This is a genomic window from Pedobacter rhodius (assembly GCF_027213645.1).
Taxonomy (GTDB): Bacteria; Bacteroidota; Bacteroidia; order Sphingobacteriales; family Sphingobacteriaceae; genus Pedobacter; species Pedobacter rhodius.
Genome location: NZ_JAPWGL010000002.1, coordinates 749,730 through 865,072, shown reverse-complemented (window position 1 = coordinate 865,072; position 115,343 = coordinate 749,730). Strand labels below are relative to the sequence as shown.

General features: G+C 37.5%; 87 protein-coding genes, 2 tRNA genes and 1 pseudogene (2 of these 90 cut by a window edge). 59 read left to right on the top strand and 31 right to left on the bottom strand.

Annotated features, from left to right (window positions below; genetic code table 11):
* Positions 1–3,086 carry the 3' portion of a PAS domain S-box protein gene (locus O0931_RS09000; protein WP_269415229.1) on the top strand. 364 nt of this gene lie to the left of the window's left edge, so the window shows 3,086 of its 3,450 coding nt (coding positions 365–3,450); the start codon falls outside the window, past its left edge; it ends in the stop codon at positions 3,084–3,086.
* A 52-nt stretch (positions 3,087–3,138) separates the two neighbouring features.
* On the opposite strand, the gene O0931_RS08995 is transcribed toward O0931_RS09000, so the two are convergent.
* From O0931_RS08995 to O0931_RS08960, 8 genes are all read right to left on the bottom strand, one after another.
* Complete coding sequence (locus O0931_RS08995; protein ID WP_269415228.1) at positions 3,139–3,333, bottom strand: DUF3606 domain-containing protein; 195 nt, start codon at positions 3,331–3,333, stop codon at positions 3,139–3,141.
* 327 nt (positions 3,334–3,660) lie between these two features.
* Positions 3,661–4,650, bottom strand: a complete 990-nt coding sequence (gene mgrA / locus O0931_RS08990; protein WP_269415227.1) for an L-glyceraldehyde 3-phosphate reductase — start codon at positions 4,648–4,650, stop codon at positions 3,661–3,663.
* A 147-nt stretch (positions 4,651–4,797) separates the two neighbouring features.
* The gene (locus tag O0931_RS08985) at positions 4,798–5,424 is read right to left on the bottom strand and encodes a M23 family metallopeptidase (RefSeq protein WP_269415226.1); all 627 of its coding nucleotides are present in this window, start codon (positions 5,422–5,424) and stop codon (positions 4,798–4,800) included.
* A 198-nt stretch (positions 5,425–5,622) separates the two neighbouring features.
* Positions 5,623–7,434 (bottom strand): IucA/IucC family protein, encoded by a 1,812-nt coding sequence (locus tag O0931_RS08980; RefSeq protein WP_269415225.1) that lies wholly within the window; start codon positions 7,432–7,434, stop codon positions 5,623–5,625.
* 33 nt (positions 7,435–7,467) lie between these two features.
* Positions 7,468–8,826 carry a lysine N(6)-hydroxylase/L-ornithine N(5)-oxygenase family protein gene (locus O0931_RS08975; RefSeq protein WP_269415224.1) on the bottom strand — a complete coding sequence of 453 codons (1,359 nt, stop codon included), beginning with the start codon at positions 8,824–8,826 and terminating at the stop codon, positions 7,468–7,470.
* Entirely contained in the window at positions 8,826–11,279 is a 2,454-nt protein-coding gene (locus tag O0931_RS08970; protein ID WP_269415223.1) for a GNAT family N-acetyltransferase, read from the bottom strand. Before O0931_RS08970 ends, O0931_RS08975 begins: the two co-directional genes overlap by 1 nt.
* Positions 11,230–12,771: a pyridoxal phosphate-dependent decarboxylase family protein gene (locus tag O0931_RS08965; RefSeq protein WP_269415222.1), complete on the bottom strand. Its 1,542-nt coding sequence runs from the start codon at positions 12,769–12,771 to the stop codon at positions 11,230–11,232. The genes O0931_RS08970 and O0931_RS08965 overlap by 50 nt, the downstream gene beginning before the upstream one ends.
* A gap of 783 nt (positions 12,772–13,554) precedes the next feature.
* On the bottom strand, positions 13,555–14,775 hold the full coding sequence (locus O0931_RS08960) for a metallophosphoesterase (RefSeq protein ID WP_269415221.1): 1,221 nt from the start codon (positions 14,773–14,775) through the stop codon (positions 13,555–13,557).
* Positions 14,776–14,960: 185 nt separating this feature from the next.
* Here O0931_RS08960 and O0931_RS08955 point away from each other — a divergent pair, with 185 nt between their 5' ends.
* The 12 genes from O0931_RS08955 (at position 14,961) to O0931_RS08900 (ending at position 30,406) form a co-directional block, all read left to right on the top strand.
* Positions 14,961–15,407 (top strand): RrF2 family transcriptional regulator, encoded by a 447-nt coding sequence (locus tag O0931_RS08955; protein ID WP_269415220.1) that lies wholly within the window; start codon positions 14,961–14,963, stop codon positions 15,405–15,407.
* A 349-nt stretch (positions 15,408–15,756) separates the two neighbouring features.
* Positions 15,757–17,847: a HEPN domain-containing protein gene (locus O0931_RS08950; protein WP_269415219.1), complete on the top strand. Its 2,091-nt coding sequence runs from the start codon at positions 15,757–15,759 to the stop codon at positions 17,845–17,847.
* Between the two features lie 73 nt (positions 17,848–17,920).
* Positions 17,921–18,691 carry a uroporphyrinogen-III C-methyltransferase gene (gene cobA / locus O0931_RS08945; protein WP_269415218.1) on the top strand — a complete coding sequence of 257 codons (771 nt, stop codon included), beginning with the start codon at positions 17,921–17,923 and terminating at the stop codon, positions 18,689–18,691.
* Entirely contained in the window at positions 18,675–20,189 is a 1,515-nt protein-coding gene (locus O0931_RS08940; protein WP_269415217.1) for a TSUP family transporter, read from the top strand. Before cobA (O0931_RS08945) ends, O0931_RS08940 begins: the two co-directional genes overlap by 17 nt.
* Positions 20,189–20,911 carry a phosphoadenylyl-sulfate reductase gene (locus O0931_RS08935; RefSeq protein WP_269415216.1) on the top strand — a complete coding sequence of 241 codons (723 nt, stop codon included), beginning with the start codon at positions 20,189–20,191 and terminating at the stop codon, positions 20,909–20,911. Before O0931_RS08940 ends, O0931_RS08935 begins: the two co-directional genes overlap by 1 nt.
* 94 nt (positions 20,912–21,005) lie before the next feature.
* The gene (gene cysD / locus O0931_RS08930) at positions 21,006–21,911 is read left to right on the top strand and encodes a sulfate adenylyltransferase subunit CysD (RefSeq protein ID WP_269415215.1); all 906 of its coding nucleotides are present in this window, start codon (positions 21,006–21,008) and stop codon (positions 21,909–21,911) included.
* Positions 21,912–22,118: 207 nt separating this feature from the next.
* Positions 22,119–23,369 carry a sulfate adenylyltransferase subunit 1 gene (locus O0931_RS08925; RefSeq protein ID WP_269415214.1) on the top strand — a complete coding sequence of 417 codons (1,251 nt, stop codon included), beginning with the start codon at positions 22,119–22,121 and terminating at the stop codon, positions 23,367–23,369.
* A gap of 277 nt (positions 23,370–23,646) precedes the next feature.
* Positions 23,647–24,111 (top strand): hypothetical protein, encoded by a 465-nt coding sequence (locus O0931_RS08920; RefSeq protein ID WP_269415213.1) that lies wholly within the window; start codon positions 23,647–23,649, stop codon positions 24,109–24,111.
* A 650-nt stretch (positions 24,112–24,761) separates the two neighbouring features.
* Positions 24,762–25,556 carry a uroporphyrinogen-III C-methyltransferase gene (cobA, locus tag O0931_RS08915; RefSeq protein WP_269415212.1) on the top strand — a complete coding sequence of 265 codons (795 nt, stop codon included), beginning with the start codon at positions 24,762–24,764 and terminating at the stop codon, positions 25,554–25,556.
* A gap of 210 nt (positions 25,557–25,766) precedes the next feature.
* Positions 25,767–27,179, top strand: coding sequence for a glycogen synthase (locus tag O0931_RS08910; RefSeq protein ID WP_269415211.1), 1,413 nt, complete (start codon positions 25,767–25,769; stop codon positions 27,177–27,179).
* 8 nt (positions 27,180–27,187) lie between these two features.
* Positions 27,188–28,456 carry a glucose-1-phosphate adenylyltransferase gene (locus O0931_RS08905; RefSeq protein ID WP_269415210.1) on the top strand — a complete coding sequence of 423 codons (1,269 nt, stop codon included), beginning with the start codon at positions 27,188–27,190 and terminating at the stop codon, positions 28,454–28,456.
* 165 nt (positions 28,457–28,621) lie between these two features.
* Positions 28,622–30,406, top strand: coding sequence for a glycoside hydrolase family 15 protein (locus tag O0931_RS08900; RefSeq protein WP_269415209.1), 1,785 nt, complete (start codon positions 28,622–28,624; stop codon positions 30,404–30,406).
* Between the two features lie 246 nt (positions 30,407–30,652).
* Here O0931_RS08900 and O0931_RS08895 read toward each other — a convergent pair whose 3' ends face one another.
* From O0931_RS08895 to O0931_RS08885, 3 genes are all read right to left on the bottom strand, one after another.
* Complete coding sequence (locus O0931_RS08895; RefSeq protein WP_269415208.1) at positions 30,653–32,842, bottom strand: bifunctional alpha,alpha-trehalose-phosphate synthase (UDP-forming)/trehalose-phosphatase; 2,190 nt, start codon at positions 32,840–32,842, stop codon at positions 30,653–30,655.
* 93 nt (positions 32,843–32,935) lie between these two features.
* Complete coding sequence (locus O0931_RS08890; RefSeq protein WP_269415207.1) at positions 32,936–34,198, bottom strand: sensor histidine kinase; 1,263 nt, start codon at positions 34,196–34,198, stop codon at positions 32,936–32,938.
* A gap of 185 nt (positions 34,199–34,383) precedes the next feature.
* The gene (locus O0931_RS08885; RefSeq protein WP_269415206.1) at positions 34,384–35,793 is read right to left on the bottom strand and encodes a sigma-54-dependent transcriptional regulator; all 1,410 of its coding nucleotides are present in this window, start codon (positions 35,791–35,793) and stop codon (positions 34,384–34,386) included.
* A gap of 241 nt (positions 35,794–36,034) precedes the next feature.
* Here O0931_RS08885 and O0931_RS08880 point away from each other — a divergent pair, with 241 nt between their 5' ends.
* The 18 genes and pseudogenes from O0931_RS08880 (at position 36,035) to O0931_RS08800 (ending at position 62,938) form a co-directional block, all read left to right on the top strand.
* Positions 36,035–37,279 carry an efflux RND transporter periplasmic adaptor subunit gene (locus O0931_RS08880; RefSeq protein ID WP_269415205.1) on the top strand — a complete coding sequence of 415 codons (1,245 nt, stop codon included), beginning with the start codon at positions 36,035–36,037 and terminating at the stop codon, positions 37,277–37,279.
* 115 nt (positions 37,280–37,394) lie between these two features.
* Positions 37,395–38,093 (top strand): ABC transporter ATP-binding protein, encoded by a 699-nt coding sequence (locus O0931_RS08875; protein ID WP_010602884.1) that lies wholly within the window; start codon positions 37,395–37,397, stop codon positions 38,091–38,093.
* Positions 38,094–38,385: 292 nt separating this feature from the next.
* The gene (locus O0931_RS08870; RefSeq protein WP_269415204.1) at positions 38,386–40,755 is read left to right on the top strand and encodes an ABC transporter permease; all 2,370 of its coding nucleotides are present in this window, start codon (positions 38,386–38,388) and stop codon (positions 40,753–40,755) included.
* A 78-nt stretch (positions 40,756–40,833) separates the two neighbouring features.
* Positions 40,834–43,209 carry an ABC transporter permease gene (locus tag O0931_RS08865; protein ID WP_269415203.1) on the top strand — a complete coding sequence of 792 codons (2,376 nt, stop codon included), beginning with the start codon at positions 40,834–40,836 and terminating at the stop codon, positions 43,207–43,209.
* A 76-nt stretch (positions 43,210–43,285) separates the two neighbouring features.
* Positions 43,286–45,664 (top strand): ABC transporter permease, encoded by a 2,379-nt coding sequence (locus O0931_RS08860; RefSeq protein WP_269415202.1) that lies wholly within the window; start codon positions 43,286–43,288, stop codon positions 45,662–45,664.
* Positions 45,665–45,781: 117 nt separating this feature from the next.
* Positions 45,782–48,163, top strand: a complete 2,382-nt coding sequence (locus O0931_RS08855; protein WP_269415201.1) for an ABC transporter permease — start codon at positions 45,782–45,784, stop codon at positions 48,161–48,163.
* Between the two features lie 128 nt (positions 48,164–48,291).
* Positions 48,292–50,682, top strand: a complete 2,391-nt coding sequence (locus tag O0931_RS08850; protein WP_269415200.1) for an ABC transporter permease — start codon at positions 48,292–48,294, stop codon at positions 50,680–50,682.
* 216 nt (positions 50,683–50,898) lie between these two features.
* Positions 50,899–53,325, top strand: coding sequence for an ABC transporter permease (locus O0931_RS08845; RefSeq protein WP_269415199.1), 2,427 nt, complete (start codon positions 50,899–50,901; stop codon positions 53,323–53,325).
* Positions 53,326–53,463: 138 nt separating this feature from the next.
* Positions 53,464–54,159, top strand: coding sequence for an ABC transporter ATP-binding protein (locus O0931_RS08840; protein ID WP_269415198.1), 696 nt, complete (start codon positions 53,464–53,466; stop codon positions 54,157–54,159).
* Positions 54,160–54,183: 24 nt separating this feature from the next.
* Entirely contained in the window at positions 54,184–56,655 is a 2,472-nt protein-coding gene (locus O0931_RS08835; protein WP_269415197.1) for an ABC transporter permease, read from the top strand.
* A gap of 41 nt (positions 56,656–56,696) precedes the next feature.
* Positions 56,697–57,497, top strand: coding sequence for a helical backbone metal receptor (locus O0931_RS08830; RefSeq protein WP_269415196.1), 801 nt, complete (start codon positions 56,697–56,699; stop codon positions 57,495–57,497).
* Positions 57,498–57,557: 60 nt separating this feature from the next.
* The gene (locus tag O0931_RS08825) at positions 57,558–57,860 is read left to right on the top strand and encodes a hypothetical protein (protein WP_269415195.1); all 303 of its coding nucleotides are present in this window, start codon (positions 57,558–57,560) and stop codon (positions 57,858–57,860) included.
* Positions 57,861–58,063: 203 nt separating this feature from the next.
* Positions 58,064–58,145: transfer RNA gene (locus O0931_RS08820), tRNA-Leu, on the top strand.
* Positions 58,146–58,216: 71 nt separating this feature from the next.
* Positions 58,217–59,569, top strand: coding sequence for a trigger factor (gene tig, locus O0931_RS08815; protein WP_269415194.1), 1,353 nt, complete (start codon positions 58,217–58,219; stop codon positions 59,567–59,569).
* 95 nt (positions 59,570–59,664) lie between these two features.
* Positions 59,665–59,931 (top strand): annotated as a pseudogene (locus O0931_RS20125) (four helix bundle protein); the annotation flags it as partial.
* A gap of 119 nt (positions 59,932–60,050) precedes the next feature.
* Complete coding sequence (gene clpP, locus O0931_RS08810; protein ID WP_269415193.1) at positions 60,051–60,758, top strand: ATP-dependent Clp endopeptidase proteolytic subunit ClpP; 708 nt, start codon at positions 60,051–60,053, stop codon at positions 60,756–60,758.
* A complete protein-coding gene (gene clpX, locus O0931_RS08805) occupies positions 60,742–61,980 on the top strand; it encodes an ATP-dependent Clp protease ATP-binding subunit ClpX (protein WP_269415192.1) in 1,239 nt (412 codons plus the stop codon). The genes clpP and clpX overlap by 17 nt, the downstream gene beginning before the upstream one ends.
* 94 nt (positions 61,981–62,074) lie before the next feature.
* Positions 62,075–62,938: an AMP nucleosidase gene (locus O0931_RS08800; protein WP_269415191.1), complete on the top strand. Its 864-nt coding sequence runs from the start codon at positions 62,075–62,077 to the stop codon at positions 62,936–62,938.
* Positions 62,939–63,120: 182 nt separating this feature from the next.
* On the opposite strand, the gene O0931_RS08795 is transcribed toward O0931_RS08800, so the two are convergent.
* Positions 63,121–63,981 (bottom strand): sigma-70 family RNA polymerase sigma factor, encoded by an 861-nt coding sequence (locus O0931_RS08795; protein WP_010601359.1) that lies wholly within the window; start codon positions 63,979–63,981, stop codon positions 63,121–63,123.
* Positions 63,982–64,770: 789 nt separating this feature from the next.
* On the opposite strand from O0931_RS08795, the gene O0931_RS08790 reads away from it, so the two are divergent.
* Positions 64,771–65,274, top strand: a complete 504-nt coding sequence (locus O0931_RS08790) for a hypothetical protein (protein WP_269415190.1) — start codon at positions 64,771–64,773, stop codon at positions 65,272–65,274.
* Positions 65,275–65,292: 18 nt separating this feature from the next.
* On the top strand, positions 65,293–65,499 hold the full coding sequence (locus tag O0931_RS08785) for a helix-turn-helix domain-containing protein (RefSeq protein ID WP_269415189.1): 207 nt from the start codon (positions 65,293–65,295) through the stop codon (positions 65,497–65,499).
* A 397-nt stretch (positions 65,500–65,896) separates the two neighbouring features.
* Here O0931_RS08785 and sucC read toward each other — a convergent pair whose 3' ends face one another.
* The 6 genes from sucC to O0931_RS08755 all read right to left on the bottom strand — a co-directional run bounded on the left by sucC (position 65,897) and on the right by O0931_RS08755 (position 71,075).
* The gene (sucC, locus tag O0931_RS08780; RefSeq protein WP_269415188.1) at positions 65,897–67,090 is read right to left on the bottom strand and encodes an ADP-forming succinate--CoA ligase subunit beta; all 1,194 of its coding nucleotides are present in this window, start codon (positions 67,088–67,090) and stop codon (positions 65,897–65,899) included.
* Positions 67,091–67,258: 168 nt separating this feature from the next.
* Positions 67,259–67,567 (bottom strand): hypothetical protein, encoded by a 309-nt coding sequence (locus O0931_RS08775; RefSeq protein WP_269415187.1) that lies wholly within the window; start codon positions 67,565–67,567, stop codon positions 67,259–67,261.
* Positions 67,568–67,648: 81 nt separating this feature from the next.
* Entirely contained in the window at positions 67,649–68,422 is a 774-nt protein-coding gene (locus O0931_RS08770; RefSeq protein WP_269415186.1) for a ferritin-like domain-containing protein, read from the bottom strand.
* Positions 68,423–68,546: 124 nt separating this feature from the next.
* Entirely contained in the window at positions 68,547–70,085 is a 1,539-nt protein-coding gene (locus tag O0931_RS08765; RefSeq protein WP_269415185.1) for a DUF4153 domain-containing protein, read from the bottom strand.
* Between the two features lie 56 nt (positions 70,086–70,141).
* Positions 70,142–70,438: a winged helix-turn-helix domain-containing protein gene (locus O0931_RS08760; protein ID WP_269415184.1), complete on the bottom strand. Its 297-nt coding sequence runs from the start codon at positions 70,436–70,438 to the stop codon at positions 70,142–70,144.
* A 1-nt stretch (position 70,439) separates the two neighbouring features.
* Positions 70,440–71,075: a hypothetical protein gene (locus tag O0931_RS08755; RefSeq protein WP_269415183.1), complete on the bottom strand. Its 636-nt coding sequence runs from the start codon at positions 71,073–71,075 to the stop codon at positions 70,440–70,442.
* A 428-nt stretch (positions 71,076–71,503) separates the two neighbouring features.
* On the opposite strand from O0931_RS08755, the gene O0931_RS08750 reads away from it, so the two are divergent.
* The 6 genes from O0931_RS08750 to dprA all read left to right on the top strand — a co-directional run bounded on the left by O0931_RS08750 (position 71,504) and on the right by dprA (position 76,480).
* Positions 71,504–72,154: an ABC transporter ATP-binding protein gene (locus O0931_RS08750; RefSeq protein ID WP_269415182.1), complete on the top strand. Its 651-nt coding sequence runs from the start codon at positions 71,504–71,506 to the stop codon at positions 72,152–72,154.
* 198 nt (positions 72,155–72,352) lie between these two features.
* Positions 72,353–72,829, top strand: a complete 477-nt coding sequence (locus tag O0931_RS08745; RefSeq protein WP_269415181.1) for an ATP-grasp domain-containing protein — start codon at positions 72,353–72,355, stop codon at positions 72,827–72,829.
* Between the two features lies 1 nt (position 72,830).
* The gene (locus tag O0931_RS08740) at positions 72,831–73,448 is read left to right on the top strand and encodes an HAD family hydrolase (RefSeq protein ID WP_269415180.1); all 618 of its coding nucleotides are present in this window, start codon (positions 72,831–72,833) and stop codon (positions 73,446–73,448) included.
* Positions 73,441–74,931, top strand: a complete 1,491-nt coding sequence (locus O0931_RS08735) for a S41 family peptidase (protein ID WP_269415179.1) — start codon at positions 73,441–73,443, stop codon at positions 74,929–74,931. The genes O0931_RS08740 and O0931_RS08735 overlap by 8 nt, the downstream gene beginning before the upstream one ends.
* 133 nt (positions 74,932–75,064) lie before the next feature.
* Positions 75,065–75,331 (top strand): hypothetical protein, encoded by a 267-nt coding sequence (locus O0931_RS08730; protein ID WP_131558100.1) that lies wholly within the window; start codon positions 75,065–75,067, stop codon positions 75,329–75,331.
* Positions 75,332–75,385: 54 nt separating this feature from the next.
* Complete coding sequence (gene dprA / locus O0931_RS08725) at positions 75,386–76,480, top strand: DNA-processing protein DprA (RefSeq protein ID WP_269415178.1); 1,095 nt, start codon at positions 75,386–75,388, stop codon at positions 76,478–76,480.
* A 90-nt stretch (positions 76,481–76,570) separates the two neighbouring features.
* Here the strand turns inward: dprA and O0931_RS08720 are convergent, their stop codons facing one another.
* The 5 genes from O0931_RS08720 to O0931_RS08700 form a co-directional block, all read right to left on the bottom strand.
* Complete coding sequence (locus O0931_RS08720) at positions 76,571–77,179, bottom strand: hypothetical protein (protein WP_269415177.1); 609 nt, start codon at positions 77,177–77,179, stop codon at positions 76,571–76,573.
* Positions 77,169–77,672: an RNA polymerase sigma factor gene (locus tag O0931_RS08715; RefSeq protein ID WP_269415176.1), complete on the bottom strand. Its 504-nt coding sequence runs from the start codon at positions 77,670–77,672 to the stop codon at positions 77,169–77,171. The genes O0931_RS08720 and O0931_RS08715 overlap by 11 nt, the downstream gene beginning before the upstream one ends.
* A gap of 169 nt (positions 77,673–77,841) precedes the next feature.
* Positions 77,842–78,303, bottom strand: a complete 462-nt coding sequence (coaD, locus tag O0931_RS08710) for a pantetheine-phosphate adenylyltransferase (protein WP_269415175.1) — start codon at positions 78,301–78,303, stop codon at positions 77,842–77,844.
* A gap of 259 nt (positions 78,304–78,562) precedes the next feature.
* Entirely contained in the window at positions 78,563–79,099 is a 537-nt protein-coding gene (rsmD, locus tag O0931_RS08705; protein ID WP_269415174.1) for a 16S rRNA (guanine(966)-N(2))-methyltransferase RsmD, read from the bottom strand.
* Positions 79,090–79,896, bottom strand: coding sequence for a DUF3822 family protein (locus O0931_RS08700; RefSeq protein ID WP_269415173.1), 807 nt, complete (start codon positions 79,894–79,896; stop codon positions 79,090–79,092). The genes rsmD and O0931_RS08700 overlap by 10 nt, the downstream gene beginning before the upstream one ends.
* Positions 79,897–80,140: 244 nt before the next feature.
* On the opposite strand from O0931_RS08700, the gene O0931_RS08695 reads away from it, so the two are divergent.
* From O0931_RS08695 to O0931_RS20120, 6 genes are all read left to right on the top strand, one after another.
* Complete coding sequence (locus O0931_RS08695; protein ID WP_269415172.1) at positions 80,141–81,280, top strand: putative sensor domain DACNV-containing protein; 1,140 nt, start codon at positions 80,141–80,143, stop codon at positions 81,278–81,280.
* Between the two features lie 333 nt (positions 81,281–81,613).
* A complete protein-coding gene (locus O0931_RS08690; RefSeq protein WP_269415171.1) occupies positions 81,614–83,047 on the top strand; it encodes an ATP-dependent DNA helicase in 1,434 nt (477 codons plus the stop codon).
* Positions 83,048–83,488: 441 nt separating this feature from the next.
* Complete coding sequence (locus O0931_RS08685; protein WP_269415170.1) at positions 83,489–83,761, top strand: hypothetical protein; 273 nt, start codon at positions 83,489–83,491, stop codon at positions 83,759–83,761.
* Between the two features lie 31 nt (positions 83,762–83,792).
* A complete protein-coding gene (locus tag O0931_RS08680; RefSeq protein WP_269415438.1) occupies positions 83,793–84,557 on the top strand; it encodes an MBL fold metallo-hydrolase in 765 nt (254 codons plus the stop codon).
* 121 nt (positions 84,558–84,678) lie between these two features.
* A tRNA-Leu gene (locus O0931_RS08675) sits at positions 84,679–84,762 on the top strand.
* Between the two features lie 36 nt (positions 84,763–84,798).
* Positions 84,799–84,936, top strand: a complete 138-nt coding sequence (locus O0931_RS20120; protein ID WP_428982653.1) for a GIY-YIG nuclease family protein — start codon at positions 84,799–84,801, stop codon at positions 84,934–84,936.
* 47 nt (positions 84,937–84,983) lie between these two features.
* On the opposite strand, the gene O0931_RS08670 is transcribed toward O0931_RS20120, so the two are convergent.
* A complete protein-coding gene (locus O0931_RS08670) occupies positions 84,984–85,733 on the bottom strand; it encodes a hypothetical protein (RefSeq protein ID WP_269415169.1) in 750 nt (249 codons plus the stop codon).
* 144 nt (positions 85,734–85,877) lie between these two features.
* On the bottom strand, positions 85,878–89,411 hold the full coding sequence (locus O0931_RS08665; RefSeq protein ID WP_269415168.1) for a chemotaxis protein CheB: 3,534 nt from the start codon (positions 89,409–89,411) through the stop codon (positions 85,878–85,880).
* A 533-nt stretch (positions 89,412–89,944) separates the two neighbouring features.
* Here O0931_RS08665 and O0931_RS08660 point away from each other — a divergent pair.
* Positions 89,945–92,509, top strand: a complete 2,565-nt coding sequence (locus O0931_RS08660) for a multicopper oxidase domain-containing protein (protein WP_269415167.1) — start codon at positions 89,945–89,947, stop codon at positions 92,507–92,509.
* A 118-nt stretch (positions 92,510–92,627) separates the two neighbouring features.
* Complete coding sequence (locus O0931_RS08655) at positions 92,628–93,032, top strand: putative quinol monooxygenase (protein WP_269415166.1); 405 nt, start codon at positions 92,628–92,630, stop codon at positions 93,030–93,032.
* A gap of 631 nt (positions 93,033–93,663) precedes the next feature.
* Here the strand turns inward: O0931_RS08655 and O0931_RS08650 are convergent.
* Complete coding sequence (locus tag O0931_RS08650) at positions 93,664–94,626, bottom strand: GlxA family transcriptional regulator (protein ID WP_269415165.1); 963 nt, start codon at positions 94,624–94,626, stop codon at positions 93,664–93,666.
* A 141-nt stretch (positions 94,627–94,767) separates the two neighbouring features.
* On the opposite strand from O0931_RS08650, the gene O0931_RS08645 reads away from it, so the two are divergent.
* The 5 genes from O0931_RS08645 to O0931_RS08625 all read left to right on the top strand — a co-directional run bounded on the left by O0931_RS08645 (position 94,768) and on the right by O0931_RS08625 (position 97,795).
* Positions 94,768–95,262, top strand: coding sequence for a DinB family protein (locus tag O0931_RS08645; protein WP_269415164.1), 495 nt, complete (start codon positions 94,768–94,770; stop codon positions 95,260–95,262).
* A gap of 74 nt (positions 95,263–95,336) precedes the next feature.
* The gene (locus tag O0931_RS08640) at positions 95,337–95,756 is read left to right on the top strand and encodes a VOC family protein (RefSeq protein WP_269415163.1); all 420 of its coding nucleotides are present in this window, start codon (positions 95,337–95,339) and stop codon (positions 95,754–95,756) included.
* Positions 95,757–95,860: 104 nt separating this feature from the next.
* Positions 95,861–96,238: a DoxX family membrane protein gene (locus O0931_RS08635; protein ID WP_269415162.1), complete on the top strand. Its 378-nt coding sequence runs from the start codon at positions 95,861–95,863 to the stop codon at positions 96,236–96,238.
* 97 nt (positions 96,239–96,335) lie between these two features.
* Positions 96,336–96,767, top strand: a complete 432-nt coding sequence (locus tag O0931_RS08630) for a DUF2147 domain-containing protein (RefSeq protein ID WP_269415161.1) — start codon at positions 96,336–96,338, stop codon at positions 96,765–96,767.
* An 8-nt stretch (positions 96,768–96,775) separates the two neighbouring features.
* Positions 96,776–97,795, top strand: a complete 1,020-nt coding sequence (locus O0931_RS08625; protein ID WP_269415160.1) for a WD40/YVTN/BNR-like repeat-containing protein — start codon at positions 96,776–96,778, stop codon at positions 97,793–97,795.
* A gap of 194 nt (positions 97,796–97,989) precedes the next feature.
* Here the strand turns inward: O0931_RS08625 and O0931_RS08620 are convergent, their stop codons facing one another.
* Both O0931_RS08620 and O0931_RS08615 read right to left on the bottom strand, forming a co-directional pair.
* Entirely contained in the window at positions 97,990–99,561 is a 1,572-nt protein-coding gene (locus O0931_RS08620) for a hypothetical protein (RefSeq protein ID WP_269415159.1), read from the bottom strand.
* 29 nt (positions 99,562–99,590) lie between these two features.
* Positions 99,591–100,493 carry a dienelactone hydrolase family protein gene (locus O0931_RS08615; RefSeq protein ID WP_428982667.1) on the bottom strand — a complete coding sequence of 301 codons (903 nt, stop codon included), beginning with the start codon at positions 100,491–100,493 and terminating at the stop codon, positions 99,591–99,593.
* Between the two features lie 274 nt (positions 100,494–100,767).
* Between O0931_RS08615 and O0931_RS08610 the strand changes: the two genes are divergently transcribed.
* From O0931_RS08610 to O0931_RS08590, 5 genes are all read left to right on the top strand, one after another.
* A complete protein-coding gene (locus O0931_RS08610) occupies positions 100,768–101,358 on the top strand; it encodes an RNA polymerase sigma-70 factor (protein ID WP_269415157.1) in 591 nt (196 codons plus the stop codon).
* A 63-nt stretch (positions 101,359–101,421) separates the two neighbouring features.
* Positions 101,422–102,480 (top strand): FecR family protein, encoded by a 1,059-nt coding sequence (locus O0931_RS08605; RefSeq protein WP_269415156.1) that lies wholly within the window; start codon positions 101,422–101,424, stop codon positions 102,478–102,480.
* Between the two features lie 131 nt (positions 102,481–102,611).
* Positions 102,612–105,962, top strand: coding sequence for a TonB-dependent receptor (locus tag O0931_RS08600; RefSeq protein WP_269415155.1), 3,351 nt, complete (start codon positions 102,612–102,614; stop codon positions 105,960–105,962).
* Between the two features lie 29 nt (positions 105,963–105,991).
* Positions 105,992–107,473, top strand: coding sequence for a RagB/SusD family nutrient uptake outer membrane protein (locus tag O0931_RS08595; protein WP_269415154.1), 1,482 nt, complete (start codon positions 105,992–105,994; stop codon positions 107,471–107,473).
* Positions 107,474–107,589: 116 nt separating this feature from the next.
* Positions 107,590–109,989 (top strand): alpha-L-rhamnosidase-related protein, encoded by a 2,400-nt coding sequence (locus O0931_RS08590; RefSeq protein WP_269415153.1) that lies wholly within the window; start codon positions 107,590–107,592, stop codon positions 109,987–109,989.
* An 85-nt stretch (positions 109,990–110,074) separates the two neighbouring features.
* Here the strand turns inward: O0931_RS08590 and O0931_RS08585 are convergent, their stop codons facing one another.
* Positions 110,075–110,500 carry an SRPBCC family protein gene (locus tag O0931_RS08585; RefSeq protein ID WP_269415152.1) on the bottom strand — a complete coding sequence of 142 codons (426 nt, stop codon included), beginning with the start codon at positions 110,498–110,500 and terminating at the stop codon, positions 110,075–110,077.
* Positions 110,501–111,026: 526 nt separating this feature from the next.
* Positions 111,027–113,618: a PAS domain S-box protein gene (locus O0931_RS08580; RefSeq protein WP_269415151.1), complete on the bottom strand. Its 2,592-nt coding sequence runs from the start codon at positions 113,616–113,618 to the stop codon at positions 111,027–111,029.
* A 308-nt stretch (positions 113,619–113,926) separates the two neighbouring features.
* On the opposite strand from O0931_RS08580, the gene O0931_RS08575 reads away from it, so the two are divergent.
* Entirely contained in the window at positions 113,927–114,484 is a 558-nt protein-coding gene (locus O0931_RS08575; RefSeq protein ID WP_269415150.1) for a YeeE/YedE family protein, read from the top strand.
* Between the two features lie 12 nt (positions 114,485–114,496).
* The gene (locus O0931_RS08570) at positions 114,497–114,907 is read left to right on the top strand and encodes a DUF6691 family protein (RefSeq protein WP_269415149.1); all 411 of its coding nucleotides are present in this window, start codon (positions 114,497–114,499) and stop codon (positions 114,905–114,907) included.
* 230 nt (positions 114,908–115,137) lie between these two features.
* Here the strand turns inward: O0931_RS08570 and O0931_RS08565 are convergent, their stop codons facing one another.
* Positions 115,138–115,343, bottom strand: partial view of an ABC transporter permease/M1 family aminopeptidase gene (locus tag O0931_RS08565; protein ID WP_269415148.1) — the final stretch only. The gene runs 2,992 nt beyond the window's last position; only the last 206 of its 3,198 coding nucleotides appear in the window; the start codon falls outside the window, past its right edge — the gene reads right to left on this strand; its stop codon occupies positions 115,138–115,140.

Below are 115,343 nucleotides of genomic sequence, written 5' to 3'. Positions count from 1 at the left end.
AACAGACCGATCAGCTTTTAATTTTATCTCAAATTGCTGAAGTTAATACCAATACGGTAATCATTACGGATAATTTAGATCGCATTACATGGGTTAATCAGAGTTTTACCACCATGACGGGTTATAGTTTCGATGAAGTACTTGGAAAAAAACCTGAACACCTGTTAAATGGTCCGAATACAAGTCGGGAAACTTTAGATTATTTAAATGATTGTGTTTCTAATGGCAGACCCTTTAACGCGGATATTTATAATTATTCAAAATCGGGAAACCCTTACTGGGCAAGAATTAAAGGACAGGCCATTCATAATCAAAGAGGTGAATTAACCGGCTTTTTTGCGCTCATAGAAGATATTACGAATGAAAAAGAAGCGCAGGAGCGCCTTAAAGAATCTGAAAATCGTTTCAGGACGGCACTGGAGAAAATAGGAAATGTTTGGGAACACGATTTTACAACAGGTAAAACTTTTTTCTCAAAAACAAATAACGAGTTTTGGGGATATAATGAGCACGAACTCGAACAAAGTGAATCTAATTGGTGGGACAGCGTGCATAAAGATGATTTTCATTTGCTTGTTACCAATTTTAAAAAATATAAGAGAGGAAGGATCGATACCCACAATGAAGAATACCGCATTATACATAAGAATAACGATATAAAATGGGTTTTAGACCGGGGCGTTGTAATTGAGAAAGATGAGAGAGGAAGACCGCTCCGTGTTATTGGTACACATACTGACATAACGCCAACGAAACGAACAGAGGAAGAATTAGAACAACGTGTTAAAGTTTTTAAATCTTTATCCGAAAATATACCCGGCGTTATTTATGAATATGAATACAGGGAAGACGGAACAGATGGATTAAGATACATTAGTCCCGCTATCGAGCGTGTTTTTGGAATGACGGCCGATGAATTCTGGAATCAGAAATATATTGCACCGAAAGATCAGGAAAGAATTAACCTGAAGCAAAAACATAGCAGAGATACGCTGGAGCCATTTTATGACGAGTCTGAAATTACCATTCCCGGATTAAGTACAAGATGGTATGCTGTACATTCTTCTTATTCTTATACGGATCAAAATAATTCAAAAGTTTTTTCCGGATTTATGGCAGACATCACAGAACGGAAAAGTATTGAAGAATCTTTAAGAATAAATGAAGAGAAATACAGAAGCATTTTAGCTAATATGAAGCTGGGCTTGCTTGAAGTGGATAATGATGATGTCATAACATATGCTAATAACAGTTTTTGTCATATGAGTGGTTACTCGATGCCTGAACTAATTGGTAAAAAATCTAAAGATTTATTTTATTTCGACAGAAAACCCGGTAATGATGCGGATAAGAAAAAACATCATGAAAGTGGTCTTGCAGATGCATATGAGGTAGAAACAAGGGATAAATCGGGAGATATAAAGTGGTGGCTGATTAGCGAAGGACCGCGCTACAACGACAAAGCAGAGTTAGTTGGTTCGATTGGTATTCATTTAGATATTACAGAACAGAAAAACCAGGAAACAGAACTGGTTGAAGCAAGAATTGAAGCTGAACAATCTGCGCATTCAAAAGAAATTTTCCTGGCGAATATGAGTCATGAGATAAGAACGCCAATGAATGCAATTATGAGTATGGCAAATCAGCTGGCTAAAACCAACCTCGAACCCCAGCAGGAATTTTACCTGGAAACCATTCATACCGCATCAAAAAGTTTATTAGTCATTATTAATGATGTGCTGGATTTATCGAAAATTGATGCCGGTAAGCTTAGTTTAGAAAATATTGGATTTAACCTTATCGATGTTTTGCAAAATGCAATGCAGGTTATTACACATAAGGGGGAAGAAAAAGGATTGGATTTGAACAATTTCTATTTTGATGGAAATATTGCACAGGTTTTAATCGGGGATCCTTATCGCTTAAATCAGGTATTACTTAATTTAATGACAAATGCTGTTAAATTTACAGAAAAGGGTTCAGTAGATTTAAATTGTCGTGTCATTGCTGATAAACCGAACTCGCAGGTTATTCATATTTCGGTAGTTGATACGGGAATAGGGATGGAGCGTGCTTTTGTAAAACATTTGTTCGATAAATTTAGTCAGGAACATGAATCGGTAAGCAGGAAATACGGAGGTACAGGCTTAGGCATGAGCATTTGCAAAGAACTTATTGAGCAAATGGGCGGAGAAATTTTCGTCGAAAGTAAAAAAGGTGTCGGCTCAACGATTTCTTTTGTTTTAGAATTACAGAAAGGTGCATCTGTAGATATGCCTGAAAAGGAGGAAACTGCATTTAGTGAAAATTTCCTGGTGGGTAAGAAAATTTTAGTTACGGATGATAACGATTTGAATCGTCTTGTAGCATCAATTTTACTTCTTGATTATGGGGCAACAGTAATGGTTGCAGAAAACGGTGAAACCGCTTTGGAAATGATTACAAAAGAAAATTTTGATGTGGTGCTCATGGATATTCAAATGCCGGTTATGAACGGCTTTGAAACAACCAAAAAACTAAGAAGTCTTGGGAATAACATTCCTATTATAGCTTTAACCGCATCTGCAATTAAAGGTGAGCGCGAAAAGTGTATAGATGCTGGTATGAATGATTACATTACCAAACCGATTAATGAAGAGGAATTTTTGAAAACAATCGATAAATGGATTGTGAATGACTCTAAAATACAATCTGATACTATTGAAATGGAACACCTGGTAGAAGAAAATGAAGCACTTTATGATTTGTCGGGTCTTCGGACAATTAGTAAAGGCAGAGAAGCATTTGTAAAGAAAATGGTCGATATATTTTGTGAGCAAACACCACTTACTGTTGAGGAAATGATTGATGCATATCATTCAGATGATTTGGTGCAAATGGGTGCGATTGCCCATAAATTAAAATCAAATATTGATAATTTGAGTATCGTTTCATTACAAAAAATTATCAGGGATATAGAAGCCAACGGAAAAGAGAAGATTAATGATTCTTCATTACCACATCAACTAAAGCAAGTTCAGACAACTATTTCAAATGTCGTTGAAAAACTCAGAAAAGAATTTCCTGAAGAAGATTTAAGCCTTTAAGAGTGCAAAATTTACATGAATAAGTTAATTCAGCCTATTCATGTAAATTTTTTTAAACTAAATTACTTTCTTTATTTATCAGGTAATTTTTAACGCTTTGTAGGGTTGTGCTTCTGCTCGCTCTGATAGCAGATTTTAAAGTCTCAATACTAACGCCTAATCTGGCTGCCCAGTAATTTCTTTCCTGTTCATCTGCTACTACAATAAACTCATCATTTGAATTTAATGTAACTTGTTGGTTCATCATAAAGTTTATAATTTATCTGTCATGATAAACATCAGTTCTGTTTATTTGGTTTGAATTTTTTTAAATAAATAATCTTTAAAATAATTTAATTTTTGAGGGCTGCTACACCTGGCTTCGATAATTAATCATAGAAAATCAGGTCTTATAAACAATTAAACCTAGCTTCATTAGCTGCTGATCCGATAGCGGTCGGATTATTTCGGCATTTCTCCCGGGCGTAAGCCCCTGAAATACCTTGCCTGCGGCAGGCAAAGTATTTCAGGGTGACGGCCTGTTTAATCTGAAAACCTAATTAAGCATCATAAAAAATAATCGAACTCCTCAGGTTTAAGCTAATATATCGTCAATTTTATTGAGCTCTTCGTTGGTAAAGCAGATGTTATCTAAAGCTTTAATTGAATCTGATATCTGTTCAGGTTTACTCGCACCGATCAGCACAGAAGTTACTCTTTCATCTTTTAGTAACCATGCAATTGCCATGTGTGCCAGTTTTTGATTTCTGGATTTTGCAACTTCATCTAACCTGGCTATTTTAGAAAGCTTTTCAGTAGTTAAACTCTTTTCGTTCAGGAAAACGCCACTTGTTGCTACTCTTGAATCTGCGGGAATGCCATGAAGGTATTTATCCGTAAGTAATCCTTGTGCCAGTGGTGAAAAGGGGATGCAGCCAACGCCGTTTTCTTTAAGTACATCCATTAATCCCTCTTCAACCCATCGTTCAAACATCGAATATTTAGGTTGATGGATTAAGCAGGGTGTTCCCATTTCTTTAAGTAATTTAAATGCTTTTTCTGCATCACTTGCCTGGTAATTTGATAGACCAACATATAAAGCCTTTCCTTGCTGAACAATTAGACTTAATGCAGCCATGGTTTCTTCCAAGGGTGTTTCCGGATCAGGTCGGTGGTGGTAAAAAATATCCACATAATCCAGCTTCATTCTTTTCAAACTCTGGTCCAAACTGGAAACCAGATACTTTTTCGAACCCCAATCCCCATATGGACCATCCCACATGGTATAACCGGCCTTTGAAGAAATAATCATTTCATCCCGATAACTTTTGAAATTTTCTCTTAAAATTTTACCAAGGGTTTCTTCAGCCGAACCCGGAGGCGGACCGTAATTGTTAGCTAAATCGAAATGTGTAATGCCACTGCCAAAGGCAGTTGCGATTAAGTTTTTACTGTTTTCATATACATTTACATGGCCGAAATTATGCCATAAACCTAGTGATAATGCAGGTAGTTTTAAACCGCTATTACCGCACCTGCGGTAAATCATCGATTCGTAGCGATTTGTTAAATCTATATTGCTCATTTGGATTTCCTAATTTTAAGACAGAGATAGTTTCTAATATAAATTCAAATTAAAGGAAATCTATCAATAATAAGCATGCTTATCTTACATATATAAAAGTATTGTTAACTTTAATGATTGATTCGCCAGAAAGTTGACAACGTTAATTTATTTTACATATTCTTTTATGAAAAGCTGAGGATTATAAAAACGTTCGTTAAGTTGATTTTTATTCATCGTCAACCAGCTGGCACAACCATAGTCATCAAATTTTTTGCGAATTTCCAGATGTAAGTGGTGGTAATCCCCGCCATATTTTTTGCTTTCTACTTTGGTAAATAAACGGGCAAGCTTAGTATTTTCATCCACTTGCTGACCATTTTTTACGTAAACTTCTTTCAGGTGTTTGTAGGTCGTAAACATAATTAACCCGCCCGGCAATTTATGTTTTACCACAACCGTACGCTGATTTTCGCTTAAATGAATGGAGCAAACAATTCCGTTCGCCATTGTATAAACATTGGTCAGCTTTGATTTAACTTGTACAGGATTAATATCGATTGCCGTGTGAATGTGGCCTTTAAGGTAGCTGTCTCTGTGATCGCCGAAAATACTGATGATTTTGATGTTGCTTATTTTTTTGCGATTAGGCACATCAAAGGGAAGAAACCACTTATCGGCTATTTCTGAAGGCATAACGTTGGTGTAATATGGTTTCCAACGATCGCGGTCATTTTCAATTGTTGGGGTTTCCAATAAAAGTGCAGATAAAAAAATAAATAATAGTGTTTTCATCTTTGATTTAAATTATAAAGCAAGATAACACAATTTACAAATATTAACTATTTTTTTAGTTTTATCCGGCGTTGTTAATTTTCATAGCCGGATTACCGGGAAGTTGACAACTATGCCTATGAAAGCGTTGTCAACTTTAATGGTTCGTTTACCAGAAAGTTGACAACGCTGTTAAAAAGTTAACTGCCCTACTAAATATTACACTAATACATTTTCATTTAGCGCAGCGGCCGCCGGATTAACTAAGGTACCAATAAGCTCTGGAACAGGTACATCCGTACTTTCACTATAACCATGCGTTAATAACCGAACCCTGTTGATGCATACCCTTGTAAACTCTGGCACGAACAAGTCGAATTTTTCGAATTTTGAACTAAGTTCCGGATTTTCTTGCTGAAAAGCTAAGATTACATCGGCTACCTGGCGCCAGAAAAGCTTCTCATCAAGTCCAACATAGCTGTGGAAAATATCGCTGAGGTATCTGAATACCGCATCAAATATGCCCGATAGAATGAATAATGGCGCTAACTCATCATTAATATCTCTTAAAACATGAACTAAATCATCAGGTAATTTTGTTTTTGATTCTTCTGTTAATACGATTTCCTCTACAAAATCTTTAATAATGATTCTTTCAGGTACACCATTTTTCATGACCAGAATGGTATTTTCCCCATGCGGACTGAAGAAAAAAGCGTGTTTATAAAAAATTCTTAATACAGGTTTCAGGTATGCGGCTAAGTAAGCGTTTAACCAGGTTTCTGCATCTAATCCCGATTTTTCAATTAATGCCTGCACCATGCTTTTGCCCTGGTCATCTACATACAGTAAACTGGCCATCGTCATGATGTTTTCATTTTCTGACAGATAATTTTCAGCACTTTCACGCCATATTGCACCTAAAAACTCCTGGTATTGATAGGGTGAACCAGGTATTTTATTGTATTGCGGATGTGTATAGGCAACTGTTGCCACTTCACCTAAAAGAACAACGCCGGTTCGTTTTAAATAGGCATCTCCCGCCAGCATGTCTTTTGCCCATTGGGTTACCCGTGGCGCAATGGCTAATTTTTTAGGCGACAGCCCTCTGAAAATTGATGTATTTAAAATAGAAATGGCCGTTTTTACATAATGCTTTTTAGGTTCGCTAATATTGAAAAAAGTACGGATGCTATTTTGGCACATGTATTCGTCCTGTCCAACTCCAACAGGAATTATTAAATTATGAGCAATGTCATGTGCAAGTTGTAATACAATTTTGTTGTTCCATTGCCATTCATGAACAGGGATGAACAGATAATCATCCGGCTTTAATTGTTGATTAATTAAAACCTGGTTAAAATCATGAACCTGTTTTAAACTTAACTCTTCATTATAAAATGAAAATGATGAAATGCCTTCGATACTTTTAAATGCTGCCCTGCTTCGGTGTACCGCTAACCAGGCCAGTTGTGTTTTTTGCGCCGCTTCCGGTGCATACTTACCCTGATCGGTATGGTTAAAACCGATTCTTCCTTTGTTTATCGTTGCCCATGGATGTCCGTCCATTTGATGCTCGATGGTTTGATAATCTGCATTGGCCAGTTCATCGGCAGTTAGCCGCCCTTTTTCATGGATATAAGCATCGGCATATAAAGTATTTAGTGTTTCTTCTACAAAGTGCGCAAGTGTAAATGGATTTATCCCAAAGCGTTTTTGCTGCTCGGTATAAAATGCGGGCGCATCATTTACCGGAACTGGTTCACCGTTCACAAATTTTTTGATGCTTTTTTTATCTAGATGGAGATAATCCAGCGCACGTTGCTGCCCGGAAAAAGTATAGTAAATGTTATCATCATCTGTAGCCAGCTGAAAATTAGCGATGCCTTCTTCATTCGTATCAATCAGCCTGGGTTCCGCCAATTTTTCGTGCATTAATTCAACAATGGATTTTGCGATATAATTTAGATTTACCTTATCCCAGATTTCTTTATTTAAAGGCTTTATTTGATTGAAATTATTATAATTCATCTTATTTGTTTTTAGGTTATAATTTTTTTGGATTTATAAATCCGGTTCAGTTATGTCTGCAGGTACCCGTAAATCTGTATTGGAATATGTTGGTGCCGGTTTTTCTTCTGTTACATTAAACTGCTGAAAAGCAATTCTTTTTTCTACCTGGTAAACCTCCCGACCTAAAACAGCATTTATTATAGATGCATTCCGGTAGGCACCCATCCCTAAATCGGGTGTTACAAAACCATGTGTATGTAATTCGGCATTTTGAACAAATATCTCATTGCCGTTCACGTCTATAGCGTAGTTGCGGTGTACCTGAAAAAGTTTGTCAGTATTACGCTGTATGCGTTCCTGAATGTTGGATATAAAGTCCGGTTCATTATATTTATAACCGGTAGCCAGTAGTACAAAATCCGTATCAACTGTAAAATCCTTTTCACTTTCGGTATGGAAAAAATCGAGCTGATATTGTCCGTTTGCTTTTACAATTAAATTTTTAAGCTGGCAATTGGGCATCAGCGCTGCATTAACTTCTTCATCATCAACACTTAATTCGTAGAGCTTGTCAAAAATCTGATTGATTAATTCGAAATTAATGCCTTTGAACAAGGCGTTTTGCTTGCTTAATAATTCCTTTCGCTTGCTATCACTTAATTTGTAAAAATGATCTACATACTCAGGAGATGTCAGTTCTAACGTTAATTTTGAATACTCCATCGGGAAAAAACGATCGGGCCGGGTAAACCAGTTCAGTTTCAAACCATTCTCTGTTTCAGGTAAGAGGTCATAAAAAATTTCGGCAGCGCTTTGGCCGGAACCAATTATGCTTATCGTTTTTTGTTTAAGTAAAGTAGGCTTAAACTTTAAATATTCAGAAGAATGTATCGCATTTTGATGAAGCGCAGGATTAATAAAGCCTGGTACTTTTGGTACGGTGCCTGTTCCGAGAACCAGCTTTTTAGTGAAAACAGTTTCGGTTGCTCCCGTAAGTTGTTCGACCAGTTTAACCTGGTAAGTACCCTTATCGTAACGGATTGCTGTTACCTTTTGTCCGAATTTGCAATTTTTTAATTGCTTGATTACCCATTTGCAATAGGCATTATATTCTTTGCGTAAGATGAAAAAATCTTCTCTGATGTAGAATTTATAAAGGCGATCGGTTTGTTTTAAGTAATTTAAAAAACTGTAAGGGCTGGTTGGGTCGGCCATAGTAACCAAATCGGCCATAAAGGGTACCTGAAGGGTCGCGTCACTTAGCATCATTCCTGGATGCCAGTTAAATTCACCTGCCTGATCCAGAAACAGTGTTGATAAACCTTCAATTGGCTGACATAAGGCTGCTAAACCCAAATTAAAAGGACCTATGCCTATGCCAATAATATCATATATTTTTTGATTTTCCATTAAGCTTCCTCCGCTTCAAATTGTGCTGATTTTTCCATGGCATAAGCTTTCGCTTCAGGGAATTTTTCCCAATACCAGTCCCTGTAGCAAAAAGTTAGCGTTGCCGTTTTGTGTGGCATTTCAATTACTTTTTGATAGCGGTAACCCAAACGTGTACCAAACATGTGCATGGCCCTGCTTTCTACCGCTGCCTCACCGATACATTTTCCGACAATTGAATTTTCAAAAACAAAATCCAGCATGGCCTGTCCGGTAGGAAAACTGAATTTTTTATCTTTGTCTGTAGGTGCAATTAACAGGTGTGAACCATAGTCGCTGGGCAGCGAATCATAGCATGCACCTACGCCATCCCGCATAGGCCAGTAAGGTTCGATGGTAAAAGTAGGTTCGCCATTGATTTCGCCAATAAAACTTTGTGAGGCATCACCCGGAATTAAAGTGCGGTAGAAGAGTTCCAGATTTTTAATCGGGCCATCCATTTTCCAGATGGGTTTGGCATGTTCCTGGTTAAACCAATCGTGTACCATTTCCAAATCACGATCGATATCAAATGAACGGATGTTAATGGTAATGTTTTCTTTAGGGAAAAACCTGGTGTACAAAACTTCAAGGCTTTGTGGTTGGATTAGCTTTTCGCAGAAGAAGAATTTTGTCAACGGATTCGGAAACTCGCGGTAAATGGCCGGGTTATCAATAGGGGCACTCGCTTCATCAATATTACAAAGGTTGGTAAGCAGGTTACCTTTTACTTCCCAGCTGCGGCGATTAATAATGTAATCAACCAAGCCTGTAGTATCGCTATTCTCGAATTGCTTAAACTCCCGGTAAACCAAATCAATTAAGGTTTTCTCATCTGCCAGGCCATTACTGGCCAAAGCATTAACAACACCTAATATGTTGTTAATCATTAAATAATAAGTAAGTTTTGGCAGCACATATGCATTTGGCACTAAAGACCCGCTTTCTGCAGCAATACCCGGGTAGAATTTTTTGAGTTCTTCTGCTTTATCATCACTAAAGAAATAGCCCTGATTATCCCTGAAATAGAGTTTAGCCGGGAAATAATCTTTATCAAGTTCCAGCAGCACATTTTGTTGATGAAACTCAAAAGCCATCCCAAAATTGTTGTAGAGCCCGATAATTGGGGTTACGCAAAGATGCAGGTATTGTTTAAACCAATTTACGGCGGTAAATGAAACCGTTTTATTTTTACTGATTGCCGCTTCTTCAATTACATTTACCAGCCTTGGCTTTTGTCCCGGTAAGCCATCCTGGCAAAGGGCGGCCAGTAAGGTTACATTTTTTGTGGCTTCTTCCTCTTTAAAAGGATTATGCCTTATGCTGATGTTAAAACCATCAATGGTTTCGCCATTGTAATTTACAGTGATAAAGGCCGGATCAGTAATAAACTCAATTTCAGGAAATTCGCTTTTAGCCGCCCTGCCGTATTCTGTTTTCAAAAGCTTGCTGATGTCATAACCGCGATGAAGTTCTCTTACCAGGTTAACCCTTTCCGAATTGGTTATTTTTACATGCAGTGAAAACTTAAGCATCCAGTCGCTAAGTGAATTGTAAACTGTTCTTACCGAAGATGTTGGCGTATAAAATTGTCCAAATTCACCTAAATAGAAAAGTAAGCCTTCGTCCTGCATGGCTTTCACGGTGCTTAAACCGAGCAGGTAATTGGCTTCCCATGGATGCATGGGTACGACTTTATGATTTGGAAATTTATCTAATACCGCAATAATTTCCGGATTTGCCACATCTGAAAGTTCAATTTTAAAAAGTTCTGTCATATCGAAACCTTCAGCATTTTTTTCAAAGACGTTGTCTTTTGAAATCAGAAAATAGCCAAGTTGGAAACGGCCTTGTGTTTCGGGCGAATATTTAAAAAGTTCTTCCTGATTATTGAAACCAGCTCGCCCTTTAGGTAGGGGATGTGCATTATGACCTAAAAATAAAGATTGTTCTGCTTCAATAAAATTCATTTTGGCAAGGTTTATGGGTTTGCCATTTTGTTGAAAGTAGGATAGGAAGTGCTCCAGGTTTTCGATACTATTGGTGAGGCGTTGCTTTACCAGGCTGATATCGGCATCAGGAAATTCGGAAAGGCTAAACTGAACAGCAAGTTCCATAAAACGGTAAATACTAACTGGATTTATGGCATCTGTATTCGTGTTTCGTTCTACAACAGGGAAGTTAAACACGTGCCTTCCGCTGTCTGCATAAAATTTAAGCGGTGCATATACTTCAAAACCGATGTCAGTAAAATCAAACCGGATGTGCATCCGATCGGTTGTGGTGGTAAAATAGCCGGCTAAAGGCGCATCATATTTTGGTATGCCTACGTAACGGCTCCAATTGCCGAATTCTCTGCAATAACTGTTAAGAAGGGCATTAAAATTAGTTTCTTCTGAAATCTGCTGAAGCCTGGTTGAGTGTAACGTATTCATTTCCATGTTTTTTGATGATTTTAATAATGTTTTCAATATCGTTTATGGTCGTAATTGGATTAAGCAGCGTAAACTTGAGGTAAAACTGCTGGTTAATTTTAGTGCCGGCAATTAAAGCCTTTCCTTCATTAAACATTGTTTTTTTGATGTATTGATTCATTGCGCAAACGTCTAACCTCGCATTTTTCGGGTGGTATCGAAAAACTAATGCACTGATATCTGATTCATTCATCAATTCAAAATCGCCGTCGAGCCGTAATAAATCTGCAATCTTTGCGGCAGTTTCGATAATGGTATCGAAATAGCTGCCTAATTTTTCGCGGCCCATCATTCTTAATGTGAACCAGAGTTTTAGGGCATCAAACCTGCGGGTGGTTTGTATCGATTTATTGACCTGATTTGGTAACCCGTCTTCATCATGGTCTTTAGGGTTTAAATAATCTGCGTGGTGTGTAATGAGGTTAAAAAAGTTTTTATCACGCACCAGAAAACCGCTGCTGCTCACCGGCTGAAAAAAAGATTTATGGTAATCTACGGTAACAGAATGAGCCAGTTCAATTCCCTGTAGTAAATTCCTGTATTTATCGGTAAGCAACAAACCGCAACCGTAGGCCGCATCGATATGAAACCAGGTTTTGTATTTTTTACTGATTGCAGCAATTTCTCTCAAAGGATCAACGTTTCCAAAATCCGTCGTACCGGCGGTACCTACAATCGCTATTGGAATATTGCCTTGACTTAGCGCTCTCTTAATGGCGTCTTCCAATAGAACGATATTCATCCTGAAGCTGCGATCGGTTTTAATTTTTATTACCGATTTTTCACCCAGACCTAATAAAGAAGCATTTTTCTGAATACTGAAATGTGCTTTCTCTGAAACAAAAATTCTGAAACGCGAAGCTTCCTGAGGCAGCCCGTTTACTTTAATGTTGTGGTTTAATACCGTAATTGCATAATGGTCTCTGGCCAATAACAGCCCCATTAAATTGCTTTGTGTGCCGCCGCTTGTAAAAATACCATCGGCCGTTTTGCTGTAACCGATTTGGTCGCAGGTCCATTCAACCAACTTTTTTTCAATCAATGTTCCGCCTGCACTCTGATCCCAGGTATCTATGGATGAGTTTATGGCTGAAATCATAACTTCGGCAGCAACTGCAGGAATAACAACCGGACAGTTTAAATGTGCGATGTATGCAGGATGATGAAATGCCACAGCATGGTTGGTATAAAGCTGTTCTACTTCGTTAAGAAGGGCATCATAATTATCATGTGTTTTTTCAAAGTCAATTGCATCAAATAAAGATTTCAGATTTGCGGGTGATATGCCGCTAAATGGTTGTTTATTGTTGTTTAAAAATTTTTTTACAGACTGGGTAACCTTCCCCACCGCATGTAAATATTCATTCTCATTTTCGTGATGAAAGATTTCTTTTGTCGGATTTCCCGTCAGGAAATCTATAAACGCCGGTTCTTCTAAGGTTGATGTTAACATTTGCTTTCAATTTTCAATGGGTTTATAATAGAGGTTATAAAATAATGGGCTCACATTATTTTAATGGCTAATCAGATAGCTCCGTATTCATAATTAGCATTTATCATCTAGACAAAATTATATTTTTATTTAGATTGAATAAAAATAATATTTAATTTATTTTGTAAATATTTGATAATTAGAAAATTATATTTAAATTTTATATGATTTTTTTTGCCTAAATCGAACTTTGCTTTATTTTTATTTAACTAAAGGCATGAATGGTCTATAAATTGAAGCACAGGAATAAATACGGATGCTCATGGTTATTGCAGGATGTAACACTTGCAAGTCTGTCAAAACTGGCTGGCCATATTGGTTAACAGAAAAGTATTCGGATTAGTCGACTCCCTGGTTCGTGGCTCAGCAACCAATTATTCTTTATTGTCTATGTGGACGCAGTCCAAGGGGGTAAGCATTGTCAACTTTAGTATAATGAATTTGCAGGGTAAAGCGACTCCCTGGTTGGTGGCTCAGCAACCAATAATTCTTCATGGTCTGTGCGGACGCAGACCATGGGGGTTAGCGTTGTTAACTTTGTTATAGCGAATTTGCAGTAAAGTTGACAACGCTATTTGATGATTCGATGCTTGGTTGGTGGTTTAGCAACCAATAATTCTTCATGGTAGACTCCTTGGTTGGTGGCTCACCAACCAATAATTCTGCATGTCTGTGCGGACGCAGACCATGGGGGTTAGCGTTGTCAACTTTTTTATAGCGAATTTGCCGGTAAAGTTGAAAATGTTATTTCCGCTTTAATTCAATCACGGTAATCTCCGGCCAGATACCAATCCGGCCTGAAAAGCCCAGAAAGCCAAAGCCGCGGTTTACATTTAGATAACGTCCATTTTCGGTTTTGATACCAGCCCAATGTTTATAACGATATTTTACCGGACTCCATTTCAGGCCAAAGGCTTCAATGCCAAATTGCATCCCATGCGTGTGGCCGGCTAATGATAATTGGATTTTTGATGGATAATTTTTTACCCGGGCATCCCAGTGTGAAGGATCGTGTGATAACAGGATTTTAAAATCACCGGCGGCAGTATTTTGCAGCGCTTTATCTAGATCGCCACGTTCGCCAAAACCGATGCCCCAGTTTTCTATCCCGGCAAGTATAATTTTTTCGCCTCCTTTTACCAACTCAACATGTTCATCCAGTAGTAATCTGAACCCTAATTTTTTATGGTAATCTTTTAATTGCTGAAGATTTTGGGCTTTTGCCGGTTCAGAAGGCCATTTCACATAGTCGCCATAATCATGGTTACCTAACACGGAAAATTGGCCAAAAGGTGCTTTAATCTGAGAAAAATGGCCGATATAAGGAATAATTTCTGAAGACGCGTTATTAACTAAATCGCCTGTAAAGACAAATAAATCGCTCTTTTGAGCGTTAATCATATCGATTCCTTTTTGCACGGCCTTCGGATTGGTAAAACTTCCGGCATGAACATCTGAAATTTGTGTAAGTGTAAAACCATCAAAATTTTCCGGTAAGTCTTCAAAATACAAAGTATGTTTTATAACCCGGTAAGCATATTTTCCCTGCGTAATTCCGTAGGCAAATAATGCTATAGTAACACAGAACATAACAAATGCAAAATCTACCCAATAATTACTTCTGGCAACCCAATGAAAACCTTCCGGCTGGAAAACGGAATTAAGTGCCAATACAAGGCGATAAAGATCTCCAAATAGTAAGAAAATTGCAAAAACGGTTTCTGCAGCAAATACGATTAGAAAAGTATGGCTAACAATTTGAAAAAAACGGTTCATACCCTGTATACGCATTTGCTGTATGGCATAAAAAAGTGCAAAAGTAAGTCCTACAATAAAAATCCAGAAAACCGGATTCAGGTAAGCTGAACCATTTAATGTTTGTAAACCTGATAATACGTAAGCGTTTAGTGCAAAAAATAATAAGGTAATTATAAGAATCGGTAATAAACTGAGTTTCCGTTTCATTTAATATGGGTTTAAAAATTAAGTAAAAGTAATTTTTAAACCCATATTAAAATATTTAGGGATTGTAGTTTGCATTTTTTTACGATTATTTGATGAATAACAATTGTTCGCGATTTGTTTGATAAGTTATTCGCCAAAACAAACCTATTTTATATCTTACATTCTTTTATTAGCTTTGTAGAAATATGCTATCCAAAAAAACCAAATACGCCATTAAGGCACTCGTTGCACTTGGTAAAAATATAGAAAAGCCACCTATGCAAATCTCAAAGATTGCGGAGGAGGAGCATATTCCCAAGAAATTCCTGGAGCAAATTCTTTTAGATTTACGCAATGCCGGCTTTTTATATAGTAAGAAAGGTGCAGGAGGTGGCTATAGTCTGAATAAAAAACCTGAGGAAATTTTACTTGTTCAGGTCATGCGTGTTACCGACGGACCGATTGCGATGGTGCCTTGCGCAAGTTTAAACTTTTACCACAAATGTGATGAATGTGTTGATGAGAAAACTTGTGGCATCAGAAGTGCATTTATTGATGTGAGAGACGCAACACTTAAAGTTTTAAGTGAAACCAGTATTGCTGATGTTATCGGCAGAGAAGATACTTTGAAACTGGGTATCGATAATCTTTAGGAAAAATCAATTTTTTTATTTTATGGCAGGTCGTTACCCTAATCCGGTAGTTATCGGATTTTCAGAGTCTCTGAGGAAGATGTAGTAATAAGCCTATCCTGACAACCATCCGGATTCCTGTCAAAGTCATTAAACAATCTTTTTTAAGAAAAATTACGACTATTCCTATATACTTTATATATTTGGCAGATGAACTTTAATTTTATACATAGCCAAACCGGTATCCTGATGACTTATTATTGTTGTAAAACAAAGTAGATGAGGGTATTTGAATAATTTATAGGTATAAAATATTGGATGCTTCTCGGTAAAAGAGAGGCATTTTTTGAATAAAAGCTAACAACACAACATGCAAAGTTTCAGAACAGAACTCGAAAACAATATTGTCGAGCAAGACATTATCGATTTAGAGCATAAAATTAAAGCTTTTCGCGATGGCACCATTCACGACGAGAAATTTAGAAGTTTACGCCTGGCCCGCGGTGTTTACGGACAAAGACAGCCCGGCGTACAGATGATACGCATTAAGTTGCCGTTTGGAAAGGTAACTTTTAAACAATTATTGCGTATAGCCGATATCGCCGATGAATATGGAAGCGGCAATTTGCACTTAACCACCCGCCAGGATATTCAGTTGCATTATGTGAGTTTAGATAGAACGCCGGAGCTTTGGGCAAAACTGGAGCAAGATGATATTACCCTTCGCGAGGCTTGTGGAAATACGGTTCGTAATGTAACCGCATCACCGAATTCGGGAATTGATAAGGATGAACCTTTTGATGTTTCCCCTTACGCGCATGCGGTTTTTAAATACTTTTTGCGTAACCCGATTTGCCAGGAAATGGGCAGAAAGATTAAAATTTCTTTCTCCTCAAGCGATAAGGATACAGCTTTTAGTTATATTCATGATTTAGGTTTCATTCCAAAAATTAACGAGAATGGCGAACTTGGTTTTAAGGTTCTATTTGCAGGTGGTTTAGGTGCACAGCCCTTTTTAGCAAGCCCTGTTCATGAATTTTTGCCTGAAGATCAACTCATTCCATTTACCGAATCTGTGTTGCGTGTTTTCGACCGCTATGGCGAACGTACCAACAGAAATAAGGCCCGTTTAAAATATTTGGTTCAAAAACTGGGCTTGGAAGAAGTTTTACGCTTGGTTGCCGAAGAACGCATCGCCAACAAGGTAAAAACTTTTGTAATTGATAGAGATGCCGTTCCTCAACCCGCTTTACCCGCGGAGCAAAATTATGCTGCAGTTGAAATTCTGAATGAAACGCATTATAAACATTGGTCGGCAACGAATGTTGTAGAACAAAAACAAGCTGGTTTTTATTCCGTTTATGTGAAAGTTCAGGTTGGTGACATCAAAACAGATAAGGCCCGGGCTTTTGTCGAAGCCATTAAACCTTATGTTGCAGACGAAATCAGGATTACACAAAATCAGGGTTTGCTTTTAAAGTTTGTTCGTCAGGAGGCATTGCCATCATTATATGCAGCATTGAACAAAATCGGTTTTACGACTGCCGGTTTCGATAGTTTAGCGGATATTACCACTTGCCCCGGAACAGATACCTGTAACCTGGGGATTTCCAATTCAATGACCTTAGCCGAAGTGCTGGAAGATGTGATTTACACCGATTTCCCTGAGTTTATTTATGAAAAAAACATCAAGATAAAAATCAGTGGCTGCATGAATTCTTGCGGTCAGCATGGTTTAGCGGAAATTGGCTTTCATGGCAGCTCGGTAAAAGCGGAGGGAAAAGTTGTTCCGGCAGTTCAGGTTATGCTTGGCGGCGGAACAGTTGGAAATGGTGTTGGTCGTGTGGCCGAACGTGTGATTAAAGTGCCATCGAAAAGAGCAACCAGCGTTTTGCATTTTATCTTAAACGATTTTAAAGCAAATAACGAAGCGAATGAAAATTTCCACCAGTACTACGATAGAAAAGGTAAAGACCACTTTTATCAACTGTTAAAACCATTGGCCGATTTAACCAATCTTCAGCAGGAAGAATTTGTGGATTGGGGTCACGTGGAGCAATTTGCCACGGCGATTGGTGTAGGTGAATGTGCAGGCGTCGTAATTGATTTGGTTGCTACCTTGCTATTAGAGGCCGATGAAAAATTCGGTTGGGCGAAACAAAATTTAGATAAAGGCGCCTACGCTGATGCGATTTACCATACCTACAGCACTTTTGTCAGCGCTGCAAAATCATTGCTTTTAGATAAGGGTGTAAATAGTAGTACACAGGTTGGCGTGATCCGGGAATTTGATAACCACTACGTGGAAACCGGCGAATTTAATTTATCGACTAACTTTTCAGATTTGGTTTTACAAATCAATAAAAATGAGCCAACAGCAGATTTTGCTGAAAGCTATTTTAACCAAGCTAAGGAGTTTTTAACCCAAATTAAAGAAAAGAGAGCTATAGCAGTTAAATGAGAATTGAGACCGTTCAAACGCTAAATGCTTTGCGTAAAACGGTTTAATCATTTAGGCATAAAATTTTAAAAACATGGTTAATCAAAATAAAGAATCGAAAATTACCCTTTTAGGTGCTGGTCCCGGCGACCCTGACCTATTAACCCTAAAAGGCGTTAAGGCTTTGCAGGCTGCAGATGTGGTTTTGTACGATGCGTTAACAAATGAGGCACTATTAGAACATGCACCAGCTGATGCCATAAAAGTTTATGTTGGGAAACGTTCGGGCGAACATTCTTATCCGCAGGAAACGATCAATAAGTTAATGATTGATTATGCTTTAAATTATGGTCATGTGGTTCGTTTAAAAGGTGGCGACCCTTTTGTTTTTGGCAGAGGTTATGAAGAGTTGGATTATGCTGCATCTTATAGCATCCCGGTTGATGTAATTCCTGGCATTTCGAGCTCGATTGGCGTTCCGGGCTTACAACAAATTCCGGTTACACACCGCGGATTAAGTGAAAGCTTCTGGGTAATTACGGGTACGACAACTTCAGGCGAAGTTTCAAACGATATTTATCAGGCTGCAACATCAAACGCTACGGTTTTGGTATTAATGGGCCTGAAAAAACTATCAAAAATTGTTGAAATCTTTAAGGCAGCAGGCAGGCAAAGTCTTCCGGCTGCAGTAGTTCAAAACGGTTCGTCCGAAGATGAGAAATTAGTGGTGGGCGTGGTCGAAACCATCGAAGGCCTGGTTAAGGAAGAAAATATTAAAGCACCTGCACTCTTAATTTTTGGTGAAGTCGTTTCCTTACATCCTTCATTTAAAAACTTAGTAAAACAGTATGCAAGTATTGCCTAACCAACGTGATGATGCAGCGGCTTTCTCTGAAGAGGAGCAAGGGAATCAGCTATTTCCGGTTTTTATAAAGCTGAATAAGTTGCGTACATTATTAATTGGTGCAGGAAATATTGGTCTGGAAAAATTAACAGCGATTGTAAATAACAGTCAACAGGCTAAAATTACCATTGTTGCTGAAGTTGTATCATCCGAGGTTTATGCGCTTATTGCAAATTATCCGCAAATAAAAGTAAAACAGAAAAGCTTTGATGTTTCGGATTTAGAAAATATCGACATCGTTTTCGCGGCAACAAACAATAAAATTTTAAACGAAGAGATCAGGGTAGTTACACATGAAAAAGGTTTGCTGATTAATGTCGCTGATAAACCGGATTTGTGCGATTTCTATTTAGGTTCTATCGTTCAGAAAGGCGATTTAAAAATTGCGATTTCTACCAATGGCAAATCGCCAACAATTGCAAAGCGTTTAAAGCAGATTTTGAATGAGGGGATTCCTGCAGAGCTGGATGAAACTTTACAAAATATGAATGCATTGCGCCAAACGCTAAATGGCGATTTTTCGGCAAAGGTCAAAAAGCTGAACAAGGTTACCCAAAGTTTAATCAATCCTAAAAAGAGATTTCCGGAGCGTTACATAAAATGGTTAATTTGGGTAGCGGCTATTTTATTAATTGGTTCAATTGGATTTACCCTTTGGAATACGGAACCTGAATTTCAATCTTTCTTAATCAACATCGACCCGCTATTTTACTGGTTTTTAGGTGCGGGATTTTTATTTGCATTGATAGATGGAGCCATCGGAATGTCGTACGGCGTAACAACCGCATCCTTTTCATTGGCCATGGGTTTGCCGCCAGCCTCAGCAAGTATGGCCATTCACATTTCTGAAGTGATGAGTAATGGAATTGCCGGTTGGATGCATTATCGAATGGGTAATGTGAATTGGAAATTGTTCAGGATTTTAATTATTCCGGCAATCGTAGGAGCCGTTATGGGTGCTTATATATTATCTTCACTGGAGCATTACAGTTCTTATGTTAAGCCTATTGTTGGCGTTTACACTTTAATTTTAGGGGCTATTATTTTGATGAAAGCTTTTAATATTAAAAGGAAAAAAGCCGATCAAAAAATTAAAAAAATTGGATTACTTGGTTTTTTCGGTGGTTTTATCGATGCTGCTTTTGGTGGTGGCTGGGGTTCGATCGTATTGTCGACTTTAATCGCTGGCGGCCGGCATCCGTTATTTTCTTTGGGAACGGTAAAAATCAGTAGATTTTTCATCGCTACCTTGAGTTCCCTGACATTTTTTACCATGTTAGGCGGCAAACACTGGGAAGCAGTTGTTGGCTTGATTATCGGTAGTGCCATTGCATCGCCAATTGCGGCAAGGGTTTCTAACAAAATTTCTGCAAAAACCATTATGGTAGCTGTGGGGATAATTGTAATGCTGGTAAGTTTGCGTAGTGTTATTCTTTTTATCTTAAAATTGATTTGGTGATGGAAGTAGAGCAATTAAAAACAGCACTTTCAGGGTTGAATACAATAGAAAGATTGAACCATCTGGCAGATAAATATGCCGGCAGAATTATCTTTTCAACCAGTTTTGGCTGGGAAGACCAGGCCATTACACATTTGATTTTTAGCAATAACATTCCGATTAAAGTTTTTACCCTTGAAACCGGACGATTATTTCCTGAAACCTATTATGTGTGGAACCGTACTTTAGAAGTGTATAACCAACCCATCCATGCTTATTATCCGCAGAATGAATTGTTGCAGGATATGGTTAATACTAAAGGGCCGAACAGTTTTTACGAATCAGTAGAAAATAGAAAAGAATGCTGTTATATCCGTAAAATCGAACCTTTAAAAAGAGCGTTAAAAGGCAATGAAGTTTGGGTAACAGGTATCAGGGCAGAGCAGAGCCCGAACCGGGAAGATATGCACGATTTGGAATGGGATGAAAGCAATCAACTGCTAAAATTTCACCCTATTTTCAATTGGACTTTAGAAGACGTGAAAACCTATATCAGGGAAAATAACATCGTATACAATACTTTACACGATAAAGGTTTTCCGAGTATCGGCTGCGCACCGTGTACGAGAGCAGTACAACCCGGCGAAGATTTCAGAGCCGGAAGATGGTGGTGGGAAGACCAAAGTAAAAAAGAATGTGGCTTGCATAATACAGCAGAAGAAGTTGTCGCAGATAATGAATAAGATAAAAAATACGTTTGTCGTTTTTCGTCTGTCGTTTTTAAGTTATGCTTCTAAGAACGAACAACGAGTAACGAACAACGAATAACGATAAAAAATGAGTACATATAATTTTGATTACTTAGATGAACTGGAGGCCGAAGCCATTCATATATTACGTGAGGTTGCGGGGCAATTTGAGAAACCTGCTTTATTGTTTTCTGGCGGAAAAGATTCCATTACGTTAGTTCGTTTAGCAGAAAAAGCTTTCCGTCCGGGGAAATTTCCTTTTCCTTTGGTGCACATTGATACCGGCCATAACTTTCAGGAAACAATAGATTACCGCGATAAAATGATCAAAAGAATTGGCGAAAAATTAATTGTTGGTTCAGTTCAGGAATCTATCGACCAGGGTAAAGTGGTGGAACAAAAAGGTAAAAATGCCAGCAGAAACGCATTACAAACGGTTACTTTATTAGATACGATTGCGAAATACGAATTCGATGCCTGCATTGGCGGTGCCCGCAGGGATGAGGAGAAAGCCAGGGCAAAGGAACGCATTTTCTCTGTTCGAGATGAATTCGGGCAGTGGGATCCAAAACGGCAGCGTCCTGAACTCTGGAACATTTATAACGGCAAAATTCACAAGGGTGAGAACGTGCGGATTTTCCCAATCAGCAACTGGACGGAACTTGATGTTTGGAATTATATCCGCAGGGAAAACATTGAATTGCCAAGTATTTATTTTGCACACGAACGCGAAGTAATTACCAGAAATGGACAGTTAATGGCTGCATCACCATTTTTAAATATGGATGATGAAGATGTGGTATTCCGCAAACAAGTTCGTTTCCGTACCGTCGGCGATATGTCTTGTACCGCTGCAGTAGAATCTGAGGCCACTTTAATCGATGACATTATTTCTGAAATCAGCGAATCAAAAATTTCGGAACGAGGTGCCCGTATGGATGATAAAGTATCGGAGGCTGCAATGGAAGACCGGAAAAAAGGGGGGTATTTTTAAGGGGTTGATTAGTATCAAGTAGCGAGTATCAAGTATCAAGTAGAGAGTATCAGGTATCAAGATTGGATGCAAACTAAAAAACCTAACCTTTAAATAAACTGAGTATGAGTATAGATTTGATAGACTGCAATATATCTTGATACCCGATACTAATATCTTGATACTTAATACTAATATCTCAATACTTTTATCTTAATACTATTAAACATGAACATATTAAAATTTTTCACAGCAGGCAGCGTAGATGATGGTAAAAGTACCTTAATCGGCCGTTTGTTATACGATACAGATTCCATTTTAGCAGACCAGTTGGAGGCCCTGCAAAACTCTAACCGTAAAAACGATGATGGAACTATAGATTTAGCCATTTTAACGGATGGTTTAAGAGCGGAACGGGAGCAAGGAATCACCATTGATGTCGCTTACAAATATTTCCAAACAGATAAACGTAAATTTATTATCGCCGATACGCCGGGACACATTCAGTATACCAGAAATATGGTTACAGGTGCATCTACAGCGAATTTAGCTATTATTTTAATCGATGCCAGAAACGGTGTTGTAGAACAAACCATTCGCCATTCTTACCTGGTTTCGTTATTGGGTATCAAACACCTGGTTGTTTGTATCAACAAAATGGATATGGTTGATTACAGCGGAGAAGTTTATAATTCCATAATTGATAAATACAAAGTTTTAGCGCAACAACTGAAACTTGCAGCTGTAACTTACATCCCGGTCAGCGCTTTGAAAGGCGATAACATCGTTCAAAATTCTGAACGTATGGATTGGTACGAAGGCGAGAGTTTACTGCACTTTTTGGAGCAGGTTGATACGGATAATCTGGATAAATCGCAATTGGCCCGTATGCCTGTGCAGTGGGTTATTCGCCCTCAAACAGACGAACTGCATGATTACCGTGGTTATGCCGGCCGTGTATTAAGCGGAACTTTTAAGCTCAACGATAGGGTAACGGTTTTACCGTCGGGTGCAAGTTCTACTATCGAAAAAATTGAGTTCTTCGACCAAACGCCTGATGCTGCGCATGCGGGGCAGTCGGTTACCATTCATTTAAAAGATGATGTCGATATCAGTCGCGGCGATACGATTGTAAACGCATCAGCGTTGCCGCAGGCGTCGAAGCTAATTGAAGCCGATTTATGCTGGATGGACGGACGTGCTTTAGATACCTCGATTATGTACCTGATTCAACACAACAGTAAGGTAACAAAGTGTAAAATCAGTGAGATTTTGCATAAGGTTGACATTAATACATTAGAAAAACATCCTGCAGATGAATTTAAATTGAATGATATCGGTCGTGTAATTGTAAAAACCGCAGATGCTTTAGCTTTCGATTTATATGATGATAACCGGGCAAATGGTTCAGCGATTTTAATAGACAGCAGAACGAATTTAACTGTAGGTGCTTTGATGTTCAGGGCAGCAGTGGAATAAAATATGTAAAATGGAAGATGTAGAATGGAAGATGTAGAATGGAAAATATGTAAGATGGAAAATGTAAAATGGGGAATGTTTTACAAAAATTTAAGGAAACCACAACCAAATATAATAATGAAGGCTCTTGGTTTTTAATTTAGAGGGAAAGCAATTTCAGCGGGGCATCGGTAACGATAGCCCCGTTTTTCGTTTCTGGAATATTTCTTTTATGGAAATAATCAAAATATTTCATCCAATTGTTATATTCGAATAAATCGTAATCAAAAATCAAATCATGAAAAAAATTTTTTTTTACCTCGCTCTAATTACGTTTCCATTTGTTTATGCCTGTAATTCATCAGACAAAAAGGCAGAAGCCGCAAAGGCAGATTCAGTAGTTAATCAAACCTGTTATGCATCATCCTTTGAAAAGGACAGTGCTGCGATGATTGTGAAAAAGATGTCATCAGGGAAAGTTACAGGTTCGCTGTTAATTAAATATGGAGAAAAGCCGCAAAACAATGGTAAAATTGACGGCACATTTCATGGCGATACCTTGCTGGTCGATTATCGATTTAATACCGGTGGTGATACAACCAGAGCATTTACCAATCCATTAGCGTTTTTAAAGAAAGATGGTAAACTGATAATGGGTGTTGCACAAATCGAAACGACATTGGGCAGATCGTATTTCGTCAAAGGCAAACCAATTAACTACGAAGCGGGGAAATTTACTTTTGAAGAAGTACCTTGTAAGTAAATTTATTATCCGTGTAAAATGAAATCTTTAAGCTTAAAAATTTTTATAAGTATCTTAGTTATTTTAATTCTTGTTAAAGTAATTTATTCCTTTAATGTCGAATATAAACGTGGACTAAGTTTTGACCACACTGCGGGCAATGTGGTCATTGGTCTTGTAACCTTACTCATTTTCTTCCTGTTATTTAAATGGATTAAAAATAAGAATGGCATAAAGTAAAAACTTAATACATCGCCAAAGCCCTGATTTCTGTCTCGCAAACAGGAACCGATCAATACAAATCAATGCTCCGGTCTGTGTCTCACAGACCGGAACCGAGAAAATATATACTTAATTTTTAAGAATTTCCAATCCTGGTCTTAGTGTTTCACTAAGACTTTTTTTGTTTTGAGTGCGCACCGCAATCGTCATTTCGAGCGTAGCCGAGAAATCTTTATATCATGCAAACCTGATGCCTTTCGCTTCAAGATTTCCACTTGCCAGGGAAAAAACAAAAAGACCCAAAAACTACATGAATAGGATAGTTGGTTATCCATTTACATCATCTATTTTTCTTTTTAAAATTATTTTAAAATAAATTACGACAATTCCTATAGACTTTATATATTTGTGTAATTAATAGGAATTGTAACGAGCTAATATTTTCTGTCATGATTTTAAGTAAAGTAGAAAAAGCGAACATTGAACCAAAAATTACATTAATAGGTGCTGGTCCTGGCGACCCGGATTTATTCAGTTTAAAAGGTGTTAAGGCATTAAAAACAGCTGATGTTGTTTTGTATGATGCAAATGTGAACGAAGCTTTACTGTGTTATGCGCCTGATGGCATCCCAAAAGTTTATATTGGGAAACGTACGGATGATGAAGATTTTTCGCAAGAAGCAGTAAACAAACTGATTGTTGATTACGCTTTAAATTACGGTCATGTAGTTCGTTTAAAAAGCGGTGACCCGTTTTTCTTTGCCAAAGGCTATGAAGAAATTGATGCTGCTGAATCCTATAGCATTCCAACAGAAATTATTCCGGGTATTTCGAGTGCAACAGGCGCACCGAGTTTACAGAAAATACCCATGATTTATAAAGATTTAAGCGAAAGCTTCTGGGCCGTAACCGGAACCAACTCAAAAGGAGAAATTTCTGAAGATTTATACATCGCCGCAAAAACAAAAGCTACGATTGTGGTTTTAAATGGTGTGGCAAAAGTAAAAGAAATTGCAGCTATTTTTCAAGCCGAAAGTAAAGGGCTGTTGCCTGTAGCTGTAATTGAAAATGGCTCTACACCGCATGAAAAAATTGCTGTTGGTATTGTTGACACGATTGCTGAAATTGTTGAAGATAAGAGAATCCAGGCACCTGCACTTTTAGTTTTTGGAGATGTAGTTTCATTGCATCCGCAGTTTCAGCCGATTAGGGATTTCTATGAAATTATTGCTGAGGAATATTAAGGACTAAAGAATCATATATTTGTTTTGTTGTTGAAGACCGCTAACGAAAGTTTAGCGGTTTTTTTGCGTCTGGTGGGCGCATACTCTTGATTAAACCTATGAGGTTTCAAAAAGCTAATAGGTTTGAGTATACACAAAAATTATTTTTCGATTATTTTTAAATCAGAAAACAATTACTAACTTAACGGAGTTATCTACACCAAATATTTGATGGAAATTATACATATAAGCGCCGAGTGTTACCCTGTTGCGAAAGTTGGTGGATTAGCTGACGTGGTAGGGGCCTTACCAAAATACCAAAATAAACTTGGCCACATTGCTAAAGTGGTTGTTCCTGCCTACGAAACCAAGTTTGTTCGGGAAAGTGAATTTGAGGTGGCGCACGATGCCTGGTCGAATTATGGAAACCACCATTTTCAATATCGGGTTTTAAGGGAAAAAACCAATAAACTAGGGTTCGATTTATATATTATTCATATACAGGGCTTAACAGACAGGCCAAATGTTTACGGTTACGGGGATGATACCGAACGTTTTGTTGCCTTTCAGATTGCTACTTTGGATTGGATAGCACAATGGGAGCATCGTCCGGATGTAATTCATTGTCATGATCACCATACTGGTTTAGTGCCTTTTATGGTCTCCAATTGCCTGAAATATCAGAATATCAGTAAGGTACCTACCATTTTAACCATTCATAATGCACAATATCAGGGGCAGTTTGGTTGGAATAAATTATATTATTTACCCGCTTTCGATTTATGGAAGGGTGGTTTGCTGGGCTGGGACGATGCCATTAACCCATTGGCTTCTGCCATTAAATGTGCCTGGAAGGTAACAACCGTTTCGCCAAGTTATCTTGAAGAGATGATGAACAATGCGCGTGGATTGGAAAGTTTGTTAAGACAGGAGCGTTGGAAGTCGGTTGGGATTTTAAATGGAATCGATAGTGAGGTTTGGAACCCGGCTACGGATCCGATGCTTGGAAAAAGTTACAATTTAAAAACGGTGGAGTCGGGGAAAGCGGCAAACAAAAAGGCCCTATGTGATGTTTTTCAATTAGACGCATCGAAACCACTTTTCACCTTTATCGGGAGGTTGGTTGATGAAAAGGGTGCAGATTTATTACCTGACATATTTTACACGGCGCTGCAGCAACACGGCGATAATATCAATGTGCTGGTTTTAGGTTCTGGAGAAAATTGGGTTGAGGGAAGATTAAATCAATTGAAAGATATTTTCGGAGGGAAGTACAACGCTTACATCGGCTATAACGAACAGGTTTCGCACGAGATGTATGCAGGTGCCGATTTTCTTTTAATGCCATCCAGGGTTGAACCTTGCGGGCTTAATCAGCTTTACGCGTTGCGATATGGAACGGTTCCAATCGTGCGTAGGGTAGGCGGTTTGAGAGATACCGTAATCGATATCGGCGATGGCGGTTTTGGTTTATGCCACGACCAAACCAGCATTTGGGATGTTACGCACGCCATAAATCGTGCTGTCGATTTATACAATGATAAAAAAGCTTTTAAAGCTGTACGTAAAACCATGATGAAAATTGATCATTCCTGGGATAGGGCGGCAACGAATTACATAGAATTATACCAAATATTAAAATAAGCTTAAACATGACTGACAAAGTTTTAGGCGTTATCCTTGGCGGTGGCCAGGGCTCTAGACTATCGCCATTAACACAAACACGTTCTAAACCTGCAGTTCCGATTGCAGGTAAGTATCGGCTGGTAGACATCCCGATTTCAAATTGCCTGAATTCTGGTATCCACCGTATGTTTGTGTTAACACAGTTTAATTCAGCATCCCTAAATAAACACATTAAAAATACCTATCATTTTAGCCATTTTAGTACGGCTTTTGTTGATATTCTTGCCGCTGAGCAAACGGTACAAAATGCCGGCTGGTTCCAGGGAACGGCCGATGCGGTACGCCAGTGTATGCACCACATTGTTTCGCATGAGTTCGATTACATCTTAATTTTATCCGGCGATCAATTGTATCAGATGGATTTTAAAGATATGATCGAGAAACACATCGAAGCAAATGCTGAAATTACCATCGCTACAATTCCGGTTACGGCAAAAGATGCAACCGATTTCGGTATTTTAAAAGCTGATGAAGAAAACATGATCACTTCTTTCATCGAAAAACCGAAAACCGGTCTGGAGGATTGGGTTTCTGATACCGGCGAAGAAATGCAGGGTGAAGGACGTAACTTTTTAGCCTCTATGGGGATTTATGTTTTCAACCGTGAATATTTAATTAATATCTTAAATGAAAACGAAGAGGAAAAAGATTTCGGTAAAGAGATTTTACCTAGAGCAATTACTCAAAGTCGTGTTTTAAGTTATCAGTACGAAGGTTACTGGACAGATATTGGTAACATTTCTTCTTTTTTCGAGGCTAACTTAGGCTTAACGGATGAAATTCCGAAGTTTAATATGTTCGATAGTAATCATACCATATTTACACGCGCGAGGATGTTGCCGCCGTCAAAAATTTCTGGTACAACTTTAGAAAAAGCCATTATTGCCGAGGGTTGTATTATTCAGGCGAGCAGAATTGAACATGCGGTTTTGGGTATCAGGGCCCGCATTGGTAAACATACAGTTGTAACAAATACTTATGTTATGGGTAGCGACCGTTACCAAACGCTGGAAGAAATTCAAACAGAGACGAACAAAGGAAATTCGCTAATCGGTATTGGCGACAGGTGTTACATCAATAACGCCATCATCGATAAAAACTGCCGCATCGGAAACGATGTAAAGATTAATGGCGGGCCACATTTAGAGGATGGCGATTTTGAGTTGTATGCTGTAAAAGATGGAATTGTAGTTGTTAAAAAAGGCGCTGTTTTGCCAAGCGGAACAGTAATTTAAGATAATCATTATCATTAACTAGGCCGGTTTGAATTCGTTCAGACCGGCTTTTTTGCTTATTTCAAACCTATAAGGTTTTGAAAACATGATAGGTTTACAAAAATCCAAATGCCCCTCCAACATTTTCGGCATAAGCTTGTTAGTAAATAAACACAAAATGAGCGTATGGCTGAACAACACCTCTATCAAACCGGAATAATAGGAAATTGTGCTTTTTTAGCACACATCAATAAAAATACTGATATATCATGGCTTTGCTGGCCACGTTTCGACAGCCCTTTCGTTTTCGGAAGTTTATTGGATAAGAAAAAAGGCGGTGAGTTCTCTATTTTACCTCAGGGAGCATATACTTCGACGCAATATTATATTGAAAATACCAATGTACTTCGCACAGAAATCACTGCCGAAGACGGTAAATATTGCATCACGGATTTCGCCCCCCGCTTTCGCCTTTACGACCGCTATTTCAAACCTTTAATGTTTATCCGTAAAATTGAACCGCTGGAAGGAAATCCACGGGTAGTTATAAAATGCGAACCTGTATGTGACTACGGAAAAGGCAAAATGAAATCGAGCCGGGGAAGTAACCATATTGATTATTTAGGCTGCGATGAAAATATCCGTTTGAGTACTAATGTATCTATAACTTATATCCTCGATGAAAAGGCATTTGTATTGAACGAAGCAAAATACCTCATCATGACTTATGGACAGAACCTTGAGGCACCTGTTGTAAGTACTGCGGAAAACTTCCTTCGGGATACGATTGCTTATTGGCGTCTTTGGATCAAACATTCGTCTATAGCAGGTTTTTACCAACCGTTTGTAATTCGTTCCGCTCTGGTTTTAAAAATCCATCAGTACGAAGATACCGGTGCAATCATCGCGGCGAGTACAACGAGTCTGCCTGAATCGCCCGGAAGCACAAGGAACTGGGATTACCGTTATTGTTGGCTGCGCGATTCTCATTATGTGCTTACTTCATTAAATCATATTGGTCATTTTGAGGAAATGGAAAAGTATTTCAATTACCTCTCTGATATTTCTCATGCAGAAGATACCCGTTATCAACCTTTATACGGGATAGCAGGAGAGCGGGAAATTACAGAGCATACTTTAGACCATCTGGAGGGGTATAGGGGGGAACAGCCAATCAGAATTGGTAATCAGGCTTACGAACATATTCAAAATGATATTTACGGTCAGGTTTTAATTTCGATGTTGCCGCTTTACACCGACCATCGTTTTGTATTTTCAGAAAGGAGCGATTCTGTCAAATGGATTGAAAGTGTGCTTTCTAAAATCGAAAGAACCATTGACGAAAAAGATGCCGGTATTTGGGAATTCAGAAATATAGCCAATGTGCATTGCTATAGTAATCTGTTTCAGTGGGCAGGTGCACAGGCGGCACTAAAAATGGCGAAAACCATTGGAAACCAGGATTTTGAGCAGCGGGCACAAATTTTAATTGATAAAGCTGCAGCACACATTGAAGCGTGTTATGATCCTGAAAGAAAGGTTTACACCAATGCAATTGACAGTCCGCATTTAGATGCAAGTACTTTGCAGTTGATTATGATGAACTACCTCGACCCTGCATCAGAACGAGCAAAAGATCATTTAATTGCTTTAGAAAAGGAACTTAAAACTGAAGATGGTTTGTTCTATCGCTATTTACATGCCGACGATTTCGGCAAACCGAAAACAACCTTTTTAATTTGTGCTTTCTGGTATGTGGAAGCGCTGGCTTGTGTAGGCAGAACAGATGAAGCAATTAAAGAATTCGAGAACATTATAAAATATTGTAATCACTTATTGCTGTTCAGTGAAGATGTTGATGCGAAAACAGGAAGCCAGTGGGGGAATTTCCCTCAGGCGTACAGCCATGTTGGTTTAATGAATGCCGCTTATCGCATTGCGATTAAACTGGACAGACCGATATTTTTGTAGCCGAAAATAAAATTTCTGAAGTTGTCACATTGAGCTTGTCGAAATGCTTTAAAAAGTTCTTCGACAAGCTCAGAATGACAAATCAAACAAAATTGGTGTTTTTTTAAAATCTTTAAACTATTGTTTATTGGTTCAAAGATTTCTCGGCTTCGCTCGAAATTACGGTTCTTTTTGATTATCCTTTCATGCATTCATCGAAATGCTTTAAAAAGTTCTTCGACAAGTTCAGAATGACAAAACGACAAACTAATTTCTCTCCACAAATTCCTCCTTAACCAAACTCCAGAGTAATTTTCTTACCTCTTTGTAATCATTAAGGTAATATTTCGCTTCAGACAGGTTATTGCCAACCTTAACCGTTATGGCATCCCCAGGTAAAGCCTTAAAAATATCTTCATCGGTATGATCATCACCAAGTGCCATTATAAAATCAGGATGTTTATCGTAAAGCCAGTTTAGCGCAGCTTTCCCCTTATTAACTTCAATATTCTTAAATTCGATAACCTTATTGCCTGGCATCAGTTGCAAACCTTTATCTGCTGCCAAAATTTTCATGTGACTTACAATTTCATTTGCCCTTAAATCACCTAAACCTTCTTCCGCCTTGCGGTAATGCCATACTAAAGAATAACTTTTTTCTTCAATAAAAGAACCGGGCGTTCTATCCGTATAAGTTTCTAAAAGCGCTTTGATTTCACTTTTCCATTGGTCGGTAAGGAGTGGCAGGCTGTTCCATTTTTCTCCTTGTGTTTTCTGCCATGCACCATGCTCAGCAATTAAATCAACTTTTAAATGGCCGAACCAGGTTTCTAACGTTTCATGCCGCCGCCCGCTGATAATAACAACAGTATTTGCACTGTCAAGGATAAGATTTTCAATCAAATCATATAATTCGTTATCCGGTGAGGCATCGTCGATGTTTCCGGTAAAATCTACCAACGTTCCGTCATAATCTAAAAACAAAACTCTGTTATTGGTTGCAGCATATTTTGTAGCAATAATTTCATTAATAGAATTTACGGCATGTTTTGTTAATAGTGATTTTTGAGACTCTTTCACTTCGTTTAATTTTAAAATAAAATTATTTACCCAATGATTTACATTGAATTTTTCTACGGTTGCCCGCATGGCTTTCATGCGATGCTGTTGTTCTTCTAAAGGCATTTTCAAGGCGATAACAATTGCCTCCATAATGTCGCCAAGGTTATTTGGGTTTACAATCAATGCATCCATTAATTCTTTTGATGCACCTGCCATTTCACTTAAAATCAATACACCATCGTTGTTATTTCTACTTGCCACGTATTCTTTACTAACCAGGTTCATGCCATCACGCATGGGTGTTACCAGGCAAATATCTGCTGAGGAATAAAGTGCCGACAGAACTTCAATTGGGAAAGAACGGTAAAAATAATTTACCGGAATCCAATCCATCGAACGGTAGCGGGCATTGATATTTCCAACAAGCTGATCTATCTGTTCCCTCAGTTCGCTGTATTGCGGAACTGTATCCCTTGATGGAACTACAATCATGAACAATTCGATTTTCCCAATATATTCCGGATGAATTTGTAGCAACAATTCCAGCGCTCTCAATCGTTCTAAAATACCTTTGCTATAGTCAAGCCTATCAATGGAAAGAATAATTTTTACACCCTCTTTTCCGGTTTTAAAATTGGATATTTCCCGCTGAACGGTTTCAGTAGTTGTAAAAGAAGAGAACTTATCGTAATCTATGCCCATTGGAAAAGCCTCGATAACGATTTGTCTTTCGTTACTGTTCAGCACATTGGATGAGGAGTTTACAAGCAGCAAACGTGTTGCCGTGCTTATGAAATGGCGAACATCGTCGTAAGTATGAAACCCGATTAAATCTGCACCTATCAATCCACTCAACAATTCTTCACGCCAGGGTATTAACCTGAATATTTCATAAGATGGAAAGGGTATATGCTGGAAAAATCCAATAGTAGAATTAGGTAATTTTTCTCTTAATATTCCCGGAAGCAAAAGTAGCTGGTAATCCTGAATCCATATTTTATCGCTCCGGCTAAGTACCTGCATGGCACTTTTTGCAAACTTTTCATTAACCGATTTATAACAATCCCAATAGGTTTGTTCGTAATGCGCATAGGTTACGAGGTAATGAAAAACAGGCCATAATATTTCGTTTGAAAAACCCTCGTAATATAAATTGATTTCTTCCTGGGTAAGGAAAACAGGATAAAGATTGAGTTCGCCTAATTTCTGTATCACTTCTTCCTGGCGTTCTTCAGGAATTTCGATCCCCGGCCACCCGATCCAGATGGAGTTACCGGTTTTATATACGTCGCCCAGTCCGGTAGCGAGACCGCCCTCACTCGGAATAAACGTATACTCGTTGTTTTTCTCGATGATTTTAACGGGTAGTCTGTTCGATATTATAACTGTCTTCATACTCGTATTTAATGTATCCACATAAATAAAAGTGCTTTAAACATTTTTTGTTTGAATTTTGTTTCAAAAGAACATTTAGATGATCTTAAAAAATTAAACGTAATTGAACAACAGCGAGAAAGTTGTTTGCTTATTCGGATTAGAAACCACTTCAATGCTGCCACGATGCATTTTCATAATGTTTCTGCTTATTGTTAAGCCAATGCCCGAACCATTTTTACGTGTGGTATAAAACGGCACAAAGATTTTTTCTAAATCCGCAGGTTCAATTCCTTTTCCATTATCGGTTACATCGATGTAAAGTTTGGTGTTTTCCAGTCGATAATTTACAGAAATATGCGGATTTTCATTTTCTTCAACCGAATAAATACTGTTTGTAATCAGGTTAATCAAAACTTGCTCAATTAATTTCAAATCGAGTTGAACGGTGATTTTTGAAGAAGTCTGTTCCACATCCAGCACCACATTTTTAACTTTTGCGAAAGGTTGCATCAACACTTTGATGTGCTTAAGGATTTCGCCAATCGTATGCGATTCCAGATTTGGTGTTGGTAATTCTGCGATTAAACGATAATCTTTTACAAAGTCTAATAAACCTGTAGAACGGCGTTTAATGGTTTGCAGGGCGGTTTTCAGGTCTTCCATTTCATCTAAATCCAGGTTCTCTTTATTTGTTACCATACTGTTTATCGTATCAGATAACGAACTTATTGGCGTAATGGAATTTAATATTTCATGAGAAATTACACCGATTAACCTATTCCAGGCCTCGGTTTCCTTTTGCTCGATTTCATCTTTGATGTTTTGAAAACTGATGATGGTATAATTCTTTCCGTAAAGATTTAAAGGAATAACTTCCGTGGATAATTGAATGAGTTTATCCTGAATCTTAAGCTCTAAGAAACGTTTCCCACCTGAAGAAATCTGTTCAATTTCATCAGCAAAAGCAGGCAGGTGTTGCTGCAGGCGATGCCAGTACTTATATGCAGGAACGCCCAATAAGTTTGATGCCGCTTGATTAAAAAAAGCAATTTCTTCATTATTTTGCACCGTTTTGGTGTTGTTAACTACAATAACACCAACAGGGACCTGCTCTAAAATAGTCTTAATTAATTGGAACATAGCTTCCTGTTCCATCCGAATTTGTTTATGCACCTGAAGAATTTCTCCAAATGATTCGTATAGTTCAGGAAAACTTCCTTTTGTGGCTTTGTTTTTAAAATTCAGGGTATGGTCGCGGGTTTTTACCGCTAAGATAAACCGTTTAATATCAGAGCGGATTTCATTAATATAGTAATAAAGCGAAATTATGGAACCCAATAAAATTAAACTTACCCCAATAATAGTGAACCACAATTGGGTGTTTTTAATCAGGTAAAATAACAGGTAACCCAACAAGTTAATGAGGACCAACCGGGATATTAAACGAAAAGTAAAGCGTTTGTAAAACATGTTTCTAAGCTAAAAGACTAAAGGTAAAAGGCCAAAGCCGAAAGATTAAAGCGAGCTGCAGCTTTAGTCTTTAAGCTTTTCCCTCCAGCTTAAATCCCGAATTTCTCTATTCTCCTGTATAAGGCTGCTCTGGTTAAACCCAGTTCTGCGGCTGCCTTTGATATATTTCCTTTGTGTTTATCGATGGCTTTTTGTACCATCATTTTTTCCATATCGCCAAGTGCCATTTCATCAGGCATGGCCGTAGTTTGCGTAAACCGTTGCGGACTTAATTGTAAATCCTCCTCCGAAATTTCATTTCCATCGCTCATAATTACTGCCCGTTCTAAAACATGCTGTAATTCCCGAACGTTTCCAGGCCACTTGTAATTTAAGAGAACTGCTTCGGCTTTATGGTTCAAACTTCGGATTTCTTTATGATATTTAGAACTGAAAACCTGCATAAAATGATTTGCCAGAAGCAAAATATCTGTCCCTCTTTTTCGCAAAGGCGGTAATAGGAGTTCTACCGTATTAATGCGAAACAATAAATCCTGCCTGAAAGTATTTTTAGCCACCATTTCATTTAAAGGCATGTTGGTCGCCGTAATTAATCGAACATTTACCTTACGCTCTTTACTTTCACCAAGACGAATAACCGTACGGTTTTGCAAAACGCTTAATAATTTTGCTTGTAAGGGGAGTGTGAGGTTTCCAATTTCATCCAAGAAAATTGTTCCACCATCGGCCAATTCAAAACGACCGGGTTTATCTTCTTTCGCATCGGTAAAAGCACCTTTTGCATAGCCAAAAAGTTCACTTTCAAAAAGATTTTCATTTAGTGAACCTAAATCAACATGCATAAAAACCTGGTTTTTACGCTGCGAATTGCCATGAATTTCATAGGCAAAAACCTGCTTTCCGGTACCGTTCTCTCCTAAAATTAATACATTGGCATCGGTTGGTGCCACTTTTAATAAGGTATTCTGAAGTTGTTTTATTCCATCAGCCTCGCCAACAATATGCTCGAAACCGCGGGTCATGTCTTTGTGTAGCGAGGTATGGATTTTTTCTAATTTCTTTACTTTTCTGGTCGATGCGCGAAGTTTTGAGGCCGCAGAAATAGTAGCAAAAAGCTTCTCATTCTCCCAGGGTTTCAGGATAAAATCAGTAGCACCTTTTTTTATCGCTTTAACCGCAAGTTCTACATTTCCAAAGGCGGTCATCAGGATAACAACGTAGTCTTTATCTATTGATAAAATGTGTTCAAGCCAATATAAACCTTCGCGACCATCACTTGCACCTTTTTGATAATTCATGTCGAGCAGAATGATATCAACCTCATTTTTGCTTAGCAGTACATTAATTTCTTTAGGCGATTTACAGGTAATTACCTGTTTAACCTGCTGTTTTAGAAACAGGCGGGCACTTAAAAGAATATCATCATCATCGTCGATGATTAAAACTGTGGCGTCTAACCCCTCCGCCTCTAAAGAGGAACCTGAATATCTACCGTTCATAATGTGAGTAATTTTTTACATATATAACAAACAATGCTTTATCGCCTCGGCTGTGAACTCCCCTTTAGGGGACTGGGAGGTAAATTTAATTAAACTGTCCGCTCTCGCACATAAACTGTTCGAAAATGAACACAATAAAATTATAAAAACTTTTAAGTATTTGATTATTAATGTTTTAAATGTGTTTTCTCTGTTTGGCACAAGCTTGGTTAATAAGGAAATCAAACAGTAGAACCGAACAATGGACAAAAAGATAGAGAAGAAAAGATTTAGCACCAAAACTTTAATTATGATGGGTGGCGCAGTTGCTTTCGTGGCAGTTGTAATTTATGGCTATACTTTATCATTAAAGAAAACATACAGTGCTGATGCCGATAAATTAACCATTAGCAAAGTAGAATATGGTGATTTTGAAGATGTGGTTTTATTAAATGCCAGCGTTGTTCCGCTAACTTCGGTAATTGTAAGTTCATCGGAAGGTGGAACGGTCGCTGAAATTTTCACGGAAAATGGTGCATCTGTTGTTAAGGGAACGCCACTTTTGAGAATCTCTAACTCAAACGCAATGCTGAGTTATACTTCAAGCCAGACTGCAGCGACCGAGCAAATTAACCAGTTACGCAAATCGAGATTGGATTTGGAGCAAAATCAAAGGGTTTTAAATCAAGACGTTTTGGATGTTGAAAATAGCTTGAGAACAGCAGCCCGACAATATCGTTTAGATAGTTCACTTTTTTCCAAAAAGGTAATTACACTTCAGGAGTTTAATAAATCAAGTCAGGATTACGAGTATTATCAAGGCAAACTTAAAATCGTTCGGCAGGCGGTAAAACAAGAAAATCAAAGCAGAAAGATGCAGCTTTCGCAAATCGACCAGTCGATGGGGCAAATGAATGAAAGTTTGGAAATGATTCGCAAAAACATTGAAAACATGACCATCAAAGCGCCGGTTTCCGGCAAGCTTTCTTCTTACGACCCGGTAATCGGTAAATCATATAATTCAAACGAAATGATCGGAAAGATTGATGTTTTGCAGGGTTATAAACTGCAAGCCGGCGTTGATGAATATTACATTAATCGGGTAAAAGAAGGGCAAACATCAACATGCGAATTTAATGGCAAGACCTATAATTTAACCGTTAGTAAGGTTATTCCCGAGGTTACAGCAGGCCAGTTTCAGGTTGAAATGGTTTTTAAAGGTGCTGCGCCTGAAGGGTTACGCCGTGGATTATCACTTCAAACGAAATTAACTTTATCAGATAACAGCAAGTCCTTACTACTCGCACAAGGTCAGTTTTTCCAAAGTACAGGCGGTTCTTGGGTATTTGTGGTAAACAATGGTAAAGCAATCAAGAAAAACGTCAAAATCGGAAGAAAAAATTACCTGTATTATGAAATATTGGATGGTTTGCAAAAAGGCGACGAAGTTATCACCTCATCTTACGACCAGTTTAACCAATACGATCAGGTAGAGATAAGTAAGTAAAATATAAGATGGACGATGTAAGATGGATGATGTGGGATGGACAAAGCAATACAACAATTTAACAATCACTTCAAGTCTTGATACTTGATACTAAATACTTGATACTAAAAAAGCTATGATTAAAATAGAAAACTTAGAAAAAGTTTACAAAACTGAAGAAGTAGAAACTACTGCACTAAACGGAATTAATCTTCACGTAAAAGAGGGCGAATTTGTTTCCATAATGGGTCCATCTGGCTGCGGAAAATCTACCTTGTTAAACGTAATGGGTTTATTGGATAAGCCTGAAAGTGGAAGTTACAAATTTATCGATACCGAACTCTTAACGCTGAACGACAGAGAACGTTCTAATTTCCGTAAAAGAAATATGGGATTCGTTTTCCAGAATTTCAACCTGATTGATGAGTTAACCGTTTTCGAAAACATTGAATTACCATTGATTTACAATAAAATTCCTGCAGGTGAACGTAAGAAATTGGTTAACGAAATCATTGAAAGGATGAACATCGTAAACCGTAGTGGTCACTTCCCGCAACAACTTTCCGGGGGTCAGCAACAGCGTGTTGCCGTTGCAAGGGCTTTAGTTACCAAGCCGAAATTGGTTTTAGCCGATGAGCCTACTGGCAACCTGGATAGTTCTCATGGTAACGAAGTAATGGAATTGCTTTGCGAGTTGAACGAAACAGGAACGACGATTGTAATGGTGACGCACTCGAGCCATGATGCAAGTTTTTCAAACAGAATCATCAACCTGAAAGATGGCCACGTGATTTCTGAAAAGATAAACAAAAGCAGAAACGAGGAATTAATATAGGCTGGAAGGGAGACGGTTAAAAGTTTGAAGGTAAAAATGCCTAAACCTTCCAGCCTTCAGCCGCAATCTTAAAATTAGTTTTAGTTAATGATAGTCTAACCGATATCTTCCCGGATGGGAAGATTCGGGAAAGGCGCTTAGAAAGCGAAAAGACTAAAGCGAAAAGCCAGGTCTTGATACTTGATACTAATTACTTGATACTAAAAAGCCAAAAGCTTAAAGACAAAAGGACAAAGCGAAAAGCTAGGTCTTGATACTTGATACCAATTACCTGATACTAAATATTGATACTATGTTTCAATTAAACTTAAAAATTGCATTACGTAACCTTTGGAAAAACAAAGGCTTTTCCCTGATAAATATCGGTGGATTAGCCATTGGATTAGCAAGTTGCATGATATTGCTGCTGTACGTAGCCTATGAATGGAGTTTTGATAAAGAATTTGCCAATAGCGATAAAACTTATGTAATTTATCAGAATGCTCCTGCAAATGGCAAAATTTTTAGCTGGGCGTGGACACCAAATGCAATGGCGGAAGAAGTTGCCGCTAAAATTCCGGGTGTTAAATATGCATCGCATACTACTTATCCATCCACAAAATTGATTTCCATTGGTGATAAAAGAATCAACTCGAGAGTAAATTTTGCTGACCCATCTTTCATTAAAATATTTGATTATAAATTTATAAAAGGCAATCCGGAAGAAGCTTTAAAAAATGTTAATTCTGTTATTCTGACAGAATCTTTTGCTAAGAAATTGTTTGGTAATGAAGACCCCATAAATAAAACACTTAAGCTTGATAATAAGGATGTTTTAAAAGTTGAAGCGGTAATTGAAGATATCCATGCAAACAACTCTATAATTTTTGAATGTTTAATGCCTTGGGCACTTTTTGAAAAAAGAGAACCTTGGGCAAAAGATAAAAACTGGGGCAATAATATGTGTTTAACTGTGGCTCAGTTGAAAGATAACCGGTTTTTTGATGCTGCAAATGCAAGTATAAAAAACATTTATAAAAGAAATCAGCAAGGAAATACAGCCGAAGCTTTGTTGCACCCTTATACGAAATGGCACTTGTACGATGATTTCCAAAATGGAAAATCAGTTGGCGGGAAAATTGAACAACTCAAAATATTTTTACTATTGGCTTTCTGTATTCTGTTGATTGCCTGTGTAAATTTCATGAACTTATCTACGGCTCGGTCTGAGCGCCGGGCTAAAGAAGTAGGCATTCGTAAAGCAATAGGCTCAACACGAAAATCTTTGGTAGGGCAATTCTTACTCGAGTCGGTTTTTATAACCATTATTTCGGGTGTTATGGCTTTTATTTTGGTTGAAGTAAGTTTGCCTTACTTCAATAATCTGCTAAACATCGAATTACAAATTGATTATAAAAGTTTAACCTTTTGGTCAACACTTTTAGGCTTAATGGTTTTTACCGGCTTTATGGCTGGAAGCTATCCGGCACTTTACTTATCATCATTTGAACCGATAAAAGTGTTAAAAGGTTTAAAAATCAAAACAGATTCTTCTGTTTCCATAAGAAAAGTTCTGGTGGTGGTTCAATTCGTTTTTGCAGCGTGTTTAATTGTTTGTACATCAGTTATTTATCAGCAACTTAATTATGTAAAAAACAAACCAATTGGATACGATAAATCTAATCTGGTTCAAATTGCAGTTAGCGGCAAGGTTGGCGAAAAAAGCAAACTCGAATTACTTAAAACGCAACTGTTAAAATCTGGGGCAGCAAGCAGCGTAACAACATTTAGTAAAGACATCACCGAAAGCGGAAACAACACAACTGATGTTCGTTGGGAAGGTAAAACCGAAGGAGAATCAATTCTATTTAACAATAGAGGAATTGGTGATGATTTTATTAAAACCATAGGTACAAACTTGGTGGCCGGAAGGGAAATTTCTTCAACAGCTAAAAGCGATAGCAACAACATTATGCTTAATGAAGCTGCTGTCAAAATGATGGGACTTAAAAATCCAATAGGAGCGAAAATCAGGTATTGGGGAACAGAAAAAACAAATGTTGCTGTGGTGAAAGATTTTGTTGTAGAAAGTGCTTATCAGAAAGTTGCACCAATGGTGTTTTATCCGAGTTATATGGATGATGTACAGGTTATTATTGTTCGGTTAAACTCAAATCAGAACATCAGTACTTCTATTTCAAAAATTGATGAACTGGTTAAACAAATAGAACCTGATTACCCGGTAAATAGAAAATTTGTGGATGAGGGATTTGAACTTAAATTTCAAAACGAAAAGCTTTTGGGAACACTTTCAAACTGGTTCGGTGGTTTTGCAATCTTTATTTCCTGCCTTGGCTTATTAGGTTTAGCACTTTTCATGGCGGAACAACGCAAAAAGGAAATCAGCATTCGTAAAGTTTTAGGTGCCAGCACTGGCAATATCCTCACACTTTTAAATAAAGATTTCATCAAACTGGTTGCTATTGCCAATCTAATCGCATTTCCTTTGGCTTACATTATCGTTAACAAATGGCTCTCCGCTTTCGAATACCGTGTTTCTATATCGGCATTGCCTTTTATTTCCGCACTAAGTATTTCGGTAATTATAGCAGTGTTAACAGTGAGCATTCAATCGGTAAAAGTAGCGAAAGCTAATCCTGTTGATGCACTCAAATATGAATAAAGCCGAAAGCTTAAAGACTAAAGACCAATGCGATTGCAAAGTCTTGATACTTGATACTAAATACTTGATACTAGAAAAATGTTCAAACTTAACCTAAAAATCGCTTTGCGAAACCTTTGGAAAAACAGGGGAATTACGTCTATTAATATCGGTGGTTTGGCTATTGCTTTGGCTGCTTTTATTTTGGTTGGGCTGTATTTTACGTATGAAACCAGTTTCGATAAAACCAATCCGAACTACAATAATATTTATGTTGTCGGACGGATTTATCCTGATTTCAAAACCAATTATACCTCCCCACCGTTTGCTAAAGTGATAAAACAGAATTTTCCGGAGGTAGAAAATGCCGGAATTACAAAGGAAGGTTTTATTGAACTCACTATCAAAAATGGTAAAAACACCGTTTTTGCCAAAAATTTTATGCAGGCTGATTACAATGCTGCTAAAATTCTTGATTTAAAGCCAACTAATGGTTTGGAAAAACCGACTGGCGAAACAGAAAGGCTTTCTTACCTAAACGATGAAAGTATGAAAGTGCTTTTCCCAAATAAAACCGATAACAAGGCGGAGATGGTGGGGTTTGGCGCGAGCAATTCCGGTATAACAGGTAAAATAAATGGTTCGATAACCAATAATTTGCATTCCAACATAACTTTCGATGGTATATCAATCGGCAATGAAATCGGACAAGGTGAAAGTTACGGTTATAATAATTATACAACTTACATTCAGGTAGAACCAGGAACCGATGTTAAAAATCTGGAGCAAAAAATTACGGAATTATACCGAAAAGAATTATTAAAAGGTGAAACCGATCAGAAAACAATCGCTGAAATAAAAGGTGTATCTACATTTTTAGATCCTTTAGCAAATCTGCATTTGAGGCCTAAAGCAGGCAATGATGCACCCTATAAAATTTTAATAGCGCTTTCTGTACTTGGGATTTTGATTCTTGTGATTGCTTGCATCAATTTTACCAATTTAAGTATTGCTCAAGCCGCAAAAAGAGCGAAAGAGGTCGGCGTTAAAAAGGTGATGGGTGCTTACCGCTCGCAACTTACCGTTCAATTCCTTACGGAAATATTTATTCAATGTTTTGCAGCTACAATAATGGCGCTGATTTTAGCAGAATTGGCATTACCATATTTCAATATACTCTTCCAGGTTAATTTATCTATCTGGTATATCGAAAACGATTTATTTTGGCAATTGCCTCTAGTTTTATGTCTGATTACGCTTATCGCCGGTACATATCCTGCTCTTGTTTTGTCGGGCTTTAAACCCGCAATGGTACTTAAAGGTAATTTTTCGACGAGCAAACAGAGTTCGTGGCTGCGTAATGGTCTGTTGGTTTTCCAGTTTGGTATTGCCGCTATTTTTATCATTGGTTTGCTTATTATCAATTCTCAGCTGAAATACATGCGTAGTCAGGATTTAGGCTTCACGGCAAATCAGGTGGTTTACATCAAAAACATTAGTCTCTTTAATAAACCTGAAAAATTCGTCCCGGTTAGAGATAAAATTTTGAAAATCCCCGGAATAAAATCGGCTACGGTTGCCACCGATGTTCCGGATGGTTCAGGTCCTGGCTCAAATGGTTATACTTTCGAGGGCGAACAAAAAAGCATAGACTTTGTAGATGTGGATTTCGATTATTTTGAAACGCTCGATATAAAGTTAAAAGATGGTCGTTTTTTCTCTTCAAATTTTAAAACGGATACTGCAAATTCAGCCATAATCAATGAAAGTACGGTAGCTAAGTATGGTATGAAAAATCCCGTTGGGAAAATCATCAGAGGTTGCAGTACTGATTACAAAATTGTTGGTGTGGTTAAAGATTTTAAGGCACAAGGATTTGAAAGTGCGGTTCAGCCTACCATTTATGCAATCAAAAACCCTTGCGGAAATTACAAAACGCAAATTATGCTCAAAATTGAAGATAACAAAATGGCCGATGCTTTGGCGGCTTTGAAAGCGCAATGGCCGCAAATCAACCCGCAGGATGGCGAAGATTTCAGGTACGAGTTTCTGGATCAGCTTTACGGAAAGCTGTTCAAAAAGCAAGAGCAATTGCAATCCGTATTTTTTGCAGCTGCACTGCTCACCATTTTCATTGCGATTTTAGGCTTGTTTGCTTTTGCAAAATATAGCACCAACGGCCGGATTAAAGAAATTGCAGTTCGTAAAATTCTGGGCGCAAGCGATGTGCAGATTTTCAAATTAATCAACAGTTCATTTTTTATGATGGTGCTTGTGGCTAATGTGATATCATGGCCGGTAGCCTATATTCTCACTAAAAAATGGCTCGAAACTTTTGCGTACCGAATCGATTTGCCTGTTTTGCCTTTTGTAAGCAGTGCTTTAATCACCATTTTACTAACCGTAATTACCGTAAGCATCCAGGCAAAAAAGGCTGTTAAGGCAAACCCTGTTGATGCTTTGAAATATGAATAGAGCTAAAAGCTCAAAGCAAAAAGCCTAAGGCTATTTGCGAGGTCTTGATACTTGATACTAAATACTTGATACTACAATGTTCAAATTAAACTTGAAAATCGCTTTGCGAAACCTTTGGAAGAACAAAACATCTTCTTTCATAAATGTAATTGGTTTGGCTATCGGCCTTGCAGCCTGTTTAATGCTATTGTTGTATGTTTCTTATGAATGGAATTTCGATAAGCAAGCCAAAAACTGGAAAAACGTTTATATGGCCATGACGAATGTTCCTGGCGAGGGTAATAAAATTGCAGGAACTTTTAATGGTTCTACAACAGCTTTAGGCCCGCTCTTAAAACAAAATTTACCAGAGGTTAAATATGTTGCCCGCATGGATTATGGCAAAAAAAGCTTAATCGCGAATGGGCAAAACAGCTATAAAAAAGATTCGAAGTTTGCGGAACCTGATATACTTAAGATGTATGATTATCAATTCATTTCAGGCGATGCAAAAACGGCGCTCCAAAATCCACTTTCGGTTATTTTGACAGAAAGTACGGCAAAAACGTTGTTCGGCACCACCGATGTTTTAAATAAATCTATCCGTTACCAGGATAAAGAAAATCTAACAATAACTGGCGTAATAAAAGATTTACCGGAAAATAGTTCTAACCGTTTTGATTTTTTAATGCCATGGTCGTTTTATGAAATTGTTGACCAAAGTGCTAAAGATTTAAACTGGAACAATTACAGTTTTGTAACCATGGTTTCGCTAAATCCTGATGCAAATATCGATTTGGTAAACCGTAAAGTAGAGGCTTTGGTAAAAGTGAACACACCACAAAATCCGCAGTCGCAACCACATTTTCTGTATCAGGCAAGTAAATTGCACTTGTTTGGCAAGTTTGAGAATGGCAAACCTGCGGGAGGAGATATTGAACAAATCTGGCTTTTTATGGGTTTGGCATTTGGGATATTGTTAATCGCCTGCATCAATTTCATGAACATGGCTACAGCTAAATCAGAGAAGCGAGCCAAAGAAGTTGGAATAAAGAAAACGATTGGTGCTAATCGTACATCGTTAATTTTTCAGTTTTTAACCGAATCAATGGTGCTTACATCAGTTGCTGTGGTATTGGCTATTGCCTTACTCGAGATTTGTCTTCCTACATTCAACGGACTTTTAAACATTAACTTGGGTATTTCGTATTTCAATGCAGTAAGCTGGGTTGGAATTTTGGGAATTGTAATTGCCACGGGTTTAATTGCGGGCAGTTATCCAGCGTTCTATTTATCATCTTTTAACCCAATACAAACACTAAAAAGGAAAATTAATTCAAGAGGCATTTTAACTGTCAGTTTAAGACAAGTTTTGGTTATTGGTCAGTTTTGCTTTGCTATAATCCTCATCATTTCAACTCTGGTTATCTATCGCCAAATTCAATACATCAAAAATAAACCTGTTGGCTTTGATGTAAATGCATTGGTCGAAATTCCGCAGGATGGCGAATTGAAAACTAAGTTCGACTTATTCAAAACTGAAATGCTGAAATCGGGTGCTGTTACCTCGATGTATCAATCATCTGTTAGTCTTTCTCATCATGGCCGCAATTTTATGGATATGAAGTGGGATGGAATGATGAAGCCCGAAAATACGGTGATGTTTAATCAGGTGGCCACATCTTACGATTTTATAAAAACCAATGGCATTAAATTATTGGAAGGAAGAGATTTCTCGAAAAATTTCGCTTCAGATACGAGTGCGGTTATGGTTAGTGCTTCGGCAGTAAAAGTATTCGGTTATAAAAATCCTATTGGAAAAAAAGTAATGGTTTTCGGCTCTAATGCTCATATCATTGGCGTTTTTGATGATTATGTGTGGGATTCGCCTTATAAATCGAATAATCCCCAAGTTGTTTATTTAACCACAGGACAGACAGGTGTAATTACCATGCGCCTTAATAATTCGAATAATTTACAAAGCAACATCGAAACCATTAACAGAATAACCAAGGCTTTTAATCCAGCTTATCCAACTGAAATTACATTCATCAACTCATTATATCAGGAGAAATATAAATCTGAAAAAACGCTTGGTATCCTTTCCAACCTATTCGGTGGATTGGCAATTTTCGTATCGTGCTTGGGTTTATTTGGTTTGGTAGCTTATAGTGCCGAACAAAGAACAAAGGAATTTGGCGTTCGGAAAGTACTTGGCGCATCGGTTTCGAATTTGATGCAGTTGCTTTCACTTTCGTTTATTAAAATGATTGTAGCCGCAATTATTATCGCGGTGCCCATAAGCTATTTTGCGATGAGAAAATGGCTCAATAATTTCGAATTTCATACGGAGATAAGTTGGTGGATAATTCCTGTTGCAGCTATAGGAACTTTATCAATGGCATTAATTACGGTAAGTTTCCAAGCCTATAAAACGGCAAAAGCAAACCCTGTTGATGCTTTGAAATATGAATAAAGCTTAAAGACCAAAGACTAAAGCGACTGCAAAGTCTTGATACTGATAAAGCTTAAAGACCAAAGACTAAAGCGATTGCAAAATCTTGATACTTGATACTAACTACTCAATACTAATATGTTCAAACTTAACTTAAAAATAGCCATCAGAAATCTTTGGAAAAACAAGGGTTTTACGCTAATAAACATCGGCGGACTAGCCATTGGTATGGCTTGCTGTTTAATGTTGCTGCTATATGTCAACTATGAATGGAGTTATGATAAACAATTTAAAAACATTGATAAAATTTACATCACAGGGTTAAACCTGAAGTTTAATGGTAAGCTGGCTACAACCATGGCTTTACCCAATAAACTTTCAAAAGCAGCGATGGAAGAGTTGCCTGGTTTCAAAAGGAGCGCCCGTGCCTCTAATGAGAATAATGTAAAACTTTATAGTCATGGTCAGGATAATTTTAAGCTAACGTCATTGTATGTTGATCCCGATTTTATTAAAATTTTCGATTACCATTTTATTTATGGCGATGCAAATACAGCTTTAAATGAACCAGGCTCATTAATTATTAATGAAACCACGGCCAAAAAACTATTTGGTACTCAAAATCCCATCGGACAAAGAATTACCTATGATGGAAAAAAGGAGCTTAAGGTAAGTGCTGTTATCGAAGATTTACCAAAAAATCAAAGTATGCAGTTTGATGTTTTGCATCCATGGTCATTCTTGGACCAGATAAATCCCGATGATAAAGATAACAGCTGGGGCGCTATAACCTGCTTCACCTATTTCGAACTGAAAGATAATGTATCGATGGAGGCAACCAATGCTTTACTTCAAAAGTTCATTGTAAATAAGGAACCTGAATTAAAAAAGATGACTTATGAGCCTTTTCTTTTTCCTTTTGCTAAAAGGCATTTATATGAGGATTTTCAAAACGGAAAATCAGTTGGCGGTAGGATAGACCAGGTTAGGTTATTTGTATTCCTGGCTTTTTGTGTGTTATTAATTGCTTGTATCAACTACATGAATCTTTCTACAGCCCGTTCCGAAAAACGTGCCCGTGAAGTTGGTGTTCGAAAAGCGTTAGGCTCTGCAAGGAATTCAATAATGGGACAGTTTATGATTGAATCACTAATTCTTTCATTTGTAGCCATGCTTATCGCATTTACCTTGTTAGAGGTTTTGCTGCCTTATTTTAATAATTTATTGGATATTAAAATTCTGATAAATTACAGCTCATTACCTTTTTGGGTTACACTTTGCAGCCTGGTTTTAATTACAGGTTTACTGGCAGGAAGTTATCCGGCGTTTTATCTGTCTTCATTTATTCCTGTAAAGGTTTTAAAAGGATTCAAAGGCTCAACCGGCTCATTATCAATCCGAAAAGTATTGGTGGTATTACAGTTTAGCTTGTCTATCTGCATGATTATTTCTGCCATTGTAATTTACAAACAGATTCAATACATGAGAGACAAATCGCTCGGCTTTGATGTTGCAGCACTTGCTCAAATAGATTTGGAAGGCGAGTTAGTGAAACCTGGAAAACTCGAAATTTTTAAAAATGAACTTAAGCGAGCCGGTGCGATAGAAGCAGCAACAGAGTACGCAGGCGCTTTTACAAGAGGTGGAAATATTACAGGCGATTTATCATGGCCGGGCAAACCTAAAAATGATGTTTCTATTGTGAGTTATAGAAGTACAGGCTTTGATTTTGCCAATACCGCAGGGGTAAAATTAGTTGCAGGACGCGATTTTTCACCGAAATTCCCTGCAGATACCACAACATCTTTACTGCTTAATCAAGAAGCGGTTAAACTGATGGGTTTAAAAAATCCAATCGGTACGGTAATTCACTGGGGCGATAATCCACCGCTTAAAGTTGTCGGTGTTGTGCACGATTTTTTCAACGAATCACTCGGTGCAAAAGTAACTCCAACGGTTTACTATTATAATCTTCGAGACAGCAAATCATTACTATTAAAGCTGAGTAATAAACAATCGCTAACTGCATCAATTGAAATGATTAAAGAGGTAAGTCAACGGTTAAATCCTGCTTATCCCGCAGAAATTAAATTGGTAAGCGAGGGTATGGCAGATAAAATACGAAGCGAGAAATTGTTGAGTGTACTTTCTAATATTTTCGGTGGTTTTGCAATTTTTATTTCTTGCCTTGGTTTATTAGGCCTTGCACTTTACATGGCCGAACAACGGAGCAAGGAAATCAGTATTCGCAAAGTTTTGGGTGCTAATTTATCCGATATTTTGGTACTGCTGAATAAAGATTTTATGAAATTGGTTATCATTTCAAATGTTATCGCAATCCCTGTCGCTTATATTTTAGTTACCAAATGGCTCGAAAAATACGATTATAAAATCACGATGAACCCGTGGCCATTTGTACTGGCGCTTTTAACATCAATAATTATTGCCCTTTTAACCGTTAGCCTGCAAACTTTTAAAGTAGCAAAAGCAAACGCGGTTGATGCACTTAAATATGAATAAAGCCAAAAGACTAAAGCAAAAGCTATTGTCTTGATACTTGATACTAAATACTTGATACTCATATAAGCTGAAAGACTAAAGCAAAAAGCCGGTGTCTTGATACTTGCTACTAAATACTTGATACTACAATGTTCAAACTTAACTTAAAAATCGCATGGCGTAACCTTTGGAAAAACAAGGGATATACGTTCATCAACATTCTTGGTCTTTCTATCGGGATGGCCAGTTGTATCCTCATTTTTATTTTTATCCGCTATCAAATGAGTTTTGATGAGGGTTTTAAAAATGAAGATAAGATTTATCGTGTGGTTTCTACCTGGGATTATGCTGATGGAAACCAATTCTCTTCGCAAGGTGTGCCTTTGCCACTTACACCCGCCATGCGAAATGATTTTTCACCGTACATAGAAAAAATTTCGGCAATTCAGCAAAGTGCGGGCCTTATTAAAATCAAAGATGCAGCGGGAAAAGAAAGGCTAAAAACAATTGAAAGTGTTTTTTATTTGGAACCTGATTTCTTTGAGATATTTAATTATAATTGGTTATCTGGCAATTATAACTCGCTTACCGACCCTGGTAATGTGGTTATTTCCAAAGAAATGGCTAATAAGTTTTTCGGCGATTGGAAAAATGCTTTAGGTAAAAGTATAAATTTCGATGGCAAAATAAATTACACTGTTAGTGGCGTAATCGACGATGTTGCCGAAAACAATTCGATACCGTTAAAAATCATGTTGCCATATAAATCTTTCAAGGATAGGAATATGACGAACTGGGGTTCAGTTGGTTCAAATTCAGAAACATACATTAAATTAAAATCGAATGTAAATATCGAAACGCTGGCAGGCCCGTTAAAATCCTTTCTTAAAAAGTACTACGTTGAAAATGCACCGGGGAAAGAAGGACATTTATTTCAGCCATTAACTGATATTCATTACAATGAAAAATTCGGCAATTTTTCAGGTCGCATTATGCCTAAAAAGCAGCTTTGGGGTTTGGCTGTAATCGGCTTTTTTCTCATGGTTACAGCATCAATAAACTTTATTAACCTGGCAACTGCGCAAGCGGTAAGTCGCTCAAAAGAAGTTGGTGTGCGTAAAGTAATGGGTAGTCAGAGAAGCCAGTTAGTTACGCAGTTCTTAACTGAAACCTTAACAATTGTGTTAATTTCACTACTGATAGGAAGCGTTTTAACTGAAATTGCACTTCCCGGAATGCAAAGTTTATTCGATTCTAAAATCTCATTCAGCATTTTTCAACACCCGATTATTTTAGTTTTTATGCTTTTGCTGGTAGTGTTTGTGAGTTTACTTGCAGGTTTTTATCCTGCTGTGGTTATGTCAGGCTTTAATCCTGCATTGGCTATTAAAAACAAAATTTCAGCAAATACAGGAGGTTTAGGTTTAAGGAAAATTTTAGTAGTTGTTCAGTTCGCCATTACGGTAACGCTGATTATCGGAACTTTGGTTATTCTTCAGCAAATGAAATACATTCGCGAGCAGCCTTTGGGCTTTAATCCAACGGCGATTGCGATGGTCGATTTGCCAAACGACAGCCTTACAACCCAACGTTTTGCTACATTTAAAACACAGCTTAAACAAGTTCCTGGTGTAGAAGAAGTTAGTTTCTGCAGGACGGCGCCATCATCACAAAATAATAATGGCAGTTCGTTTTCTTACAATGGTGGAAAAGACGCAGATTTTCAGGTGAATACCAAAAATGCCGATGAAGACTACTTGAAAACTTTCGATTTGAAATTGGTAGCAGGCAGAAATCTCGTTAAATCTGATACCATAAACGAATATTTGGTTAACGAAACGCTGCTTAAGAAACTTAATGTCAGAAATCCTAATGAGGCCATTGGTAAAATGATTTCGATGGGTGGCATGAAAGCGCCGATTGTTGGCGTAATACAAGACTTTAAAAATAAAAGTCTCCACGAAAATATCGACCCGATTTTGATTGGCGCATTAAAACCAAGATTCTTTTATGCCGCCATTAAACTGAACTCTAAACAGATGTTAGGAACCATGAAAACTGTAGAGAAAATCTGGCAGAATACCTTTCCTGAATCCGTTTACAATGAATCATTTCTGAATGAGGAGATTAATAATTACTATCAGGGAGAGAAAATCATGGGTACGCTTTTCAAAGTCTTCGCCGGCGTAATCATCTTTATCTCCTTTATCGGCTTATTCGGCTTGATTTCTTTCGTTGCTACACAAAGAACTAAAGAAGTTGCCATCAGAAAAGTTTTAGGCGCTTCAACTATTGAGTTGGTAAAAATGCTAAACGGATCTTTTCTGCTAATGGTTTTTATAGCAAACCTGGTCGCCTGGCCGCTGGCCTATCTATTTGTTTCGAGATGGCTCTCAGGCTTTGCCTATAGAATCGACATCAGCATTTGGCCATTTGCTTTAGCAATGCTAATTTCAATGGCCATCACTTTGATAACAGTTTCCATCCGCTCTTACAAAGCTGCAGTTGCCAATACAATTGATGCACTTAAATATGAATAAAGCGAAAAGCTTAAAGACCAAAGACTAAAGGGAAAAGCCGGTTTCTTGATACTCGATACTGACTACTTGATACTAATATAAGCTGAAAGACCAAAGACTAAAGCAAAAGGTCGGTATCTTGATACTTGATACTAAATACCTGATACTGACATAAGCTGAAAGACTAAAGCAAAAAGCCGGTGTCTTGATACTTGCTACTAAATACTTGATACTAATATGTTCAAACTAAACTTAAAAATCGCCTGGCGAAACCTTTGGAAAAATAAGGTTTATGCAGCCATTAATATTGGAGGATTAGCACTTGGATTAACGGCCTTTGTATTAATGCTTTTATACATCAACCACGAGGAAAGTTACGATACCTGGTCAACCGACTTAAAAAACGTGTATCAAATAAGAGAACGGCATGATTTTTTTACGCCCGATAATAAGGAACATTGGAACGAAATATCAAACAGCAGGATTGCTAATTTGATAAGAAGTAAGTTGCCCCAGGCTGTTGCAGTAACTAAAGTAGATAACGACTGGGGTTTTAGCAATGGCTTTTCACTAAAAGTTGATAATGCGGACCCTGTTATAATCAGCAAAATTAAAGATTCTGACAGCAGTTTCTTTAAAGTGTTTCCTTATCAGTTCTTGCAGGGCAGTGCAGATAAAGCACTCGAAAATAAGGAAACAATAGTTTTGAAGGAGAGTCTGGCAATGCAGCTTTTCGGAACAACAAAAGTGTTAGGGAAAACGATTAAAATTGTTAGGTGGAGAAGTGATAAAGGTACTGCGTTAACGATAACAGGAATTGTTGCTGACCCGAAATTTCCGCAAAGTGTAAGTTTTAATGCAATTACGAGGACCGGGAATAAAGATAAAGACCCGGAAAACCCTACTAATAATAATTACTGCCTTGTTTATACGAAGTTGAATAAATCGAGCGATACAGCGGTTTTGAACCAAACGTTGCAAAAATTATATGTGGATTTTAAAAAGAATCTTTTAAACGGGCAAAAAAAGAGTTATAACGATATTTACAAAGATGGTAAGTCGCCCGGTTTAAAGGTTATCCCCATTGAAACGGTTCATTCTAACCCGCCGTACACATCAGGCTGGTTTGATAAATTGAAACCGGTAATGGCTATTTCGGCATTTTTATTATTGGTGTCCGTTATAAACTTTATTAATCTAGCAACGGCTCAATCTGTTCAACGGGCAAAAGAAGTCGGCGTAAAAAAGGTGCTTGGTTCTTATAAAAGGCAACTAACCTGGCAGTTTTTAATCGAATCGGCTATGCAAAGTGTCATATCATTATTTCTTTGCATCATTTTAATTGAGGTTGTATTGCCTGCATTTAACAATCATTTCAAGGTCGATTTAAGTTTCTGGCATAATGCTCAATTGTTTGTTATGATCAGTCAGCTGTTTGGTTTATTTGTTTTTGTAACATTGCTTGCAGGTTTTTACCCGGCCTGGATTTTATCAAATTTCAATCCCGTATCCGTACTTAAAGGAAATTATGAAAATGGATTGAAGGGTATTGCATTGCGTAACGTGTTGGTGATTTTTCAATTTATAATCTCCGTTACATTTATTATCTCTATCGGTGTAATGGAAATGCAATCCCGATATATGAACAACAAAGACTTGGGCTTTGAACGGGGAAATCTGATTAACATAAAAACCAATTATGAAGATGATTTTGCAGAGCGTCTTAAAAAGATTCCGGGTGTTGAATATGTTGCCACAACTACTCAGATAATGGGCAATGCATTTAATGTACCCGAAGAAGTTAAGTATAAAGGGAATGCAATTAACCTTAATACAGTTACAGTTACAATGGACGCCTTACCTGCACTTGGTGTTAAAGTAATGCAAGGCCGCATTTTTTCGAAAGAGTACAAGCAAGATACCGTTAATACCGTTGTTTTAAATGAAGCGGCAGCAAATTTATTTGGCAAAAATTTGATCGGGCAAACATATGGTAAAGTAGATTGGGAAGGGAAAACTAATATTTTCCAAATAGTTGGCATTATAAAAAATTACCATAACGAAGGTTTCGATAAAGCTGTATTGCCTACAGTTTACAAAGTAACAAGCTTAGGCGGAACTTCAAATACAAATAATTTGCTGGTCCGGTTCAATACCTCAAAATATAAAGAGCTGATAAGCAAAATCGAAAATGAATGGAAAATACTTTATCCCGATTTTCCGATGGAATACACATCAATGGATGATGAATTTTCGAAGAGTCTGGAAGAAAATAATCGTTTTATGAATATGATAATTCTCTTCAGCATAGTTTCCGTATCATTATCCTTGCTGGGTTTATTTGCGCTTTCAACATTTGTAGCTAAGCGAAGAACAAAAGAAATTGCAGTTAGAAAAGTGCTTGGTGCTTCCAACATTCAAATAGTAAACCTGTTAAACAAATCTTTCCTGACATTAGTTATAGCAGCTAATTTGATAAGCTGGCCAATTGCTTATATCATTGTTAAAAAATGGCTCGACGGTTTTGCTTACCGGATAGACATGCCTGTTTTTCCATTTATTGCTGCTACGTTAATCTCGGTTATAATAGCCATTTTAACGGTAAGTATTCAGGCGAGAAAGGCAGCGGTAACCGACCCTGTAAATGCACTTAAATATGAATAAAGCTAAAAGCTGAAAGACCAAAGCGAAAAGCGGGTGCCTTGATACCCGATACTAATTACTTGATACTAATATAAGCGGAAAGGCTAAAGCGACTTGCTAATGTCTTGATACTTGCTACTAAATACTTGATACTAAAAAATGATACAACTAAAAAACATCGAAAAATATTATTCAAGCAAAGGCATTAAACATTATGTTTTGCGCCATGTAACCACAACCATTAAACAAGGCGAATTTGTATCCATAATGGGACCATCCGGAGCCGGGAAATCTACCTTACTCAATATTTTAGGTATGCTCGAAGAACCAACTTATGGTAATTATGAATTTATGGACGAAGATGTAACCAACCTTAACGAACGTAAACGCATTGAACTTTATCGAAACCATATCGGCTTTGTATTTCAGGCTTATCACCTGATTGATGAAATGACCGTTTATGAGAATATAGAAGCGCCATTGCTTTATAAAAAGATTGGCAGTTCCGAACGCAAAAGCAGAATAGCCGATTTGCTCGACAGGTTTAACATCGTCGCCAAAAAAGATTTGTTTCCTAATCAGCTTTCCGGCGGACAACAACAATTGGTTGGTATTGCAAGAGCTTTAGCTGCACAACCTTCAATTATCCTCGCCGATGAACCAACGGGTAATTTGCAATCTGCCCAGGCAGAAGAAATTATGCAACTTTTTCAAAAACTAAATAAGGAAGAAGGCATAACCATTATTCAGGTAACTCATTCTGAAAAAAATGCAGAGTACGGAAACAGGATTTTACATATTGCCGATGGTGTTGTAAAAGACGATGTCGCCGTTAGGGATAGCGTAAAGATTTAACCCGTTTACTATTAATATGCTCTTATGTTTAAACTGAATTTAAAAATCGCCTGGCGAAATCTTTGGAAAAATAAAACTTATGCTGCCATTAATATCTTTGGTTTAGCCATTGGTTTGGCGGGATTTATGATTATTCTGCTTTATATAAACAAAGAGACAGGATATGATAAATGGAACCCGGCTTTAAAACGAACCTTTATCGTTTCAGCAGATTTTACCAAAAACGGAGCAGAAAATAAGGGAACCAAAATTAAAGGTTTGCTTTCGCAGGTAATTGATGAGCAAATTCCTGAAGTGGAAGCAGTAGCCATTGGTGGCATCGATGGTCGAAAATTAGATTTAAGAACAAATAAGCAGGATAAAGAAAACAGTAATCTCTTTGAATATGCAGCTGTGGATAGCAACTTTTTTAAAGTTTATCCTTTGCAGGCCATTCGCGGCAGGATGGAAGATATTTATTCAGATAAAAATTCGGTAGCAATCAGTTATTCTGCTGCTGTGAAAATTTTCGGAACTGCTGAGGTGCTCGGTAAAGTTTTATTAAACAACAGAGGTGTTAATTTTCCCGAAGCATCTTTAGTAATAAAAGCTGTTTGGGATGACAGAACGCAACCTTCATCTTTTGGCTTTGATTTTATCAAAGGAGATGATTTATCTGCGTACGGAAATCAAATTTCTACTACGCCGTTTACAACTATTTTTAAACTAAAAAATGGTTTTAATACAGAAGAAGTTATTTATAAAATAAATGATGCCTATATTATTGCTTTAGCAAAATTTCAAAACGGCAATAGTAACGCAAATCTTAAGCTAACAAAAAGTCAGGCACTTAAAATTCTGAAAGAAAAAGAGGGCATTACTTCGATAAAACTAATTACAGAAACAATATCCAACCTCAATTTAAGTAATTTTTATACCACAAATCCTAAAGAAAACACAATTTATATTTTATGTGCCCTGGCTTCATTTTTAATCATCATCTCTTGTATAAACTATACTAATCTGGCCTTGGTTTTAGCACAAACCAGAGCTAAAGAAGTTGGCGTTAAAAAAGTTTTAGGCGCTTACAAATGGAGTCTGATTCAACAGTTTTTTACAGAAACGGGCATTCAGTGCTTTATAGCTTTCTTATTTGCTTTAATTTTTGCCGAATTGCTTTTGCCTCAGGTAAATTATATTTTAACAGATAATTTAGTGCTTTTTAATTCTTCTCATACCTGGTCAATTCTCGGTCAGGTTGGTTTAATTTTAATTGCTATTTTATTTTTATCAGGTGCCTATCCTGCAATTGTTTTGGCAAGATTTCTACCTGCGAGGGTTTTAAAAGGAAATTTCTCTACTTCAAACCAAATCGGCAGCTTAAGGAAAGGACTCGTTATATTTCAGTTTACGGTAGCAATTGCATTGGTTATTAGCTTTGGCGTTATGTTCGCTCAACTTAGCTTCATGAAACAAAAAGATATTGGTCTAGCTAAAGATCAGCTAATGTCTGTAAGCATTGCGGGTTTTGAAAAACGAAAATTAAATCCTGCGGGTTTCGAGGGAATCAAAAGCAGATTGTTGTCAATCGATGGTGTTGCCGCTGTTACGCGAGCAACTGAACAACCAATTAACGATTCGGGTTTTGAAGATAATATCACTTACAATAACAATACATTAAGTGTCGAATCCAGGTACATTGACCCAAATTATTTCCAAACAATTGGTGCAGAGATTATCAAGGGCAGGGGCTATGATTATAATTTATTAGCGAGCGATTCTACACAAAGTATTGTTTTAAACGAAACTGCATTTAAGCAACTTGGCTTATCAAAAAACAACACTCAAATAATTATAGACAGAAATGATGAGAAAGTAAAAGTTAATGTAGTTGGCGTATTAAAAGATATTCAGGCTTATGGTTTTGAAAGTGCTATTATGCCTACAGCTTATTTAGTAAGCGACTATCCGACACATTGGCGGAGAAGTATTATTTTTCGTCTGAAAACTCATAACCTTCAGAAAACAGTTGCAGATATTAAAATCGCATGGAAAAATATTGACCCGGGGGCAAATCCAAAATTTCTTTATGCAGACGAGGTATTTGCAAAAATGAATAGCAGTTACGAAATCAGCGAAAAAATTATTTTCTCTTTTGGAGTGGTTACTTTGGTAATATCAATCTTCGGCTTAGTAGGTTTTGCAGCTTTTAATGCTAAAATGCGTATAAAAGAAATTGCAGTCCGCCGAATCCTTGGCGCCACAACAACATCACTGCTCAAATTGCTTAACGCAGACTTTGTTAAATTGGTTTTGATTGCAATGTTTTTAGCAGATATTCTTGCCTTTATTTACATGCAAAAATGGTTTGGCACTTTTGCATATCGAATAAATATGCCCATAACCGTATTTTTAGTGGTTAATCTATCAATAATACTAATTACAATACTAACCGTGAGCTTGCAGAGTATAAGAGCAATTAAAGAAAACCCTGTTAAGGCTCTGAAATATGAATAAGCAATATTATTTATTACCTGCGATTAAATTACCTTTGCTCCATGCAAAAGTCTTTTACAGATGGAATGGGGCGGGAAGTAACAATTAACTTTCCGCCAAAGCGGATTATTTCTATCGTGCCTTCTCAAACAGAGTTGCTATTCGATTTGGGTTTAGATAGTGAAATCATCGGATTAACTAAATTCTGTATTCACCCGATAGATAAGTTTGCAGCGCGCACCAAAGTTGGCGGAACAAAAAAGCTTAACATCGATTTAATAAAAGATCTAAAACCCGATTTAATCATCGGTAATAAAGAAGAAAATACGCGAAGTGATATAGAGGAACTTGCTGAATTTTTCCCGGTTTGGATGAGCGATATATTTACTTTAGATGATGCCATGAAAACCATTACAGAAATTGGTGAATTGGTAGACAGAGCGCCGGAAGCATCTTATCTGAATCATTTAATTGCTTCAGGATTTAATGATTTAAAAACACTTGCTGGTAAAGCGCCCTTCACGGGGATAAGGGTAGCCTACCTTATCTGGCGTAAACCTTTCATGGCCGCAGGTAAAAATACTTTTATTGATGATGTGCTGTCAACCAATGGCATGATTAACGTCGTTAATCAGGAGCGTTATCCCGAAATGACCCTGGCAGAACTGGAAACGACAAGCTGTGAACTGATTCTCCTTTCCTCAGAGCCTTATCCTTTTAAAGAAAAACATATCGAAGAAATACAAAAGGCAATCCCCAACGCTAAAGTGATGCTGGTTGATGGTGAAATGTTTAGCTGGTATGGCAGTCGTTTGGTAAAGGCCGTTCAGTATTTTTTCGAATTTCAAAAAGAACTTTCCTAATCTTTTACTGTTATTTCTTTTAGATTTACGGCATCCAATCATAAATTTTAAATCTCTGCTATGAAAAAGCTTATCATTTTATCTCTATTCGTTGCTGTCGTTTCAGGATGTACTTCGTTTAAAGATTCGAGCATGGCAACTCGTGTTACTGCGACCGGGACAATTCAAAAATTAGGCATGACAACCTTTCAGTATGGCACACATATTTTAAAGGCTGAAAACAAAACCTATGCACTGAAGGCGAGCGGAATTAATCTCGATTTGTATTTAGATAAAAAGGTAACCATTAAAGGTAAAAAGGTTCCCGGCTATCCATTAGAAGGCGGGCCTGAACTTGTCGATGTATCATTGATAAAGTTATAATGATGCAAAATGGACTATACAAATGCAGATTTGAATTGTACGAAACAAATCCTGACTGTTTTTTGAATTTTATTTTTTAAATGATTCTGTCTTAGCCTTAATTACTTAGCATTTTATTTCTAAAATAATTCATAAAATATTGTAAATCCTTTTTGAAGTTTCATTCTAATTTCTATCTTTGCAGTCCTTAATAAATCCTAACTGCGGAAGTGGCGTAATTGGTAGCCGCACCAGACTTAGGATCTGGCGCTTCACGGCGTGGGGGTTCGAGTCCCTTCTTCCGCACAATAAGATAAAGGCCGTTTCGATTTAAACATCGGAACGGTTTTGTTTTTTAAAACGTTGATTCAAAAGAAATGAATATTACACAGGAAAAAACCGGCAACTTAAATGCTGTTGTAAAAATCAAAATTGCACCTGCAGATTATACCGGAAAAGTAGATAAAGCAATTAAAGACCAGGCAAAAAAAGCGCAACTACCAGGTTTCCGTAAAGGGATGGTGCCTGCATCTCATATCAAAAGAATGTATGGTAAAAGTATTTTGGTAGAAGAGGTTAACAATTTGTTAAACGACACCTTATCAAACTACATAGCCGAGCAAAAATTAGAAATCTTAGGTCAGCCACTTCCTAAAATGGACGATTCAAGAGACTTCAAATGGGATAATACAGATGATTTTGAATTTGATTACGAATTAGGTTTAGCACCTGCTTTTGATGTGAATATTTCATCTAAAGATAAATTCACTCAATATGTAATTAAGGCCGATAAAGAAACTTTAGAAACCCGTATTAAAAATATCCGCCGTAGCTATGGTAAAATGTCAAACCCTGAAGCTTCTGCCGAAGGCGATGTTTTATATGCAGATTTAGTGCAATTAGGTGCCGATGGTTCCGTTTTCGAAGGCGGAATTACAAATACAGCTACACTTCGCCTGGATCAGGTTACGGATAAAAATATACTGAAGTCTTTAACGGGCTTGAAAAAGGATGATGTTGTAACCATCGATATTCAGAAAGCTTTTGGTGATGCGGCTGTAATTGCAAAAGCATTAAATATTTCTGAAGGAGATGCCGCTGAATTAAAATCTAATTTTCAGTTAACCGTAAAAAATGTTAACCGTTTAGAAGAATCAGATTTAAACCAGGAATTTTTTGATAAATTATTTGGAGAAGGCACTGTAACGGACGAAGCCGGTTTCAGAGAAAAGATTACTGAAGAGGTCGAAGGCATGTTTAAACAGGATGCTGAGCGTAAATTATCAAACGATATTTATGAACAACTTTTAGCTAAACATAACTTCGACTTACCTGATGAGTTTTTACGTCGCTGGTTAAAAGCAACAAATGAGAAACTAACGGATGAAGAACTGGCAGAAGGATATGATGATTTCGCTAAAAACCTTAAATGGACTTTGATCGAGAATAAAATCATCAGAGACAACAACATCGAGATTAAATATGAAGATGTGGTTGCTGCCGCTAAAGCAAAATTAGATGCTCAATTCAGAATGTACAGTCCAAGCCCGCTTCCAGAAGATCAATTGGCGCAATATGCAGTTCAATTCTTGCAGGACAAAGAAAATGCTAACCGTACCTTCGAAGAAGTAAAAGCTTTAAAAACTTTCGAGCAAATTAAATCAATTGTTACTTTAGAAGATAAATCAATTGATTACGATAAATTTGTAGCGTTAGCAGAGAAGAAGTAAGAGGTATTGCGTTTACCGTGATGCGCTTAAAATGATTGTTCAAATTGCTATATTTAGCAGCGGCTCAATTTAAATTTTAATCACTCGAAGTTTGGCAGTTATCTATAGAATTGACTGATAGATTACTCGATATAGCTGACCGATTGTCAGTTGATAAAAAATACAGATTTGCAGAGCAGCTCAATGGAGCTGCTCTTAGCATATCTAATAATATCGCATAAGGCTCAAGTTCTGTTTTTAATAAGGAATTTGCTCATTATCTGAATATTGCACATCGTTCTGCATTTGAGAATGCAAATATTTTAGTAGTTTTAGCAAGAAGAAATTATATTTCTGACATTGAACTGAATGATTATCTGTAACAATTAGATAAATTGGCACGGAAATTAACCAACTTCAGGAAATATTTATTAAAATAACCTGCGTACTTGCTCGGGCGGTTAGAACGCTTATCGCAAAACGCCAAACTCATAACCATACTATGAACATAGATTCACAAGAATTCAGAAAATTTGCCGTTAAACATCAGGGGATTGGTGGTTTACACGTAGATAAATTTATTGCACAGGCTAATCTGAACCCACAGAACATGACGCCTTATATTATAGAAGAACGCCAGTTGAATGTCGCTCAAATGGATGTTTTTTCCAGGTTAATGATGGATCGTATTATCTTTTTAGGTGATGCAATTTATGATCAGAATGCAAATATTATCCAGGCGCAGTTGTTGTTTTTGCAATCAACCGATGCCGATAGAGACATTCAGATTTACATTAACTCACCGGGTGGGTCTGTATATGCAGGTTTAGGTATTTATGATACCATGCAGTATATTCAGCCGGATGTAGCTACGATTTGTACGGGTATTGCAGCATCAATGGGTGCCGTTTTATTGGTTGCCGGTGCTAAAGGTAAACGTGCCGCATTGCCGCACTCGAGAGTAATGATTCACCAGCCATCAGGAGGCGCACAAGGCGTTGCATCTGATATGGAGATCAACTTAAGAGAAATGTTAAAATTGAAAAAAGAATTGTACGATATTATTTCTGAGCATTCAGGACAAACTTACGACTGGGTGGAGAAAGCTTCAGATCGTGATTACTGGATGACTGCTGATGAAGCAAAAGGATTTGGTATGGTTGATGAAGTATTATCGAGAAACTCGAAAAAAGATGGCGAAACAAAATAAAGAATCCCGTTGCTCTTTCTGCCATTCAGGCAAGCATGAGACTTTAATGTTAATTGAAGGAATGGATGCATTTATCTGTGATAAATGTATTACCCAGGCCAATCAGTTGCTTGCCCAGGAACTAGGCACTAAAAATAGTAAAGGCATTCAATCAACGCTAACATTGTTAAAGCCGCTTGAGATAAAGCAGCATTTGGATCAGTATGTTATCGGTCAGGACGATGCCAAAAAGGTATTGTCGGTGGCAGTTTACAACCATTACAAACGTTTAAATCAAAAAATTGAAAAAGACGAGATAGAGATTGAAAAATCAAATATCATGCTGGTTGGTGAAACCGGGACGGGTAAAACACTTTTAGCTAAAACTATTGCTAAAATTCTGCACGTACCTTTTTGTATTTGTGATGCAACTGTTCTAACCGAAGCTGGCTATGTTGGTGAAGATGTAGAAAGTATTTTAACCCGTTTATTACAGGCAGCAGATTATGATGTTGCATCGGCAGAGCGTGGTATTGTATATATAGACGAGGTTGATAAGGTAGCGCGTAAAAGCGATAATCCGTCAATCACGCGTGATGTATCAGGCGAAGGTGTTCAGCAGGCATTATTAAAAATTTTGGAAGGTACCATTGTTAACGTTCCGCCGCAAGGTGGACGGAAGCATCCTGATCAAAAAATGATTCCGGTTAATACCAATAACATCTTGTTTATTTGTGGTGGTGCATTTGATGGCATTGAACGTAAAATAGCAAATCGCTTACGTACACAGGCAGTAGGTTATAAAGTTAAAAAGGATGATACCATTCTTGACCTTAAAAATCTTTATAAGTACATTACGCCACAGGATTTAAAGTCATTTGGTTTAATTCCCGAATTAATCGGACGTATACCGGTTCTTTCACACTTAAACCCGTTGGATAAAGATTCGCTCAGAAATATTTTAACTGCGCCTAAAAATTCTTTAATCAAGCAATATGTTAAGCTTTTTGCTTATGAAAATGTTAAGCTGGTTTTTGAAGACGACGTTTTAGACTTTATCGTGGATAAGGCAATGGAATATAAGCTTGGGGCACGTGGTTTACGTTCAATTTGCGAAGCCATTATGCTTGATGCAATGTTCGATACGCCGACGCAGAAGGATGTTAAAGAGTTGCACATCAATCTCGATTACGCGATAGAGAAATTTGAAAAGGCAGACTTTAAAAAGTTACAAGCCGCATAAAAAAATAAAATCCTCTCGCTAAAACGAGAGGATTTTTTGTAATATACTATTTGTTAACGCTTGGCGCCATGCGCTAAGCTCTATGCTAAAAAATATGAATGAAGAAAAAGATGTAAAAAAAGACGAGGCACTTGTAGAGAAATCTAAAAAGATAAAAGAGGTTGAAAGTCCGGTAAAAGCGGGATTAAAATCGAAAGATGAAATTGTGAAAAACTGGTTGCCAAGATACACCGGCAGGCCACTGGATCAATTTGGAGATTATATCCTGTTAACGAATTTCAGTAAGTATGTTAGCATGTTTGCTGAGTGGAATGATAATGCACCAATAATGGGGCTTGATAAACCAATGCAAAGTGTAACGGCAAACGGTATAACCATTATCAACTTCGGAATGGGGAGTCCATTGGCAGCAACAATGATGGATTTGTTAACTGCAATAAAACCAAAGGCAGTATTGTTTTTGGGTAAATGTGGTGGTTTGAAAAAGAAAAATCAACTGGGCGATTTAATTCTGCCAATAGCAGCAATCAGGGGAGAAGGAACATCTAATGATTACCTTCCGGCAGAAGTGCCTGCCTTACCGGCTTTCGCGTTGCAGAAAGCGATTTCAACAACAATCCGCGACCATGGCAGAGATTACTGGACCGGAACCTGCTACACAACAAACAGACGGGTTTGGGAGCACGATAAAGAATTTAAACGATACTTAAAAACTTTAAGAGCGATGGCCGTTGATATGGAAACGGCTACTATTTTTACCACTGCTTTTGCAAATAAAATACCGGCCGGAGCTTTGCTTTTGGTTTCAGATCAACCCATGATTCCGGAAGGTGTTAAAACGGCTGAGAGTGATAGTACAGTTACAGAAAAGTATGTGGAAACGCATTTAAGAATCGGAATTGATTCCTTAAAACAATTGATAAATAACGGACTAACTGTTAAGCATTTGTTGTTTTAACACTCGCTTTAATTGCCGGGAACGAAGCCTGTTTACCGCAGGCAGGCAATCTCTTAGTATAATAGAAAAGTATAACATTCACAGATCAGCAAAGCTGGTCTTTTTTTTTTGGAAACTCTTTAAACAAAAAAGACCGGCAAACTTGCCGGTCTTTTCCATTATTTCCGTTATTTAGGAATTTATTATCCTAAATATGATTTTAAAATTTTACTTCTTGAAGTATGACGTAAGCGTTGTAGCGCTTTATCTTTAATCTGACGTACACGTTCACGCGTTAAGTTAAATTTCTCGCCAATCTCTTCTAACGAAAGCGGATGATTGGAGCCTAAACCAAAGAATAAAACAATAATTTCTCTTTCTCTTTCTGTTAAGGTAGATAAAGAACGTTTGATTTCTTCTGATAATGATTCATTAATTAATGAACTGTCGGTATTTGGTTCATGGTTTTCCAACACATCTAACAATGTGTTTTCTTCCCCTTGAACAAAAGGTGCATCCATCGATACGTGGCGACCCGAATTACTTAATGTGTCAGAGATTTTGTCAACAGTAGTTTCTAAAATATCTGCCAATTCTTCAGGTGAAGGCTCACGCTCATATTCCTGCTCTAATTTAGAAAAAGCTTTACTAATTTTACTTAGTGAACCAACCTGGTTTAATGGCAAACGTACAATACGGCTTTGTTCTGCAATGGCCTGCAAAATAGACTGACGAATCCACCAAACAGCATAAGAAATAAATTTGAAACCTTTGGTTTCATCAAAACGCTTTGCCGCTTTAATTAAGCCTAAGTTACCTTCGTTAATTAAATCGCCTAAAGTTAAGCCCTGATTTTGGTATTGTTTTGCTACAGAAACAACGAAACGTAAGTTTGTTTTGGTAAGTCGCTCTAATGCAGCCTGATCACCTTCACGAATTTTCCTTGCTAAAATTACTTCCTCTTCTGCTGTTATTAAATCTACTTTACCAATTTCATGTAAGTATTTATCTAATGACTGACTTTCACGGTTGGTAATGGATTGCGTTATCTTGAGTTGTCTCATTTATACGTATTGTGTGCTCTTAAATTATTTGAGTGTGCAAAGTTACGAATTTGTAAGCAATTAGAAAGGATAAAATGCTGAAAATGTTGATGTTTGCACAAGTTTTTTACAGTTTTACTTATAACAAAAATCATTCCAATTTAGTTTTGATGAATATTTGCCCACCTAGGTATGGAATAGCCGATTATCAAAATATATTTATTGTAATTCAATAAATATATTTTGATTTGTAATAATTAATTTTTATGTTTGCTTCAGAATTTATTTGAAAACTATGACTTTTATAAAATTTACAAATTGGAAGTTAAAAAATGCCGTCTCTAATTTTTGGGCATTGGTACTGATAAAGATTTTTGTCAGGATATTTGGAATATTAACATTTCTTTACCTGCTCAATTTCCTTTCCAAAGCCGCTTTTCATAATCAATCTGACTATTACACAACTGTCGGCTGCATCTTTTATTTAGCATTTTTCGTTTTCTTAGATAATGTTGTCAAAGTTTCTTCTTCATTTGTCCTGTCTGAAAAATTAGTTAAGCCATTGAATGTTATGAAATGGATTCCTTTTTCAATGATGGTTTATTTGATATATTCCTCAATTATCATTAATCATAATAATTTATCAGGGATTGATTTTGCAAAGCCAACTTTTTTATGGTCTGACCTGGCACCATTTATTATTATTCCAAACCTCAGTTTCATTATAATAACCATACTCATGTTTTTTACGTCCGCTGTCTTGAACGCAAATAGAAAGCTTAAAGAAGAAAACGATTTAACAATCTAATTATGGAAAATAAAGTATCACACAGAGTTAAAAATGCGCTTAAAATTTATATATCAATTTTTGGATTTTATATTTTAATCTCGGTAATTAGTTTAGCTACTGCGCTATCAAGACCATTTGATTCATTGGTATTTTTGGATGGACTGAGGCAACTTTTTTGCAATTTTTTTTATGTTTTTATTGGGTATCACCTATATTATGTTTTCTACAGTTCAGAAAAAATCTTAAATAATTTGGTCTCCTCAGCTAGTTTGAAAAGAATGACCAAAATCTGGTACTGTTTAGTTGGTTTACTGGTGTTTAAGATAACAACACTATTCTTGATAAAGCGCTATGTGATCCCGTTTGCAACTGATAGAAGTTTAGCGGATGGTTTGGGTTATTCTGCTAAAATGGCAGTTGCACCATATTCAGATTTGCTTATTTCGATACTTATTGTATGGGTGTTTTTGTATTTAATTAATTATGCGTTAAAACTCAAACAGGAAAATGATTTAACGATTTAACTTTACCCTCATCATTCTATGCCAATTATTATAAATTTAGATGTCATGCTCGCCCGTCGCAAAATGTCACTTACCGAATTGAGTGATCGGGTTGGCATTACGATGTCTAATTTATCCATTTTAAAAACGGGTAAAGCAAAGGCTGTTCGGTTAGAGACGCTGGAAGCGATTTGTAATGTTCTGGATTGCCAGCCGGGTGATATCCTGGAGTTTCGCTCACGCTAAATACGAAGTCTAGAAGGGCTGAAGTGTGGGAAGGACTTCGTAAGTTTAACGATGCTTTTTGCCGAAGTACGACGAACACAAGTTAAATAAACCTGATAGGACGGAAAGCCCGGAGCGAAGCATGAGTGAGGACTTGGAGGGATAGCAGGACTGTCAACTGCGATAATCACGGAACCTTAAATTTCAAAAAAAAATGACTACTTAAGGCATTTTAGCGCATTTAGGCCGAATTGATATTAGGTTTAGATCTATGGGGTTTTCTAGTAATGACGGTCAGAAGAATACCACGTCCTGAGGACACTCCTCTAAAAAAGGGGAATAAAAAAACCTTCCAGTTTTCACTGAAAGGTTTTATAAATATGATATAGCTTTAAGCTTTAGTCTTTTCGCTTTTCGCTTAATTAGCTAAAACTTTAGTTACCAAATCAGCAGCTTCTTTTAAAGCAATTGCAGAGTAAACTTTAAGTCCTGATTCGTCGATTAGTTTCTTAGCTTCTTCAGCATTTGTCCCTTGTAAACGGCAGATAATCGGCACAGGAATGTTTCCGATTTCTTTATATGCATCGATAACTCCTTGTGCAACACGGTCGCAACGAACAATACCTCCGAAAATGTTAATCAAGATTGCTTTAACGTTCGGATCTTTCAAAATGATATTGAAAGCTGCTTTAACGGTTTGTGCATTGGCAGTTCCGCCAACGTCTAAGAAGTTTGCAGGTTCGCCACCAGCCAGTTTAATAATATCCATTGTAGCCATTGCTAAACCGGCACCGTTAACCATACAACCTACGTTACCATCAAGGTTAACGAAATTCAGGTTACTTGCACTTGCTTCAACTTCCATTGGATCTTCTTCTGTAACATCACGCATGGCTGCATAATCCGGGTGACGGAACAAACCGTTTTCATCTAAATTAACTTTAGCATCAACAGCAATTACTTTATCGTCAGATGTTTTTAAAACCGGATTGATTTCAAACATGGAAGAATCGGTTGCTTCATATGCTTTGTATAAAGCCGATACGAATTTAACCATCTCTTTAAAAGCATTACCGCTAACACCTAAGTTAAACGCGATTTTACGAGCCTGGAAACCTTGTAAACCAACTTTAGGATCAATCTCTTCTTTAAAAATTAAGTGTGGTGTATGCTCCGCAACTTCTTCGATATCCATACCGCCTTCCGTGCTGTACATAATGATGTTACGGCCTTTTGCGCGATCCAACAAGACCGAAATATAGAATTCTTTAGTTTCTGAAGCACCCGGATAATAAACATCCTGAGCAACTAAAACTTTGTTCACTAATTTACCTTCCGGTCCGGTTTGAGGCGTAACCAATTGCATACCAATGATATCGGTTGCGCGTTGTTTAACCTCTTCAAGGTTTTTGGCTAATTTTACACCACCACCTTTACCGCGGCCACCAGCATGGATTTGCGCTTTAATTACAACCCAATCAGAATTATAATCTGTTTTCAATTGCTTTGCAGCCTCAACAGCTTGCTCTGGCGTATCGGCAACAATTCCTTCTTGAACGTTAACACCGAAACTTTTTAATATTTGTTTACCCTGGTATTCGTGAATATTCATTTGCTACAAAATTTGCCCAAAGCTACAATTTCAAAGCCTCTAAACAAATAGCAATTTCCGATTTTTTCAGAAAATGAACATTTTGTGTTAATCGTAATTTCCAGTTGAAAGCGTTGACAACCTTCTTGTCGGGTTATCATAAAAGTTGTCAACGCTTAAACGAAGTATTTAACTTCCGGCAAATGGCGTCCCAAAAATGCCAACGGCCAACTCTGCCCAGATTAAAAACAATGCTAAGAGAATAACCACAAATAGTACCGTTCTTAATGTGCCGGTTTTTACCTTTCTAATGACCAGTTCAATTCCAAATCCTGCACTCAATAACAATATAGCCGCTGCAACGAAGTCTGATAAGGTCCATTTTACCTCGTTTGTAAATTGCATGGCTATTAATGGAATGCTTAATATTAAGGCTGTTACCACTAAAATGATTGTAATTCTTAGTTTAGAAAGATTAATCGTTTCCTGATTTTTCATGATGTTTTAAATTAATGATTTTAAATAATATTTGAAATAAGTTTTATTGCTCCGGTATTTAAACCTTTGCCAAGGTTGATTTTAAAAAGGACTTCTATTCAGTTCAAGTAGCTGGATTTCCTGCTGTTTTTTTTGCGGATATAAAATTGATTTACCTGCTACTTTATTAAGTTTAAATTTCATTTTATTGAAATACCTGGAGAAGCTAACGTTCCCGGCCTTAAATAATTTTTTGTGCGCATGCCAGACAACAAGGCTTGTACAAAGGAAGAAGCAGGTATAAGCATGGTAAGCTAAAAATTTTAAAACCGCGTTTTTTTGACTGAAAATGATATACAATCTTTCTTTCTGAAAGGTGATATGAGCGGCTTCGTCGATTAAAATATCAGTACATATTTGCTTCATTAGATTACAGTTAGTTGCATCCTTTAAAGCTTGATAAAAAATTTGGGCTGCACTTTCAACGGTAATTACGGCAATTGTCCAAAGCTCCATATTCGTATTATAATACCTGATTTTTCTGAATATGCTATCGCCCCAATCCTTTTTTATCCGGGGCTCTTCTATTAAATCAAGGTATTTACCTAAGTTATTTCCATGTTTTTGTTCTTCTTTTATAAAAAGCTTAACTGCATCTGGATATTCAGCGTCATTTACCGCAATTGAATATTGCTTTGCTGCACGCATTAAATGCTCACCTTCAGATGTTTCGCCTAATTGCCATGCTTGTAAGGATTTCAAAATATTGTTTCTTTCCGATTCCTGAAGATTGGGTTTCAATTTCCAATCAACCCTTTTAATCGAGGCATTTTGAATGAAATAATTTTTCCAGTAAGTTGAAGAATGAGTTTTCATAATATTTATCTAATGTGTGATTCACTAATCAGCAGGTTAAAAAATTCTTTAGCCGTGTTATTTAGGATAAAGCAGGCTAACAAAATAAGGGCTGAAATCATTGCGGTAATTTTTTGATATCTTTTCATTTCTCAATCCCAAAGTATTTAGCAGTGTTCCAGTCCTGCAGGTTCCACGATACCCAGCTTACTTTTTCGTAACGCTCTTTAAAATAGCTTACCCTTTCGTCGAGCTCATTTTGATAAGTTGATTTTCCTGATCTTTTTAAAAGAAAACCTTCAAGTTTCGATCTGTTCTTGTCTAAAACGGGTAGTGTTTTATCAGATAAAGACAATAAATAGTCTGCGTCAACCGAAATAGAATCAGAATGCGATAAGTTATATTTGACAATAAATATATCCCAGTTTATTGCACTGAATGCGAGCAGTAAAGCAAACCAAATGGCACCATTTACTTTCAGTAAGTAAAAAAACGTTTTTTGTTTAGCTACCTTTACATAAACAGTTGCTAAACCGATGATACAGAGTAACGCAAATACCAAAACGCCAATTCTTTTATGCGTTAAGCCATAAAACTCGATGTAATAGCCATCTCGTATTAAAACTGAAATGATAAGAATGGCATTTTGAATCATCCAGGAAAGGGCAAGTATTTTTAAAGTTTTGCTTTTGCTGTAGAAGTTCAGGTTTCCTCTGAAGAAATAAATGATTATGGCCATTGCCAAAGCAATGCTAAAAATCAATGCATTGGTACCATCATGTAAATCTGCTGAAAAGTTGCCCGCCGGTTTATAGCCGAACCAGAGTGTGGTAATATCAATCGCATTTAACAAAAGAAGCAATAAGTTTAATGCGCTAAAGGAAATCAGACCGGTAATAAATTCAGTTTTTAATGCGAGTTTTCTGGTTAATAAATTTCCGCTAAAAATTCTTATAAATTCAAACCAAATTGTTTTTTGGTTCATATTTTTCCTGGTTCTTGATAATTGTTCTTTGCATTTTAACTCAAATTCCTGCAAGCTTTTGTCAAAAAATGCCATCAGCAAACCAGCTGTAACCATTAGTCCGAAACAGAAGTGCATAAAGCGGGCAAAGCTTAAATCTTTAAAGATAAAACCAAAAACAGTATTGAAAAAATTGCCGATAGTCACTAATAATGCTTCCGCATAATGTGCAAAAACGCTGCTTGCTGCTGAATACAGGCAAGTAAAAATCACAACAATTACAGCAGGTATAAATATGTATTTAATGATTTTAAAAAGAGGTTTCAAGTTAAAATTACCAATAGTAACCTCGCCAAGGTTTCTGATTACGTTAAAAGGAACCGTCATCATCTGCAAAACAAAAGCAAAAAAAGCCATGAAAACAGTTCTCAATTGTTGATGATGACCGAAGCCGACAACTAAAATTAAACTGATGTAATAAGTTACTAAGGTTAAATCAGAATTGTTAACAACAACCAGGATTACCGCCAGAACGTGTGCCGCACCATAAATATTAATTTTTTTACTTTTAATTACCTCAGGGTTTAAATAGGTAATGGTTAGCAGGTAGAGGCTGTAAATGAGTAAATTAAGGGCCAATCGTTCTTCCCAAAATATAATGCTGAAGAGCAAGCCGCCGATAAGGGCCGCCAATAATAAGAGGTTGGATTTATTTTTCATTGTTTTTTAATTTTAAAAGCGCTTTGTTTTTCAAAGTGTTTAAATAAAAAAAATAGCTACAGTTTTTTAATCATTTTTTCAAGGGCATCTAAATGAGCTTTAAAAGCTTGCTTGCCCAAATCTGTTATAGAATAGGTGGTGCTGGTTTTTCTGCCGATAAAGCCTTTATGCACCTTAATAAATTCGGCTTGTTCTAATGTATTTAAATGTGATGCTAAATTACCGTCGGTCAACTCCAGCATTTGTTTTAAATCGTTAAAGCCGATTTCATTATTAACCACAAGTACAGACATTACGCCTAACCTGATCCGGCTATCAAAAATTTTATTTAAATCAGCTATCGGGTTCTTCATCTTATTTGCCTTTCTCGTATTTAAAATACATCAGAAGACCATAAATAACGTGTAAAACGCCAAAACCAATCGCCCAGAAAATTAAGCCATAGCCTACATTAAACATGCAGATTAAGCCGAGTATAACCTCCAGATAGCCCAGGTAACGGATGTCGCTATAGGTATACTTACTTGCATTTATAAGGCCTAAGCCATAAAAAATTAAACAGGTTGGTGCAATAATGCTGTAGGTATTCGGGTGGTTAAATAGTAAAGCAATAATGAATAACCCGCCCGTAAATATTGGTATAAAAAGATTGATGAGTAGCGATTTAGATGTCTTATCCCAAATTGGTAAGTTATTTCGCTGACTTTGTCGGTAGGTGAACAAAATGCCGCCGGCCAAAGCCACAAATAAAACAATTAATGCTAATTTGATGAGGTTGTATTCCAGGTCAATTTCACCCTGAATACCATAACTATAACCGCTGCCTGTTAAGAACTTTTCTACTTCTTCATTGGCAAAATAAGCGCCAAATAAAGCGATAACACCCGCAAATACACCAGATAAACCACTTAAAGAAATAAATCTTGACGATCTATCCATCATCTGTCGGATGTCTTTTAGTGCATTTAGTTGTTCTTCCTGACTATTCATTTTAAAAGTGCTTTGTTTTTCAAAGTTAAATAAGAATTTCGTATTTGCAAATTTTATTTTTTTTCTGTGGGATGATTGCACTGATTTTAGATTTAGTTCTTTTATCCTTGTTCTTTAATCTTCCTTTTTTCCTTCGGTATGATTACACTGATTTTGGGATTACACTGATTTTAGGTTTTATTTCATTGTTCTTTTATCCTTGTTCTTTGGGCTTCCTTTTTCCTTCGGGATGATTACACTGATTTTTGGATTACACTGCTTTTAGGTTTTATTTCCTTGTTCTTTTATCCTTATTCTTTGGGCTTCCCTTTTTTCTTCGGGATGATTACACTGATTTTTGGATTACACCGATTTAGGTTTTAGTTCTTTGTTCTTTTATCCTTGTTCCTTGCTCTTTCCGCTTTAATCTTTTTTCTTAATTTTACACCATGCTAAAAGCCACTGAAGTAAGAAAATCGTACGGAAATCTACAGATATTAAAAGGGGTAAATTTTGAGGTGCAAAAGGGAGAAATCGTCAGTATTATTGGTCCTTCAGGAGCAGGAAAAAGTACGTTGTTACATATTTTGGGAACGCTCGACAAACCTGATAGCGGAGCGGTAGAGCTAAAAGGAATCATAATAAGCAAATTAAGCGGCGAATTATTAAGCGCTTTCCGGAATCAGAATATTGGCTTCGTATTTCAGTTTCACCATTTATTGCCGGAGTTCAGTGCAATTGAGAATATCTGCATTCCTGCATTTATTGCTAAAACAAATAAAAAACAAGCTGAAGTGAGGGCTTTAGAATTACTGGATTTATTTGGACTGAAGGATAGGGCAAATCATAAACCGAATCAGTTATCAGGTGGCGAACAACAAAGGGTGGCAATAGCCAGGGCATTAATCAATAATCCATCCATCATTCTTGCAGATGAACCCTCAGGAAATTTGGATTCGGAAAACGCCGCTGCACTGCATCAGCTTTTTGTTAACCTTCGGGACAACTTTCAACAAACTTTTGTAATTGTAACACATAACGAACACCTTGCGAAAACAAGCGACAGGGTAGTGACCATGAAAGACGGATTAATCGTATAGGAACAGGATTTACAGGATTTAAGGATTTTCATGATGAACAGGATTTAAGGATTTTCATGATGAAATGGTTTTAAAAATAGGGTGGATTAATCGTATAAGAACAGGATTTAAGGATTTTCAGGATTATGGTGTTGATACACTATTACCAACAATAAAGCAATTCAGCAATTACTATCGGGCAATAAAGCAATATCAAATTTGAAAATACTCATTACAGGCGGCAATAATTCAAAAGCACTAAAATTACTAAAAGCTTTTCCCGGTCATTTTATTTTATTTGCAGATTATGGATCTGTACCGGGTATGATTACGGATAACTATGCGTTTTCATCAATAGGCGAATTAAATAAAGATAGTATCGCACATATTTTACTTAATTTTTGCATTACTGAAGCAGTTGATAGCATAATTCCACTTCACCATTTTGAAGTAGAGCCAATTGCAAAATCTGCAGTATTATTTGGAGAATATGGTATAGATGTTCTTTTACCATCATTAGAAAATTTACATGATTTTTTAAGCGGGGAAAAAAGTTCAGGAACAAATTTCAGCATTTTTATAAAAGGAAATTGCATTTATACCTCCGGAGAAAAGCATAATTTAAAAACCGCCGAAAACTTAAACGGGGTATTTTATTCAGATAATAATAAGGATTTTAAACTTTTTACCATCTAATATGGATGCATACCAACTAGCGAAAGATAAAAAAATCATAATTTTTGAACTTGATGATGTTTTATTTCCTGCGAAAGATTATCTGTTACAGGTTTATTATTTATTTGCTCAATTTATAGAATATACCGAGCAAAAAAATGCGCAGTCCATATTAGATTTTATGCGCTTAGAATATGAAGGTAAAGGAACTGATGGGCTTTTTAAAAAAACGGCTCAAAAATTCGGGCTTGCCGACAGTTATCAGCATAATTTTGATTTATTACACCAGAATGCCCGTTTACCATTAAAATTATTGCTGTATAAAAATATGCTTGAGTTTTTACAGGAATTGGTAATAGACAGAAAACAAATTTTTATTGTTACGACCGGCGACGCCGAACAGCAATTAAATAAAATTAAACAAACCGAGTGGAATGGCCTGGAAAAATACCTGACTGTTTTCTTTACAAATGAACTGAATCAGTCTAAGGCAGAAATTTTTCAGAACATATTAAATAACAACAATTTAACCGCTAAAGATGCGTTAGTTGTAGGTGCAAATAAATTTGATGAACAACAATCTAAATTAATTAATTTGCCGTATATTGTGTCACTAGAAATTTACAATAAATATGACTAAAAAGGTTAATGTACAAAAACTATTACTGTGCACTTTAATTGCTGTTATTGGTTTAACAACATCATGTAAAAAATCTTCCGTTAGTCCTGACGGCGGTTCTACAGTACCTGGTACCCCAGGAACAAGAGCGGAGCTAACAAAAGATTCAATTTACCTGTATGCGCAGCAAACTTATCTTTGGAATACCGGAATGCCAACTTATGCTACTTTTAATCCAAGACAGTATAGTTCTAACGATGCCGTGCTTGCAGCAATAAAAGCTTTGCCGAGTACCGGAGGAAAAGATAAATATTCATTTATTGATGATGGCTCAGTGGCAACACAGCTAAGTGGCGTTAGCGGAGACTATGGTTTTTCAGCTAATTTTGATGCAACCAATTTACTAAGGGTTAAATTTGTTTATGCGGGTTCTCCGGCCGATGCACAAGGATTGAAAAGAGGCTATCAAATAACAAAAGTAAACGGAGGTGGTGTTTCCAGATCCAGCCAGGCAGATATTGATAACTTAAATAGTTCGATATTTGGAACTAATCCTTCTATCACAATGACTGTTTTGAAGCCCGACGGTACTTCAGCAGACGTTACCATTAACCGTGCTACTTATAATATAAACCCGATTTTATTTTCTAATACCTATACCGTTGGTGCAAAAAAAGTTGGATATATTGTATTTAACAGCTTTACAACTAATTCAGCCACTTTATTAGATGCTGCTTTTACAAAATTTGCTGCAGATGGCGTTACGGAGTTGGTTGTTGATTTGCGTTATAACGGCGGCGGTTCAGTTGCTACTTCTGAGGTATTTACCAATTTGATTGCACCGCCCGCTCAAAACGGAAAAATAATGTACACAACCTATTGGACACAAACCATGCAGGATGAAAAAGCAACTATTCTTCAAAACCAGAAATTCTATGCTAAAGGAAATGACGGTGTAACACGTTTGTATTCTTATTTTGATTACTCCTACAAGCCAACTGCGGCGGCAGGAAATCAGGAAGTTTTTGCTAAGAGAGGAGCACTGAATAATCTTTCAAGGGTTTATTTCATTGTAACTTCTTCTACTGCATCAGCCAGTGAATTGCTGATCAATAACTTAAAACCGGTAATGGATGTTAAGTTAATCGGTAAAACAACTTATGGTAAGCCTGTAGGTTTCTTTTCTTTAAGAATTGATAAAAATGATTTGTATATCCCTCAATTTCAAACTAAAAACCAGTTAAACCAGGGTGACTATTTTTCAGGGATGACAGTTGATAAAGATGTTACGGATGATTTAACAAAAGATTTTGGAGATGTATCAGAGAAAATGCTTTCACAGGCACTGTATTATTCTGCAAACGGAAACTTCTCTGCATTGGCTAAAGATAATTCGCTGAGCAGTACTTCTGCATCGAGGGCATTAATAGATCAGGCTAATGAGCAATTAAATCATGAATTTAAAGGAATGGTGGAAACCAGAAAGTTGAAATTGAATAAATAAACCAAACATAAATTTTTGAAACCGGTATCTGACTAATACCGGTTTTTTTATTTATCAGATAAATTAAACTAAAGGTTGTTTTTTTTCTAAAATTTCGATAAGCTTGTTTATCATTAATCGTTAAAGAGATATTATGCCAATTGAAATTGTAGAAAAGGAACATATAAGCTATTTAAATATCATCAATGCAAAAGAAGACCATACTTTAGAACTGAAAACTAAACTTAATGAGGCACAGCGGCTTGGTAATGAATTTAAATCCAAAGCAGTTATCACTTTTAATACTACAATTGGCCCGAAACGTGTAGATACAACAGTTTGGGCCGTTACAGAAAAATATATACAATTAAAAAACAACATCCACATCCCAATTAAAAGCTTGATAGATATCGATTTTTAAGCTTCATTTTAAGGAATAAATCATCCCGCATTTATTAACCTTAGTTTAAAATTGATGAGTACACTTCACAAAATTGCTTTGACTTTTATTAAGTCTATCGGTCCTGTTCATGCCAAAAATTTACTGGCTTACTGCGGAAGTGCAGAAAGTGTTTTTACAGCAACCAGGAAACAGTTGTTACAGATTCCGGGAATTGGTGGTAAAACTGTAGAATCTATTTTAAATACAACTGCGCTAAAGCGAGCAGAAGAAGAACTCAAATTTGTAGAGAAGCATGGCATAGATGTACTTTTTTTCTCAGACAAGAACTACCCTAAAAGACTTAAAAATTGTTGTGATGCACCAATTCTCCTTTATTTTAAAGGTAAAGCGGATTTAAATCACTCCAGGATAATCAGTATTGTTGGTTCCAGAAATGCAACAGAATACGGGAGAAGTTTGTGCAAACAAATTTGCGAGGTTTTAGCACCATATAATGTTTTAATTGTAAGCGGCCTGGCTTATGGAATTGATGTTGCTATACATAAAGAATGTATCTCAAATGACATAACAACAGTAGGCGTGTTAGGCCATGGTTTGGATAGGTTATATCCCCAGGTACATAAAACTGTATCTCAAAAAATGGTATCGAATGGAGGGCTGCTGTCAGAGTTTCCAATTTTAACCAATCCGGACAGGCAAAACTTCCCCCAGCGAAATCGAATTATTGCAGGTATTGCCGACGCAACAATTGTTGTGGAGGCCTCCATAAAAGGGGGCGCATTAATTACAGCTGAAATTGCAAATTCTTATAACAAAGATGTTTATGCTTTTCCGGGCCGGACAAACGATATACTCTCAGAAGGATGCAACTTTCTGATAAAAACAAACCGGGCGGGATTGATTAACAATGCAAAAGATCTGATTTATTATTTAGGCTGGGATGATGAAGTGAAGGTACATCAAAAACAGGCCCAAACAACATTGCAAATGAACCTTACTGCAAACGAACAAAAAGTGGTGGATGCACTGCAAAATGGCCAGCTTTCCATTGACGAACTTAGCGTTGCACTGAATATTCAACAGAGTAAACTGGCAATTGTTATGCTTACCTTAGAGATGCAGGGAATTATCGTTTCGCTGCCAGGGAAGGTGTATAAACTTGCATGAACTGCTGAATGAAAATGCGATTAAATCGCTTAATTATTATTCGCTCGTTAGAAACGAGCGCATACTGAGTGGCTAATTAAATTTATAGTGCTAATGCTCAAAATCCAGCTCATCGACTACTTTTTTTACCCGGTTTAAATATTTTCCGTAATAATACCAGGCCCACAGTTCAGTAATTGCGCCAATGATCAAAATGGAGATAAAGCAATTTAAAATAAGATACACCGGCGAAAGCTTACTCAAAATTCTTGCAAAGACGGAGGCCTTTTCTACAAAAAGATATACCGCAATAAAAGCCAGGCCAATAAAGGCAATAATGTAAGTAAGGGCTTTATAAAGTTCGATGTTCAATTTCATTTCGTAGAAAAACCAGAGAATACTTTTCCGGCTATCCATAGTCATGTCGTAAGCGTTTTTATAAAACCTGTAAAATTTGAAAAAGTAATAAGCTGTAAAGCCGCAGGTTACGGCGTAGAAAACCAGGTAAATCATTTTCATGTTGGCTGAAAAGCCAAAAAAATATGGGATAGCAGCCATTAAAATCAAGGTGGCAATCTGGTAATTAAACTCATGTTTCATCTTCCTTCTGATAATATCGATTGGAGTTCGTGCTTGTTTTATTTTAAGCATCTCTTCTGAAATGTTGGTTTCCTCAGTACTTTCAGCATTCCATTCTTTTTTTAAATCTTCAAAATTCATAACCGTTTTTCTTTATGATGAATTGTAATTTTTCTTTAGTTCTGTTAAGCTTTACCCGGGCATTTACTTCACTAATGCCCAAATTTTCGGCAATTTCTCTGTGCGATTGATTTTCGAGAAAAAGAAATATCAGCGCTTTTTCTACCGTATTTAATTCCTGTACTGCTTTATATAAGCAGTCGAGTTTTTCTTCTTTTAAGGCACTTTCATTATCATCTATAACATCAATTGTTTCATCCAGCCGCGTTTTATCCAATTTGCGATTATCTTTTTTGAAATAGACCAAAGCCGTATTTAGCGCAACACGATACATCCAGGTTGAAAATTTACTGTTACCCTTAAAAGTGGGGTAGGCCTTCCAAAGTTGCATCACAATTTCCTGAAACAAATCCCGCTGCTGCTCAGCATCGTCCACATATATTTTCGAAACCTTATGTATAATCGCTTTGTGCTGATTAATCAGGGAGAGAAATATCGTTTCAGTTTCTTTCATTTCAGGCATTTTAGCTAAATGAATAGAATATAGTTATGACTTGAAAGATATGTTTCCGCCTCAAAAAAATCCACCGGTTGAGTTTCCATAATTTGCTTATTAACTCTATTGGTAATCGATTTTTAAAAACGTTACATTATTTAGGAAAAGAAAATTGATTTCTGATTTCTTATAAAAAGCCTAAAGCTTCTTTAGGTACAAAGGGGCTGACATCGCCATGATTCCTTAAAATATCACGAACGATGGTTGAACTGATGGCTGAATATTCAGGTTTACTTAACAGGAGAATAGTTTCTACTTCCGGCATCATGGTTTGATTAATCTGAGCTATCGCTCTTTCGTACTCAAAATCTGATGCTGAACGAATACCGCGAACCATATAGGTCGCATTTATTTTACGGCAGAAATCAACGGTTAAGCCCTCGTAAGTTTGCACTTCGATGTTTTTATAACCTTGAAAAACAGTTTCCAAAATTTGCAGACGTTGTTCTGCGGTAAGAAAATTTTGCTTAGAACTATTTAAGCCAATACCAATTACAATCTTATCAAAAAGAGGCGTAGCACGTTGTAAAATGTTTACGTGAGCAATCGTAATTGGGTCAAATGAACCTGGAAATAGCGCTATTTTCATAGTTCAAATATAGATTTTTAAACGGAAAGCATAAAGTGTAAAACAGCCTGTTATAAATTGGCCGTCTTTTCGACCCTGTAAACATCGGGTGAAGCGTAGCGAAACGGAAAAATCTTTTAGATTCGATTTATCAGGTGTTGCCAGTTAAAAGATTTAGCTTCGCTGAGCACTTCGTGGTTCTCCGCTACGGTCGAAATGACGACTACGTTTATGGTGTTCCAGTTTGCGTCCTTTGCGAAAAACTTAGCGTCCTTTGCGGTTAAACAAATTCAAAAAAACTAAAAGAAGAATTCCCGTATTTGCGGGTTTCGGTATAACCGGGCTGGCTGTTCAGTTTCATGTTGCTTTGATGTTCCACGACAAGCAATCCATTGGGTTTAAGCAATTTTTGCGCTGCAACCATCACCGGAATTTGCGGAATGTTGGGCATATTATAGGGTGGGTCGGCAAAAATAATATCGTATGAACCTGTCATCTGTTTCAACAATTTAAAAACATCGCCTTTTCGAACTTCAACCTGATTAAACTCGTGCTTTTTGGCCGTTGTTTTAACCCAGTTTATGCAACCATAATCCATATCAACCGCTAAAATATTTTCGGCATCACGTGAAGCGAATTCGAAAGTCAGGTTGCCCGTTCCACAGAATAAATCTAATACAGAACAAACTTCGAAATCAAATCTGTTGTTTAAGATGTTAAACAGTGCTTCTTTGGCCATGTCGGTTGTCGGACGGACAGGCAAATTTGCCGGCGGCTGTAAACGAATGCCTTTTAGTTTGCCACCAATTATTCGCATAAATCTAAAGCAAGTAATCCGCTGAAATAGTGTTTAGGCATATCGGCCAATAACTCACTGTTTTGTTTTCCGGCCGGAAGAAAGAAATAAAGATTGTTAAAATATTTTAAGAGGGTATTATAATAATCGTCGTCTTCGTTTATAATGCCTTGTAGATAAACCGGAACAGATTCAGTTAACCCTAATTGCTCCATAATTAACAACAAAAAGTAGTTGAATTCTTCGGCGGTTTCTGCTCCGTAATGATTTTGGAAATTGATTTTCTTATCTTTTATGAATAATACGTTGAATGATGATGCCGTAAAGTCAATTAATAAGGCATCGCCTGATAAATGGCTGAATAAAGCCAATAATGGCGAAGATTGAGGATAGACAGCCGTATTTTCAGGAAGCTTATCCTCTACTTTTTCAGCTAAAGAAAAAAGGGTATTGAAACCCAACTCTTCGTGATGTATAGTGTAAGTTTTACCATCCGCACCTAAGAATTTTGAATAAACGGAAAGATTGCCGGCATCAAACCATTCGTCAGGGATAAAAATAAAATTTGAAGTATGTACGGCAGCTTTCACGGCGCCATATTTTTGGGTTAAATAACTGTCCGTTTCGAAAGCAGACTTTAAATTCTGCTCAATATTTTCACAGCCCTGCATGTCGAAAATCACATTAATCTGTTCAGAATTTTTATCAATCACTGCATAAGAAAAGCTGTCATTCGTTATTTTTAACAATAAATGGCAATTTGCTGATGCATCAGCTTTAAAATTCGGGTCGACTAATAGAAGACTGTTTTTACTCATTGAAACAAAAATAGAGTTTTTTAGAGATTAACCGCAAAGGGTACAAAGTTTTTTCGCAAAGAACACAAAGTCGGGTATTTCTTTTTTTTATGCTAATGAAAGTCGGTAAATAACTTTGTGTTCTTCGCGCCCTGGCGGTTGACAATTCTTTGTCTTCTTTGCGGTTAAATAATGCGAGATCTTTTTACCAAAATCAAACCTTTTGCTTATCTGAAATTCGAAATATTCACCTTAAATTCGAAACATGAGTTATAAGCCTACTTATAAAGCGGCAAATACAGTTGCAGGTAAAATTGAGCAGCATTTTATTAAACTGCACGCAAATGCAGCTGCACAGGGAGAAGTAGATTTAGCTACCCAGCCGGATAAGAAAACCATTGAGACGCTAATAGATGTTGCTTTCTGGAGTAGCTTGCGAAAAGAAGAGGGTCATTCACCTCGTATTTCAATCGCTTTTCTGCCGCCATCGCAAACTTCGAAACCTCTAAAATTTGCTAAACCTTTACCGCTAAATGCCAATACGCTGACTAAAATTGCGCCTGGTGTAGAACGCTCAGGTATTCATTTAGGTGTTTGGGAGCAAGATGGGGAACTTTACATCTGGGGCACAACCTTAAATATTCCAAATTTCTGTTTTGTAGTTGATGTATCTGAACCCGGACTTATCGTGATTAAACACCGCAGGATTTACGGCATCGGTAAATATACAAACGTTGCGGTTTTAAAAGGAGAGCAAATCAGAATTGTAGATGATACCTCTTGCTCAAACCGCGATTGTCCGCCGATTTTAAAAGCGTTACTTGATTTAACCGTACTGGCCAGCTGGAACGACCCGATAAATATTCTGATTCAGTTTTCAGTTTCGATGCGCAGTCATGGTCGGGGTGGGGCTTTGCTCATTATTCCAAAAGGGGATACAAAATGGGAAGAGTCTATCATTCATCCTATCCAATATTTAGTGGAACCGCCTTTCTGTGGATTGTCAAATCTGGCTAAACAAAGCGGGAATCAAAGTGAAATTTTTTCTCAGGGCGCTTTGCGCAGGGAAGTAGAGCACCTGGCCGGATTAACCGCTGTTGATGGTGCGACAATAATTAACGAACAGTTTGATTTAATTGCTTTTGGCGCAAAAATCGGTCGGGCAAAAGGGAAGCCGACGGTAGAACAAATTGCGTTTTCAGAGCCGATTGTTGGTGGTGAGGATAAGATTTTATACCCGGGGCAGTTAGGCGGAACAAGGCATTTTTCTGTTGCGCAGTTTGTGAACGACCAGCCGCAAGCCATTGGTTTGGTTGCTTCCCAGGACGGTCATTTTACAATTTTTAGCTGGAGTAAGCTGCAAAATATGGTGATGGCACATCGGATTGAAACATTGCTTCTATAGGCGGAGATTGTTTTTATTGCTAAATATTGTTGAATTGTTTAACCAGGCATTGTGGAATGGAAATTCAAATATTCAGGCGTTTTGCAGGAACCGGCTTTAAAAATAGCATATAGCTTTGCATCTTAAACCGTATTGCAGCGGCATCCTTTTTTGTTTTACCTTAAGCTTTGACAACTTTTAATTAGGGCAATTGTAAAGAAAGTTGTCAAAGCTGAAAACAAAAAAGATATAGCGGAAAGACGGACTATCGGAACCGATTAGCGTTGTATTTGCTTTCTACAAATTAATACGAATACTTTTCAAACAATTTAACAATAAAATCATTCAATATTAATGTACATCGATAAAAGTCAATTCATTGCCCAAGCTTATGAACATACACCAACTAAAGAGCAGTTGCTTTTTTGCGAACGGATGTCGAGGTTTTTGCAGGAGGATGATGCATATCGCTGTTTTGTATTGAAAGGTTATGCCGGAACAGGTAAAACGACATCGGTGGCTGCTTTGGTAAAAGTGTTGGCGAAATTTAATTTAAGGAGCGAATTGCTGGCGCCAACCGGTCGGGCGGCAAAAGTGATGAGCCAATATTCGTATCGCAAAGCCTTAACCATTCATAAAAGAATTTACCGGAAGCGTTCGGCAGCATCGCCTGAGATGCAGTTTCAACTGGCACCGAACTTATCAGAAAATACGTTATTTATTATTGACGAGGCATCGATGATTGCCGATGAATTTAACGAAACAGGCTCATCTATTTTGAGGGATTTGCTGGAATTTGTATACAACACTAAAAATTGTTTCCTGCTTCTTGTGGGTGATACGGCACAGTTGCCGCCTGTTGGAAGTTTGCAAAGTCCGGCTTTAAACGAGCAGTATCTGAAAGATAAATTTGCTTTAACAGTGACTGCTGTAGAACTAAAAGAAGTGGTTCGGCAGGAGAAGAAATCGGGAATTTTAGCTAATGCAACCATGTTGAGAAACCAGATTTCTAAAAATCCTGAACATCCGCAACCCAAATTCCTCACCAAAAATTATAAGGACATTTACAATATGGCTGGCGCCCGCCTGGTAGAAGGTTTGGAATATGCCTACCGGAAGTTTGGGATAGAGAATACGCTGGTGGTTTGTCGCTCCAATAAGTCGGCAAATGTTTATAACCAGCAAATCAGGGCAAGGTTGCTTTACCGGGAAGAAGAACTCACCGGCGGCGACCAGATTATGGTGGTTCGGAATAATTACTTCTGGCTGCCTGAAAATGAGGAAACGGCTTTTATTGCCAATGGCGATATGGCGAAAGTTATTCGGGTACGTGGTGAGGAAGAACGTTATGGTTTTCGTTTCGCCGATGCAACTTTGGAATTTCTGGATTTCCCTGCTGCGGGGCAAATCAGTTGTAAAGTGATGCTCGATACCCTGAATCTGGAATCTGCAAATCTGCCATATGAGCAAAATAAAAAACTTTTCGATGGCCTGAATGAAGATTATGGGCATATTGCCAATAAGCGGGAAAGAATGCTTGCCATTAAAGCAGACCCGTTTTATAATGCTTTACAAATTAAATTCGCTTATGCCGTTACCTGTCATAAAGCACAGGGCGGGCAGTGGGATGCTGTTTTCGCTGACCAGGGTTACCTGACGGAAGAAATGATTGATTTAGATTTTCTGAGGTGGTTGTATACGGCAGTAACCCGTGCAAAAAAGGAGTTGTACTTGGTTAATTTCGCACCTCAGCTTTTTGCAAAGACCGCACAGGAGGATTATTTTTAAGAAGGTGATTACACTGTTTTAAGGATTACACCGATTCGCCAATAACTAAGGGGTTTCTCAGGTGGCTGAAGTGGTAAAAAACAATTATTTTTCCTGGTTTTATCCACCAGCTAAGACACCTTAGTTCACCTGAGAAAATAAATATGAAATTGTATGTTCTTAGGTATCTGAGGTGGTAAAAAACAATTATTTTTTCTTGGTTTTATCCTTCGCCTAAGACACCTTAGTTCGCCTGAGAAAATAAATATGAACTTGTATATTCTTAGGTGGCTGAGGTGGTAAAAAACAACTATTGTTTCTGGTTTTATCTACCACCTAAGACACCTTAGAAAATAAATATGAACTTATATATTCTTCGGATTCTCAGGTGGTAAAAATAACTATCATATTTTTCTATCCTACTTTTATGAATGCTGCGCAGATTTCTCTAAGTTTGTTGCAATGTCTTTACCATTAACAAACCATACTTTAGAGAAATTAGAGCAATTGCTTTTTGCAATGGGTTTTAAGGTTCGTTATGAGAAAGGAAACTTTAAAACCGGTTCATGCCTGCTGGAGCATAATAAAATCATCGTCGTTAACAAATTCTCCAATCTGGAAGGTAAAATTGCTGCTTTAGTGACGCTGGTTAAGCAAACCAATCCGGATGAAAATCTGTTAGATGAAAAGCAACGTCAGTTTTTTCACTCCTTACAACAAACCGAGTTATTTTGATGCAAGTACACAGAAAGGAAAATTTTTTACGATGAAAGTTACTTTTTTAGGCACTGGTACATCACAGGGCGTTCCGGTAATTGCTTGTAACTGCGAAGTTTGCCAGTCGGCAGATAAAAGAAATAACCGGTTAAGAACATCGATTTTAATCGAAACCGACAGTAAAACAATTGTGGTAGATAGCGGTCCGGATTTTCGTTACCAGCTTTTGCGTGAACAAGTTAAAGATTTAGATGCCGTTTTATTTACCCATGAGCATAAAGATCATATTGCCGGTTTAGATGACATCCGGCCATTTAATTATTTGTTGCACAAAGTAATTGATGTTTATGCAACCGAGCGGGTTCAAACGGCGCTAAAAAGAGAATTCTATTATATTTTTGCGGAAACCAAATACCACGGTTTACCGCAAATTAATCTTCATACCGTTAATAACGGAGAAGATTTTAAAATAGGGAATAATACCATAATTCCTTTCGAAGTAATGCATCATTTGTTACCGATTACGGGTTACAGAATTGGCGATTTCACTTATATAACTGATGCTAAAACTATTCCTGAGAGAAGTTTGGAAAAGATTGAAGGAACAAAAATACTGGTGATTAACGCTTTACAAATAGAACCTCATATTTCACATTTTACCTTGAGCGAGGCCATTGACTTTGCACAAAAGGTTGGCGCAGAAACGACTTACCTGACACACATCAGCCATAATTTAGGATTACATGCGGAAGTAGAAAAAGATTTACCATCGAACATCAGGTTAGCTTACGACGGCTTAAAAATTGAATTGTAAATCACTGCTTCAAAATCCAAAATTAAATTATATTTGCACTCCACTTACTCGGGTGGCGGTCGCGATAGCTATCGGGATGGTAGACGCCACATTTAAATGTGGGAATGATTTAATAGTACAAACCCAGGTGGCGAAATTGGTAGACGCACCATCTTGAGGGGGTGGCGCTGGCAACGGCGTGGCAGTTCGAATCTGCTTCTGGGTACAATAAGCTTGGCATTAAGTCAGGCTTTTTTTATATATGGCTTGCGTATATGTTATTTACTCAAAAAAGTTGAACTGCTACTATACTGGCAGTTGTTTAGCTATCTTTCAACGTTTAGCTGATCATTTGAGCGGTACCTATGCCAATAGCTTTACTTCCAAGGCTAAAGATTAGGCTTCATATTTTTTAATAGATGAATTGGAATACAGGCAAGCCAGGCTTTATTTGGGCAAACTATAGGTTATATTGCCTTTTTGATCCAGGAAATTTAATTTTGCCATACCATTAGAATCGACCAGTAGCTGCAGGCGAGGTTTTCCCATACGATCGGCAAGCGTTACCATAGCTGTTTTTTCATTGTCTTTACCTACAAAAACTCTTTGTGCGTATGCTTTTTGCCCTTCTTTAGGTTCAATCAATTTTTTTAGTAATGTTTCTTTTTCTTTACCATCTGGAAGCATCTGCGCTTTTTTATATTCCGCCCGCCAATCCCGAAAATCTGGCGAAGTTTGCCAGTCATCAATATGAAGCCCTGTATTTTGCGACCCATTATCATCGGTATACTGCATATAAATTACCTGATTCTGGTTATATTGATCAAATGAAAGGTGACCGGTAGCACTATAGGCGCCCGTACTGTCTTTTCCACCACTGAATACCAGGCCGCCGTTTTCTGTGCCTTCATCATTGAAAAAAATAAGCCCAGGCCTTACACCGCCCGGAATAGACGGTGTGAACCCTTTACCATAAGCCATCACCTCCGGCGAGCGGCTTTTGTTGGAAATGACCATTCTTAATTTTCCATCTTTTTCGATTATATTAATTCGTTCAGCAGAAATTTCTTTAAAATGCGGGATATTTGAACCTGTAAATGCAAACATTCCTGTAACTAAAAGGATTGATGTCATCGTTACCGCATACCATTTAAGTAACCTTAAATCTTTCTTCATTTTTTCCAATTCTTGTTCCATAGGTTAGAAGGTTTAACTGTTAATTTATTGATGTATGGCAAATATTTTATAAAATACCGCTGTTCTGTATTATTTTAAAAGTTAACTAAATAAATAGACGCTAATTTTTTCAAATGTTACAAGACATTTTAAAATGCTGAACCGCTACTCGAATTTTGGCAGGTTAAAGTAAAATTTGGATCCTTTGCCAGGCTCACTTTCGACCCATACTTTCCCATTGTGACGGCTAATAATTTCAGATGAAAGATAAAGCCCGAGGCCAAAGCCGGCAATTGTTTTAGTCGAAGTCGTATCTATCCTTGAATAACGTTCGAAAAGCCTGTGCTGATCATTTTGGTGTATTCCTAACCCCAGGTCGGCTACAGATACCTGTACAATGTCTTCAGTACAACTAACCTCAATCTCGATGGGTCTTTCTTCAATATTATATTTTATTGCGTTGCTAATATAGTTGCTTATAACCTGGCCGATTTTATCGCGGTCTCCGTTAACTTTGCACAATGGTCCTTCTTTTAAAGCAATGGTATGGACAGGCGCCAGAAAAAGAATTTCATAAATCGTTTCACTGACCAGGCCATTCATTTCAAAAGTCTCCCTGTTAAGCTTAATCCTTCCGCTCTCAAAGCTCGAAACGCTTAAAAAACCCTTTATGAGTGTAGTCATTTTCCTGATTTGTATGCTTGCTTTTTCCAGGGCTGAAACTGTAAAATTAAAATCGGGCTTATCTGCCTTTGATTTAAGCAGCTGGATATATGCCTGCAGGATGGTTAGCGGGGAGCGGAGTTCATGACTAACCATAGCTATGAAATCATTTTTACGGACTTCATCCTGTTTATGGATGGTAATATCGTTCACCACCCCCGTGAAGTAAGCTGGTTTTTTTTCTCCATCAAGTACTAAGCTTCCAATTGCTCTGACCCAGGTGTCGAAACGATTATCACCGCTGGAGACGGCAAATTCTATGTCGAATCGCTGACCTGTTTTTACCGTTACGTCCACAGCCTGCTCAAATATCGCTCTGAATTCGTCTTTTATCCTTGAAACAGCAGAAAGATAACTTACCTCTTCTTTATCTGTAAATCCGAAGAGATTCTTAAACCGTTGTGAAGCGGAAAATTCTCCTGTTTCAATTTTTACAGACCAGGTTCCTGTTCCGTCGGCATCGATTGCCATTCCCAGCATCTTATTGCTGTTATCTAATTTTTTCTGTACTTCTTTTAATTCGGTAATATCGTTAAATGTAATAATAGCACCGCTGTTTTTTTGATCAGATTGCCTGACATAAGGCATGGTCATAACCTGGTACCATTTTCCATTATTTGTTTCGATTTCTTTAGTAATGACAGTACCGTTGTCAAGTACATTACGGATATCTTCAGTCAGTGTTTCGAACTTGATATTTGTTGTAATATTGCTCAACGGTCTACCGATATCGCTTTCAAGCAAATTGATCTGCTTAATTGTGCCCGGCGAAAACTTCATGAGCAAAAGTTCATTATTTATAAATAGCTGACCATTCAGGTTACTTCTGAAATAATTATTCAGATCATCATTAATCTCGGATAGTTCCTTGTTTTTCAGCTGATATTCAGAATTGATGGTATCCAGTTCCTCGTTTACAGATTGCATCTCTTCATTAGTACTCTGCATTTCCTCATTTGCAGATATCATTTCCTCGTTAAAAGACTGCATATTCTCATTCGATGCATCCAGCTGCTCATAAGTCGCGTTGAGTTTTTCCTTCAATATTTTTACTTCCTCTTCCAGATTCAGCGTATATTCATCATGATATTTTTTCTCGTCAAATTCGTTGCCTTCAGGTGTTAAAGGTGCAAAAGTATGATCCTCGCTAAAAGTAACCATCATCAACTTTTGCCCGCTGCCACCATTTGCAAGTGGGGTAAGGGAAAGATTTACCCGAAGGAATTCTTCGTTATGTTTTACTTTTATCCGATTTAAAGTAAGTTTTTCGTTGGACTTAAGCACGTTGTTCCTGAGCGAATGGTAAACCATGGCAAGTTTTTTAGGAAGCAGTGTTTCCAAGTCAGTCGTAAAATGCTTTGGTAAAAGGAACCTGGATGTGTTTCCATAGGACTTAATTACGTTCTGCTGCTCGTCAATGCAGACAACGAGAACGTTAAGTTCATGAGCCAGGTTCTCTTGCATGGCATCAGCCAGGTGAAAACCGCCATTATTACCCCCTGCAAGTGTAAAATTAGAGGAAACCCGGCGGGCGGTTATGGATTCGGGTATTGAAAAGGCATCAAAGCTTACCGAATGCTTGGATTTAAGGTTACGGTATATCTTATGCGCTTTGCTTACTGTCTCTAAATTCTTTATAATGGGCATTGGGTTTTCACTCGAGCCAAGAAACAGGTAGCCATCCTGCTTAAGTCCGAACAACATCACTCCGAATACCTTTTTCTGCAACACCGGAGCCATGTATATCAGCAGGTTGCGGCAGCTGATAAGATGCATATTACAATAAGGCGGGTTCTTGACCAAATCATGCTGTGCGAAAATGGCCAGTTTGCGCAGGCTGGTTTTTATCTTGTATCCTTCACCTTCGGCTATGAAATAATTCTCCAGTCTTTCTGCAGAAACATTTTTAACTGCATCTTTTTGATAAAATCCTTTTCCGGCATGTGCCAGTGCCTTGCTGTCAATATCCGTTGCAAATATTTTTACAGCAGTATTTTCATAAATGCCTTTGAGTTGCTCGCATATAATTATAGCCAGAGAATAAACTTCCTCTCCGGTAGCACAACCTGCTACCCAGATTTTGAGTTCTTCCCTGGGCATAAGTTTTTCAAGCATACGGGGTACAATATTAGTTTCCAGAAATTCGAATGCCGATGAGTCTCTGAAAAAGGCAGTTACACTAATCAGGAAATCCTTCGAGAGCGATTCTATCTCACTGGGTGTATCACGAAGGAAGAAAAGATAATCCCTGAGTGTACCCAGATTGTTATAAGCTGCACGTCTTTTCGTCCTGCGCAAGATCGTTGAAGATTTATAATCAGAAAAATCAAGCGGAGAACGTTCTCGGATGAGTTCGATAATCTGGGCAAGATACTTGCTGTCTTCAGCTGTGTCCGATTTCAAAATACCTTCATATTTCACATAATCTTCAATTGCGCCCGGCATTGATGCGGGTTCGAGGATAAAGTCGACCATGCCTGTTGAAATGGATTTGTACGGCATGCTTGGAAAAGCAGAAGTTTCAGGGTCCCTGGCCATTACCATCCCGCCTTCTCTTTTAATACATGTAATTCCTTCTGCGCCGTCACTTCCCAGGCCTGAAAGCACTATTCCTATGGCTCTTCTACCGCTGTCGAGAGCAAGTGATTCGAAAAAAGTATTGATTGTAAGGTGCGGACTGCTTATTTTTTCTTTTGGGGTTAAAAAAAGCCTGTTGTCGCGTATGGTCATGAATTTATCATTCGGTATCAGGTAAACCCGGTTACATTCTACCAGCATACCCTCAGTGGCCTGCTCAACCGAAAGTTTGCTGTGCTTGGAAAGTACTTCGGTCATCCTGCTTTTAAACTCAGCAGAAAGATGCTGTACAATTACATAAGATACGCCGTCAAGAGGGGTATGGTCGAAAAAAACAGTAATTTCTTCAAGTCCGCCCGCCGAAGCGCCAATGGCAATTATATATTCTGGCTCTTTCATATCACTCAATATTTTTGTAAGGTGGTAGGCAGTAGATGAGGTTATGCCTCAGAGAAATAAACTGTGAAGGGGGAATTCAAAGGTAATGATATGGAATGACAATTTTCCGGATTATCTCGATGCAGATTTGTAATATCCGTCAACCTCGATACAACACAAAATATACAGTCTTTTAAAAGTTATTACTGTTAAGAACCCTGTATTTCAAAATCATTAAGAAATCTTTTAACGCTGGTTTTCTGGGTCTTCGTTCCCGTTTTATAGTTCCTTAACAATGCCATCCAGTGGCAGCAACTTCACACAAACTATTCTTTTTTTGCTAATCCGGGTTTCTATATCATACTGACTTGCTGTAGGTATTTCCAAACGATAAGATTTTTGCGATGTAAGTTTGCAGGTAATCTTTTTTGCTTGTAATGGGGTATGACCGAACAGGGTAAATAATTATATAAAAGATACGGAAAATTGTATAAAATTAGTTTCAGGCCCGTCTTTTACCTTTGTAAGGTGACAAAAACTCATATCAGTAGAACATGAAAAACCGATTAACTGCTTTTTTAATAATCCTCTGCTCCGTTGTTTCCGCCCAGGATATGAATAAACGCAGTTCAGCAAAAAGCAGTGCTTCTGAACCATCACAGGCCGTTTACACTTGTGTAATGCATCCTGAAATACATAAATCCAAACCCGGTAATTGTCCTAAATGCGGAATGAAACTGGTACCTGAAAAATCTAAGACCCTTTTACCAAATAATGGTCAGCTGAAAATTAAGGGTGGCGAATCAAAAAGGGGGGTGGAAGATATGGGGAAAATGCAAATGGATGATACTAATGAAACCATCGTTAATATTAAAAAAGCAACAAAAAATTTAGGCTCTTTAAAGACACTCGCCAATAAATTCCCGTCGCGGACAGTCCGTTACGATCTTTATGTAGCAGATACCATTGTTACTTATGGAAAGAAAAAAAAGCGGGCAATTGCCGTAAATGGCCAGATTCCCATGCCAACCCTGACCTTTACCGAAGGCGATACGGCATTAATTTATGTGCACAATAAATTAGACGAAGAAACGGCACTCCACTGGCATGGCTTGTTTTTGCCAAATAAAATGGATGGCGTACCATTTCTTACGCAAATGCCCATCAAACCACATACTACATACATTTATAAATTTCCTGTTGTTCAGCACGGAACACATTGGTACCATAGCCATAGCAAACTTCAGGAGCAAATTGGTATGTACGGCGCGTTTATCATAAACAGGAGGACGGAATGGGCTATCCCAACGCTACCGGTGGTTATCAGTGAATGGACCGATATGAAACCTGAAGAAGTACACAGAAGCCTGAAAAATGCCAGTGACTGGTTTGCAATTAAAAAAGGTACTACGCAAAGTTATGCAGAAGCCATCAGAACCGGTCATTTTAAAACCAAAGTTGCCAACGAATGGAAGCGTATGAATGCCATGGATGTAAGTGATGTTTACTATGAATCTTTTCTAATCAACGGAGAAAAAGAGTCATCACATCCGCAGTTTAAAGCCGGCGATAAAGTTAGACTTCGTATTGCCAATGGAGGCGCTTCAGATTATTTCTGGCTTAAATACGCAGGTGGAAAAATTACAGTAGTTGCAACAGATGGTAATGACGTAGAACCGGTGGAAGTGGATCGGTTGATTATTGCCGTTTCCGAAACATATGATGTCGTGGTTACTATTCCTGAAAATAAAAGTTACGAATTTTTAGTAACCCCTGAAGATAGGACTAAATCAGCCTCCTTATGGCTGGGCAAGGGAGAACAGGTTTATGCACAGAAAATGCCTAAGCTGAACTATTTTGCCGGAATGAAGATGATGAACAACATGATGGATGGTCGGGGTAACATGATTAAGATGGATGGCATGCACATGCAGAACCAGGTAATGGATATGAATACCGTTATGTACCCGGAAATAACCGGCGAGGAAAATCCCGAAGGAAAGAATAGCATGAAGGGCATGCAGATGTCCGGCGTTAAAAGCCAGTCTGGAATGATTATGGCTGCGGAGAATAAAGATATCGTAACCTTAAATTACGATATGCTCCGCGCTCCGAAGCAAACAACCTTACCAAAAGGTCAGTGGAAAGAACTCAGGTTTGATCTTACGGGTAATATGAACCGCTATGTGTGGACACTGGATAATAAGACTGTTTCAGAGAGTGATAAAATATTAATCAAAAGGGGAGAAAACCTAAGAGTTGTTCTTTACAATAACAGTATGATGCGCCATCCGATGCATTTACACGGCCATGATTTCAGGGTACTTAATGGGCAGGGCGCTTATGCACCAATGAAAAATGTGCTCGACATTATGCCCATGGAGCGTGATACCATCGAATTTGCTGCATCAGAGACCGGTGGCGACTGGTTTTTCCACTGCCATATCCTTTACCACATGATGAGTGGCATGGGAAGGATATTCAGTTATGAGAGTACGCCGTCGAATCCTGAAATATCAAATCCGAAAATGACGCAACGTAAACTATTTAATGATGACAGGGCATTTCACCCGATGGCAAGAATCGGACTGGAAACCAATGGCAGCGATGGTGAAATGATGCTGGCCAATACGCGTTACCGTTTCACCACTGAATGGCGCATTGGCTTTGATAAAGAAATGGGTTATGAAAGCGAAAGCCATTTAGGAAGGTACATCGGTAAAAACCAGTGGCTGATGCCTTATGTGGGTTGGGATTTCAGAAAAAGAACCGTCGAACCCATGGATAAAAATATTTTCGGGCAATCTCTATCACCAGGCAATAACTTCTTCGGGCAAAACAATACCAAAAACTTCAGGCAGGTATTTCATTTGGGCGTTCAGTACACCCTGCCTTTGCTGGTTGTGGCCGATGCTGCTCTCGATCATAAAGGAAATCTGAGGTTTCAGCTGATGAGAGAGGATATCCCGGTTTCTAAAAGATTGCGGTTTCAGTTTATGGTGAATACCGACAAGGAATATATGGCCGGTTTCAGGTATATTGTTACCAGGTATTTTGGTTTATCAACACATTATGATAGTGATATGGGTTATGGTGGGGGATTAACGTTGAGTTATTAAGACGTCGTAATAAAGATATTTTTCTAGGCTCAGGAACATTGATTTTCAGACTGCTTATAATTACATTAAACAATGCTATATTTATTTACTGATTAAAGCTTACAAAACAATTAATGATATGCGACTAAAACAGAATACCTTGCTAACCTTTGCAATAAGTTTATTTATACTGATGGTATTATTCCATAAGGATAGCAAAGCGCAGGCTAAAAATCAAATGGTTAGACTGGCAAAAATTGAAGTTGAGCCATCGCAACTGGAACAGTATAATCGAGCACTAAAAGAACAGATGACGACTGCCGTACGTGTTGAGCCTGGCGTATTAGCTTATTATGCCGTTGCTGATAAAAATAACCCGGCGCACATCACAATACTTGAAATTTATGCCGATACAGCTGCATATAAATCGCATATAGAAACCATTCATTTTAAGAAGTATAAAGACACTGTTAAGAATATGGTTAAATCCCTAGAACTTGTTGATGTAAGCCTGATAGGCAAAGCGGTAAAAACATCTTTGTAATTTTTCGTAAAATAAATAATTGCATTAACAGGAAAATCTGCCTGACCTAGTTTTTGAAATTCGGGAAATAAAATCAGGTTGTATAGATGCTTCCCTGCAATGATTACTTTTTTAAGATCTTTATTACGAAGTGTTTTTTCGGCCGATAAAATTTTAATTTTTCTTCGAAATAATCATCAGGTTCGTAAGCGAATTCTAACAGACAAGGTCATAATCCGGTTAACAGGCGAAAGCTGAATTAGCCTTTTGCCAGACCAACTTTGGCACTACGGTTAAAAGGAATAATTAATTAAGTTTAAAATACGCAATCGTGCTTCTAATTTAATAAAAGAACAATATACTATGATTAGTGTAACACAGCAGCAATAAATACTGCATAAATAATTCTAAAATTTCTCGTAATCGCTAGGCATTGGTTCTGCAGAATAATAACAATAAACCATTGCACAAAGTGAAATGAAATAGAAAGAACCAACAATTAAAAGTATTGTGCTCATAATATAATTATTTGGTTAAAATATAATAACGTTAAGTTAATCAGAATTATTTTATTATTCAGAATTATTTTTTGCTGTATTGGAATGATTACAATAATTCGATAAAAAAGTGAGTCCGTTAAAGCTTTTAAATGTCATCTGACCTGAAATTTATCCCTGTATTGAGAAGGTGTCATGCCCACTGTTTTTCTAAATACCTTCCTGAAAGCCTTTGGATCATTATAGCCTGAGTTATAAATTATTTCAGTCATTTGTTGTGCCGTTTGCTCTAAAAGCTTTTTTGCCGCTTCGATTCTTGTTTGTTGCAGGTATTCTATCGGCGTGATGCCGATTACCTGTTTAAACCGCCTTACTATGTTTCTCCTGCTCGATGGAATATCTTTTATCATTTCTTCAATGGTTGCTACATCCTGATAATTACTTTCAATTTTTTCCTGTGCAGAAGCAACAATTTCATCATTATGATGCCTGGTTGGCTGAAAAGAACTAAAATAAGATTGATTGTGCCTGTCCATATCGATGGCGAAGATTTTTGCTGTCTTAACGGCTAAATCTTTGCCACAATGAATTTGCAACAAGTATAGTAAAAGATGAAAGGTAGATGTTGCACCCCCGCTTGTAAATAATCTACCATCCTGTGTTACGGTTTTATCTGCTTTTAACTGAACTGAAGGGAAGGCTGCTGAAAATGCTGAACATGCATCTACATGAGTTGTAGCAGCTTTTCCATCTAATAAACCGGTTGCGCCAAGTAAAAATGCACCCGTGCAAAAAGTCGCGATTTCAGCACCGTAATGGTATTGTTTTATCAGCCATGGAATAAATGCTTGATTTAATGCTAACGTACCTTTCATATCATCTGTGGTAAAAGATGGAATAAGAATAAGTTCGTAACTTTCTTTATTTTCAATCCTGTCAGATTTGTATGATTTAAAAAAACCGTCAACCCGGTTATTTAATGTTAAAAGTGAAATGTCAAAAGCCACTTCCACATGGTTATTAGCCTGGAATTTATTCGCAGCTTCAAATACTTCTAAAATGGCAGCAACACTTAAAAGCTTATATTGCTCAGGAATCAGAACAGCAATCTTAATCATTCGGTTAGGTACTTATTTTTTTAAATATATAAATTATTGTCTTAAACAACCCCTAATCTTGACTTTTACAGCAAGCAAAAGTCATCAGATATCCTCGTAACTTTAATGTACTACTTAAATAAATCCTAAAGAATAATTAACATGGAAAATAAACCGGTTAGCAGCAGATTATACGGAATTATGGTGCTGTTTGAAATGCATACAGATTTTTTAATAAAAGCTTTAGATGGAATAAAGGAAGAAGATGCTCAGAAAAGGCTGAATACAAAGGCAAATCACATTTCCTGGATAACCGGCAGCATCGTTTATGGCAGGTATTACCTGGCGAAATCATTCGGTATAAATTCAGATTCGGAAACCGGTGAATTATTTAAGGACAATAAAGGAATAATTGACGATGCATCATATCCTGATTTAGCAGATTTTAAAAAGGATTGGCTAAAGATATCGCCAGGTTTGCATAACGCGATGATGAATGCAAGTGATGCTAAACTGGATGAACCATATGAAATGCCGGGAATGAAAATGACTCTTTTTGATATGATTTCTTTTACAACCTATCGTGAAGCAAACTGTATCGGGCAAATCGCACTTTGGCGCAGACTGCTGGGCTACCCAGGTATGAACTACATGTAATCAAAAAATCGTATCTATATCTAAGAAATAAATAAAAATTTAACCATCCTGTAAACGGATTAAAGCACAAAACAATGGCTACAGTAAACACGTATTTAAATTTTAACGGAAACACCGAAGAAGCGTTTAATTTTTATAAATCGGTATTTGGCGGAGAATTTCTAACTGTTCAACGATTTAAAGATTCACCTGGTTGCGAAGGCATGAAAATTAGTGATCAGGAAAAATTAATGCACATCGCATTACCTATTGGTGGCAATATTTTAATGGGCACAGATATCACCGAGCCAATGCCGCCTGCAACATTCGGTACAGGTATTTCGCTCTCTGTAGATGCATCGAGCGAAGAAGAGGCATACAAATTATTTAATGATCTGGCTGAAGGCGGTAAAGCGACCATGCCACTTGATAAAATGTTTTGGGGTGCATTATTTGGTATGTTAACCGATAAATTCGGGATTCAGTGGATGGTTAACTATGATTATAATATATAACAGGATTTAAATAAAGGTAAACCACACAAAATTGAGATAATATTTTTTGATACAATATCCTTTTATTATTTTTAACTAACCCCAAACTTAAACCAATTACGATTATGAAAATTGCAACGATTATTATCCGGGTGCTGTTAGGTGCCATGTATCTTTTTGCATCAGTCAGTTTTTTTTTGAAATTGATGCCTGAACAGCCAAAAATGTCGGCAGAACAAACAACGTTTATGGCCGGTGTTATGGCTTCTGTATACTTAATGCCACTAATTAAGGTTACAGAATTAGTTTCTGGTGTATTGCTTTTAATCGGAAGAACGGCTCCATTGGCCGCATTGATTATTTTTCCGGTTACGTTAAATATATTTTTCTATCACTTGTATTTAGGACCTAAAGAATTACCAATGGTTGCTGTTATGCTGCTGTTTAACTTATTTCTTTTTTACGCTTACCGACAAAAATACTTGCCGATAGTTTCCAAATAATATTAAATCTATAAAACTTTTTCATGCCTTTTATATTTATTATGTTTGCATAGTAAAACAAATTATTATCTTTAAAAACACTAAATAGAAATCAATTATGAGAAAGTTCCAGTTTTTTCTGCTGTTATTTGCAGCAATAAGTTTTAACGCAATTGCGCAGAGTAAAGATGCCATTGTTGGGAAGTGGTTAAATCCAACCGGTGAAGGCCAGATAGAAATTTACAAGAAAGGCGATAAGTATTATGGCAAATTGGCCTGGATAAAAGAGCCTAATTTGAATGGAAAACCTAAAACCGATGCTAAAAATCCAACTGCAAGTTTGCAGAACAGGCCATTATTAAATTTAGAAATTTTAAAGGATTTTGTGTATGATGATGGTAAATGGACCGACGGAACCATTTACGACCCAAAAAGCGGGAAAACGTATAGCTGCAATATATCTTTAAAAAGCAATGATGTAATGAATGTTAGAGGCTATATAGGTATTTCCTTATTGGGCCGCTCAGAGACTTTTAAGAGAGTTAAATAGAATTTAAAATGAAGAAATTAGTATGGTGCCTGATTCTGGCACCTTTTTTTTGCGCCGCCCAGACGTATTCTCTTAAACCCTTAAATGAAAATACCAAAACAAGTATAAGAGGCTTGAGTGTTGTTACCGATAAAATTACATGGGTGAGCGGGAGTAATGGTTCTGTCGGTAAAACTATTGACGGCGGTTTAACCTGGCAATGGATAAAGCCTAAAGGTTATGAAAAACTCGATTTCAGGGATATTGAAGCTTTCAATGAAAAGGAAGCTATAATCGTTAATGCAGGCGCACCAGCCTATATTTTAAAAACGGTTGACGGAGGCGAAAACTGGACGGAAACTTACAAGAATATTGATACGGCGATCTTTTTAGACGGATTGGGGTTCTGGGATAAAAACAGGGCTATCATATTTGGTGACCCTATCAATAATAAAATGAAATTGCTGAAAACAGTCGATGCGGGTAAAAACTGGCTGGACATTTCATCAAATTTAATGATGCCCCTAACAAAAGGTGAAGCAGGATTTGCTGCCAGCGGTACCACGATAAAAACTTTATCCGGTGGTAAAACCTGGGTTGCCAGCGGAGGAACAGTTTCGAATATATATTTCTCTCCCGATTATGGTTTAACCTGGCAAATTTTTAAATGTCCGGTTTGGCAGGGAGAAAGTACAACCGGACCTTTTTCAATTGATTTTTATGATGCCAGAAACGGGGCGCTTGTTGGTGGAAATTACGTAAAAGATAAAGACAACAGCAACAATGTTTTACTTACAAATGATGGTGGCAAAACCTGGGTTAAACCTGAAACTCCGGTTGCCGGATTTCGCTCGGGTGTTGCGTACATGAATAAAAACACTCTGATTGCTACAGGAACATCCGGAACAGATGTTTCTACTGATGGCGGTAAAAACTGGAAACACATTTCTGATGTGAGTTTTAATTCGGTTCAGAAGGCTAAAAAGGGCAATTCAGTTTTACTGGCAGGAAATAAAGGGCTTATTTATCAACTTGAAGTAAATAATTGACTCATTAAATCGTCTTTGTGAGGCGGCTATTTCAGCCAACGAAACCTGCCCACCGAGGCAGGCAATCTTTCTTGATATGAGTTTACGATATCTATTACAAAAAAAAGACTGCCCCACACTTTCACACGGCCCGTGCCTAAGTTCGTATCAGATGGCAATCGGATGATATTTGTGAACGGATTAACTGAGGTTAATTATATTTTTTCAACGAAAATAGGAGTTTCAGTTACTTTTAAAGTCAATTTTCCGCCTTTGATATTCACCGTTTTGCGAAACATATCATCTTTACCAACCTGTAAAGTATGTATTACAGCTTGCTTTGCGTTACCTAAATTCAATTGGTAAGTAACTTTTCTATCTTTTTGATCGGGTACCGTTAAAACATATATTTCTTTTTTGCCGAGCTTATATAAATCAACTACCGGCTCATTGCTTAATGTTCTGGCGTAAAAATAGTTTCCCAATAGTTTTTTGGTTTGCAGGAAATAATCTGCGGAAGGCCTTTTTTTGAAATCATCATGAAAACCTGAACTGCTGTACTGTACAGGGTTATTAGGGCCACCGGCGTCGTCAAACATGTAAAACATACATCTTGCAATGCCATGCCGGGCGTATAAAAGCGCTGTGCGCAAATTCCAGTCTGCTTGCGTAATTAAAGAAGATTTTGAACCGATAGAAATTGCACCTTGTGGTGTTTTACCGATATCATAACCGGTTTCCGTTACCCAAACAGGTATCTCTTTGCAGAATTTATCCCTCACTGCGATAAATTTACCTGCCATACCGCCAATTTCAGATAATTCCGGCGCAACACCTTTTGTTGCTTTGCCGCCGTTTACAAATGCATCGTTTGCATAAAGGTGGTAGTTAATTACATCGAAACAAAGATTTATACTTCCATCAGGTTTAAGTCCCCTGTTTTTTTTGCACCATAGAATCATTTTTTCCACAAACTCAGGTTTTGCATCTCCTAAACCGCCCATTACGACCTGCATACCAGGGTCAGCATTTTTTACACCCACATTTTTACCCAATTTACCTTTGTCTCCATCGTAAAATGCAGATAAATTTGCTGCATATTCCTCTGCAGTCTGTTGTGCCTTTTTTCCAGCCCACCATTTATCAGGTTCATTATTACATTCTACATATTTAATAAGGTTTAAACCAATTTTTACCGTATTGATGTTATCAGATGTCCATCTTGGAGATTTATTTACAGTAAGCAATACCGAATCAATATTTTTGCTAGCACCATACCTTGCTGCAAACTGAAAGCCCATTTTTGCCTGGGCGATGTAAGATTCGGGTTTGCTTTTGTCGTAACCAAAAGGTACAGGCGTGTTGTCTGCACCTTGCTGATCTTTGGGATAACCTTTCAAAAACCAGCCCGGAACATTTTTAATGCAAGCTAAAACATCAATGTCCTCCTGTTTTAATCTGGCGTACATTACATCATAATAGGCACCGCCTGAATGCGTTGGATTAAAGGTGTATTTCCCTTTTTCCGTTTCCATTCTTTCCCAATCCAGATAATGTCTGATGCCGCCGAAGGATTTTAGAACGGCTATTCTCCTTTCGCTAATTACGTCAGATTGTTTATCTTCTACAAAATCCCATTCAAATGCGTTAACGCCTAAATAGTTTTTAAAGGCTGAATTGGATGCATTAGCAGGAGGTTTTGAAATATCAACCTCGTCGGCCTTATAATTTCTGGTACATGCACAAAGCACAAAAAGAATTATAAAGCCACAAACGGTATTTTTCATTTAGCGCAATTTAGTTAAGCAGAAAAAATTTAACTTATTTTATGCCTGAATAAATCTATAGTTCGTTGCCAGGCTAATTTTGCTGCAGCTTCGTTATACCGGGTTGGGGAGGTGTTATTATTAAATGCATGATTCACGCCGTCGTAAATAAAAATTTTGTAATCAATATTTGCCGCTTTTAAGGCAGTTTCATAAGCAGGAATACCCGCATTTATACGCTCATCCAAACCGCCGTAATGCATCATTACACTTGCTTTTATTTTTGGTACATCTGCTGCTGCAGGTTGTGCGCCATAGTAAGCTACTACCGCTTGTAAATTAGGATCGTTTACCGCAAGTTTATTCGCCATGCCGCCACCCCAGCAAAAGCCAACGCAACCAACTTTGCCATTTCCGCCTTTAATTTTACGCAGGAATTCAATTCCTCTTAGATAATTCTGAAGATTCTTTTCCGGATCTAATTTCCCTATCAATTCCCTTCCTTTATCTTCATCCGCAGGTGTACCGCCGAATGGCGATAAGGCATCTACACCCAAAGCGATAAAACCTTCCGCTGCAACACGTTTGGTAATATCGATAATATGCGCATTTAAACCCCTGTTTTCGTGTATAACCAATACAGAGCCCAGATTCTTTTTGCCTTTTGGTTTAGCTAAAACAGCCTTCATATCACCTTCAGCACCCGGAAAGGTTATTTCTTCTGAAGTTATTTCATCACTTTCAAACGCTGCAGCAGAAGCATAGTTATTCTCTAATAAAGGTAAAACAGTTAATGCTAAAGCCGTGCTGCCGGTCAGGATTGCAAGCCTTTTCATAAATTCTTTCCGGCTTAACTGGCTATGGGTGTACTTATCGTACAAGTTGATGATTTTCTGGTTCATGTGCATGGAATTTAATCGGTTATGGCTAAGGTAACATTCTGATTTTGAAATTAAAATTATGGTTTACAATATTGAAGGCCTATTCCAAATTTTTCAGCTGAGCATAGCGCAATATTATGAACTTCGGGTAATAGATGGTATTAATATGTAAATCTTAGACAACTATTATCTCAATATTCAATCTACTTTTGATTTGGTTAAAATAAGTTAGAAAATAACACAAATTATAAAAAATTACATACATTGGATAACCAAATATTACTGTTTGATTTGTAGAAACGCTCCCTACCTAATCTACTAGGGTTTCAAAATATACCAATTCATTATGAGCGAGGCAGAAATACGGTTTTTACTGGCCAGAATGGCTAATGATGATCATTCGTCATTAAAGAAACTATACATGTTCTTTAATACTGTTTTATTAAAATTTGCATATTCTTTTGTAAAATCAAATGAAGTGGCGGAGGAAATTGTCGACGATGTTTTTATACGTATCTGGTTAAACCGGGCGCATGCAACCGAAATTGTTAATTTCAAAAGCTATCTTTACGCTTCCGTAAAAAACCGTTCACTTAATCATTTATCGAGTTCGTATCTTTCGGATATTATTCAAATCGAAGAAATTAATATAGAGATTAAAGATAATGCGCCTACCGGTGAAGAACACTTATATGCAGAAGATACATTAAATATTATTGAACAGGCTGTAAATGCCCTGCCCATACAATGCAGCAATGTATATCAACTCGTAAAAAATGAAGGGATGAAATACAAAGATGTAGCCTTACACTTAAATATATCTGTAAAAACAGTAGAATATCATATGGGCAATGCGTTAAAAAGTATTGCTAAAAGTCTTGCCGAAGAAACTTTTTCAATCCATAAATTTAAAGTTAATAAAGTATTACCAAATTAATTTTTAATTTACACTAGGGTGTTTGCGATTTTCCAGGTCTTGATTAGTAGACAATAGTATTGTATGCTAAATAGAATCTGGATACTCATCGGTAAAAAACTTTCGGGCGAAGCAACCGCTGACGAACAGGAACTATTAGCGAAACTTTTAGATGAAGATCCTGCCAGTAAATATCAACTTGATATCCTCGAAAAAACCTGGGTTAAAAACGGAGGGGTAACGCAAAAGGATAAAGAAGTACGCTGGGGAAAATTTGAGAAAAAGCTGCTTTCTGCAGAAAAAGCTTCACCCCCAAAAGTTCGTGAAAGAACCCCGCTTCTTAAAAAATACAGGCATTTCATATTTGGCTCTTTGTGTACAGCTTTAATATTAATATCTGCTATAGCCTTTATTTATCTGTCTGGAGCGAGCGACGAAGATAATAAAACTAATGTAATTGTAGCCCCGATGGGCGCAATCACTAAAATCCAGCTTTCAGATGGAACGAAGGTATTACTAAATTCGGGCAGTAAGATTACTTATAAGAAAAGCTTTGGCGCAAATCAGCGGGAAGTTTTTTTAACTGGTGAAGCTTTTTTTGATGTAACAAAAGATGCCCGTCATCCTTTTCTAGTTACCACACCATTTATTCGCATCAAAGTATTGGGTACACGCTTTAATGTACGTGCTTATCCCGACGACAAGATTACAGAAACGACGTTACTTTCCGGGCGCATTGATCTGACGGTACTAAAAAAACCGGAAAAAGAATTTATAGTTCGCCCTATGGAAAAAATTTTGGTGAAAAATGAAAATAGTAAAGAAACCGTTGTTACGCCATCAACCGATGATATTGCATTGATAACTTTGCGGACAGTACATTCAGTTGCCAATCAGAAAATTCCTTTAGAAGTACAATGGACTGAGAATATACTTGCTTTTGATGAAGAAAACCTGATGGATTTAGCCAAAAGAATGGAGCGAAGGTATAATGTCAGCATCAGTATTGAGTCATTAGCATTGCGTCAAAACAAATTTACCGGACAGTTTAAAAATGAAACCATTGAGCAGGCATTGTCAGAATTACAATCGGCCAGCTATTTCCATTATAAAATAACTAAAAACCATATAACCCTTTATTAATTATGCCTATGAATAAATAGCTGCGCAAAAAAAAACGGGAAATGTTGGCGCATTCCCCGTCTTAAATTAGATATGTGTCTACATATCGGCCCTTTCAAAACCAATTATAAACCAAAATCAAACACAAAAGTATGAAAAATCTTCATTGCCACGCCATGCGGGCGGGGTTAAGTGTGCCATTTAAGGTTCTTATTATGTTTAAATTTATCCTAATTTTCGTGCTGGCATTTTCTACACAAGTCTTTTCAAAAGGATTTGGACAGCAAAAGATGGATATTTCCCTGAAAAATGTATCCCTTAAAAAAGCGCTAAAACAAATTGAAAAAGTTTCGCATTATCGTTTTCTTTATAATGATGAGTTGCTGAAACCTGACTACCAAAACAATTCAATAGAAATGAAAAATGTTTCGGTAGATGAAATATTACAATCACTACTCAGCAAAACTTCGCTTAAATATGAGGTGCGTAATAATGATCTGATTATAATTTCCGGTGCTAAAGCCCGACTTAGCATTTCAGTGTCTGGTACGGTGAAAGATGAAAAAGGCTTGCCTTTAATCGGTGTTTCAATTATCGAAAAAGGTTCAGCAAACGGAGCAACAACCGACGCGAACGGAAATTTCAGGATTACTGTTGCAGGTAAATCATCCATACTAACATTTAAGTACATTGGTTACAAAACACAGGATGTAACGATAGGCGATCAAACCAGCCTTAGTATTTCCCTGCAACCTGAAAGCAGTACCTTAAATGAGGTGGTTGTGGTGGCATTTGGTACGCAAAAAAGGGCCGATGTTACAGGCTCGATAAGTACAGTTAATGCCAGCGAGATAAAAGACCTTCCGGTAACACAGTTTTCTCAAAAATTACAGGGTAAAATAGCTGGTGTACAAATTAACCAAACCAGCGGTATCCCCGGCCAGGGCATGTCGGTGCGTATTCGGGGTGCATTATCCATAGGTGGAGGCAGCCAGCCTTTATATGTAGTGGATGGTTTCCCGATTGTAGGTGATATAAGTAATATCAACCCCGACGAGATCGAGAGTTTCTCGGTATTAAAAGATGCATCTGCCACCGCATTATATGGTTCACGAGCTGCCAATGGCGTGTTCCTGATACAAACTAAAAAAGCAAAAGAGGGGCAGTCTAACCTGAGTTTTAACGCGTTTTATGGTATACAATCGGTACCTCAGAAAGGGCGGCCTGATATGATGAATGCCGAAGAATTTGCACAATTTCAAAAAGAGTTATATAGCGACAGGATAAAGGCCGGTACAGCAACCAGCATTCCTGCCGAATACCAGAATCCTGCTCAATATCGCGGTGGCGGTACCGATTGGTACGATGTACTGTTGCAAACAGCGCCTATACAAAATTATAGTTTATCATTAACCAGTGGAAAAGATAAGCTGAGTACATCGGCTACGGTTGGATACATCAGCCAGAAAGGGGTACTCATCAATTCGGATTATAAGCGTTATTCACTACGCCTAAATTCAGAATATAAATTTAACGATAGGGTTACTATAGGTCTTAATGTTGCGCCAAGTTATGCGACTAATAATACCCCTAATACGGATGGTAACATATTTGGTGGCGGTATTATCCAAAATGCCATTGCTACATCACCATTGGCACCGTATATGAATGCTGATGGTTCATTGCCTTTAATTGCAACCTCAACTGGTCTTTTCCCTAATCCTAACTGGTATCGGGTAGCGCAGGAGGTTAAAAATTATACCCGTACCGGACGTATTTTATCGAATGCTTTTGGAACTGTTGAGCTTGTAAAAGGCTTAAATTTTAAAACAAGTGTAAACATCGATTATACCAACCAACAGTATAATCGTTTCAGCCCTTCAACATCTGGCTCACTGTTTGCGCCGCCACCAAATTTAACCAGCGCTACCGAGCGTAATTTTGTAAACTATTCGTGGCTGACAGAAAATACATTGAACTATAACCGTTCTTTTGGTGACCATAATTTTGATGTACTTGTAGGCTACACAGCACAAAAATACCATAGCGACTATAGTAATGTCGATGCAACCGGTTTCCCAAATGATAAGATACAATCATTAGCTGCGGCCACACAGTTTGTTCCTAGTTATGATACGCAGGAATGGTCTTTAGCCTCATTGGTTTCACGTTTGAATTATAATTATAAAGGGAAATACCTGTTGTCGGCATCCTTCCGTCGTGACGGTTCTTCGAGATTTGGTTCAAATGTAAAATACGGAAATTTCCCGGCCATATCTGCAGGTTGGAACATTAGTGATGAAGATTTTATGAAAAACTTCACTGCAGTTTCAAATCTGAAGCTTCGGGCAGGTTACGGCTTGAACGGAAATTTCAATATTGGTAATTACAGCTACCTGGTTAATACTACGACCACCAATTATCCATACAATGGCACGCTTTCTCCGGGCTTCGCCCTTGGCAATATTGGAAACCAGGGCTTAACCTGGGAAAAATCGAAGCAACTGGATGTCGGCTTTGATTTAGGCTTGTTTAATAACCGTATATTTTTTACCTACGATTATTTTAATAAGATTACTACGGATATGCTGCTGAATGTAGATGTACCATCAGCTACAGGATATTCTTCGGTAACCACCAATGCCGGCAAGTTTAAGTTTACCGGTCATGAATTCGCCATTACCAGCCAAAACCTGGTAGGCGCATTAAAATGGTCAACTAATTTTAACATTACGTTTATTAAAAATAAAGTTGTTAACGTTGATCCATATGTTGGGCTGTTACCACGAGGCGACCCTAATAACCCAAGTATTAACCAGGTAGGCAGCCCTATTGGTTTATTTTATGGTTATAAATTTATTGGTGTTTATAAAGATCAGCAAGATTTTGATTCTTCTCCTAAATATGCTAACTCTGCTGTAGGTACTGTAAAAATGGCCGATGTTAATGGAGATGGTGTTATCAACCTGAACGACTTAACCGTTATTGGTGATCCAAATCCGGATTTTACGTTCGGAATAACCAACAACCTGACGTATAAAAATTTCGACTTTGCAATTGTAGCCTCCGGTTCATATGGGAATGATATTCAAAACAGAACGCTGGAGTACATTCAAAATCTTGACGGTGTTTTCAATGTAACAAAAGACGTTGCCCGCAGATGGAAATCCGTTCAGGATCCGGGAGATGGTATTCATCCGAAGGCAGGGGCCTACACAATTGAGCGGAACACCAATTCACGCTGGGTTAGTGATGGTAGCTTTTTAACCATTAAAAACGTAACATTAGGTTATACCTTACCATTCAAAGACAATAAATACCTTAAAAACCTACGGGTATACACCAGTGTGCAGCAATTATTTGTATTCACAAAATACAATGGTGCAAACCCTGAAGTTAACAGCTATAACGGCAACTCAACCGGCTTGGTTCAAGGTATTGATAATACCACATATCCTGTACCGCGTACTTTTAATTTCGGCGTTAACTTAAACCTTAAATAATCATGAACCTGTTTGATAAAAAAAATAACATGAAAACAAGAACACTCATGATTGTACTGCTGCTGATAGTTGGCAGTTCGTGCAAGAAAAGCTTTTTGGAAATATTGCCACAAACCAGGGTAACTTCAAATGCGACCTATGTTACCGACGATGATTACAGGCAGGCGGTTACAGGAATTTATGCTTCATTACGTAGCTTGTATAACGATGCCTATGTAATGGGTGAAATGCGTTCTGACAATGCTAATTATGTATTCAACGCAACCATTTCAGGCGGGCAGTTTATTTCGAAATATGAAATAGCCAGTTTTATTGATGTGCCCAATAACTTCAATACCAAAAATAAATTTGTATTTTGTTATCAGGGAATTTCGCGTGCCAATGCAGTTTTAAAGCGAATTGACGCCTCAACCATTAATGCAACTTTAAAAAGCAACTTAAAGGGGCAGGCCGAATTTCTAAGGGCATTTTACTATTTTGAACTGGTACAATATTACGGAGATGTTCCATTATACCTGACTGATTTATCAGAGGTTAATAGTGTCGCTGAAACCAAACTACCACGTTCGCCTAAAGCCGATGTTTATAAGCAGATTATTGCTGATGCAACTGATGCTGCAAACCTGATGCCCAATACACCTGTCGTTAAAGGTCAGGTGGCAAAAGGTGCTGCAAAAATGTTGTTGGGTTATGTTTATATGACTTTGAAACAATATGCAGATGCAGAGCGGGTATTGAAAGAAGTAACCACCTTAGGCTACAGCCTGTTGCCGGATTATGCATCAATTTTCCTGCCTGCTAATAAAAACAATGCAGAAATGATCTTTGAAGTTCAGTATCTTCAAGGCCTGGTGGGTTTGCAAAACGGCATCGTTTACCAGATGTTGCCTGCAACAGCCAGTACTATAAACTTTACCGGAGTTGTTGGTAATAACCAGACAACGGGCGGATGGAATATTCCTTCAGCCGATCTGATTGCTGCATATGAGCCAAATGACAAACGAAAAGCGGCATCTATTGCTACTTCTTATGTGGATGGTTCGGGTAATACCGTACAGCAGGTTTATGTAAATAAATATTTGCACCTGCCTCACTTTCAATACAACAATACAAACGATGACTGGCCTGTTTACCGCTATGCTGATGCCCTTTTATTACTGGCAGAAAGCTTAAATGAACAAGGGAAAAATGCGGAAGCCATTACCTACCTAGACCAGGTAAGGACCCGGGCAGGAATTACGACTTATGCCGCATCCGGCCAAACAGATTTGCGTGCTGCTATTGCTAAAGAACGTCGGATAGAACTGGCATTCGAGAATCACCGCTGGCTGGATTTAGTACGTACAGGACAAGCGATTACCGTAATGAATGCATACGGTGCGAAACTTAAACCTACACGTCCTGATATTTCGCCCCTGGCGTTTAATGTAACGGTAAACAGATTACTATTCCCAATTCCACAGGATGAACTTAATTTAAATAACCTGTTGACACAAAACCCCGGATATTAATTATAATAAGATTTAACCAAACGAAGCGGCAATTACCGCTTCGTTTGGTTTATAAGGGCTTTTGCACGCGATTGATAATGGTATCTTACTTATTTATGTACTTCAAAAAGAAAAAAATGAATAGACATTTTCCGAAAATAATTTGCTCAATCATTATATTATTTCTGTTTACGTTTTCTATCGATGCTTATTCACAAGATAAAATATCAAAAATCTTAGATAAAAATTACATCTGGAATGTTCAGGATAGCAGCATAAAAGGTGATTTGCATGTCGTTTTCAGAAAAAGTTTTTCAGTAGCTGAAGTTAGTAAATCTGCAACTTTAAATCTCTTTGCCTACAACCGTTTTGCTGTATTTATTAACGGAAAATATTTAATGCGTGGCCCTGTACGTTTTGAAAATAAAGGACCACAATATGCAAGCGCCAATATAGCGGCTTACCTGAAAAAAGGAAAAAATGTAGTGGTGGTGGTGGTCCATCGCTTTGACCACACCGGACAAATTATGGCGCATGAGGCGGGCTTTACTGCCCTTATAGATTTAAAAGATGCTGCAAAACGTCAGATAAAAACAGACAATAGCTGGAAGGTATCCCCTGAATATGCTTACCTGAACCGCTCATTCGCCTGGTCGTCTATACGTGAAAATATTGATGCCCGTAAAATGCCTGCGAATTATACTTCATGTACTTTTAACGATCAATCCTGGGCCAATGCAGTAAAAGTTAAAAATTTAACAAATTTCTATGCACTTCGTAAACAGGAACTTCCATTTCTGAAAGAAACCATCATCCCTAATTTAACCATCAATACAAAACCTGCGGCCAGGCTTTTCCCTATATCGATAAAGCAAGGCGATACACTTAAAGTCAGGCTACCCGATTACTACCAGGCTTACCTTAGCCTGGATTTGCAGGCGGAAGCGGGCGCAGTTTTGCGTCTGTTCGATAAAGACGGTGAATTAAATAACACCTACACCACACGCAATGGCCTGCAAAACTATACAACTTACGATACTTACGGAACGAAAAATTTTATCATTTACGCAACAAAGGGCGATCTGAAATTAAATCGATTGAATTTAACAGAAAGGACATACCCTTTCGAACGGATAGGAAGTTTTCAAAGCAGCGATAAGATGCTCAATAAATTATGGGACAGGCTAACCCGCTCTTTACAAATACTTAGTGAAGACGCTTATGTCGATTGTGCCGATCGCGAACGTGTAGAATGGATGGACTGCGACCCACCAGCCTTTGATGTTACCCGCACCGCGATGGCAGGCCCCGATCTTAACGGGAAAAAAATGTACGCCGATGCCCGCTTATTAAAAGAAATGTTACGCCGTACGGCTTTGAGTCAACAACCAGACGGACGGGTGAAAGCACATACAGCGTCAGACAGATGGGACATTCATGGCTACATGGAAGACCGTACCTGTGATTGGGTAGAAGGGGTCAGAAGGTATTATGAAAGTACGGGAGATAAAGCCTTTATTAAGGAAATATGGCTTCCTGTAACCCGTCAGTTAAACTGGTTTCTGGAACGCCGTACAGAGAGAGGATTGGTTAAGGCCAGAGAATGGGAAGTATCTACAAATCCATTACGCTACCAGGTTTGCGAAGGCACAGGCTTAAATGCTTTTATATTTAAAGCACTTACCGATGCGGCTTACCTTGGAAAAGAAATCGGGCAAAATGAAGAAGCGGCCTATTTCGGCGATGCAGCACAAAAGCTCCGAACTGCAATTAACAAATATTTGTGGAATAAAGACAAGGGCACTTATTACAGTGCCTATATAGACAATGAAGCTGCTGCAAGAAAAATATTCGCAGCACAAAAAATGGACATCAGCATTAAAGATGGCTATGCGGAACCAACTTTCGAAGCTGCAATTTTTGCAATTGACCAGGAGGTGGTACCAAAAAGTCGTTTAGATAGTATGAAGCAATTTTTAAAAAACAAATGGGATAAACCTTATTGTTTCATGACTTATTATTACAGCTTTAAACAAATGTATGCCGAAAATAAGGGCAAAACAGATGAGAAAATATTAGATATGATTCGTGAGCGATGGAAAGCTACACTTGATTACGACTGGCAGACCGCCTGGGAACATTATTTTGAAGAAGGAAGCAAGGTACATATTTATGGTGTTTTTCCGGCCTACTTTTTAAGTGCTTATGTATTGGGGGTAAGGCTCGACGGACCAGTATGGAATAAAAAGCTGGTTATCGACCCGCGATTAGGAAACCTGGATTATGCAAATGGTGATGTAGTTACCGAGTTTGGGAAGACATCTGTTTCATGGACAAAAACAAAGACTGGTATGAAATTTAACGTAACCGTTCCAAAAGGCGTAACGGCCAGGCTTAAACTAAACGGAGAAAATACCGTGGCCAATTTCCGCCTGAATAATAAACCAAAAAATCTTAAAAATGAAAATGGTCAGTATTACGTCGATATAACAGGTGGCGAATGGTGGGGCGAAATCTCTTATAAAAGTGGTTCATAGACATGACGCTACAAAAAATCTTTAAAGATCTTTTGTAGCGTTAACCATTTAAAGCGCATTTTATTAAATGTTTAATGCTTAGGTTTTAGTGTTGTTCCGTATACTGTTTAAAATTATCCAAAATGGCTTGCCAGCCGCCTTTCTGCATGTCAAGCGGATTTGTGTTTTCCGGATCAAACGTTTCTGTAACTTTGGTTTTATCTCCTTCACCTTCAAAAAGTATTTTTACTTTTCTGCCGTCGTCCAGTACATATTCAATCAGTTTATGCGTTTCAACCGTGGTGTAAGTTCCGCCAAAATCGAAACTCATACTACCATCTCGTGCAGCCATCGTGGTCGAAAATTTTCCGCCTTCCCGTAAATCATTTTCTGCATTTGGTGCATGCCATTCAGGAGATGCAAAAGCCCAATTTTTAATGTGCTCCGGATTGTTCCAGAATTCCCAAACTTTTTCTACAGTTGTGTTTACTGTTGCTTCAATTGTAATCGGAGTTGTATTATCAGTTGCCATAAATAAATTTTTTTATACGATAAAGATATCAGAAGATTTTAAAAGAAATAAAGGGCAAATGGGACAAGTTAGGGGGGACATTCCTTAACTAATTTTCAAAATATTTTTTTTAGCTTCAGAGCGACCGATTCGTCATTTAAACTGATCACCGAATTGTTCCATGACATGGAGTCTTCCTGCTACGGAAGAAAAAAACCGGGGTATTGGCTTAACATAAGCAAAAAAAACACAAAAATATTGTTATCCTGAGCTAGCTTGCACTGAGCAAAGTCGAAGTGAAGGACAAATATTTTTTGTTTTTTACTGAATGGTCTTCGACAAGCTCAAACTGACAACGATAATGCTCAGGTTAACGACATTGGGGCTGGGGGTGGTTACACGAATTTTCTGCCGCTTAGCATGGTCCAGTGTTAATTCTCAAATCGTCTTTCCCGCGCAGGCGGCAATCTTTTTGAAATTAAATTTATCAGGAAAATTACCGCGTCGTTCATCCCCGCATCCGATAGTTATCCAACGATGAATGAAATTAACTTTCGTTTAAGGGAATTTCGAAATAAAAAGTTGAACCTTCACCCACTTTACTAGTCACACCAATTTTTCCATTGTGCCTTTCAATAATTTCTGCACTTAAATAAAGCCCTATGCCAAAACCCGAAACTGTATGCTGTTTATTTACGCGATAATACCTGTCAAAAAGTTTTTCAGTATCTTCAGCATCTATGCCGATGCCGTGATCAGTTATGCTAACCAAAGCTTTATTATCAATCACCTCACAACTTACATCAATACGGGTCCCTGCTGAAGAATATTTAACCGCATTACTCAACAGGTTCGATACAACACTACCAATTTTATCCCTATCAGCAAACAGGCTAACCGGCTCCTTTATCTCAAGCTTAATTTCGTGTGAAAATTGTACAATATCGCTTTCGTCAATAAGTTCCTTTAATAATTCATCCAGCTGAAACTGCGTCTTTTCAATCAGTAATTTGCCGGATTCCAAGCGGGAAACATTCAGGAAGCCGTTAATCATGGTGGTCATTTTTTTGACCTGATTATAAGCCCTGTTAAGTGCCGACAATGCATAATTATCTTCGGTTTTTTTAGCCCTGGCCTGCAGCACCTGTACAAAACCACTTATTGCTGTTAATGGTGTTTTAAGCTCATGACTTACCATACCGATAAAATCATTTTTTCTGATTTCATCTTTCTTAAGTTCAGTAATGTCGACACTGGAGCTGATGTATCCCATAAATGTACCATCTGTGTGGAAACGTGGTGTACCTTTGGCCAATAGCCACTTATATTCACCATCTGTTCCCAGTATCCTGAATTCTCCGGTAAAAGGTTCTTGTTTTTCAAAAGCGGATAAGTATAAGTTAACATACCGCTCTTTATCTTCAGGATGAATCAAATCTACCCAGCCAAACGCCAATAATTCGTGCATTAAACGCCCTGTAACCCTGGTCCAGGCGTTGTTAAAATAGGTTGCATTTCCATTTAAATCGCCTACTGCAATAAAAACATCAGTTGCTTCAGCCATATTTCTGAAACGAGCTTCACTTTCTTCGATGGCCAGGCGATGTTCAACTTCGGTGGTTATATCCATGATTACCCCTAAAAATCTGGCCGGTCTCAGCTTTGTTGGCGGAACACTTTTTCCAACTACCCTAATCCATTTAACTTCGTTTGTATTAGGTTGAATTATCGGATATTGTACATCAAAGGGTTGATTGGTTGCAAGTGCCTTAACCCTTGCTCTCTCAATTACCTGTACATGTTCCGGAACTACCGTTGCTGTAACATCTGCCCAGGAAATTTCTTCATTTAAAGGCAGCCCATAAAATTCTCTTGCCTTTTGAGATATTTCAAATTTACCGGTACTCGGAACAACACTGTAAGTACCTAAATTACCCGAAGCCAGTGCGAGTCTTAAGCTTTCTTCCGTTTCAGCAAGCGTTTCATTTTTTACAAATAAACTTTCCTGAGCCTCCTGTAATTCTTCATTAGTGGTTGCCAGTTCTTCATTCGTAGCAGATAACTCTTCATTTGATGCGGCCAATTCCTCAGTTATTGCCTGCAGTTCTGATTTGCTTTCTTCAAGCTGTTTGAAATTTTCTACCTGGGTTGTAATGTCGTTGACTGTCGCTAATATATATTCCACCTTTCCACCGGTTCCAAAAATCGGATCATATGAAAAATCAACATATATTAATTTCATTTCGCCATTTGGATAAGATATATCGACCGGCACTTCCGGCATGGCAATACGTTTACCGGTTTTAAATACATCCGCTAAAAGCTTTGGAAAACGTTGCGTTTTAAGTTCCGGAAACACATCGGTTATCTTTTTACCCTCAACGGCTTCAAGCGGTCTTTGCCATATTTCAAGCATTTTATGATTGGCCAGCTCAATGACTAACGACTCACCTTTTAAGAGTGTCATGGCAACATTTGCCGTAGATACAATATTCTGAAGAAGGAGTCTGCTCGATTGAAGATCTTTGGTGCGTTCCTGTATTCTGTTTTCCAGTTCTGCATTCAGGCTTTGAAGGTCCCGCCTTGAATTTGCCAACGCCTCATTTGTTGTTCGTAAATCTTCTAAATTGGTCTGAAGTTCTTCGTTAGACGAAGCTAGCTCTTCATAAGTGTCAAATAATTTTCTGTTTAAAATTTCCTCGCGTTCAATATAATTGCTGATTGTATCATTTACCTTAATTTTATCTGTAATATTTAAGGTTTTAATGAGCAAAAAATCTACCTCATCGTTTGCGCCTGCAATTGGTTCTATCTCTACCTGCCACCAACTCGGTTCAATTGAGCGCATGTCAGCTGATGGTATATCATATTGAAAAGGAGGGAGTTGAATTTTTTTACTGGTCTTGACAGCATTATTCAAGCCTTCAGCTAAAATTTTAGTACCCTCTTTCGTATCGTCTTTTGGATAAGCTACCCAAACCGATTGTCCTTTAACATTTCTCTCGATCGTATAAGTGGCCGATTTAAAAGCATCATTATAATCAATAATTGTAAAATCGGGATCATTCGCATCAAGAATTATCCTTGGAATATTATCGTTAAAGAGTGATTTATATAATGGTGATTCTAAAAAATTCATTTAGAGTTAGGTTTCGAAATATTTAACGCGAATATAACAACAAGAAGTAATTTTTTGTTTTTCAAACGATTTTAATTAAATGGTCATTAGTTTTTGTCTAAATTCTTTTTTTTCGAGGACTAAGTATTTTAAATATATATCCATTAATCGCTTATTCCGGATTGAAAAATGCCTTTGAGATTATAAATTTATAATTGCCTTTTTCCTATTTTCGACTTCTTATCTCAATAAATTGTTTTTATCGACCACGTACAGTTGATAATAAGCTTATTGAATTTTGTTATCTGTTTTAATAAATTGAATAAATAATGGATGTTTTACAACCCTGGCCCTGGTATGTTGCCGGCCCCCTCATCGGACTTACTGTGCCTTTGCTATTAATACTAGGCAACAAATCATTCGGAATTTCTGCTTCATTAAGACACATTTGTGCCTCTTGTTTTCCTGCAGGAATTTCTTTTTTTAAGTACGATTGGAAAAAAGAACAGTGGAACTTATTTTTTGTTTTTGGGATTATGATAGGCGGCTTTCTTGCAACTTATTTTCTATCCGTTCCGGGTAGGGTTGAGGTTAGTTCTGATACTGTTGAGCAATTAAAGGCACAGGGTATAAAAAATTTCAACGGACTCCTTCCTGCAGATATTTTCAACTGGCAACAGCTTCTTACATTAAGGGGATTTGTTTTTATCATTATTGGTGGCTTTCTTGTTGGTTTTGGAACCCGTTATGCGGGTGGATGTACATCGGGTCATGCCATTATGGGGATTTCTTCCTTACAATGGCCATCTCTTATTGCCACTTGCTGTTTTATGGCAGGCGGTTTTGCCACTTCATGGCTATTGTTACCCCTTCTTCTAAAACTTTAACGATTTAAAATAATGAAAAATATAAAATTTGTAATAGCGGGTATGCTGTTTGGCATTATACTGATTAAATCGCAGGTCGTTTCCTGGTTCCGCATACAGGAAATGTTCCGGTTACAATCGTTTCATATGTATGGCATTATCGGAAGTGCCATTATCGTAGCGATGGTATCTATATTTTTAATAAAGAAATTTAAAATAAAAGCACTTAACGGAGAACCTGTCGTAATTGCGGACAAAAAATTTAATTGGGGTAATGTTTACGGCGGATTAATTTTCGGCATTGGATGGGCACTGACTGGCGCCTGCCCGGGACCAATATTTGCCCAGATTGGCAGTGGAATTTTGTTGAGCATTATTACACTCTTTAGTGCTGTGGCCGGGACTTGGGTTTATGGGCTTATCCGGGAGAAGCTTCCACATTAACTTTATAAAATTAATAAATGGAGATTGCCCCTTCGAGATTAAATTCCTTATATGTACGGAAAATTTTCTGAAGGGATGAATAAAAGCCATTAAAGGAATGAGCCCGTTATTTATCTGAATATCACAGAAATAAAATTTGTCGGGAAATCGTCCAATAACGCCTGTGCCGTCCTGGTCGCTGCGTTTTGTGAAATATGTTTATAGAATTTATGTGCTATCGAAATGATGCTTTATTTTATATTTAAGTTGCTTAGGTCCTCAATTTTTGTAAACATCGCCTCAATTTTAGAATGAAATTTTATGTCGGTAACTAAAAATAATTCCTTAATAAAATCTGTGGTAATAGGATTTTTATTGGGGTACTTATTCTTCGTTAAGAAATTTTTTAATGCGAGGTTTACTTTTGCTTCTCCTATCAACTCGCTTAACTGATACA

Excerpts from the sequence above, each read along its gene's own strand:
- O0931_RS08995 (WP_269415228.1), bottom strand. The coding sequence starts at position 3,333 with ATGATGAACCAACAAGTTACATTAAATTCAAATGATGAGTTTATTGTA.
- mgrA (WP_269415227.1), bottom strand. The coding sequence starts at position 4,650 with ATGAGCAATATAGATTTAACAAATCGCTACGAATCGATGATTTACCGC.
- O0931_RS08985 (WP_269415226.1), bottom strand. The coding sequence starts at position 5,424 with ATGAAAACACTATTATTTATTTTTTTATCTGCACTTTTATTGGAAACC.
- O0931_RS08980 (WP_269415225.1), bottom strand. The coding sequence starts at position 7,434 with ATGAATTATAATAATTTCAATCAAATAAAGCCTTTAAATAAAGAAATC.
- O0931_RS08975 (WP_269415224.1), bottom strand. The coding sequence starts at position 8,826 with ATGGAAAATCAAAAAATATATGATATTATTGGCATAGGCATAGGTCCT.
- O0931_RS08970 (WP_269415223.1), bottom strand. The coding sequence starts at position 11,279 with ATGAATACGTTACACTCAACCAGGCTTCAGCAGATTTCAGAAGAAACT.
- O0931_RS08965 (WP_269415222.1), bottom strand. The coding sequence starts at position 12,771 with ATGTTAACATCAACCTTAGAAGAACCGGCGTTTATAGATTTCCTGACG.
- O0931_RS08960 (WP_269415221.1), bottom strand. The coding sequence starts at position 14,775 with ATGAAACGGAAACTCAGTTTATTACCGATTCTTATAATTACCTTATTA.
- O0931_RS08955 (WP_269415220.1), top strand. The coding sequence starts at position 14,961 with ATGCTATCCAAAAAAACCAAATACGCCATTAAGGCACTCGTTGCACTT.
- O0931_RS08950 (WP_269415219.1), top strand. The coding sequence starts at position 15,757 with ATGCAAAGTTTCAGAACAGAACTCGAAAACAATATTGTCGAGCAAGAC.
- cobA (WP_269415218.1), top strand. The coding sequence starts at position 17,921 with ATGGTTAATCAAAATAAAGAATCGAAAATTACCCTTTTAGGTGCTGGT.
- O0931_RS08940 (WP_269415217.1), top strand. The coding sequence starts at position 18,675 with ATGCAAGTATTGCCTAACCAACGTGATGATGCAGCGGCTTTCTCTGAA.
- O0931_RS08935 (WP_269415216.1), top strand. The coding sequence starts at position 20,189 with ATGGAAGTAGAGCAATTAAAAACAGCACTTTCAGGGTTGAATACAATA.
- cysD (WP_269415215.1), top strand. The coding sequence starts at position 21,006 with ATGAGTACATATAATTTTGATTACTTAGATGAACTGGAGGCCGAAGCC.
- O0931_RS08925 (WP_269415214.1), top strand. The coding sequence starts at position 22,119 with ATGAACATATTAAAATTTTTCACAGCAGGCAGCGTAGATGATGGTAAA.
- O0931_RS08920 (WP_269415213.1), top strand. The coding sequence starts at position 23,647 with ATGAAAAAAATTTTTTTTTACCTCGCTCTAATTACGTTTCCATTTGTT.
- cobA (WP_269415212.1), top strand. The coding sequence starts at position 24,762 with ATGATTTTAAGTAAAGTAGAAAAAGCGAACATTGAACCAAAAATTACA.
- O0931_RS08910 (WP_269415211.1), top strand. The coding sequence starts at position 25,767 with ATGGAAATTATACATATAAGCGCCGAGTGTTACCCTGTTGCGAAAGTT.
- O0931_RS08905 (WP_269415210.1), top strand. The coding sequence starts at position 27,188 with ATGACTGACAAAGTTTTAGGCGTTATCCTTGGCGGTGGCCAGGGCTCT.
- O0931_RS08900 (WP_269415209.1), top strand. The coding sequence starts at position 28,622 with ATGGCTGAACAACACCTCTATCAAACCGGAATAATAGGAAATTGTGCT.
- O0931_RS08895 (WP_269415208.1), bottom strand. The coding sequence starts at position 32,842 with ATGAAGACAGTTATAATATCGAACAGACTACCCGTTAAAATCATCGAG.
- O0931_RS08885 (WP_269415206.1), bottom strand. The coding sequence starts at position 35,793 with ATGAACGGTAGATATTCAGGTTCCTCTTTAGAGGCGGAGGGGTTAGAC.
- O0931_RS08880 (WP_269415205.1), top strand. The coding sequence starts at position 36,035 with ATGGACAAAAAGATAGAGAAGAAAAGATTTAGCACCAAAACTTTAATT.
- O0931_RS08875 (WP_010602884.1), top strand. The coding sequence starts at position 37,395 with ATGATTAAAATAGAAAACTTAGAAAAAGTTTACAAAACTGAAGAAGTA.
- O0931_RS08870 (WP_269415204.1), top strand. The coding sequence starts at position 38,386 with ATGTTTCAATTAAACTTAAAAATTGCATTACGTAACCTTTGGAAAAAC.
- O0931_RS08865 (WP_269415203.1), top strand. The coding sequence starts at position 40,834 with ATGTTCAAACTTAACCTAAAAATCGCTTTGCGAAACCTTTGGAAAAAC.
- O0931_RS08860 (WP_269415202.1), top strand. The coding sequence starts at position 43,286 with ATGTTCAAATTAAACTTGAAAATCGCTTTGCGAAACCTTTGGAAGAAC.
- O0931_RS08855 (WP_269415201.1), top strand. The coding sequence starts at position 45,782 with ATGTTCAAACTTAACTTAAAAATAGCCATCAGAAATCTTTGGAAAAAC.
- O0931_RS08850 (WP_269415200.1), top strand. The coding sequence starts at position 48,292 with ATGTTCAAACTTAACTTAAAAATCGCATGGCGTAACCTTTGGAAAAAC.
- O0931_RS08845 (WP_269415199.1), top strand. The coding sequence starts at position 50,899 with ATGTTCAAACTAAACTTAAAAATCGCCTGGCGAAACCTTTGGAAAAAT.
- O0931_RS08840 (WP_269415198.1), top strand. The coding sequence starts at position 53,464 with ATGATACAACTAAAAAACATCGAAAAATATTATTCAAGCAAAGGCATT.
- O0931_RS08835 (WP_269415197.1), top strand. The coding sequence starts at position 54,184 with ATGTTTAAACTGAATTTAAAAATCGCCTGGCGAAATCTTTGGAAAAAT.
- O0931_RS08830 (WP_269415196.1), top strand. The coding sequence starts at position 56,697 with ATGCAAAAGTCTTTTACAGATGGAATGGGGCGGGAAGTAACAATTAAC.
- O0931_RS08825 (WP_269415195.1), top strand. The coding sequence starts at position 57,558 with ATGAAAAAGCTTATCATTTTATCTCTATTCGTTGCTGTCGTTTCAGGA.
- tig (WP_269415194.1), top strand. The coding sequence starts at position 58,217 with ATGAATATTACACAGGAAAAAACCGGCAACTTAAATGCTGTTGTAAAA.
- clpP (WP_269415193.1), top strand. The coding sequence starts at position 60,051 with ATGAACATAGATTCACAAGAATTCAGAAAATTTGCCGTTAAACATCAG.
- clpX (WP_269415192.1), top strand. The coding sequence starts at position 60,742 with ATGGCGAAACAAAATAAAGAATCCCGTTGCTCTTTCTGCCATTCAGGC.
- O0931_RS08800 (WP_269415191.1), top strand. The coding sequence starts at position 62,075 with ATGAATGAAGAAAAAGATGTAAAAAAAGACGAGGCACTTGTAGAGAAA.
- O0931_RS08795 (WP_010601359.1), bottom strand. The coding sequence starts at position 63,981 with ATGAGACAACTCAAGATAACGCAATCCATTACCAACCGTGAAAGTCAG.
- O0931_RS08790 (WP_269415190.1), top strand. The coding sequence starts at position 64,771 with ATGGAAAATAAAGTATCACACAGAGTTAAAAATGCGCTTAAAATTTAT.
- O0931_RS08785 (WP_269415189.1), top strand. The coding sequence starts at position 65,293 with ATGCCAATTATTATAAATTTAGATGTCATGCTCGCCCGTCGCAAAATG.
- sucC (WP_269415188.1), bottom strand. The coding sequence starts at position 67,090 with ATGAATATTCACGAATACCAGGGTAAACAAATATTAAAAAGTTTCGGT.
- O0931_RS08775 (WP_269415187.1), bottom strand. The coding sequence starts at position 67,567 with ATGAAAAATCAGGAAACGATTAATCTTTCTAAACTAAGAATTACAATC.
- O0931_RS08770 (WP_269415186.1), bottom strand. The coding sequence starts at position 68,422 with ATGAAAACTCATTCTTCAACTTACTGGAAAAATTATTTCATTCAAAAT.
- O0931_RS08765 (WP_269415185.1), bottom strand. The coding sequence starts at position 70,085 with ATGAAAAATAAATCCAACCTCTTATTATTGGCGGCCCTTATCGGCGGC.
- O0931_RS08760 (WP_269415184.1), bottom strand. The coding sequence starts at position 70,438 with ATGAAGAACCCGATAGCTGATTTAAATAAAATTTTTGATAGCCGGATC.
- O0931_RS08755 (WP_269415183.1), bottom strand. The coding sequence starts at position 71,075 with ATGAATAGTCAGGAAGAACAACTAAATGCACTAAAAGACATCCGACAG.
- O0931_RS08750 (WP_269415182.1), top strand. The coding sequence starts at position 71,504 with ATGCTAAAAGCCACTGAAGTAAGAAAATCGTACGGAAATCTACAGATA.
- O0931_RS08740 (WP_269415180.1), top strand. The coding sequence starts at position 72,831 with ATGGATGCATACCAACTAGCGAAAGATAAAAAAATCATAATTTTTGAA.
- O0931_RS08735 (WP_269415179.1), top strand. The coding sequence starts at position 73,441 with ATGACTAAAAAGGTTAATGTACAAAAACTATTACTGTGCACTTTAATT.
- O0931_RS08730 (WP_131558100.1), top strand. The coding sequence starts at position 75,065 with ATGCCAATTGAAATTGTAGAAAAGGAACATATAAGCTATTTAAATATC.
- dprA (WP_269415178.1), top strand. The coding sequence starts at position 75,386 with ATGAGTACACTTCACAAAATTGCTTTGACTTTTATTAAGTCTATCGGT.
- O0931_RS08720 (WP_269415177.1), bottom strand. The coding sequence starts at position 77,179 with ATGAATTTTGAAGATTTAAAAAAAGAATGGAATGCTGAAAGTACTGAG.
- O0931_RS08715 (WP_269415176.1), bottom strand. The coding sequence starts at position 77,672 with ATGAAAGAAACTGAAACGATATTTCTCTCCCTGATTAATCAGCACAAA.
- coaD (WP_269415175.1), bottom strand. The coding sequence starts at position 78,303 with ATGAAAATAGCGCTATTTCCAGGTTCATTTGACCCAATTACGATTGCT.
- rsmD (WP_269415174.1), bottom strand. The coding sequence starts at position 79,099 with ATGCGAATAATTGGTGGCAAACTAAAAGGCATTCGTTTACAGCCGCCG.
- O0931_RS08700 (WP_269415173.1), bottom strand. The coding sequence starts at position 79,896 with ATGAGTAAAAACAGTCTTCTATTAGTCGACCCGAATTTTAAAGCTGAT.
- O0931_RS08695 (WP_269415172.1), top strand. The coding sequence starts at position 80,141 with ATGAGTTATAAGCCTACTTATAAAGCGGCAAATACAGTTGCAGGTAAA.
- O0931_RS08690 (WP_269415171.1), top strand. The coding sequence starts at position 81,614 with ATGTACATCGATAAAAGTCAATTCATTGCCCAAGCTTATGAACATACA.
- O0931_RS08685 (WP_269415170.1), top strand. The coding sequence starts at position 83,489 with ATGTCTTTACCATTAACAAACCATACTTTAGAGAAATTAGAGCAATTG.
- O0931_RS08680 (WP_269415438.1), top strand. The coding sequence starts at position 83,793 with ATGAAAGTTACTTTTTTAGGCACTGGTACATCACAGGGCGTTCCGGTA.
- O0931_RS20120 (WP_428982653.1), top strand. The coding sequence starts at position 84,799 with ATGGCTTGCGTATATGTTATTTACTCAAAAAAGTTGAACTGCTACTAT.
- O0931_RS08670 (WP_269415169.1), bottom strand. The coding sequence starts at position 85,733 with ATGGAACAAGAATTGGAAAAAATGAAGAAAGATTTAAGGTTACTTAAA.
- O0931_RS08665 (WP_269415168.1), bottom strand. The coding sequence starts at position 89,411 with ATGAAAGAGCCAGAATATATAATTGCCATTGGCGCTTCGGCGGGCGGA.
- O0931_RS08660 (WP_269415167.1), top strand. The coding sequence starts at position 89,945 with ATGAAAAACCGATTAACTGCTTTTTTAATAATCCTCTGCTCCGTTGTT.
- O0931_RS08655 (WP_269415166.1), top strand. The coding sequence starts at position 92,628 with ATGCGACTAAAACAGAATACCTTGCTAACCTTTGCAATAAGTTTATTT.
- O0931_RS08650 (WP_269415165.1), bottom strand. The coding sequence starts at position 94,626 with ATGATTAAGATTGCTGTTCTGATTCCTGAGCAATATAAGCTTTTAAGT.
- O0931_RS08645 (WP_269415164.1), top strand. The coding sequence starts at position 94,768 with ATGGAAAATAAACCGGTTAGCAGCAGATTATACGGAATTATGGTGCTG.
- O0931_RS08640 (WP_269415163.1), top strand. The coding sequence starts at position 95,337 with ATGGCTACAGTAAACACGTATTTAAATTTTAACGGAAACACCGAAGAA.
- O0931_RS08635 (WP_269415162.1), top strand. The coding sequence starts at position 95,861 with ATGAAAATTGCAACGATTATTATCCGGGTGCTGTTAGGTGCCATGTAT.
- O0931_RS08630 (WP_269415161.1), top strand. The coding sequence starts at position 96,336 with ATGAGAAAGTTCCAGTTTTTTCTGCTGTTATTTGCAGCAATAAGTTTT.
- O0931_RS08625 (WP_269415160.1), top strand. The coding sequence starts at position 96,776 with ATGAAGAAATTAGTATGGTGCCTGATTCTGGCACCTTTTTTTTGCGCC.
- O0931_RS08620 (WP_269415159.1), bottom strand. The coding sequence starts at position 99,561 with ATGAAAAATACCGTTTGTGGCTTTATAATTCTTTTTGTGCTTTGTGCA.
- O0931_RS08610 (WP_269415157.1), top strand. The coding sequence starts at position 100,768 with ATGAGCGAGGCAGAAATACGGTTTTTACTGGCCAGAATGGCTAATGAT.
- O0931_RS08605 (WP_269415156.1), top strand. The coding sequence starts at position 101,422 with ATGCTAAATAGAATCTGGATACTCATCGGTAAAAAACTTTCGGGCGAA.
- O0931_RS08600 (WP_269415155.1), top strand. The coding sequence starts at position 102,612 with ATGAAAAATCTTCATTGCCACGCCATGCGGGCGGGGTTAAGTGTGCCA.
- O0931_RS08595 (WP_269415154.1), top strand. The coding sequence starts at position 105,992 with ATGAAAACAAGAACACTCATGATTGTACTGCTGCTGATAGTTGGCAGT.
- O0931_RS08590 (WP_269415153.1), top strand. The coding sequence starts at position 107,590 with ATGAATAGACATTTTCCGAAAATAATTTGCTCAATCATTATATTATTT.
- O0931_RS08585 (WP_269415152.1), bottom strand. The coding sequence starts at position 110,500 with ATGGCAACTGATAATACAACTCCGATTACAATTGAAGCAACAGTAAAC.
- O0931_RS08580 (WP_269415151.1), bottom strand. The coding sequence starts at position 113,618 with ATGAATTTTTTAGAATCACCATTATATAAATCACTCTTTAACGATAAT.
- O0931_RS08575 (WP_269415150.1), top strand. The coding sequence starts at position 113,927 with ATGGATGTTTTACAACCCTGGCCCTGGTATGTTGCCGGCCCCCTCATC.
- O0931_RS08570 (WP_269415149.1), top strand. The coding sequence starts at position 114,497 with ATGAAAAATATAAAATTTGTAATAGCGGGTATGCTGTTTGGCATTATA.